At 43.6% G+C, this 115,343-nt stretch carries 95 protein-coding genes and 1 tRNA gene (2 of these 96 cut by a window edge); 44 read left to right on the forward strand and 52 right to left on the reverse strand.

Translation table 11 applies throughout. From position 1 onward, the window contains the following. From ACO6S0_RS19215 to ACO6S0_RS19225, 3 genes are all read left to right on the forward strand, one after another. Window positions 1–67: the 3' end of a hypothetical protein gene (locus ACO6S0_RS19215; RefSeq protein ID WP_422349896.1), read on the forward strand. Its footprint begins 506 nt before the window's first position; the window shows 67 of its 573 coding nt (coding positions 507–573); its start codon lies beyond the left edge, outside the window; it ends in the stop codon at window positions 65–67. Between the two features lie 254 nt (window positions 68–321). Then, complete coding sequence (locus ACO6S0_RS19220) at window positions 322–654, forward strand: single-stranded DNA-binding protein (protein WP_420401772.1); 333 nt, start codon at window positions 322–324, stop codon at window positions 652–654. A 138-nt stretch (window positions 655–792) separates the two neighbouring features. Beyond that, a complete protein-coding gene (locus ACO6S0_RS19225; RefSeq protein ID WP_422349897.1) occupies window positions 793–1,215 on the forward strand; it encodes a hypothetical protein in 423 nt (140 codons plus the stop codon). Window positions 1,216–1,466: 251 nt separating this feature from the next. Here the strand turns inward: ACO6S0_RS19225 and ACO6S0_RS19230 are convergent, their stop codons facing one another. The 7 genes from ACO6S0_RS19230 to ACO6S0_RS19260 form a co-directional block, all read right to left on the reverse strand. Then, on the reverse strand, window positions 1,467–1,988 hold the full coding sequence (locus tag ACO6S0_RS19230) for a ferritin (RefSeq protein ID WP_422349898.1): 522 nt from the start codon (window positions 1,986–1,988) through the stop codon (window positions 1,467–1,469). A gap of 50 nt (window positions 1,989–2,038) precedes the next feature. Then, a complete protein-coding gene (locus tag ACO6S0_RS19235) occupies window positions 2,039–2,878 on the reverse strand; it encodes a phosphatase PAP2 family protein (RefSeq protein ID WP_422349899.1) in 840 nt (279 codons plus the stop codon). 66 nt (window positions 2,879–2,944) lie between these two features. After that, a complete protein-coding gene (locus tag ACO6S0_RS19240; RefSeq protein WP_422349900.1) occupies window positions 2,945–5,074 on the reverse strand; it encodes a Tex family protein in 2,130 nt (709 codons plus the stop codon). 69 nt (window positions 5,075–5,143) lie between these two features. Beyond that, complete coding sequence (locus ACO6S0_RS19245; protein WP_422349901.1) at window positions 5,144–6,046, reverse strand: histone deacetylase; 903 nt, start codon at window positions 6,044–6,046, stop codon at window positions 5,144–5,146. Next, the gene (metG, locus tag ACO6S0_RS19250) at window positions 6,046–8,127 is read right to left on the reverse strand and encodes a methionine--tRNA ligase (protein ID WP_422349902.1); all 2,082 of its coding nucleotides are present in this window, start codon (window positions 8,125–8,127) and stop codon (window positions 6,046–6,048) included. The genes ACO6S0_RS19245 and metG overlap by 1 nt, the downstream gene beginning before the upstream one ends. Before the next feature lie 149 nt (window positions 8,128–8,276). Continuing rightward, the gene (locus ACO6S0_RS19255) at window positions 8,277–9,989 is read right to left on the reverse strand and encodes a DUF1501 domain-containing protein (protein WP_422349903.1); all 1,713 of its coding nucleotides are present in this window, start codon (window positions 9,987–9,989) and stop codon (window positions 8,277–8,279) included. A gap of 10 nt (window positions 9,990–9,999) precedes the next feature. Continuing rightward, a complete protein-coding gene (locus ACO6S0_RS19260) occupies window positions 10,000–11,493 on the reverse strand; it encodes a DUF1800 domain-containing protein (protein WP_422349904.1) in 1,494 nt (497 codons plus the stop codon). A 169-nt stretch (window positions 11,494–11,662) separates the two neighbouring features. Here ACO6S0_RS19260 and ACO6S0_RS19265 point away from each other — a divergent pair, with 169 nt between their 5' ends. After that, a complete protein-coding gene (locus ACO6S0_RS19265) occupies window positions 11,663–12,022 on the forward strand; it encodes a YraN family protein (RefSeq protein WP_422349905.1) in 360 nt (119 codons plus the stop codon). A gap of 51 nt (window positions 12,023–12,073) precedes the next feature. After that, window positions 12,074–12,733: an aspartate kinase gene (locus tag ACO6S0_RS19270; protein WP_422349906.1), complete on the forward strand. Its 660-nt coding sequence runs from the start codon at window positions 12,074–12,076 to the stop codon at window positions 12,731–12,733. Between the two features lie 2 nt (window positions 12,734–12,735). On the opposite strand, the gene ACO6S0_RS19275 is transcribed toward ACO6S0_RS19270, so the two are convergent. Beyond that, window positions 12,736–14,166 (reverse strand): amidohydrolase family protein, encoded by a 1,431-nt coding sequence (locus tag ACO6S0_RS19275; protein ID WP_422349907.1) that lies wholly within the window; start codon window positions 14,164–14,166, stop codon window positions 12,736–12,738. A gap of 117 nt (window positions 14,167–14,283) precedes the next feature. On the opposite strand from ACO6S0_RS19275, the gene ACO6S0_RS19280 reads away from it, so the two are divergent. Together ACO6S0_RS19280 and ACO6S0_RS19285 are read left to right on the forward strand one after the other, a co-directional pair. Further along, a complete protein-coding gene (locus ACO6S0_RS19280; protein WP_422349908.1) occupies window positions 14,284–16,245 on the forward strand; it encodes a DUF3352 domain-containing protein in 1,962 nt (653 codons plus the stop codon). A gap of 68 nt (window positions 16,246–16,313) precedes the next feature. Beyond that, window positions 16,314–17,471, forward strand: a complete 1,158-nt coding sequence (locus ACO6S0_RS19285) for a serine hydrolase domain-containing protein (RefSeq protein ID WP_422349909.1) — start codon at window positions 16,314–16,316, stop codon at window positions 17,469–17,471. On the opposite strand, the gene ACO6S0_RS19290 is transcribed toward ACO6S0_RS19285, so the two are convergent. The 6 genes from ACO6S0_RS19290 to ACO6S0_RS19315 form a co-directional block, all read right to left on the reverse strand. Beyond that, window positions 17,460–18,161, reverse strand: a complete 702-nt coding sequence (locus ACO6S0_RS19290) for an ATP-binding protein (protein ID WP_422349910.1) — start codon at window positions 18,159–18,161, stop codon at window positions 17,460–17,462. The two genes, ACO6S0_RS19285 and ACO6S0_RS19290, sit on opposite strands and share 12 nt — an antisense overlap. Window positions 18,162–18,182: 21 nt before the next feature. Next, window positions 18,183–21,602 carry a transcription-repair coupling factor gene (gene mfd, locus ACO6S0_RS19295; RefSeq protein WP_422351852.1) on the reverse strand — a complete coding sequence of 1,140 codons (3,420 nt, stop codon included), beginning with the start codon at window positions 21,600–21,602 and terminating at the stop codon, window positions 18,183–18,185. 129 nt (window positions 21,603–21,731) lie between these two features. After that, on the reverse strand, window positions 21,732–22,364 hold the full coding sequence (gene pdeM / locus ACO6S0_RS19300; protein WP_422349911.1) for a ligase-associated DNA damage response endonuclease PdeM: 633 nt from the start codon (window positions 22,362–22,364) through the stop codon (window positions 21,732–21,734). A gap of 2 nt (window positions 22,365–22,366) precedes the next feature. Then, complete coding sequence (locus tag ACO6S0_RS19305; RefSeq protein ID WP_422349912.1) at window positions 22,367–22,660, reverse strand: type II toxin-antitoxin system RelE/ParE family toxin; 294 nt, start codon at window positions 22,658–22,660, stop codon at window positions 22,367–22,369. Then, the gene (locus tag ACO6S0_RS19310; protein ID WP_422349913.1) at window positions 22,645–22,878 is read right to left on the reverse strand and encodes a hypothetical protein; all 234 of its coding nucleotides are present in this window, start codon (window positions 22,876–22,878) and stop codon (window positions 22,645–22,647) included. Before ACO6S0_RS19310 ends, ACO6S0_RS19305 begins: the two co-directional genes overlap by 16 nt. 38 nt (window positions 22,879–22,916) lie before the next feature. Next, window positions 22,917–25,379, reverse strand: a complete 2,463-nt coding sequence (locus ACO6S0_RS19315; RefSeq protein ID WP_422351853.1) for a ligase-associated DNA damage response DEXH box helicase — start codon at window positions 25,377–25,379, stop codon at window positions 22,917–22,919. 108 nt (window positions 25,380–25,487) lie between these two features. Here ACO6S0_RS19315 and ACO6S0_RS19320 point away from each other — a divergent pair, with 108 nt between their 5' ends. After that, complete coding sequence (locus ACO6S0_RS19320) at window positions 25,488–25,910, forward strand: TerB family tellurite resistance protein (RefSeq protein ID WP_422349914.1); 423 nt, start codon at window positions 25,488–25,490, stop codon at window positions 25,908–25,910. A 2-nt stretch (window positions 25,911–25,912) separates the two neighbouring features. Here ACO6S0_RS19320 and fbp read toward each other — a convergent pair whose 3' ends face one another. Further along, entirely contained in the window at window positions 25,913–26,914 is a 1,002-nt protein-coding gene (fbp, locus tag ACO6S0_RS19325; RefSeq protein WP_422349915.1) for a class 1 fructose-bisphosphatase, read from the reverse strand. Window positions 26,915–27,027: 113 nt separating this feature from the next. Here fbp and ACO6S0_RS19330 point away from each other — a divergent pair, with 113 nt between their 5' ends. From ACO6S0_RS19330 to ACO6S0_RS19345, 4 genes are all read left to right on the forward strand, one after another. Further along, window positions 27,028–27,522, forward strand: a complete 495-nt coding sequence (locus ACO6S0_RS19330; protein ID WP_422349916.1) for a GNAT family N-acetyltransferase — start codon at window positions 27,028–27,030, stop codon at window positions 27,520–27,522. Between the two features lie 17 nt (window positions 27,523–27,539). After that, window positions 27,540–28,787, forward strand: a complete 1,248-nt coding sequence (locus ACO6S0_RS19335; protein ID WP_422349917.1) for an aspartate kinase — start codon at window positions 27,540–27,542, stop codon at window positions 28,785–28,787. Between the two features lie 76 nt (window positions 28,788–28,863). Then, on the forward strand, window positions 28,864–30,669 hold the full coding sequence (locus ACO6S0_RS19340) for a GNAT family N-acyltransferase (protein WP_422349918.1): 1,806 nt from the start codon (window positions 28,864–28,866) through the stop codon (window positions 30,667–30,669). Beyond that, complete coding sequence (locus ACO6S0_RS19345; RefSeq protein WP_422349919.1) at window positions 30,662–31,681, forward strand: carboxypeptidase-like regulatory domain-containing protein; 1,020 nt, start codon at window positions 30,662–30,664, stop codon at window positions 31,679–31,681. Before ACO6S0_RS19340 ends, ACO6S0_RS19345 begins: the two co-directional genes overlap by 8 nt. Before the next feature lie 63 nt (window positions 31,682–31,744). On the opposite strand, the gene ACO6S0_RS19350 is transcribed toward ACO6S0_RS19345, so the two are convergent. The 19 genes from ACO6S0_RS19350 to ACO6S0_RS19440 form a co-directional block, all read right to left on the reverse strand. Further along, window positions 31,745–32,167 carry an arsenate reductase ArsC gene (locus ACO6S0_RS19350; protein ID WP_422349920.1) on the reverse strand — a complete coding sequence of 141 codons (423 nt, stop codon included), beginning with the start codon at window positions 32,165–32,167 and terminating at the stop codon, window positions 31,745–31,747. 100 nt (window positions 32,168–32,267) lie between these two features. Next, window positions 32,268–32,759 carry a GNAT family N-acetyltransferase gene (locus ACO6S0_RS19355; RefSeq protein ID WP_422349921.1) on the reverse strand — a complete coding sequence of 164 codons (492 nt, stop codon included), beginning with the start codon at window positions 32,757–32,759 and terminating at the stop codon, window positions 32,268–32,270. A 12-nt stretch (window positions 32,760–32,771) separates the two neighbouring features. Beyond that, window positions 32,772–33,269, reverse strand: a complete 498-nt coding sequence (locus ACO6S0_RS19360; RefSeq protein ID WP_422349922.1) for a DUF6428 family protein — start codon at window positions 33,267–33,269, stop codon at window positions 32,772–32,774. Continuing rightward, the gene (locus ACO6S0_RS19365; protein ID WP_422349923.1) at window positions 33,266–33,595 is read right to left on the reverse strand and encodes an ArsR/SmtB family transcription factor; all 330 of its coding nucleotides are present in this window, start codon (window positions 33,593–33,595) and stop codon (window positions 33,266–33,268) included. Before ACO6S0_RS19365 ends, ACO6S0_RS19360 begins: the two co-directional genes overlap by 4 nt. A gap of 102 nt (window positions 33,596–33,697) precedes the next feature. Beyond that, window positions 33,698–34,135, reverse strand: a complete 438-nt coding sequence (locus ACO6S0_RS19370; protein ID WP_422349924.1) for a DUF4870 domain-containing protein — start codon at window positions 34,133–34,135, stop codon at window positions 33,698–33,700. Window positions 34,136–34,187: 52 nt separating this feature from the next. Continuing rightward, window positions 34,188–34,574 (reverse strand): VOC family protein, encoded by a 387-nt coding sequence (locus tag ACO6S0_RS19375; protein ID WP_422349925.1) that lies wholly within the window; start codon window positions 34,572–34,574, stop codon window positions 34,188–34,190. Window position 34,575: 1 nt separating this feature from the next. After that, on the reverse strand, window positions 34,576–35,031 hold the full coding sequence (locus ACO6S0_RS19380) for a DUF1801 domain-containing protein (protein WP_422349926.1): 456 nt from the start codon (window positions 35,029–35,031) through the stop codon (window positions 34,576–34,578). Window positions 35,032–35,139: 108 nt separating this feature from the next. Continuing rightward, a complete protein-coding gene (locus ACO6S0_RS19385; protein ID WP_422349927.1) occupies window positions 35,140–35,646 on the reverse strand; it encodes a DUF4199 domain-containing protein in 507 nt (168 codons plus the stop codon). Window positions 35,647–35,744: 98 nt separating this feature from the next. Then, the gene (locus tag ACO6S0_RS19390; RefSeq protein WP_422349928.1) at window positions 35,745–36,161 is read right to left on the reverse strand and encodes a response regulator transcription factor; all 417 of its coding nucleotides are present in this window, start codon (window positions 36,159–36,161) and stop codon (window positions 35,745–35,747) included. Between the two features lie 9 nt (window positions 36,162–36,170). Further along, the gene (locus tag ACO6S0_RS19395; protein WP_422349929.1) at window positions 36,171–37,103 is read right to left on the reverse strand and encodes a 2-hydroxyacid dehydrogenase; all 933 of its coding nucleotides are present in this window, start codon (window positions 37,101–37,103) and stop codon (window positions 36,171–36,173) included. A gap of 17 nt (window positions 37,104–37,120) precedes the next feature. Then, window positions 37,121–37,486, reverse strand: coding sequence for a cupin domain-containing protein (locus tag ACO6S0_RS19400; protein WP_422349930.1), 366 nt, complete (start codon window positions 37,484–37,486; stop codon window positions 37,121–37,123). A 10-nt stretch (window positions 37,487–37,496) separates the two neighbouring features. Further along, entirely contained in the window at window positions 37,497–38,849 is a 1,353-nt protein-coding gene (gene mgtE / locus ACO6S0_RS19405) for a magnesium transporter (RefSeq protein ID WP_422349931.1), read from the reverse strand. Continuing rightward, a complete protein-coding gene (gene rsmA / locus ACO6S0_RS19410; protein ID WP_422349932.1) occupies window positions 38,836–39,690 on the reverse strand; it encodes a 16S rRNA (adenine(1518)-N(6)/adenine(1519)-N(6))-dimethyltransferase RsmA in 855 nt (284 codons plus the stop codon). The genes mgtE and rsmA overlap by 14 nt, the downstream gene beginning before the upstream one ends. A gap of 36 nt (window positions 39,691–39,726) precedes the next feature. Beyond that, the gene (locus ACO6S0_RS19415; RefSeq protein WP_422349933.1) at window positions 39,727–40,035 is read right to left on the reverse strand and encodes a gamma-glutamylcyclotransferase family protein; all 309 of its coding nucleotides are present in this window, start codon (window positions 40,033–40,035) and stop codon (window positions 39,727–39,729) included. A gap of 3 nt (window positions 40,036–40,038) precedes the next feature. Further along, on the reverse strand, window positions 40,039–40,356 hold the full coding sequence (locus ACO6S0_RS19420; RefSeq protein WP_420401813.1) for a DUF4286 family protein: 318 nt from the start codon (window positions 40,354–40,356) through the stop codon (window positions 40,039–40,041). A gap of 36 nt (window positions 40,357–40,392) precedes the next feature. Beyond that, window positions 40,393–42,180 (reverse strand): tetratricopeptide repeat protein, encoded by a 1,788-nt coding sequence (locus ACO6S0_RS19425; RefSeq protein ID WP_422349934.1) that lies wholly within the window; start codon window positions 42,178–42,180, stop codon window positions 40,393–40,395. A gap of 77 nt (window positions 42,181–42,257) precedes the next feature. Then, complete coding sequence (serS, locus tag ACO6S0_RS19430; RefSeq protein WP_422349935.1) at window positions 42,258–43,529, reverse strand: serine--tRNA ligase; 1,272 nt, start codon at window positions 43,527–43,529, stop codon at window positions 42,258–42,260. Window positions 43,530–43,578: 49 nt separating this feature from the next. Beyond that, entirely contained in the window at window positions 43,579–44,895 is a 1,317-nt protein-coding gene (locus ACO6S0_RS19435; RefSeq protein ID WP_422349936.1) for an HTTM domain-containing protein, read from the reverse strand. Between the two features lies 1 nt (window position 44,896). Further along, complete coding sequence (locus tag ACO6S0_RS19440) at window positions 44,897–45,826, reverse strand: bifunctional riboflavin kinase/FAD synthetase (RefSeq protein WP_422349937.1); 930 nt, start codon at window positions 45,824–45,826, stop codon at window positions 44,897–44,899. A gap of 186 nt (window positions 45,827–46,012) precedes the next feature. Here ACO6S0_RS19440 and ACO6S0_RS19445 point away from each other — a divergent pair, with 186 nt between their 5' ends. Further along, window positions 46,013–49,654, forward strand: coding sequence for a reprolysin-like metallopeptidase (locus tag ACO6S0_RS19445; RefSeq protein ID WP_422349938.1), 3,642 nt, complete (start codon window positions 46,013–46,015; stop codon window positions 49,652–49,654). Then, window positions 49,651–50,337, forward strand: a complete 687-nt coding sequence (locus ACO6S0_RS19450; protein WP_422349939.1) for a hypothetical protein — start codon at window positions 49,651–49,653, stop codon at window positions 50,335–50,337. Before ACO6S0_RS19445 ends, ACO6S0_RS19450 begins: the two co-directional genes overlap by 4 nt. Window positions 50,338–50,343: 6 nt before the next feature. On the opposite strand, the gene pth is transcribed toward ACO6S0_RS19450, so the two are convergent. The 3 genes from pth to ACO6S0_RS19465 form a co-directional block, all read right to left on the reverse strand. Next, window positions 50,344–50,973 carry an aminoacyl-tRNA hydrolase gene (gene pth / locus ACO6S0_RS19455; RefSeq protein WP_422349940.1) on the reverse strand — a complete coding sequence of 210 codons (630 nt, stop codon included), beginning with the start codon at window positions 50,971–50,973 and terminating at the stop codon, window positions 50,344–50,346. 92 nt (window positions 50,974–51,065) lie between these two features. After that, the gene (locus ACO6S0_RS19460; protein WP_422349941.1) at window positions 51,066–51,725 is read right to left on the reverse strand and encodes a 50S ribosomal protein L25/general stress protein Ctc; all 660 of its coding nucleotides are present in this window, start codon (window positions 51,723–51,725) and stop codon (window positions 51,066–51,068) included. Between the two features lie 83 nt (window positions 51,726–51,808). After that, window positions 51,809–52,750 carry a ribose-phosphate pyrophosphokinase gene (locus ACO6S0_RS19465; RefSeq protein ID WP_422349942.1) on the reverse strand — a complete coding sequence of 314 codons (942 nt, stop codon included), beginning with the start codon at window positions 52,748–52,750 and terminating at the stop codon, window positions 51,809–51,811. A gap of 139 nt (window positions 52,751–52,889) precedes the next feature. On the opposite strand from ACO6S0_RS19465, the gene ACO6S0_RS19470 reads away from it, so the two are divergent. The 3 genes from ACO6S0_RS19470 to ACO6S0_RS19480 all read left to right on the forward strand — a co-directional run bounded on the left by ACO6S0_RS19470 (window position 52,890) and on the right by ACO6S0_RS19480 (window position 54,769). Beyond that, window positions 52,890–53,057: a GIY-YIG nuclease family protein gene (locus ACO6S0_RS19470; RefSeq protein WP_422351854.1), complete on the forward strand. Its 168-nt coding sequence runs from the start codon at window positions 52,890–52,892 to the stop codon at window positions 53,055–53,057. A gap of 6 nt (window positions 53,058–53,063) precedes the next feature. Beyond that, window positions 53,064–53,145, forward strand: a tRNA-Leu gene (locus ACO6S0_RS19475). 211 nt (window positions 53,146–53,356) lie between these two features. Then, entirely contained in the window at window positions 53,357–54,769 is a 1,413-nt protein-coding gene (locus ACO6S0_RS19480) for an alkaline phosphatase PhoX (RefSeq protein WP_422349943.1), read from the forward strand. A gap of 9 nt (window positions 54,770–54,778) precedes the next feature. Here ACO6S0_RS19480 and folE read toward each other — a convergent pair whose 3' ends face one another. Further along, complete coding sequence (gene folE / locus ACO6S0_RS19485) at window positions 54,779–55,444, reverse strand: GTP cyclohydrolase I FolE (protein WP_422349944.1); 666 nt, start codon at window positions 55,442–55,444, stop codon at window positions 54,779–54,781. 56 nt (window positions 55,445–55,500) lie between these two features. Then, on the reverse strand, window positions 55,501–55,881 hold the full coding sequence (locus ACO6S0_RS19490) for a MerC domain-containing protein (protein WP_422349945.1): 381 nt from the start codon (window positions 55,879–55,881) through the stop codon (window positions 55,501–55,503). Between the two features lie 121 nt (window positions 55,882–56,002). Here ACO6S0_RS19490 and ACO6S0_RS19495 point away from each other — a divergent pair, with 121 nt between their 5' ends. From ACO6S0_RS19495 to ACO6S0_RS19590, 20 genes are all read left to right on the forward strand, one after another. Continuing rightward, a complete protein-coding gene (locus ACO6S0_RS19495) occupies window positions 56,003–56,629 on the forward strand; it encodes an ABC transporter ATP-binding protein (protein WP_422349946.1) in 627 nt (208 codons plus the stop codon). After that, entirely contained in the window at window positions 56,626–57,921 is a 1,296-nt protein-coding gene (locus tag ACO6S0_RS19500; protein ID WP_422349947.1) for an ABC transporter permease, read from the forward strand. The genes ACO6S0_RS19495 and ACO6S0_RS19500 overlap by 4 nt, the downstream gene beginning before the upstream one ends. Continuing rightward, on the forward strand, window positions 57,914–58,354 hold the full coding sequence (locus ACO6S0_RS19505) for a hypothetical protein (RefSeq protein WP_422349948.1): 441 nt from the start codon (window positions 57,914–57,916) through the stop codon (window positions 58,352–58,354). The genes ACO6S0_RS19500 and ACO6S0_RS19505 overlap by 8 nt, the downstream gene beginning before the upstream one ends. Before the next feature lie 38 nt (window positions 58,355–58,392). Next, window positions 58,393–58,785 (forward strand): hypothetical protein, encoded by a 393-nt coding sequence (locus ACO6S0_RS19510; protein ID WP_422349949.1) that lies wholly within the window; start codon window positions 58,393–58,395, stop codon window positions 58,783–58,785. A 4-nt stretch (window positions 58,786–58,789) separates the two neighbouring features. Next, window positions 58,790–59,215, forward strand: coding sequence for a Fur family transcriptional regulator (locus tag ACO6S0_RS19515; RefSeq protein ID WP_422349950.1), 426 nt, complete (start codon window positions 58,790–58,792; stop codon window positions 59,213–59,215). A 108-nt stretch (window positions 59,216–59,323) separates the two neighbouring features. Then, complete coding sequence (locus ACO6S0_RS19520; RefSeq protein WP_422349951.1) at window positions 59,324–59,791, forward strand: homocysteine S-methyltransferase family protein; 468 nt, start codon at window positions 59,324–59,326, stop codon at window positions 59,789–59,791. A gap of 118 nt (window positions 59,792–59,909) precedes the next feature. Next, on the forward strand, window positions 59,910–60,338 hold the full coding sequence (locus tag ACO6S0_RS19525; RefSeq protein ID WP_422349952.1) for a nucleoside deaminase: 429 nt from the start codon (window positions 59,910–59,912) through the stop codon (window positions 60,336–60,338). Between the two features lies 1 nt (window position 60,339). Next, the gene (locus ACO6S0_RS19530) at window positions 60,340–60,963 is read left to right on the forward strand and encodes a pyridoxamine 5'-phosphate oxidase family protein (protein WP_422349953.1); all 624 of its coding nucleotides are present in this window, start codon (window positions 60,340–60,342) and stop codon (window positions 60,961–60,963) included. Window positions 60,964–61,121: 158 nt separating this feature from the next. Then, window positions 61,122–62,486, forward strand: a complete 1,365-nt coding sequence (locus tag ACO6S0_RS19535) for an aldehyde dehydrogenase (RefSeq protein ID WP_422349954.1) — start codon at window positions 61,122–61,124, stop codon at window positions 62,484–62,486. A 322-nt stretch (window positions 62,487–62,808) separates the two neighbouring features. Continuing rightward, window positions 62,809–71,691, forward strand: a complete 8,883-nt coding sequence (locus ACO6S0_RS19540) for a PKD domain-containing protein (protein ID WP_422349955.1) — start codon at window positions 62,809–62,811, stop codon at window positions 71,689–71,691. Window positions 71,692–71,728: 37 nt separating this feature from the next. Then, the gene (locus ACO6S0_RS19545) at window positions 71,729–72,649 is read left to right on the forward strand and encodes a type IX secretion system membrane protein PorP/SprF (protein ID WP_422349956.1); all 921 of its coding nucleotides are present in this window, start codon (window positions 71,729–71,731) and stop codon (window positions 72,647–72,649) included. Next, window positions 72,650–74,599: an OmpA family protein gene (locus ACO6S0_RS19550; RefSeq protein ID WP_422349957.1), complete on the forward strand. Its 1,950-nt coding sequence runs from the start codon at window positions 72,650–72,652 to the stop codon at window positions 74,597–74,599. 290 nt (window positions 74,600–74,889) lie between these two features. Then, window positions 74,890–75,429, forward strand: coding sequence for an RNA polymerase sigma factor (locus ACO6S0_RS19555; protein WP_422349958.1), 540 nt, complete (start codon window positions 74,890–74,892; stop codon window positions 75,427–75,429). Continuing rightward, window positions 75,429–75,974: a hypothetical protein gene (locus ACO6S0_RS19560; protein WP_422349959.1), complete on the forward strand. Its 546-nt coding sequence runs from the start codon at window positions 75,429–75,431 to the stop codon at window positions 75,972–75,974. The genes ACO6S0_RS19555 and ACO6S0_RS19560 overlap by 1 nt, the downstream gene beginning before the upstream one ends. Beyond that, window positions 75,955–77,043 carry a hypothetical protein gene (locus ACO6S0_RS19565; RefSeq protein ID WP_422349960.1) on the forward strand — a complete coding sequence of 363 codons (1,089 nt, stop codon included), beginning with the start codon at window positions 75,955–75,957 and terminating at the stop codon, window positions 77,041–77,043. Before ACO6S0_RS19560 ends, ACO6S0_RS19565 begins: the two co-directional genes overlap by 20 nt. Before the next feature lie 51 nt (window positions 77,044–77,094). Continuing rightward, complete coding sequence (locus tag ACO6S0_RS19570) at window positions 77,095–77,808, forward strand: hypothetical protein (RefSeq protein ID WP_422349961.1); 714 nt, start codon at window positions 77,095–77,097, stop codon at window positions 77,806–77,808. Continuing rightward, complete coding sequence (locus ACO6S0_RS19575; protein ID WP_420401874.1) at window positions 77,798–77,977, forward strand: hypothetical protein; 180 nt, start codon at window positions 77,798–77,800, stop codon at window positions 77,975–77,977. Before ACO6S0_RS19570 ends, ACO6S0_RS19575 begins: the two co-directional genes overlap by 11 nt. 18 nt (window positions 77,978–77,995) lie before the next feature. Next, on the forward strand, window positions 77,996–80,338 hold the full coding sequence (locus tag ACO6S0_RS19580; protein ID WP_422349962.1) for a TonB-dependent receptor: 2,343 nt from the start codon (window positions 77,996–77,998) through the stop codon (window positions 80,336–80,338). Window positions 80,339–80,353: 15 nt separating this feature from the next. After that, window positions 80,354–81,187 (forward strand): GIN domain-containing protein, encoded by an 834-nt coding sequence (locus tag ACO6S0_RS19585; RefSeq protein ID WP_422349963.1) that lies wholly within the window; start codon window positions 80,354–80,356, stop codon window positions 81,185–81,187. A gap of 80 nt (window positions 81,188–81,267) precedes the next feature. Then, a complete protein-coding gene (locus tag ACO6S0_RS19590) occupies window positions 81,268–81,861 on the forward strand; it encodes a precorrin-2 dehydrogenase/sirohydrochlorin ferrochelatase family protein (RefSeq protein ID WP_422349964.1) in 594 nt (197 codons plus the stop codon). Window positions 81,862–81,872: 11 nt separating this feature from the next. Here ACO6S0_RS19590 and ACO6S0_RS19595 read toward each other — a convergent pair whose 3' ends face one another. The 13 genes from ACO6S0_RS19595 to ACO6S0_RS19655 all read right to left on the reverse strand — a co-directional run bounded on the left by ACO6S0_RS19595 (window position 81,873) and on the right by ACO6S0_RS19655 (window position 106,263). After that, window positions 81,873–82,625, reverse strand: coding sequence for a LytR/AlgR family response regulator transcription factor (locus ACO6S0_RS19595; protein WP_422349965.1), 753 nt, complete (start codon window positions 82,623–82,625; stop codon window positions 81,873–81,875). Continuing rightward, entirely contained in the window at window positions 82,622–83,323 is a 702-nt protein-coding gene (locus ACO6S0_RS19600) for a sensor histidine kinase (RefSeq protein ID WP_422349966.1), read from the reverse strand. The genes ACO6S0_RS19595 and ACO6S0_RS19600 overlap by 4 nt, the downstream gene beginning before the upstream one ends. 195 nt (window positions 83,324–83,518) lie before the next feature. Continuing rightward, entirely contained in the window at window positions 83,519–84,508 is a 990-nt protein-coding gene (locus tag ACO6S0_RS19605; RefSeq protein ID WP_422349967.1) for an ROK family protein, read from the reverse strand. A gap of 91 nt (window positions 84,509–84,599) precedes the next feature. Continuing rightward, window positions 84,600–87,935 carry a VCBS repeat-containing protein gene (locus ACO6S0_RS19610; RefSeq protein ID WP_422349968.1) on the reverse strand — a complete coding sequence of 1,112 codons (3,336 nt, stop codon included), beginning with the start codon at window positions 87,933–87,935 and terminating at the stop codon, window positions 84,600–84,602. Window positions 87,936–88,099: 164 nt separating this feature from the next. Next, a complete protein-coding gene (locus ACO6S0_RS19615) occupies window positions 88,100–89,788 on the reverse strand; it encodes a SusD/RagB family nutrient-binding outer membrane lipoprotein (RefSeq protein WP_422349969.1) in 1,689 nt (562 codons plus the stop codon). Window positions 89,789–89,797: 9 nt separating this feature from the next. Continuing rightward, complete coding sequence (locus ACO6S0_RS19620; RefSeq protein WP_422349970.1) at window positions 89,798–92,932, reverse strand: SusC/RagA family TonB-linked outer membrane protein; 3,135 nt, start codon at window positions 92,930–92,932, stop codon at window positions 89,798–89,800. A gap of 228 nt (window positions 92,933–93,160) precedes the next feature. Then, complete coding sequence (locus ACO6S0_RS19625; protein WP_422349971.1) at window positions 93,161–95,389, reverse strand: GH92 family glycosyl hydrolase; 2,229 nt, start codon at window positions 95,387–95,389, stop codon at window positions 93,161–93,163. Continuing rightward, window positions 95,386–97,731 carry a GH92 family glycosyl hydrolase gene (locus tag ACO6S0_RS19630; protein WP_422351855.1) on the reverse strand — a complete coding sequence of 782 codons (2,346 nt, stop codon included), beginning with the start codon at window positions 97,729–97,731 and terminating at the stop codon, window positions 95,386–95,388. The genes ACO6S0_RS19625 and ACO6S0_RS19630 overlap by 4 nt, the downstream gene beginning before the upstream one ends. A gap of 1 nt (window position 97,732) precedes the next feature. Further along, the gene (locus tag ACO6S0_RS19635; protein WP_422349972.1) at window positions 97,733–99,979 is read right to left on the reverse strand and encodes a GH92 family glycosyl hydrolase; all 2,247 of its coding nucleotides are present in this window, start codon (window positions 99,977–99,979) and stop codon (window positions 97,733–97,735) included. 21 nt (window positions 99,980–100,000) lie between these two features. After that, window positions 100,001–101,089, reverse strand: a complete 1,089-nt coding sequence (locus ACO6S0_RS19640) for a carbohydrate-binding family 9-like protein (RefSeq protein WP_422349973.1) — start codon at window positions 101,087–101,089, stop codon at window positions 100,001–100,003. A gap of 7 nt (window positions 101,090–101,096) precedes the next feature. Next, window positions 101,097–102,086, reverse strand: coding sequence for a glycosidase (locus ACO6S0_RS19645; RefSeq protein ID WP_422349974.1), 990 nt, complete (start codon window positions 102,084–102,086; stop codon window positions 101,097–101,099). Window positions 102,087–102,116: 30 nt separating this feature from the next. Beyond that, complete coding sequence (locus ACO6S0_RS19650) at window positions 102,117–103,994, reverse strand: sodium:solute symporter family protein (protein ID WP_422349975.1); 1,878 nt, start codon at window positions 103,992–103,994, stop codon at window positions 102,117–102,119. A gap of 19 nt (window positions 103,995–104,013) precedes the next feature. Beyond that, on the reverse strand, window positions 104,014–106,263 hold the full coding sequence (locus tag ACO6S0_RS19655; RefSeq protein WP_422349976.1) for a GH92 family glycosyl hydrolase: 2,250 nt from the start codon (window positions 106,261–106,263) through the stop codon (window positions 104,014–104,016). A gap of 226 nt (window positions 106,264–106,489) precedes the next feature. Between ACO6S0_RS19655 and ACO6S0_RS19660 the strand changes: the two genes are divergently transcribed. The 7 genes from ACO6S0_RS19660 to ACO6S0_RS19690 form a co-directional block, all read left to right on the forward strand. Continuing rightward, a complete protein-coding gene (locus tag ACO6S0_RS19660; RefSeq protein WP_422349977.1) occupies window positions 106,490–107,575 on the forward strand; it encodes a sensor histidine kinase in 1,086 nt (361 codons plus the stop codon). Further along, on the forward strand, window positions 107,572–108,288 hold the full coding sequence (locus ACO6S0_RS19665) for a LytR/AlgR family response regulator transcription factor (protein WP_422349978.1): 717 nt from the start codon (window positions 107,572–107,574) through the stop codon (window positions 108,286–108,288). Before ACO6S0_RS19660 ends, ACO6S0_RS19665 begins: the two co-directional genes overlap by 4 nt. Window positions 108,289–108,427: 139 nt before the next feature. Next, window positions 108,428–110,776, forward strand: a complete 2,349-nt coding sequence (locus ACO6S0_RS19670) for a PSD1 and planctomycete cytochrome C domain-containing protein (protein ID WP_422349979.1) — start codon at window positions 108,428–108,430, stop codon at window positions 110,774–110,776. A 2-nt stretch (window positions 110,777–110,778) separates the two neighbouring features. Further along, a complete protein-coding gene (locus ACO6S0_RS19675; RefSeq protein WP_422349980.1) occupies window positions 110,779–112,269 on the forward strand; it encodes a DUF1501 domain-containing protein in 1,491 nt (496 codons plus the stop codon). Then, window positions 112,266–113,303, forward strand: coding sequence for a 6-bladed beta-propeller (locus ACO6S0_RS19680; protein ID WP_422349981.1), 1,038 nt, complete (start codon window positions 112,266–112,268; stop codon window positions 113,301–113,303). The genes ACO6S0_RS19675 and ACO6S0_RS19680 overlap by 4 nt, the downstream gene beginning before the upstream one ends. Then, window positions 113,300–114,151 (forward strand): chitobiase/beta-hexosaminidase C-terminal domain-containing protein, encoded by an 852-nt coding sequence (locus ACO6S0_RS19685; protein ID WP_422349982.1) that lies wholly within the window; start codon window positions 113,300–113,302, stop codon window positions 114,149–114,151. Before ACO6S0_RS19680 ends, ACO6S0_RS19685 begins: the two co-directional genes overlap by 4 nt. Before the next feature lie 9 nt (window positions 114,152–114,160). Next, window positions 114,161–115,343 carry the 5' portion of a DUF2231 domain-containing protein gene (locus ACO6S0_RS19690; RefSeq protein ID WP_422349983.1) on the forward strand. The gene runs 863 nt beyond the window's last position, so the window shows 1,183 of its 2,046 coding nt (coding positions 1–1,183); it begins with the start codon at window positions 114,161–114,163; the stop codon falls past the right edge of the window.

The raw sequence follows: 115,343 nt of genomic DNA on the forward strand, positions 1-115,343 counted from the left end.
CATTGAAGGACTGTCAGGAGAAATCTATATGATAGCACATGCCGTGGTATGCAAAGACGGCAATTAAGACCAATACCATAGAAATTTATTATGGCCCGCAATTAAGCGGGCCATTTCTTTTTAAACCCTCCTGGGCCTGAAAAGGAACCCAAATAGTAGGGTTGCTGTGCCCTTATCCAATCATTTGTAACCGACTACATACGTTTACAAACGAAAACAAACGATTAACGACCGTTTCTTGTTTTTTGGCACCCCTAAGTTTGCCCTGTCGATGCCATACAGCTCGATAGTATTAACTGTTTAACACGTAAAATTTAAATCATGAATTCACTAAAAAACAAAGTACAGTTGATTGGAAACTTAGGAAACGACCCAGAAATCGTATTGATGGAAAGCGGGAGCAAACTGGCCAAATTTTCCTTGGCCACCAATGAGACCTATAAAAATTCGGAGGGCGAAAAAGTCACGGATACGCAATGGCACAATATTGTGGCCTGGGGCAAGACCGCGGAAATCGCCGAGAGCTACTTGGAAAAAGGCAAGGAGGTAATGATTGAGGGCAAGCTGGTACACCGCAGCTATGAGACCAAAGAGGGTGAAAAACGCTATATCACGGAGGTAAAGTGTAATGAGCTGCTAATGCTGGGCAAATAATTGACCAGAATACAGATTATCGAGAAAAGGGGGCGATTGCCCCCTTTCTTTGTTTTTGCCCATTTTTAACTATAACTTAATAATAGACTGCGTAACAATGGGGGTGGTTGTACGTCTAATACAACAGATGAAGGAGCTATGAAAACTGTCAGATTCTTAATGGTGATTTTTGCTTGTGGCTTGGCCTTTCCGGCTTGGGCCCAAGTGGATGCGCGCGTACAAGGACTGCGGTTTTACGAGCAGTTGGCGCAGCGGGATACAAAGTATGAAATTGCACTCTATTCATTGGACAGTCAGGATCAGATGGACTATTGGATAGATCAAGGAAACTTTGAAAGACAATTGGGCAAAGTCGATTTTCCGGCTTACTTGGCCTACATGAAAGGAAAGAAGGAAGCCTATCAAACACATTTGGCCAAATGTGATACGCAATGTGAAAACAGTGAACTGTTCTTCCAAAAAGCCAAGGATTATTTATCGTTATCAGATGATGATTTTTGGAAAGGAATGAAGAGGGAAGAAATGGTTCACAATCAGCCCAATAAAAAGAAATTAAAATAAAAAAACCGCCAACAGGCGGTTTTTTTACGCTACTTTTTTCAGTAGGTCAAAACATGGGCAACGCTTGCAGCGTTTGTTTTCTCCCTTTTTATACTTTTTACAGCACTTGGTCTTGCAATTGGTTACCGGCAATTCCCGTAACCTGGCCTTGTGCTTTTTAGATAATTCCTTCTTCTTTTTTCCCATCATCCGGAATAGATGGGCCAAAAATAACTATTTTAAATTAATCTAAATAAAGAAATTATCAACAATTATTCCCCAGCAGTGTCCGAGGCGGCACTTTCCACTGTGAGCTGCTGTATATCCCTATCAAAAAGATATAGACCGCCCTTGTCGTTTCCAATTAGGTTTATCTTGTCCAAGACGGTCCTTGCCAAAGCTTCTTCCTCCAATTGTTCCGCCACATACCACTGCAAAAAGTTATGGGTGGCATAGTCTTTTTCCTCTAGGGTAACATGTACCAGTTCATTGATACTCTTGGAGACAAAAATTTCGTGATCATATAGTTCTTGGAACATTTCCTGTAGGGTACCAAATTCGGTTTTGGGAGCTTTTAAGGCAGAAACATGGGCATGCCCCCCGCGTTCATTTACATATTTGACCAGTTTGAGCATATGCATTCGCTCTTCATCCGAGTGTCCGTACATGAATCCTGCAACACCCTCCAGGCCTTGTACCTCGGCCCAGCAGGCCATGGATAAATAGACTTGGGAAGATTCAGCTTCTATACGTATTTGCTCATTTAGTGCTTTTTCTAATTTTTTGGATAGCATGTGTCTTAATTTTATCGAACATAAAAGTACAAAACCAAGTGGGTTTTCTGTCAGAAGTGTGCAGATACCCCCATGGTTCCCGGGCCAAAACTTAGGTTCCAGCTTATTTTTTTGGCTTGTGCGTTGTATTTTTCATTGTATTTGGAATCCAAGTAACGATCTATGGATTCCACGATAAAAATACTGAGGACGGTACTAAATGCTACATCGGAAACCCAATGGAAATCATCCATGATACGCACAAATCCCGGAATAAAACCAACAGTATACAACCCAGCCTTGATCCAGGGGCTTTTAAATTGTTTGGCGATGGCATAGGCATTGGAAAAAGCCAGCATGGCATGGCCAGATGGGAAGGAATCGTAATTGAAGACCCGGTCCAGGTGCAAAGGATCATAGGTGCCGGAACTAGCTCCACTTCGGGGTCTGGCCCTACCCACGATACGCTTGCTCACCTGTTGCAAGAACCCACCCGCTGTGGCCGTCGAAATTAGAAGTACCCCGGTACGTCTCAGTTTTTCGTTTTTGGTGAAAAGGCCGGCCAAATAGACTCCTCCAGTGAGCATGTAATTGTTGTTGGGGTTGCCATACTGATGGCCGTAATCCGTAATAAACCCAGGGACATCCTCACTAAAACCATTGGTCCAGTTGTTTAGCTCGTCATCAACCAAAAACAAGGCAGCTGTTCCCGCGGCCAAATAACCAAAGTTGGCCCAGTCATCTCCCTCCCAGTGAAATGGTCGCGAATAGGAATAACCGATTCCGCCGAACACATTGCCCATATCATAAGTGAAGTTTTTCCAAGTATTTTCTTTTTGGGATTGGATCTGCCCCAAGGATTGATAGTGGCTGACAACAAGTAGCAGAAAACAAAAAAAGATGCGTTTCATAGGGATAAGGGTTGAGGTTAGTGACTAAAAGTTAACTATTATTTCTTAAAAGTGATTTTTGGGGATCTATGTGGACTTGTGCAATGCCAGCTGAATGCGCTTACGGACCTCATCAACCTCCAGGACTCTCACCACTACTTGTTGATGGAGACTTACATGTTCATTTACATCCTTGACAAAGGTATCCGCCAAATTGGAAATATGGATAAGCCCACTTTCCTTGATTCCGATGTCTACAAAGCAGCCAAAATTGGTGATGTTATTGACAATGCCCGGAAGCAACTGGTCCCTGCGTAAATCCGTGATTTGCTTAATATTTTGATCAAAAGTGAACACCTTTGCCTTTTCCCGCCGGTCCAATCCAGGTTTTTCCAGTTCCTGAAGAATATCTTTCAAAGTGGGCATTCCTATGGTTTCAGTACAATAGCGTTGAAGGTCTATTTGTTGCAATATGGAAGTATTACTTACAATCTCCCGTAAAGCCATCCCGTGATCTTGTGCCATTTGCTCAACAATAGGATAGCTTTCTGGATGTACCGCAGAGTCGTCTAAAGGATTATTTCCTTCTTTAACACGCAGAAACCCGGCTCCTTGTTCAAAGGCTTTTCCACCAAGACGAGGAACTTTTTTGATCTCTTTTCGGCTTTTGAAACCCCCATGCTCGTTACGGTAGGCCACAATGTTTTCTGCAAGTTTGGGTCCAATCCCCGAAACGTAACCCAGCAGCGAGACACTTGCTGTATTGATGTTCACTCCAACCGCGTTTACACAGCTTTCCACCACTGCGTCCAAGGAGGATTTAAGTTTGGTTTGATCCACATCATGCTGATATTGCCCAACTCCAATGGACTTTGCATCAATTTTTACCAATTCAGCCAAGGGATCGGCCAATCGCCTACCGATGGATACCGCCCCGCGCACCGTCACGTCATAATTGGGAAATTCCTCCCTTGCAATTTTGGAGGCCGAATAGATGGAAGCTCCTGCTTCGCTGACCACAAAGACTTCTATGGGGTTCTTGAAGGAAATCCGTTTTACCAAACGCTCCGTTTCTCTTGAAGCGGTTCCATTACCTATGGCAACGGCCTCAATTTTATAGGCATCTACCAGTGAGCTGATTTTTTTGATAGCTCCCGAACTATCATTTTGCGGGGCATGGGGATAAATGGTCTCGTTGTGTTTCAATGCGCCTTGGGCATCCAAGCAGACCACCTTACAACCTGTTCTGAATCCTGGGTCAATGGCCAATATCCGTTTTTCTCCCAAAGGTGCCCCCAAGAGCAGCTGCTTTAGGTTTTTGGAAAATACTTTGATGGCAGCTGTGTCTGCTTTCTCCTTGGCTTGTTTTAACAATTCATTGGTGAGGGAGGGGAAGAGCAATCGCTTGTAAGCGTCCGCAATGGCTATTTCAATTTGGGCTGAGCAGGCATTTTGGGATTTGATGATCCTACGTTCCATATTTTGAATCGCCCGTTCGTCATCAATTTCAATTTTTATACGAATGAAACCTTCCTTTTCAGCTCTTTGGATGGCCAGAAAACGATGAGAGGGGCAACGGGACAAAGATTCACTCCAATCAAAATAATCCCGGAACTTTTGTGCCTTTTCATCCTCTTTTTTGGTCTTTACCACTTTAGTGGTGATCAAGGCATGGCGTTCCAATTGATTTCGCAATTGGTTCCGGACATCGGTGCGCTCATTGATCCATTCGGCAATGATATGGAGCGCACCCTCCAAAGCCTCATCCTCGTTTTGCACTTGATCGTTTACATATTGGGAGGCAATGTATTCGATTTCATCGGTGCGTTGTGCCATGATGATTTTGGCCAAAGGCTCCAAGCCATTTTTACGGGCGGTCTCTGCCTTGGTCTTTTTGCTCTTTTTGAATGGAAGATATAGATCCTCCAAACTGGTAAGATCAGCGCAACTCTTAAACTTGGACTGGAGTTCCTGGCTAAGTAATCCTTGTTCCTCAACTGCCTTTATAATGGCAGTTTTTCTTTTTTCCAAAGCCTCAAAAGCGGTTTTGTATTGCACTATGGATCCAATCTGGACTTCGTCCAGATTTCCAGTACGCTCTTTGCGATATCTAGTAATAAAGGGAATGGTGCAGTCTTCATTTAAAAGCGTAATGGTATTGGCCACGCTTTTTTCTGAAAGCTGGGTGTATTTGAGGATATAGGGGATGAGTTGCATAGAATTATGGGAGGGTAATATCTTTTTAAATTAGAAACAGCGTTTGTTGGTTAAACGGTCAAGCAAAGATTAAAAATAGATTTCTTGGGCTAAGCGATAGGTGTTGGCATGCGATTCCACTATGGTCTTAATATTTGGCGTATAACCGCCTCCCATGCTACATTGAACGGGGATTTTTGCATCAAAACAGGATTGCAAAACAAAACGATCCCGTTCCCTACAACCTTTCCGGGTCATTCCCAGGGTGCCCAACTTATCCGATTCCAAAATATCTACTCCGCTAAGATAAAAAATGAAATCGGGCTGTACCTGTTGCATCAGCTTGGGCAATGTTCTTTTAAGTATGTCCAAATATTCCCTGTCTTTGATGCCCTTTTCCAAGGGAATATCCAAGTCCGAAACTTCCTTTTTAAAGGGATAGTTACCCTGGCCGTGCATGGAAAAAGTAAAAACTCGATCATCATCCTTAAAAATTTCCGCGGTCCCATTACCTTGATGCACATCCAAATCCACAATCAGGATTTTGGTGGCCAAACCTTTATCCAGAAGATATCTTGCCCCTATGGCTTGGTCATTCAGCATGCAAAAAGCTTCCCCATGGCCAGTGTATGCATGATGCGTGCCCCCAGCAATGTTCATGGCAATTCCATATTTTATCGCAAACCGACAACCTTGGATGGTACCCTGTGCTATGATCTGTTCCCGTTCTACCAATTCCTTACTCAATGGAAACCCAATTTTTCTAATTTCACTGGGTTTTAACCTAAGGTTTACCAAATCATTATAATAGCTGGCATCATGTGTCAATAATAGATCTTCTTCCTTGGGAAAACCCGGTTCAAAGAAATTCTCGGCGGTACAGGTGCCTTCATGTAGTAATTGCTGGGGCAACAACTCATACTTGATCATGGGAAATCGATGCCCCTCTGGTAATGGATGTTTGTAAATGGGATGGTATGCTATTTTAAGCATTAGCTGATGCTTTCCCCATTGCCAACACCATCCTCATCTGGATTAAGAAATACGAGTTTGCCCTCTTGGTTTTCTGTCATCAGAATCATGCCCTCGCTTTCCACACCACGTAATTTTCTGGGTGCCAAGTTGACCAATACGGTCACTTTTTTACCTATGATTTCTTCTGCAGAAAAGCTTTCCGCAATGCCAGAGACAATGGTTCGGGTATCCAGTCCTGTGTCTACTTTTAAAACCAAAAGTTTATTGGCCTTGGGCATTTTTTCGGCTTCAACGATAGTTCCCACCCTCATATCCAATTTGGTAAAGTCGTCAAAAGTGATGGTCTCTTTTTGAGGTGTAAGTTCTTTATCCATTTGTTCATTGGATTTTTTGGTGGCTTCCAGTTTGGCCAATTGTGCATCTATCTCTTGGTCTTCCACTTTGCGAAAGAGCAATTCACTTTTATTGATTTGGTGACCTGATGGGAGTAGAGTGTCCATGGCACTCACAGAATCCCATCCAAGGGATTTCTCACTGTTGTTCGAAATGACATTGAGAATGGCCTTGAGCTTTTGTGAGGTGAAAGGTAAAAAGGGTTCACTAAGAACGGCTAGACCAGTGGCGATTTGAAGGGCCACAAACATAATGGTCTTTACCCTTTCCTCATCTGTTTTGATAAGTTTCCAGGGTTCTTCGTCCGCCAAGTACTTATTTCCCAACCGGGCCAGGTTCATCAATTCTTGACTGGCTTCCCTAAAACGGTATCGGTCTAGGGAATCCGTAATTGTTTTTGGAAAGCTTCTTAAGGATTCCAAGGTCCGTTTGTCAATCTCCAGTAGTGCTGATGGATCAGGAACCACCCCGTTGTAGTATTTATGGGTAAGCACCGTGACGCGGTTGACAAAGTTCCCAAAAATGGCAACCAGTTCGTTGTTATTTCGAGCCTGAAAATCTTTCCAGGTGAAATCGTTGTCCTTGGTTTCCGGAGCATTGGCAGTCAATGCATAGCGAAGCACATCTTGCATGTTCGGGAACTCCTCCAAATATTCATGCAGCCATACGGCCCAATTTTTGGAAGTGGAGAGCTTGTTGCCCTCCAGATTTAGAAACTCATTGGCAGGCACGTTTTCAGGCAACACAAAATCCCCATGGGCCTTGAGCATACTTGGGAAGATGATACAGTGAAAAACAATATTGTCCTTGCCAATAAAATGAAGCAGCTTGGTGTTCTTGTCTTTCCAATAAGGTTCCCAATCTTTACCTTCTCGTTTGGCCCATTCCTTGGTTGAGGAAATATAACCTATGGGAGCATCAAACCAAACATATAGAACTTTGCCTTCCCCACCTTCCACGGGAACGGGAATGCCCCAATCCAAATCTCGGGTTACCGCACGGGGTTTTAAGCCATCATCTATCCAAGATTTGCATTGCCCATAAACGTTGGGTTTCCAGTCACTTTTATGGTCTTCCAAAATCCATTGTTTCAGGAAGTCTTCATATCTGTCCAGGGGCAGAAACCAGTGTTTGGTTTTCTTTAATGTTGGAACCCCACCGGTGATGGTGGATTTTGGATTGATCAAATCCGTGGCGTTCAAGGAAGAGCCACAGTTTTCGCATTGATCACCATAAGCTTCCTCGTATCCGCATCTTGGGCAGGTTCCGGTCACAAATCGGTCTGCCAAAAATTGTTGCGCTTCCTCATCAAACAATTGCTCGGTAACCTCTTCGATGAAGTCCTCTTGATCATACAGTTTTTCAAAAAAATCAGAAGCCGTCCTATGATGAACTTCAGCAGAGGTACGGGAATAATTATCAAAGGAAATCCCAAAATCAGCAAAGGACTTTTTGATGATTCCGTGGTATTTGTCTATAATTTCCTTGGGAGAAACGCCTTCCTTTTTGGCCTTCATGGGAATAGCCACTCCATGTTCATCACTACCACAAATAAAAGCTACGTCATGTCCTTGCAATCTCAGGTAGCGGGAATAAATATCCGCAGGCACATAGACTCCTGCCAAGTGTCCAATATGGATGGGACCATTGGTATAGGGTAAGGCTGCGGTAATGGTGTATCTTGAGGATGTTCCTTCGTTCGGCATTCAAAAATTCAATTAAGCCCCAAAAATACTGATTTAGGAAAAGATGCAATAGGATTGCCGTAAAAAAGGAAACCTCCGAATTGTGCAACCTAATTGGGGTGAGGGTTACACTATCGGAGGATTCTGGAAATTAAATGTTACAACCGGTCTTACATGATCATTACAGACTTACTTAATTTTTCTTCACCTACCCTGATTTGGTAAATGTATTTTCCTGTGGCCAGGCTATCACGCATGCGCTCCCGAATGTTGATTTCGGCTGAGCCTTCCAACATCATTTCATTGAAAACCGTTCCCACGTTTTGACCCAGGATGTTGTACAACTGAATATCCACGTGCGCGGCAACTGGCATTTCCAAATGGATATGTGGTGTGCGGTCTGTTGGATAATACGGTTTGTGTACAATACGGGCCAGTGCATCTGGATCTGGATCCGAACCATCTGGGCTTGGAGGAGTATCCGGAAGCGTTGGCGGGTCATCATTGTATACGATGTCAGGGAAATCAACCCCACTACAATTGAACCCAAGGTTAATGGGATTGTACGGATGATCCAACAAATGTTGTTCCACTAATGGGATAGGGACACAGAGCCATTCTGCCAAAACAGTGGCGTATAAATCCCTGAAATCCATGGTGTATTCCAAATTACCTCGACTATTTGGGCTATCCAGGGCTGGATGGTCACCCACAAAGGCACTCCCATTTAATCCTGAACCAAAGAAAAGGGTTGGAGCGGCCTTACCGTGGTCGGTTCCATTGGAACCATTTTCAAAGATCCTACGACCAAATTCGGAGAAGGTCATACTCAGTACCTTGTCATCCTGTTGGGTAAAAGCCAAATCTTCATAGAAATTGTTGACGGCTATGGAAAGATTCGTCATCAATCGCTCATGGGCCAAAGGCTGGTTACCATGGGTGTCAAAACCTCCCATGGAGATCATATACACCTTGGTTCCCAAATTCCCTTTGATCAATCGGGCCAGTAATGCCAATTGTCTGGCAAAACCGTTGTCCTGATATTCAACCTGATTCTGACCTCTTTCGTAGGCTTCATGGATCTTGCCTGCGTATTCGTAGGTAGTGTTGGCCACACCTCTGAGGAACCTTAACTGATCGCCATACATACAGTCGCCAAAGGGAGCAGTTTCCAAATCGTAGAACAAACCAGTTTCTGCAATTTCCTCCAACTGATCAATGTTGTTGGTCACAAAAGCGTAGTTGGTCTCCTCTCCCTGGAACACCAAATTGGACAAGTTTCCAATTTGAATAGCAGCCGGGGCCGGTGGCGGATCGATCAAATAGTTGGGATAACATTCTTCAAAATGCCTACCCATCCAACCCGTGTTCAATCCGGAGAATCCGGTAGTGGTCAAATCGGTATTGGCATAAATGTCGGAACCTGTGAAATGGGACAGACTTTGGTTTTCGTACCCTACGCCGTGAACGGCCTTGAACTGGCCATCGCCCCACATGGGCTCCAGTGAGCTCATGTAGGTGGGTACGCCAAAGTCATCGGTAAGTTTTAGGACCTTACTTTCTGGGATGTAAATGTTAGGTCTTGCGTTAGCATAAGTATCATATTGTTGGATGGGAATAACCGTACTTAGTCCATCGTTACCTCCAGACAGTCTTATTAAAATTAATATGTTGTCGGTTTCTGCATCGGCAATGGCCGACGTAAATGGAGAAGGTGCTGAAGCGGATACGAGGTTACTTCCCAAAAACATGGATCCTGAACCGGCAATACCCAAAGCTTGGATAAAGGAACGCCTGCTCCATGTTTTGTGTTCTTGATCATGGCCTTCATGTTCTAGGCCTTTATAGGGTGATGTATCGTGATTGTGATGATTATCGCACATGGGGTAGGGGTTATTTTAGTTGAAATTCGGGTTCTCTTGACAAATGTCTTAGCAGGAGGTACACCTGTGATGGAGCAGTAGGCCATACGGCCAAAGTCCATGTTGGAGTAGCTCCGCCCTCGTAATACGTTTCGTCTACATCACTTCTGAAAGCAATGTAGGCTTTCTCGTATTCAGCATCGGTAAGCAACCCTTTGGGAAGCAGTTTATCAATGATTGGCCTGGCAATAACATCTGGGTTATTGCTGGTTAGCCCGTCATTTCCTGTTAGTGCCAAGGCAAAATCCCGGAATTGTTCTGGATTGTCTTGGAAGAATCGCTCCAAGAACACCTCTGTGGTCAACCAACGGCCAATAATAAAGTTGGTGTTGATCCATTGTCTGTCACGCTGCCATCCAGCAACATCAAAGGGATCAAACATGGTTTGACCAATCAAACCAGCTGCATCAACAATATTGATTACCGTACTGTCGTCATAAGCAAAACCGGTTTCCTTGACCAAGTGCATATAAAGATCAAACGGACTTTTAATGATGACCCCTATCGCATCTTCATCAAAAAAGTGCTGACTTTTGAACAATTGCCTGAGCACGGGGGCTATTTCAAAATTATTGGCAGTAAAGGTTGCTGCCATACCATTAATAATGGCTTGGGCATTACCTGCATCGTCATCCGAATCTGGATGGACAAAGAACTCATATAGCTTTTTACAGATAAACCAGGCAATTTCGTTGGATCTTTCGGTAAATAGAATGTTGATGACATCATCATAATTCCAATTACCTGTTTGACCAAAAATGGTTTTATTTTCTGTATTAAAATCCGCGGGGTCAAATGTCACCTGGGTACATCCTTCCTCACCATCATTGGTATATCCGGAAATAGCTTTGGAAGTTTCAATGATATCCTCTTCCGTGTAGTTGTTTCCCTCCCCTAGGGTAAACAACTCGTAGAGTTCCCTGGCGTAATTTTCATTGGGGTTGTTACCTCTGTTACGTACACCGTCCAGGTAGTACAGCATGGCTGAGGTAAGCCCAATTTCGCTAACGAATGTCCTAAAGTTGCCTAAGGCATTTCGCTGTAAATTTTCTATATAATAATATAGGAAGGAATTACAGTTGTAGACGTCTATCTCAGTGACAAAGTGATTATGCCAAAAGAAACTGAGTCTATCCCTGAGATTATTGTCCAACATCGCGTTTCCATATGCGGTGGCAAATTCTTCGCGCTGCGCCCTGCGCATTTGACCAGCAAGATCATCGTCTGCTGGGTAGTCGGCATTGGTCCAGTCAGCCCAAGTGGGCGGAGCTATTGGTGGGGTGGCCAGGGCTTGATCCACTAAGGTGTCTACCAGAGTGTCCGCCGTTTGGCCAACAGCAGCGTTGATCGTTTGCACCGAGGCACTAAAACCCAGTCTTCGGTACAAATGGGCCGCACGCAACTCATCCAATGGAGTAGTGTACAGCGCCAAAGTTGAGGAATTACAATTGATAAAGTACTCCATAGCAATGTTCGGCGTTAAATAGGTCCATAGTTTTGGGGCAACTATATGTTTAGCTAACGTTGGGTGTGGTTCAGTTGAGCCAACAAATTACAATCTAAACGCTGTTTTCACTGTGAACTACCAAATTTTTCGATGAACTGCACATATTTTTTAATATTTTTCAAAATTGATGGCAAAACACAATGAATTTGGGAGACGTGGAGAGCAGTTGGCCGTGGATTATTTGCTTGATCAGGGCTTTGAGATTTGCGAAAAAAACTATCGGTATCTGAAGGCGGAGGTTGATATCATTGCCAGAAAGGATGATTTTCTGGTCATTGTTGAAGTGAAGTCCAGAACGGAAGGTTTTGTCGAAGAAATTTCCCAAACGCTAAGTAAAAAAAAGATTGCCTTGTTGACAATGGCAGCGGATTACTATGTTCAGAAAAATGACATAAAAGAGGAGGTTAGATTCGATTTGATCACCATAATCCAAAAAAAAGGGGATATAAATTTAAAACATGTTAAAAATGCTTTCTATTTTTTCTAACCATTTGTTTTATTTATAACAATATGTTAGTTTTGTCTCAAACCAGGCAAAATGAAAACCATCTCCGCAGTAGTTGAGCACTACATTAAAAAAAAGCCCTTTTTACAAAGTGCCTTGGCACAGGGTATTATCAATCTAACTTCTTTATCACGACAAATTAAACCGGAAATATCTGATGCCCTAGGCAAGGATGTAAAGGATGGAGCCATCGTCATGGCACTAAAACGTCTGTCCGACGATTTGGAGTTTAGGGCCACGCACCGAATTGTAAAGGTGCTAAAAAATATCGGTGAGATTACGGTTAGATCGTCCCTAACGGATTACACTTTTCTGGCGTCTGAAACCATTCTTGGACAACAGGCCAAACTCTTGGAAGAGGTCCATGCAAACCAAGACGTTTTTTATACTTCTTCTAGGGGAGTTAACGAAATCAATATTGTGATCAGTAGCCTCATGGATGGAGTTGTGGAAAAATATTTTAAGCACGAACGCTGTACCCAGAAGGCTGAAAACTTATCCTCTATTACCGTTAAACTTCCGGCTGAGAAAGTATCGGTGCCGGGAATCTACTATTTCATTTTCCAGCGTTTGGCATGGGAGGGGATTGTCCTTTACGAAGTAATTTCCACAACCAACGAGTTCACCATTTTGGTCAATGAGGACCAAGTGGATGTGGCCTTTAAAACCATAAAGGATTTGAAGAGTCTTTAGGGCTATTTTTCCACCATAAGATACTCCACCCAACGAAGCGCGGTGGCCACCAACCCTTTTCGGTTTTTGGCCTTGCTTTTGAACTGTTCCATGAGTTCGGGCTCTAACTTGCGACCGTCCACCATCACCCATTTCGGATTTTTTAGAACTTTCAGATTGTCCAACGGGTTTTGGTCGGTGAGTATGAAGTTGGCCTTTTTGCCTTCTTGAATGGTTCCAATGTTGTACAATTTATCATGTACTTTGGAGGGGTTGATGGTAGCTGTCTTCAAGGCACCATAGTTGGTCATTCCTGCCTCCAAATAAAAAGCCAGTTCCTCATGGATGGAAAACCCTGGCGCTGTTATACCTATCCCAGCGTCCGTACCACTAACAATGTTGACACCTATTCGGTTAAGCTCATTTACAATGTGTAAATGAAAATCATGCTGTTCTTGAATGCGTTCAACAATATTCGGATCGGTCTCTTTTTCTGAAGTCCATCGTTCCAGCTGCGCTTCACTATCCACCTTTTTTACCAAAGGACTGATATAAGCCGCTTGCTCCGAATTCAAGATGTCATCATCTTGCAGCATCTCCAGAATTTTGGAATATCCGGTAAGGGTTGGACTAAGTGTTTGTCGACCTGCCCCATATTGTGCAATCACACTTTTTAGAATGGTAGTGTCCAATTCATAGGACAAAGCTTGTTGAACAATATCCTCGGCATGTTCCACCGTGGCTATTTGCGGTTGGAAATTATTGCCATAGGGTACATCAAAACTGGGATGCACTACAACCTCCATTTGGGAAGCTTCCGCCTGTTCCAAAACCGCATTAAAAATGTTCAAGGGCATACCGGCATACGTCTTAATGCAATCGTATCCCTTGGCTTTGTGTTCCCTTACCAATTCCCTGGCCATTTGCGGATCCTGTACTTGGATTTTTTCATCCCCTGGATCATAAGGGCCTGTTAAAATGGGCCCTGAAGTGAAAAGTTGGGGCGATACAATTTTGCCTTCTGCAATATCCTCCTTTATCCGAAGATGCATGGGAAAGCCCCTTAAGTTTCTAACGGTGGTTACTCCATTGGCCAGATAAACCCCTAAATCATATCGGTCCCAAATATGCACGTGCATGTCCACCAATCCGGGGGATAGAAATCCGTTTGCTGCATCAATTTCTTCCAATCCATTCGATGGGATTTGATCAGCGATCTGCTTAATTCGTCCGTTTTCTACAAGCACACTTTTTCCCTTCAGTACAGTGTCCTTGGTCATTGGAACCACATTGACATTTTTGATCAGATAGCTATTGGTTTCCAAATCTGGATGCGCGCTTATCTCGAGATATGAAGTCCTACGACTATCAACGAATAAGGAAATCAGGATAAACACGAGAAACAAGATCAAAACAATACCTATTCCCTTGAGTAGCTTTTTGAGTAGATTCATTGGATACTGCAATTTGGTCTCAAAAATAAATGATTTAGGAATCAAGAGGCAAATTGAAAGTGTGTTGTAAACTAAATTCTTGGTTCTCCCGTTTTTAGGAAAGACACTTTTGGAAGTATGGCCAAAAAAAGGATTCTTTTCGGTTTGTTGACCCTTCTGGTCATCTATCTGTGTTATCTCGCCTACATTTTTATACTTTCCCCCAAGACCAACCTGCAGTCTATTTATTTGATTCCGAAGGATGCCGTGTTCGTCATTGAATCTGACAAACCGGTTGAGAGTTGGGCCAAGGTTAGTGAAAGTAAAACGTGGAGGCATCTTCAGAAGAACGATTACTTTGCCCAGCTTACTGAGAACATCCAAAAAGTAGATACGGTTTTCAATGACAACCATAGGTTGTTTGAGTTTTTTGATGGGAGATCCCTGTTTATCTCCATTCACATGATCAGCAAAAAGGACTATGGCATTTTTTATGTGCTGGACCTTAAGCGAATTGCCAAACTCAAACTGCTAAAGACCTACCTAAACACCTTGCTCAATGAAAACTACACCATGAGCAAGCGGGTATACCATGATCATGAGATCTTGGAGATATATGATCGCAAGAACAAGGAGACTATGTATCTGGCCTTTATCAAGAACCAGTTGGTGGCGTCGTATACCCATACTTTGGTGGAGGCTTCCATAGATCAGTATCAAGAACCGTTTTTGGGACGCAATCTTGATTTTTTGGAGGTCAATACAAGGGTGGGTTATGAGGACCTTTTTCGCCTGTACCTGCAATATGATTTTTTGGATGACTACTACGGACGGTTCTCGGACCAGGCCAATGATTGGATCGCACGGGCCAGTAAGAACTTGCTGTTTTCCGGCTTTCATTTTGATTTGGACAATGGAGGAACCATAACCGCAAACGGCTTTACCAACATTAGTCCTACCCATTTAAACTATTTGACTGCCCTACAACAATCTGGAACCGCGGAGAGAACGATACCGAGCATCGCACCAAAAAGAACGGCACTTTACATCAGTTATGGCTTTGACAGTTTTGGTGAATTCTATAAAAATTTTGAAGCTGTTCAGCAAGATGATCCCGAACAGTTTGAGTCCTATAAGGAAGGGATTCAAAAAGTGGAAAAGTTCCTTAAAATTGATGTCAAGGAAAATTTTGTAAGCTGGATTGGGGAGGAGATTGCCCTGCTTCAGATCAAATCAAGAATTTCCGAGGTGGAAAATGAAATGGCTTTGGTGCTGAAAACAACGGATGCAGGGATGGCCAAAACCCATTTGGATTTTGTACTCAAACAAATCAAAAAGAAGACCCCCGTAAAATTCAAGACCATTGAATACAAAGGTCTTGAGATAAAGTTCCTGTCCATTAAGGGATTCTTCAAGATTTTACTGGGGAATAGGTTCAAGGAATTTGATAAACCCTATTTTACCCAGGTGGACGACTATGTGGTCTTTAGCAACAATCCCAACACCTTAAAGGCATTGATTGATGATTTTAAGGATGGGAGTACATTGAACAACTCGGAGGAATTCCAACAATTCAACAAAAAGTTTCATAGGACTTCAAGTTTGTTTATCTATAGCGATGTGTCCCTGCTTTATGAGAATATGAAGATCATGGCAGATACCAAGACCAAAAACAGCCTGCACAAAAACAAGAATTTTATCCTGTGTTTTCCCAAGGCCGGATTCCAATTAACGCCCGAGGATGACCTTTTTGAAAGCAGGTTGGTGGTCAATTATCAAGATGTTGAAGTACTTCCAAAAACCGAAAAACCCAAACCCAAGATTCAAATTCCCGTTGATCGGAAAATCACCGAAGCAGTCTTCGATTTAAAACCCATATATCCTTCGGATTTAAATGCAAAGACCTTCTCCAAAAAATACAGCAATGGCCAAATTAGGTTTGAAGTAGACCTTAAGGACGGAATGAAACATGGGCAGTACAAGGCGTTTTATTCCCATGGAACGGAAAAAATCACGGGCAGGTATAGAAAGGACCAGCAGGTGGGCACTTGGAAATATTTTGGAAAGGATGGCGAACTACTGCTAAAAAAGCGTTTTTAATTTCACTGCAGGACTTCTGGATTAGCATTGCAATCACTAACTTGATTTCCCAAAATCGACTAGTGAAAATGAAAAGAACATTTACCCTACTGACCGCCCTTCTTTTAGTTTTATCGTTTACCTCCCATGGACAGGAAATTTATTTTCCCGATCGTAATGCAACTTGGAAGGGAGCAATAGAAAACCAGTTTAAAATTGATCAAGCAAAATTGAAGACCGCGGTTGAATTTGCAGAAAACAATGAATACTCAGGTTCCAGAGATTTAAAACAGGCCATTTTAAAGGGTTTTGAGCGAGAACCTTTCCATGATATTTTGGGTCCGACCAAGGAGCGGGGCGGCCCGGCAGGGATGATCTTAAAAAATGGATATCTTTTGGCCGCTTGGGGAGATACCAAGCGTGTGGACATGACCTTTAGTGTTACCAAAAGTTTTTTGTCTACCATGGCAGGTTTGGCTTTGGACAAGGGATTGATTTCGAACGTCACCGACAAGGTGGGACGCTACGTTTGGGATGGTACTTTTGATGGCGAGCACAACGGCAAGGTCAATTGGGAGCATCTGCTGCAGCAAAATTCAGATTGGTCTGGCGAGCTTTGGGGACTAAAGGACTGGGCAGATAGACCCCCAAGAGAGGGTGGTTTGGACGATTGGAGGTTTAGAAAATTGAATGAGCCCGGAACCGTGATGGAGTATAACGATGTACGGGTAAACGTTCTGGCGTATTCCCTGACCCAGGTTTGGCGCAAACCCCTGCCCATGGTCCTAAAAGAAAATCTGATGGACAAGATTGGTGCAAGCACCACCTGGAGGTGGTATGGCTATGACCATGCTTGGACCACGATAGATGGGATTAAAATGCAATCCGTGACCGGGGGAGGACATTCAGGAGCGGGAATATTCATTAGTGCCGAGGATATGGCTCGATTTGGATTGGTATTCCAGAACCAAGGTAAATGGAAGAATGAACAACTGATCAGCCAGGATTGGATAAAAATGGCAACCCGTCCTTCAGTTCCCAATGTGAACTATGGCTATATGTGGTGGCTGAACCAAAAGGGAGCCAGACATTGGGAGGGTGTGCCGGAACATGTCTTCTACGCCGCTGGATTTGGGGGTAATTTTATCGTTATAGATCAGCAAAACGGGCTTTTAATGGTAACCCGATGGTTGGAGCCTCAAAAAATAGGGGAATTTGTGAAGTTGGTCTACAAATCATTGGAGTAGGATATCACAGAAGCCAAACTGAATAGGATTGGATGTATCGGATGGGTTGTCATAGGTTCGAAACACCTTTTCCCCAATTTCGAATGAGATGGGATGATTAAAGATGGGGCCGTCAAAGCAAAACGTATGGAACTCCCCATTCTCTCCACAGGGATCCACATTTTTGGGGAACTGCTCCAGTAAATCCAAAGACAATTCGGCTCCCAAAAAGGATTCCTCCAGTAGGTCGTTGTTGATGCACACAATCACCGTTCTAAAGCCCTTTTCCAAAAATTCCATGTACAGTTCCCGCGTGTCCCTTTTCCAAATGGGAAACACAGCTTGAATGCCCTGGGTGGCTAGCATTTTTTCCCGGTAGACTTTTAAATCCTCCAGAAAGATGTCTCCAAAAGCCGCGTGTGTATACCCATCAGCAACCATTTGTTGCATTTTTTGGGTCATGAGCTCATTGTAGGTTTCCATGGAGGGCTTTTCTGGAACTTCAACAATATCCAACGGAATATCAATGGCAGCAGTTTGCGCTTCCAGAACGGGGCGGGGCAAACCATGCATGGAAACCCTATCGTAGTGCGAATTGACGGTGGTCAACAACCGATCCACCGTATATTCTTCTTGCTGCTGTAAATGGTATAAGGCTAGGGCCGAATCCTTGCCTGAACTCCAGTTGAAAAATGTCTTTTTTGGTGTCATATTGTACCGAAGCTGATAGATTTATCTTGTAATTGCCTCGAGTTGAAAAGACTCTAGGGCCCCAAGGGCTTTTTCCACAGAATTGATCCCATCAAAAACCAATAACAACCTTAGGCCATTACGGGTTTGTTTTTCCTTGAGTTGGCAACTTCTTGGGTTGGACTGTACGTACTGCAACACTTGGGTAAAAGCGGGACTTTGGTAAAAATCGGATTGTTGGTCGGCAATAAAATACCCTAAGAATTTGCCTTTCTTCAACACCACTTTTTCCAGTCCAATGGTATTGGCGATCCACTTGATTCTAACAGAGTTCAAAAGATCAACGGCTTGAGAGGGCAGTTCCCCAAAACGGTCTACGAGCTCCGCTTCATATTTTTGAAGTCCCTCCTCATCCTGAACTTCGTTCAGCTGGGTGTACAAGTTCAACCGCTCCGTGATGTTATTGATATAATCGTCTGGATAGAGGAGTTCAAAATCGGTGTCCAATTGGGTGTCCTTCACATAAGTCTTGGGCTTTTCACCTTCCACTTCTTCGTACAGTTCCTTGAATTCATTTTCCTTCAACTCCTCAATGGCTTCGGTCAATATTTTTTGATAGGTCTCAAAACCTATCTCGTTGATAAAACCGCTTTGCTCGCCACCCAATAAATCTCCTGCCCCACGAATCTCCAGATCCTTCATGGCAATGTTGAAACCACTGCCCAATTCCGTAAACTGCTCCAAAGCTTCAATTCGTTTTCGGGCATCTGGGGTCATGACCTCGTAAGGCGGGGTGATAAAGAAACAGAAGGCCTTTTTATTGCTTCTTCCCACACGGCCCCTCATTTGGTGAAGGTCGCTCAGACCAAAATTATTGGCGTTATGGATAAAAATGGTGTTGGCATTGGTCACATCCAAGCCGCTCTCCACAATGGTGGTGGACACCAGCACATCAAATTCCCCGTTCATAAAGGCCATCATCAGCTGCTCCAATTTTTTCCCTTCCATTTGCCCATGTCCAATTCCAATTTTGGCATCTGGGACCAAACGCTGGATCATGCCGGCCACCTCCTTAATGTTTTCGATGCGATTATGGATAAAAAACACCTGCCCTCCACGTTGGATTTCATAAGAGACCGCATCCCGAATAATCTCCTCGTTAAACTGGATAACACGACTTTCAATGGGATAACGGTTGGGAGGAGGTGTATTGATTACGGACAAATCCCGAGCCGCCATCAAACTGAATTGCAAGGTTCTAGGAATGGGCGTTGCGGTAAGGGTAAGCACATCCACATTTTCTTTAATGGATTTGAGCTTGTCCTTTACGGCCACCCCAAACTTTTGCTCTTCGTCCACAATGAGCAGTCCCAAATCCTTGAACTGCACATTTTTGTTCACCAACTGATGGGTGCCTATGATGATATCGATTTTACCTTGGGCCAAGCGCTCCAAGATTTCCCGTTTTTCCTTGGCGGTTCTAAAGCGATTCAGGTAGTCGACGGTCAACGGAAGTTCTCCAAATCGCTTTTTAAATGTATTGTTGTGCTGGAAGGCCAAAATGGTGGTGGGAACCAAAACGGCAACCTGCTTTCCATTGTCCACCGCCTTAAAAGCCGCCCGTATGGCCACTTCGGTTTTTCCAAAGCCCACATCACCACAAATCAAGCGATCCATGGGGCGCTCACTTTCCATATCCCTTTTTACATCTTGGGTGGACTTTTCCTGATCAGGAGTGTCCTCATAAATAAATGAGGCTTCCAGTTCATGTTGCAAATAACTGTCAGGGGCATACTGAAACCCTTTTTCCAAACGGCGTTTTGCATAGACCTTGATGAGGTCAAAAGCAATTTTCTTGACCCTGCTTTTGGTCTTTTGCTTTAATTTTTTCCAGGCGGCGGAGCCCAATTTGTAAATTTTGGGCACAGCACCGTCCTTGCCATTAAACTTGGATATTTTGTGCAGGGAGTGAATACTTACATACAATATGTCACGGTCTCCGTAGACCAATTTTATGGCCTCTTGTTTTTTGCCCTCAACATCAATCTTTTGAAGCCCACCAAATTTTCCGATACCATGATCTATATGGGTTACGTAATCCCCAATTTCCAATTTGTTAAGCTCTTTTAGGGTGATGGCCTGTTTTTTTGCGTAGCCATTTTTGAGCTGGAACTTGTGGTATCGTTCAAATATTTGGTGATCCGTATAACATGCCAATTTAAGATCGGAATCCACAAAACCGTGATAAATGGGGAAGACTAAGGTTTTGTAGTGAACCTCTTCCTCTATATCCTGGAAAATATCATGGAATCGCTTGGCTTGCTGCTCCGTGGAACAGAAAATGTAGTTGGTAAAACCTGCCTGATGATTTTCATTAAGGTTTGCAATCAACAGGTCAAACTTTTTATTGAAAGCTGGTTGTGGTTTGGTGTTGAAAGTTATTATGTGTTTGTCCTTTCCAGCGGAGTCGAGAAATTGGACAGAGATAGCCCGATCCATCTCGACTGCACTCGATGAGACACCATCAAGAGATATTAGTTTAAAGTCTTGTAGTTGCGCTCTTAACAAATCCGAAGTCACAAACAGCTCTGCCGGTTGGGCATGTTTGATTGCCTCACTCAATTGCTTGAAGCTGTCCTCTGCTTTTTCAAAAAACGCATCGATTCGGGAGTAGACCAAATCCAGGTTCTTGGAAAAGATGACGGTTTTGGGCGAAATATATTTTAGGAAGCTCTCCCGGGTCTCCTGCAAAAATTTGTTCTCAACATTGGGAATAATGGTAATTCGTTTCACCTTGTCCGTGGACAGCTGTGTCTCCACATCAAAGGTTCGGATACTGTCTACCTCGTCCCCAAAAAACTCAATACGGTAGGGCTCGTCATGTGAAAAGGAAAACACGTCCACAATCCCGCCGCGTACCGAAAACTCCCCAGGCTCCGTGACAAAATCGACCCGTTGAAACTGGTATTCAAATAAAACTTCGTTCAAAAAGTCAAGGGACAGTGTATCCTCCAACTTGATTTTTAAAGTGTTTTTGTCCAGCTCTTTTCGGGTGACCACCTTCTCGAAAAGGGCATCGGGATAGGTAACGATTATTGCTGGTTTTTTGCGCGAGTTGATTCGGTTGAGCACTTCAGCTCGAAGCAACACATTGGCATTGTCCGTTTCCTCAATTTGATAAGGTCTTCGATAACTGCCCGGATAAAATAGGACATTTTTTTCGCCCACCAACTGTTCCAGATCATTTAGGTAATAGGCCGCTTCCTCCTTGTCGTTCAACAAAACCAGAAAAGGAACCTCCGCTTCTTGGAAGGTGGAGGAAATGACAAAGGAAAGTGCGGAACCGGTAAGACCTTTAACAGCTATGGGGTGGGTTGTATCTTGTTTGGAGGCAATAGCATCCCGCAGTTTCCCTAGTTGGGGAGACTGTTCAAAGAGTTGGGAAATGGACGATTTGGTCAATCCAACAAATTTGCTGCAAATATAGCGGGAAGAAGATTTATGGGCAATGCAGGACCTGAGATTTCTCAATGCTTCGCTACCCAAATTGTGTTTTGTAGAAAGTTGTCATTTCGAGCATAAGCGAGAAATCTAAATCTTTACCACTTCATCTTCCACTATGGCATAGACCTTATCCCCTCTTTTGGGTTTCAAGGTATGGGTGCCTGTAAATGCCCCAAAAGCAGGAAAAACAAGTTGGTTTTTAGTTTTGAAATAGCAGGCCAAACGTAGTGTTTGTCTGCCACCCCCTTTAAGTTTGATGGCTGGATGGATGTGCCCACAAAAATTAAAATAACCCTCGCGTTCTTCAGGGTGATGGGTCAACAGAAAATCATCCATAATCAGTTCTTGGAAAATGGGAATGCCCAGATTCTCGAACTTATGGGGTGAGATAATATCGTGGTTCCCTGCAACCAACACAATCTCTGAAGGTGTTTTGGCCACCCAGTTTTCAAAAAGTTCCCATTCCTTGTTCAAGGTGGAGTGAAACAGATCCCCCAAAAAACAGATTTGGAAAGGTTCAAAATCCGATACAATTTGATCTAGAAGCACATAGTTTTTATGAATGGCCTTTCGGGGTATGGCAGCACCGAACTTTCTAAAATGGGCCACCTTGCCCAAATGCACATCGCTGATCAACAACATGGATTTTTCCTTCCAAAAAATCCCGCCCAAGGGGTGGAGGAAGAATTGTTGGTTCCTGATATTAATGTGTAACTGCACCTTTACAATTTTAAACTTTTTGGATTTTGACGCGTATCCCAAACCAGGTGGATGATAATTTCATCAGCAGTAATCGCATAATAGATTTTGTAACGTCCTTTTATGAGCACATGGATTCCCTTGAAGGAGGTTTTCATTCCCATCCAAGGAAATTTGGCTATCAAGTCAATCATTTGCTGAATTTCCAGATGCAGTTTCCTGCTATATACTTTGGATTGGTTCCGTATGGCATAGTATTCTAAGATTTGTGAAAAAATAGCATATGCCCTTGAAGTCCAAACTATTCTTTTAACCATTCCCCAGTCCTTTTAAAAGCGGAATCTGAGGTTAGGACACTTCCTTTTTTATAATCTTCAATACTTTCGGAAATTAAACTTCTTTCCGATTCGGAAACTTGATACAGACTGCCCGAGGTATGGGCATGAACCATTTCCTTAAAAAGTTTTAATGTGGTCTTGTCTTTTATGGTAAGCAACTTTTCTATGATGTCATTTTGAAGTTCTGAAACGGTCATTTTCAAGCTTTTTGTAAATATAACAATTTGGGAAGTGACTACTTCGTAAGCAAACGGGTCATCCGCTTTATACGATCCGCCAATTTTTCGTTGGATAATTTTTCCCTGAGCCTATCGGTAATTATAGGGAAGGAAAACGGGGTTGGGTTTTGGCACTTTTTCCAAACGATTTCCTGTTTGGCAATGCGCTCCAGTGCCAACCGCAGGCGGCCTTCTTCCAATTGGTGTTCAAAAGTTTCAGTAAAGGCTTGTTGGTACAATAGATTATCGTCCTCAAAATCCTTGAACACGTCAAAAAGCAATTGCGAACTGCTTTGCAGGTGCTTCATTTTTACGCCTTTCTCTGGATAACCCGTGAACACCATTCCACTGATGACGGCAATATCCCGGAACTTCCGTCGTGCCATTTCATTGGAGTTTAAACTTTTCTGAAGATCGGAAAGCATGTATTCCGGGGTGAATAAATCATTGTCCAAAACCGCGTGGATGTCTATGGGCTTGTCCGAGAGCAATTCAAAACCGTAATCGTTGAAGGCCAAGGAGCAAGTGATAGGGGAGAGTAGGCTAATCCTATAGGCCAACAAACTGCTCATCCCCTCGTGGATGGCGCGGCCTTCAAAAGGGTAGAAGATGTGATGGTATCCATCATTGGTCTTAAACGTCTCTATTAATAATTGATGGGGTTGCGGCACAATGCTTTCCTCGCGTTGCTTGGCAAACATGGATGCCAGCGATTTGATTTCTATGGCTTGCTCGGCAATCGGAAGTTCTGCGGAATACAATTCTTGCCGCAGCAACTCGGACATTTTAGCTGAGAAACTAAGGCGACCTCCCATCCAGGACGGGATTTTATTGCTCCGCTTGGAAGAATTCCGTACTTGCGCAGTCATGCCTTTGATTCTTATAAACTCCAGATTCCGACCCGCGAACGTAAAGACATCCCCAGGACTCATTTTGGAGATAAAAGATTCCTCGATGGTGCCAATGTAACCCCCTTTTTGGTAGCGAACGGACAAACTTGCATCCCCAACTATGGTGCCTATTTGAAACCTATGCCTTCGGGCTATGGCCAGGCTATTTACCTTAAACCTCCCGTCTGCATCTACCTCTACTTTTTTATATTCGTCATAGCTTTTTAGGCTCTGGCTTCCCATAACTAAAAAGTTCAATAACCATTGCCAAATTTCTTCGGTCAAGGTTTGGTAACAAAAGGTTTGCCTCACCTCCTTGTAAATCTCATCCGGATAAAAACCGTCGGAAACGGCCAAGGTGGTTAGGTATTGTATCAATACATCGTAACTGTTCAAGTAGGGAATCCGGTCTTCCACAGCAGCGTTTAAAACGGCCTTTTGCATAGCTGATGCTTCAATGAGCTCAATGGCATGGGTGGGCAAAAAATAGATAACGCTTTCTTTGCCGGGTTTGTGCCCGCTCCGTCCTGCACGTTGCAAAAATCGGGCCACACCTTTTGGCCCTCCAATTTGGATCACGGTTTCCACGGGAGCAAAGTCCACCCCTAAATCCAAACTGGAAGTGCAGACCACAGCTTTTAAACTTTCATTTCGGATGGCCTGTTCCACCCAAAGCCGGGTGTCCTTGTTTATGCTTCCGTGGTGCATGGCAATCTCCCCGGCATATTCGGGATGTTTTTCCAGGATTTTCTGAAACCAAATTTCGCACTGCCCTCGGGTATTGGTGAACAACAATGTGGTTTTGCTCTTGTTGATGATGGGGACCACCTCTTCCAAAAGATGAAGACCCAAGTGGCCGCGCCACGGGAAAGTTTCCATCTTTTTGGGAATGATACTTTTTACTGTGATTTTTTTGTTAAGGTTGGCCTTGATCAATACCGAATTGGAGAGGGCCTTACTAGTAGGTCCCAGCAAAACTTCCCTAGCCTGTTCCAAGTTACCAATGGTTGCCGAAATACCCCATATGCGTAAATCGTTGCAGATGGTTTTTAAGCGGGAAAGCCCCAATTCCATCTGAACTCCTCTTTTGGAACCTAAAAGCTCATGCCATTCATCCACAACCACAGCAGCGCAATTTTTAAAGACTTTGTCGTAGCCCTTGGCCGAAAGCAAGAGTTGAAGACTTTCAGGGGTAGTGATCAACAGGTCTGGCATGCTTTTTTTCTGTCGGGCTCTTTCCGCAGCGGAGGTGTCTCCAGTTCGGATTCCCACGGTCATCTGGGTACCCAAGTCCTGTGTGATGCGCTCTGCAGATTGTTTTATTTCTTGGGAGAGTGCCCGTAATGGGGTGATCCAGATGGCCTTTAGTCCTTTTTTGTGTTTGGTCCTGTAGTTCGGATTTTTGCGGATATAATCCAAGACAATAGGAAACCAAAGTGCGTAGGTTTTTCCACTGCCTGTGGGGGCGTTCAGCAGTCCGTGCTTCCCATCCAAAAAAGCCTCCCAGGATTGTTTCTGGAACGCAAAAGGTTTCCATCCTTGTTGATGGAACCATTCTTGGGCGATATGAAAAAGCTCGGATTTTTTCAGCGGATTTGGATGTGAAATTGACTAGCGGAAAGAAAATTACAATTTCTTTCGGGGATAATTTTACCGTCCTTGGTTTAAGATTTATATTTGCCGAACAAATTTTAGGATATGCCCATTTTAGACTTATACGAGCACGGAGAACAACGAAGAAATTTGGCCCATTTTGCCACTTTGGCAAGTTTGGCTGCCGTTGATGGGGAAATAAACCCCCATGAGAAGGCATTATTGGATAAGTTTGCCTTTAAATTAGGTATTTCGGATACAGAGTATAAGGAGGTAATGAAAAAGGAGAACAAATATCCTATTGAAACCCCACATAGCGGAGAAAAAAGACTTATGCGTTTGTTCGACTTTTTTCAAATCATTTTTTCCGACCATGAAATTGATGAAGTAGAAAGAAAAATGGTTGAAAAATACGCTGTTGGCCTAGGTTTCCCATCCAAAAAATCGGAAGAGATCATTGAAAAATCCATCGCTATTTTTACTGGAAGAATAGCTTTTGAGGATTATCAGTATCTACTTAACAAGTAGGCTTAGGATTTCATAAACTCCTCGGCCGTTTCCACCATTTTTCTACTGCCGCAGAAAAACGGGACCCTTTCATGTAATTCCGTTGGCTTAATTTCCATAATTCGTTGGAAACCATCACTGGCTTTTCCATTGGCCTGCTCTGCCAAAAATGCCATGGGGTTGCATTCGTACAGCAAACGCAACTTGCCTTTGTGCGCTTTACTACTCTTGGGATACATATAAATGCCGCCTTTGATCATGTTCCGATGAAAATCGGAAACAAGTGAACCAATATATCGACTGGTATAGGGTCTATCGCCCTCCTCTTTTTGGCAATACTTGATATAATCTTTGACACCCTGCGGAAAGTGGATGTAGTTTCCCTCATTTACGGAGTAGATTTTTCCTGTTTCCGGGAACTGCATATTGGGATGCGACAGGTAAAAAGTGCCAATGGCAGGGTTTAGCGTAAAACCATTGACTCCGTGCCCTGTGGTATATACCAACATAGTGGATGTCCCATAGATGATGTATCCTGCAGCCACTTGATTTTTGCCAGGTTGAAGAAAATCCTCTAGGGTAACCGGTGTTCCAACCGGGGTTATCCTTCTATAAATGGAAAATATGGTTCCGACGGAAACATTAACATCAATATTGGAAGACCCGTCCAAGGGATCAATGAGCACCACATATTTGTTCTGATGGTTTTCATCCTGGCTATTGATGCTTATAAAATCATCTTCCTCTTCCGAAGCAATACCGCAAACAATCTCCCTGTTTTTTAAAGTCTGGATAAACTTTTCATTGGCAAGAACGTCTAATTTTTGTTGGTTTTCTCCCTGAATATTGGTATCACCGGCAGTTCCTAGAATGTCTACCAATCCGGCCTTGTTAACTTCGTGATTGACAACTTTTGCAGCTAATCTGATGGCGTTGATCAGTTTGGAAAGTTCCCCAGTGGAATACCTAAACTCTGTCTGGTTTTCGATGATGAATTCACCTAGGGTTTTGTTCTTACTGGACATATTTGCAGCACTGTTTTATTTGAGCGCAAATATCGTGCATTTTGTGAAACTATATCGTTTTCGCTACCACAAAGATTTAGAAATTTATAACTTTGAGTTTTATTTGTAACAATATGGGATTTTCAATTCGAGATGCTCGACAAGAAGATATGGTGCAAGTCTTGGAACTGATCCGAGAGTTGGCATTGTTTGAAAAAGAACCTGAAGCGGTTGAGGTAACCGTAGAGGAATTGGTAAGGGATGGATTTGGAGACAAAAAAATGTTCCATTGCTTTGTGGCGGAGAAAGCGGAAAAGGTTGTGGGTATTGCACTTATATACCCTAGATATTCAACCTGGAAAGGACCCATAGTGCATTTAGAGGATTTAATAGTGTCCAAAGAAATGCGCGGAAGTGGTCTAGGGACAGCCCTTTTGGACGAGGTGGTGAAATACGGACATCGTTTGGGCGTCAAAAGAATATCTTGGGAGGTGCTGGACTGGAACGATCCCGCCATCGCTTTTTATGAGAACAAGGGCGCCGATGTGAAAAGGGACTGGGATGTGGTCCATCTGAATGAAAATGGCATCAAAACATATGTAGAAAAACTGGAAGAATCTTCCATTTAACCATAGCTAAGTAACCAATGAGAGTATTTAAGTTTGGAGGGGCATCGGTCAAAGACGCCGAGGCGGTGAAAAATGTCGTCAAAGTTCTAAAAGAAGTTGGTCATGAAGACACCTTGGTCGTGATTTCTGCCATGGGAAAAACCACCAACGCCATGGAAAAGGTGGTAGCTGCCTATTTTAATAACAAGAGTCAAGTATCTTCCAGTATACAGGAGGTTTGGGAATATCATGAAGCCATCCTTTCAGAGCTGTTCGAAAATAAAAATCATCCAGTTTATGGGAAGGTAAAAACACTTTTTGAAGAGGTGAAAGGCTTTCTTGCCTGGAACAAGTCCCCTAAAAATGCCTTTGTTTACGATCAGGTGGTCGGTTATGGCGAATTGGTCTCTACCACAATCATTAGTGAGTACCTAAATGAAGTTGGACTGCCCAATATTTGGCAAGATGTACGCAACTTGATTAAGACGGATAATAGCTATAGGGATGCCAAGGTAAATTGGGAACGGACCCAAGAGCAGGTATCCAAACTGGACACTTCCAAGCTCTATATTACCCAAGGTTTTTTAGGTAGCGATGATAATAATTTCACTACTACCCTTGGAAGGGAAGGATCGGATTATACAGGAGCTATATTGGCCTACTGCCTCAATGCAGATTCCGTGACCATTTGGAAGGACGTGCCCGGAGTGCTGAATGCCGACCCCCGGAATTTTGATGAGACCCAACTGTTGAACGAAATCTCGTACCGAGAAGCTATAGAACTGGCATTTTATGGAGCTTCAGTAATACACCCCAAAACGCTTCAGCCGTTACAACGCAAAGAGATCCCTTTACATGTTAAATCCTTTGTCAACCCAACAAACGATGGTACCACTGTGGGCAAAGGGGTAGGGATATCTCCAAAGGTACCCTGTTTTATTGTGAAGAAGAACCAGGTACTGATCAAACTTTCCTCACTGGATTTCTCTTTCATTGTGGAGAACAATATCAGCGAAATATTCAAATTGCTCCACGACCATCGGATGAAAGTGGATTTGATCCAAAATTCAGCGATTAGTTTTTCGGTTTGTTTGGACAATAAGTTCAATGGGCTTCAACCCATGTTGGACGAGTTGAAAAGAAAGTTTAAAGTGGTTTGTCATGAAGATGTTTCCCTTTATACCATCAGACATTTTGATGATAACGCGGTGAAATCCTTGGAAAATGGACGGTCAGTTTTGGTGGAACAGCGTGGAAAAGAGACAGTTCAGCTCGTTGTAAAATAATGTTTCCCAAATGATCAGGTAAGGCCGTGCCAATATTGGTATTTTTCTATCTTTATGCTTACCTAATATTTAACTTATGGGGCTGGTTTCTGCGAAAGAGGTTGCAAAGGTCATCAATCTGGACAAATATGGCTTTTTAGGGACCTTTGTAGGATGGTTGCTGATGGTGGCCACCAAGATTACCAGCATAAATAGATTTTACAACAAGAACAAATCGTTGCAGGGAACGGAGTTTTTGGATGCTATTTTAGAGCATTACGAAATTGACTTTGAGATTCCTGAAGAAGACCTAAAGCGACTACCCAAAACTGGGCCTTATATTACCATAAGCAATCACCCACTGGGTGGAATTGATGGTGTATTGCTGTTAAAGCTAATGTTGCAACAGCGGGCAGATTTCCGCATCATTGCCAACTTTCTTTTGCACCGCATAGAGCCTTTAAAACCCTTCATCATGCCGGTGAATCCTTTTGAGAACCACAAAGATGCCAAAAGCAGCATTATGGGGTTCAAAAACGCACTTTTGCATTTGCAGGCAGGTCATCCATTGGGGATTTTTCCCGCTGGAGAAGTGTCCACTTATAAGGATGGAAAATTGGTTGTGGACAAACCCTGGGAAGAGGCGGCACTCAAATTGATTCGCAAGGCCGAGGTGCCCGTGGTTCCCATTTATTTCCATGCGCGGAACAGCCGGCTTTTTTACAAGCTGTCCAAAATAAACGACGTATTCCGTACGGCTAAATTGCCTTCGGAATTGACCTCGCAAAGCCGGCGTCCCATTAAGGTTCGGATTGGTCAGCCCATCTCTGTAAAAACACAGAACGAAGAACCCACTTTGGAATCTTTTACGGAACTGCTTAGGAAAAAGACCTATTTGTTGGCCAATGTTTTTGAGAAGGAACGACTCATAGACAAGGTGCCCACGACATTGAAGATTCCCAAACCTCCCAAGAAAATTGCAACCCAGGTTGGCGCGGAAGTACTACAGGGAGAGATAGAAAAATTACGGGAGAAGGATTGCCGTTTATTGCAAAGCAAAAACTACGAGGTGTATTTGGCCCAAGAGAAGGACATGCCATTTATTCTGAATGAAATAGGAAGACAACGGGAAATTACATTTCGGGAAGTAGGAGAGGGAACCAATAATGCCATAGATCTGGACGGCTTTGATTCGTACTATCATCATTTGTTTCTTTGGGACGATGAGGAGAAGTGTATCGTTGGGGCCTACCGAATGGGATTGGGTAAGGAAATCTTCAAAAAGTATGGGATCGATGGATTTTACCTTCAGGATTTATTCCGATTTGAGCCAGAGCTTTACGGCATGATGGAGCAATCCATCGAAATGGGAAGAGCATATATTGTAAAGGAGTATCAGCAAAAACCCATGCCCTTGTTCTTGCTATGGAAGGGAATTGTGCATACCACCTTGAGACATCCGGAACACAAATATTTGATTGGCGGAGTCAGTATTAGCAATCAATTCTCCAATTTTTCCAAATCCCTGATGATAGAATTTATGAAGTCTAACTACTGGGATCCCTATGTGGCCCAATATGTTAGACCCAAAAAGGAGTTTAAGGTTCAGTTGAAGGATGCGGACAAGGAGTTTGTGTTTGATGAAACCCAAGCGGACCTCAATAAGTTTGACAAATTGATCAGTGAGGTGGAACCGGGAAGTCTTAGGTTACCTGTATTGATCAAGAAGTACATCAAACAAAATGCAAAGGTGGTGGCCTTTAATGTGGACCCCTTATTCAACAACTCAGTGGACGGACTCATGTATATTCGAATTGCGGATTTGCCGGAAAGCACCGTGAAACCGGTAATGGAAGAGTTCCAGGCCGAATTGGAAAGGAAACTGGGCAATGGTAATGGTTAAGATAAAATTTCTACTGCCCATCCTATTTGTATTATGTTCTCTATATGGCGCAGCACAAGAAATTTCAGGAGTGGTATTGGATTCCAAGACCAAAGAACCCATCACCGGAGCTTCCGTGTATTATGATGGCAGTGCTGTTGGCACCATTACCAACTTAGAGGGCAACTTTCAGATTCCTGCCCTTTCCGGTAGCAATGCGGTCCTGGTGATCAGACATCTGGGCTATAAAACCGAAAAGTTGGTGCGGCCGCAGGGTACAGTACATCTACGTATCATTTTGACAGAAGAGGCTGAAAGCCTGGATGAAATTATTGTGACCGCTGACCCTTTTTCCCGAAAGCAGAAATTGAATGTTTTTCGGCTTGAATTTTTAGGCGATACCAAGGGAGGTAAGAATAGCAACATTGTCAATGAAGAGGATATCCGATTATTTTTTAATACCTACAACAACACCTTAACAGCCCACAGTGATCGGCCATTAATTGTTCAGAATGACTATTTGGGCTATCGGATATCCTTTGAAATTGAACAGTTCAAAATTTATTTTAAGAGCACCAGTCTTAAGCGCATTGATAACATCTTCCATACGATCTATGAGGGGTCTGCACAATTTTTTGATGTGGCCTCCAAAAACTACAGGGTGCTAAAACGGAGGAAAAATGCCTATGAGGGCTCCAGAATGCACTTTATGCGTTCCTGTTGGAAAGGGAATCTTCTTCATCAGAATTTTGAGCTACGGAAAAAGTTCAAGAACATTCCAACAACTGAAATGTTTGTGGTCAAAAACGATTCCCTGGAAGATTTTAGGAACATCCAATTTTTGGGGGAGCAGTTTGTGATTTATCACAAGAAAAAAGGATACTATCGCTCTACCTTAAATATCCAGAAACCGGAAACTGTGTTTTCCTTGGATAGATATGGAAGTTGTACCCCCTTTAAGGAATTGGTTTTTGGAGGATATATGGCAGATTCCAGAATTGGGGATATGCTACCCATTGACTACGGCCTTTAAAAACAGAAAATGGCAGAAGGGCATAACCCAACCGCCATTTAATTAAACTATTCGTATCTGAGTCTAGTTTAGTAATTCTTCCTTCACAAAATTGCTGCAGAACTCCTTTATTTCGTTCCTGGCTTTGAGGAAGGCTGCATGTTTATCCTCTGGGGTACCCTCTACCTTGGAGGGGTCAAAAAAGTTGTGGTGGATACGCTCTGCATTCGGGGCAGGGATAAAGGGGCAATTTTCCTTTGCGTGATCGCACACGGTAATGATATAGTCCCATTCGATTCCCTCATATTCGTCCACATGATTGGAAGTATGATGGGTAATATCAATGTCATCTTCCTTCATAATGGACACAGCTCCGGGATTAAGTCCATGGGTTTCGATTCCTGCACTGTATACATTTGCCAGGGAATCTTGAAAATAGTTTAGGTAACCATGTGCCATTTGACTTCGGCACGAATTTCCGGTACAAAGGACCAATACGTTTTTCATTTTCTTTGATTTGTCCCCTCGAGCGCAGTCGAGAGGCGGACAGTTTACGTTTGTTCTACCAATGCCATTTCAACTGCGCTCAATGTGACATTGGCATTAATTAATCTATTCCTATGGTTTTACTTCTTTTCTCGAATAAGAGGTTGTCTTTCCAGACACCATCTATTTTGCCTACGCGTTCCCTTTTCCCAATATATCGAAACCCCACCTTTTTATGCAAGTTGATACTCGCTTCGTTTTCTGGGAAAATTCCGGATTGGATGGTCCAATAACCCGCTGCTTCGCTAGCCGTTATGAGACTTTCCATCAATAATTGGCCCACGCCTGTTCCCCTGCTTTTTGTACTTACATACACGCTGACTTCTCCAACCCCACCATAAACACATCTACTGGATACAGGGGACAGTGCTGCCCAGCCCTGGATATTACCATCGACCTCCGCAACCAATCGGCAGTGTTCCACATGAGCATTGTCCCAAGCCTCATAGCTTGGGATTTGTTGCTCAAATGTGGCGAAACCAGTAGCTATGCCCTCCCAATAAATTTGGGAAACTTGCTCCCAGTCCGATGGTTTCATTTCGCGTATGTGCATGGGATAGGTTCTTTAACAGCAACCACTTTCAGGAGCACACCCGGCAGAGGCCTCTAGCATACCATTTTCTCCTTTTACCTCAACCCCACAGGTTTCTTTGGCCTTGCAATCTGTTTTTTCAACAGAGAGTTTCAAAGTCAATGTTTTTTGGTCCAGCGCATAATCCTCCACAAAAAGTTGGGCGGTGTGAAATGTTTCATTGCTGTATTCAATTTTGACTTCGGCATCTTTAACCATAGGTTTGATTCGGTCTACCTTGTTAAGAATGGACAAGGCTTTGTACACGGACATGTATTCCCTTTTGTCTTTTTCCTTTGGGCTTTCCCATAATTGTACAATGGTCTCCTTCCAAAAATCAGTACCTGCTCCGCAATCCACGGCATCTATGGTAATGTTTTTTACCTCGGTAATATGGTAATTGGCCCCAACCAATTTTCCTGGGGTATACTCGAACAACAAGCTTTTGTCTTGATGTTGTTTTAATAATGAAATAAATTCTGATGTATTCATATTTGACAACAGTTTTGGTTAATATTTGAAAAGAACACATTGAAGGATTGTTGCAGTTCCTCCCAGCGTTCCTGATTAATGCAATAGCAAAGGTTTTTTCCCTCAAAAGTTCCTTTGAGGAGTCCAATTTTCTTGATTTCGTTGAGGTGTTGTGAGATAGTGGGTTGGGCAAGCCCAATCACATCCACTAAATCGTTGCAGATGCAATTTTCTTGTCGGCTGACGTATTCCAAAATGGCAATTCGGGCTGGATGCGCCAACACTTTGGCGGCCTGGGCCAGTTCATTTTGCGAAACTGAAAATATGTGTGTTTTGGAAACTCCCATATGTTTTACTGAACGGCAATTATACTTTTATATTGCAATATTACGATAAAACCTTTAAACAAAAAAGCTAAGAAACTTTTTCCTAGCTTTTTGATAACCTTTTTATAATCCTTTGAACCAGTTCTGGAACAAATCTCCAACCAAAAATATGGGCTTTTGAGATCCATTTATGGCATTTATCAAACTAACAATCCAAAGCACAAAGCAAAAAAGTCCGACCAAAATACCGAGGAGGGGAATGACGGATAAAATCCCAATTAAGAAAATTCCCAAGGTCTGTCTAATATAGAATGAACCAAGTTCCGTTTTATTGCTGCTATTCATGATAATGGCAATAATCCATCCCAAGAAGGTAATGTGGGCAAGAATGGCTACGGTCTTTCCGCTTTCCGGATTGTTCGCATCAAAGGCCTCTTTGACATCTTCCTTGAATTCTTGAGCGGCTTCCTTTACATCCTCTGCAGCTTCTTTTGCTGCTTCCTTTGCGTTGTCAAAAGCTTCTTCAGCTTTATCTCCCAAATCTTTGTTTTCTTCAGACATTGTTTTAATGTGTTGGTTAATTGTGTTTTAAATGTAACAAATAAATCAATATCTATAGAAAAGCTTTATCAACAGGCTCCCAGAGTTCCAGTTTGTTGCCTTCGGGATCCATGATCCATCCAAATTTACCATAGTCGTACTCTTCTACCTCACCTACAATGGTTACCCCTTCTTCTTTTAAAACCGCTAACAACTCAACTAGATTTTCCACTCTAAAATTCATCATAAACTGCTTAGCACTAGGTTGAAAATAGGTAGTATCATCTTTAAAGGGCCCCCATTGCGTTGAGCAATCATTGCCCTCTTTGTCCCTCCACCAAAAGGTGCATCCATATTGATCTGTATTTAATCCCAAATGGGTTTTGTACCATTCCTTTATTTGATTGGGATCCTTGGTCTTAAAGAAAAAGCCCCCAATTCCTGTTACTCTGTTTTTCATATTACCTTTTTACGTTTTTTTCATACAATTGAATCCACGCTTCGGGACTCATTTTTTGACACAATTCCTTAATCAGGTCATAGGGAATGGCATCCATTTTTTTGAACCGGATACAGCTCTTTCCCATGTCCAATTTGGTCTTCACATATTTTGGATATTCCCCCACAAACCAATCCAGCAATGCTTTATCGACATAAATCCCGGAATGATAGAGCGCAACAAAGTGTTTTTGGGATGCAATATTGATAAAGGGCAATGGCAATTTTGGGTCGCAATGGTATCCACCAGGATATAGCGAATGCGGAACCACATAGCCAATCATTTTATAGCTTATACACTCCTCAAATCCCTTGGGGAGGTTGTCTCTTACAGTTTCCCTCAATTTGGATACTGCCGCTTTTCTTTCTTCGGGGAGTTTACTGATGTATTCATCCGGGGTTTTGGCATCTATGGTCATATTTTTTCAATTTAACAGTTAACAAGTATCAATCCGCTGGATTCGGTAAATTTTAGGCACCAAGCACCAAGCACCAAGCACCAAGCACCAAGCACCTCCTCTCTCATCTTATTTTTGTTGTAAGATCAGGGCGGAGATCAGCGAAATGATAAACCCTATTACAAAAACGGTCATGGCCATGAGTCCAAAAGAAAATATGGGATTTGAAAACATTTCCTTTTGCGATTCGATTGTTGCAAGTTGTACTTCAAATTCATCAGGTGGTAGTGAATCCCTCATACTTTTGACCGTGGCTTCGTAGTATTCTTCCATAAATTCAGGTTCCAACACCTCGGTGAACAAAACGTCCAATAACCCAAAGGCTAAGGCCGTGATCAAACTGATCAGCACGCCAACGGTCAAGGCTTTTTTAAAATTCACTTTTCCATGGTTCTCCTTATCCCTAAAATGCTTGATCCCAAAATAGACAAAGCCCAAGGAAATGACCATGGAAGCATATCCAATTAGTTCCTGTGCGGAAAAGGACAAATCACGCAATCCGTACCAACTGATCAAGAAGAGCAAACAAATGGTTAGTGCTCCATAAAATCCATAACGGAATACTGTTTTTTTCATAGACGTTGTTTTAATTGGTTGAGCTAAAAGTAGGTAAGGCGGCCAATAAGGTGCTCATACTAAAGTACCAAAAAGCTGATAATTGGGTAAAAATTCAACTAGGCGGCCAAAATCTTTAGATTCTTGGCATTTTGAATAGCCTGTGTTCTCCGTTTGGCATCGAGTTTTACCAAGAGGTTGGAGACATGCGTTTTGATGGTACTTTCGGAAACAAAAAGCTGGTCGGCAATTTCCTTGTTGGACAACCCTTTGGAAATACAAACCAACACTTGGTACTCCCTTTTACTTATCCCCAACTTTTCTATCTTCTCGGAATCAATTGGGTTGGAGGTCTTCCTTTCATGGTTCAAGGTCCTTTTGTTAATGTAAATTCCGATAATGAAAAAAACAACGGCCACAACGGCGATTCCAATTTCTATGGAGAGGTTTCCAGAGACGTAAGAGTACTTGCCCAACTGAAAAAGGATAAGTAAGGCAAGGATTAAGGCGGAAAAAACAAATACGGTCTTCTTCACCTATTAAATTTAGCAAAATCTCTCTTGGATTTTGTCTACAATGGTCTGTGCTAATTTTATTTTACTTTCCACGGTCCAACCGGCTACATGCGGAGTCAAGAGTACATTTTTGGCTTTACGGAGATATTTGAGGGCCTTGGGCTTTTGCGCAAACATATTCTCGAAGGATTTTTTTTCGTACTCCAAAACGTCCAATCCGGCACCCAACACTTTTCCAGATTTCAGGCCTTCCACCAAATCCTTCGTCACCACGCATTTCCCCCGGGCCGTATTGATCAGCCAAAAGGGATTGTGAAAACCTTTAATAAATTCGGAATTGACCATGCCCATGGTAAGTTCGGTCTGGGGAACATGCAGGCTTACCACATCTGATTTTTGTTGAAACTCCATGATGCCCACTTGTCTCGCATTTTCATCACCAACACCCCCAACAATGTCGTAACACATAACTTCCACATCAAAACCCTTGAGCTTTTTGGCAAAGGCCTTCCCCATATTTCCGTATCCTATGATCCCTACTGTCTTGCCTTCCAACTCCACACCACGGTTGCCTTCGCGGTCCCATTTGCCTTTCTTCACCTGCCTATTGGCCTTGTTCATCTTGTTCATCAGGGATAAGAGCATTCCAAGAGCGTGCTCGCCAACAGCATTGCGGTTACCCTCTGGGGCAGAGGCTAAAAAAACACCCTTTTGTATGGCATAAGCGGTATCAATATTTTCCAGTCCCGCCCCAACACGACCAATGAACTTTAGGTTGGTGGCCTTGTCCAAAAATTGTTGGTCTATGGTGAATCTGCTGCGGATAACAATACCATCATATAAATGGATTTTCTTTTCAACTTGTTCCTTGGTGGATTGGTAATCCTCGTCATTTTCAAAACCCAATTCGGAAAATTGCTCTAACAACAAGGGATGGTTGGTATCAAGGTGAAGAACTTTCATCAGTAGATTTTGGTTTCCTAAATTTTTGGATAAACAGTTTGGGTTTTTTCGTGTTGCACACTGCCCGTATGTGCAGTACTCAATTTTTCAAAAAGGAGTACTTGGACTTCTTCACCGTCCTTGGTTTTGGGATTGTGTTCCACTCCTTTGGGGACCACAATGATCTCCCCTTCTTTCACAATCTCGGTTCGATCCCTAAACTGCATGTACAAAGTGCCCTTTATCACTTGAAACAGTTCATCTTCATGTTCATGGGCATGCCAAACAAACTCGCCCTGCAATTTGGCCAGGAGTACCTGCATGTCGTCCACCACCGCAATTTGATGGGGGTGCCATTGCTTGGCAAACGCTGCATGTTTTTCTCTAAGATTAATGGGTTTCATAGTTTTTGACTTAGATTCCAAGAATTAGTTTGGCGATCCAAAAATAGATCAGGATGCCAAAGATATCATTGCTTGTGGTTATAAAAGGACCAGTGGCAATTGCGGGATCAATTCCGCGCTGATCCAAAAATAAGGGCGTAAAAGTTCCAATAAATCCAGCAACCATGATGACCGCTATCAATGATACAGAGATGGCCAAGGCTGTTGTGAAATCACCCTGCCAAATCCACGTAAAGATCAAAAGCAATGCAGCTAGAATAAGTCCATTCAAAAGGGCCAAGAGCATTTCTTTGACCAGTCTGTTGCTGATACTCCCTTTAAGGTCGTTGTTTGCAAGACCTTGAACGATAATGGCACTGGACTGCACCCCAACGTTTCCGGCCATGGCCGCAATGAGTGGGGTAAAAAAGAAGAGAATGGCATGTTTGGCCAGCATTTCCTCAAAACCACCCATGATTCCTGCAGCTCCCAATCCCCCAAACAATCCAAGAATCAGCCAAGGTAGACGAGCACGGGTAAGTTCCCAAATACTATCATCTGCCTCCACATCCTGCGATATACCTGCCGCCAACTGATAATCTTTGTCCGCTTCTTCCTTGATTACATCCACAATATCGTCTATGGTAATTCTACCAGCCAATCTCCCAATCTCATCCACCACGGGAATGGCCTCCAAATCGTATTTGGACATGATCTTGGCCACTTCCTCTGACTTTTCATTTACAGTAACATAATCTACTTTGGGGATATACACATCTTTGATGTGGGTTTTGGTAGAGGTGGTCAAAAGATCTTTTAGGGACAACCTGCCCTTTAGTTTTCCATCATCATCCACTACGTAAATGGAATGTACCCGGGTTACGTTTTCAGCTTGTGCCCTCATCTCCTTTACACAGGTAAGGACGTTCCAGTTTTCATTGACCTTTACCAGTTCTTTGGCCATAAGGCCGCCTGCAGAATCCTCATCATAGCGGAGTAGATCAACAATGTCCGCAGCATGCTCTTTGTCTTCAATTTCCGAGATCACATCTTGAATGATCTCCCTTGGAAGTTCCCCTACAATATCGGCGGCATCGTCCGTATCCAGTTCTTCCAGTTCCTCTGCAATTTCTTTGGCAGATAGGTTGTTCAATACCGATTCCCGGATGTCCTCGGCCATTTCGGCTAGAATGTCCGAGGTTTTTTCGCTGTCCAGTAGTTTAATCAAGTAAGTGGCCTCATCTACCTTGAGTTCCTCTGCGATCTCTGCAATATCCGCATAGTGGAACTCCTTCATCATTAACCTGAGTTCGGCATTTTTCCTGTCCGCAATCAGTTGTTTGATTTCGACAATTAGCTCGTCTGTGAGTTTAAATGGGGTCATTGGATATCTTCTGGGTTAACCCAATAAAATCAGCTACGCTAAGCTGTTCCGGGCGCTGGTCAAATATAGTGTCTTCTTTTAGATTATCAGAAAGGGCAAAGGATTTAAGACTGTTGCGAATGGTCTTTCGCCGTTGGTTGAATGCGGTCTTGACCACTTTAAAAAATAGATGTTCGTCACAGGGGAGATTTAGATTTTCCCTGCGGGTCAATCGCAGTACTCCCGAATGTACCTTGGGAGGGGGGTCAAAAACTTGAGGAGGGACACTAAACAGATATTCCGCCTTGTAAAAAGCCTGCACCAAAACAGAAAGGATACCGTAGGTTTTACTACCAGGTTTTTCGCATATGCGTTGGGCAACCTCTTTTTGGAACATTCCTGAAAACTCTGGTATTTGTTGGCGCATTTCCAACATTTTAAAAATGATCTGGCTGGAAATATTGTAAGGGAAATTGCCTGTAATGGCAAATTGCTCGTTCCCATACAATTGTTTTAGGTCGAATTTGAGGAAGTCGGCCTCCAAGATATTAAGCCGATTATTTTTCTGAAACACTTCCGGGTGCTCCAGCCGAAAGCTGTGGTTTAGATAAACAATGGATTCCTCGTCCAGGTCCATGGCCACCAATTCCAAATCGCGTTGCAACAAATACTTGGTAAGCACGCCCATTCCAGGACCTATTTCCAGGACATTGGAGTACGAACTAAGGGAGAGGGTTTGGGCAATTTTTTCTGCTATACTTTCATCTCTTAAAAAGTGCTGCCCTAAGTATTTCTTGGCCTTTACCGCACTTTCATTGTGTCCGTTCCTACGCTGCTTTGGCTTGCCATTGCCAAGTTTCATTTTATTTTTTTTGGACACGGGACGTTTTTTTGCAAGTTAGTTTGAATTTTTGACATAGAGCCAGGCTTCAATGCCCGATTCCAATACCACTTTTTCTCGTATGTATGCGCTGGTTTCATAGATATCCGACTTGGTCAAATCCAATGGGGTTACCTCATATACCATGCCTTGAACGGTGTCTTTGGGATTCCCACTTTGTATTACTAGGGGATAGCGATCATAAACCGCATTTTCCATTTTTTTAAAACCCGGTAAAAAATCGGACTTACCAGTTAGGGTGCGTCCAAAAATATATTGCTGAACCTGCAAGTCTTGTAGCGTTCCATAAGTGAAAAGGTATTCCAAGGGTTACGGAATTTGTTGACTGATGATTTCCAACTCCGTCCTAAAGGCAACAAACTTGTTCGGAAATAGTTTTTGCCCATCGGATCTAAGGCGTTCTGCATCTTCCTTATAATAAGCTTCCAGTGTTTTTCGATCCTTTGTGGTGTATTGAACGGAATATGTGACACCGCCCATTTCTTCTTCCACCAAGACTTTGGCCATCTTGGCATGGGAAAACTTTCCTGTTGCCAACATGTCCGGAACGTGTTTGTCCCGCATCCAGGTCAGCCATTCATCATGTACGGTTTCATCTATATTGATGGTTACGTTGTAAATCAGCATAATCCAACTTTTGATTGGCCCAAAAGTAGGGAAGAATCAATTAATGGCATCGCCCCGCAAACGCCTAAATTGCTTTCTGGCCTTGGGAAAGTAATAACTGTCCTGATGGTTGTAAATAATTTTCTCGTACTGAGCCATGGCTTTCTCAGGTTCGTCCAATACAGTTCTATAGAGCTCCCCAAGGGCGAAAAGGGCATCGTCTGCCAAAATATCGTGGGCGTAGAATTCTGCTATTTTCTGGTAATTGAACTCGGCATCCTTATATCTTTTTTGACCCTCCAAAAGCTGTCCCTGCTTTAGCAGTGCCTCATCCTCGATTTTTTCACCTTTGTGGTTCTGTAAAATATCTTCCAAGGCTTCAATGGCCTGGATATTCTTATTTTGATAAGCCAGCAGATCGGCCCTGGCAAACTTTTTAAGCGCTGTTTGGGTGGAATCTTCCAAGGAATTATCGGAAATCAACAAGCTCAATTGCATGGCGTCATTGGCAATGAGCTGAGAGGTGGAACCCCTTAGCACCTTAAGTTGGGTAAGTGCCCAATCAAAGTCTCCTTTATAAAAACTGGTCTGTGCTACCTTAAAGCGTGCATCTTGACCCAGCACATCATTTTTTAATCGCTTTTGTACTTGGGTAAAGTAAATCAAGGCCTGGTTAAATTGTTGATTATACACCAAAATATCCCCTAGGGCCATTTTTACGTAGGCCGTACCCCTGTTGCTCAAAGGAAGCTCCAAGCTCTCTTTTAGCATGCCAATGGCTGGGGCTGGCTGTTCCCTTTTGAAGGTCAGGAAATTGGCATAAGCAATTTGAAGCTGCAAGGTTTGGCTTTGGTTTCCATACTCGAGCACCAAGGCTTCAAACTTTTTTTCCACCACATTCAAGGTGTTTTTGTCAGGCGTTTCCAAATCAATATCGATTAGGTGCAATTGCGCATTGAGCTTGGAAACAGGATTGCCACTATGGTCCACGATGTATTCAAAAATCTTGCTGGCATTGGAAAAATCCTTGTCTTCCAGAGCAATCTGACCTAGATTTTCCAACCGATCCAAGGAAACTTCGTCCGTCCGCTTGTAAATCGCCTTCTCCTGACTGAATGCACTACTGTACTGTTTTTGTTGGATGAAAAGCCAGCTGAGCAACTCGTTCCATAAGATATCAGGATTCTTCTGGGCGTTTTTTAAGAGTACCTTTCTAAGGAGTACATTGTTCTCGTTGGAAGGGTCTTCCGAAATAAAATCGTCTATGTTACGCAAAATATTGGAGCGGGAAGTACGGCCTTCCTTGATGAGATTCAGGTAGCTCTGGTACATTTTTTCCACCTGTCCCTGTTCCCCATAAATCCGGGCCAATTGAAAATCATAGTTCAATTCGGGTTTAAGTACCATGGCCTTTTGATACGCTTGGATGGCTTCGTCCAACAAGGCATACTTTTGAAAACGGTACCCCACACTATACCCAAAATTGGGATTTTCCTCTATTTTCTGGATGGCCCTTTGATAATACTCAGTAGCCTTATCAGCTTGGTTTTGCAGGGTGTAGTTATATCCCAATTCTATAAAGAAAGTGGGAAAGGCATAGGCATCCTCAACTTTTTTCAGTAAAAACTGCTCTGCGTCAGCATAGCGTTCCAATTGTTGGTAACAGGCCACCAAACCTTCGGAATAGTCCGTGCGCCTAGGATTTTTTTTCACCAATTTTTCATAAAACACCAAGGCTTTGTCGTAATCCCCATCATTGAAATATTGCTTGGCCAAAAAGTCCTCTTGGCCATAGGAGGAAATACTAATGGTAAGACACGCTATAAGAAATAAAAAGTATCGCAATAGCTCGTTTTATTTCAAATATAACGTAGAAAAACCCCAATTCCTGTTAAGTGAATCTAAATTAGGGACAACAAATCTTAATTGATCATATCAAATCCGCAGTAGGGAACCAATACTTCCGGGATTTTAATACCGTCCTTGGTTTGGTAATTTTCCAAGATGCCTGCCAGAACCCTAGGCAAGGCCAGGGAGCTTCCATTTAGGGTGTGCGCCAATTGCTTTTTCCCATTTTCATCCTTAAAACGAAGTTTTAATCGATTGGCCTGGAAGGTCTCAAAATTTGACACGGAGCTTATCTCCAACCAGCGATCCTGCGCGGTGGAGAACACTTCAAAATCAAATGTGAGGGCAGAGGTAAAGCCCAAATCTCCACCGCAAAGACGAAGAATTCTATAAGGAAGTTTTAACTCAACAAGAATCCCTTTAACATGTTCCACCATTTCATCCAGTGCTTTGTAAGAGGCATCTGGACGTTCAATACGAACCACTTCTACCTTGTCAAATTGATGCAATCGGTTAAGCCCCCTAACGTGGGCGCCATAGCTTCCGGCCTCCCTTCTAAAACAGGGAGTGTAGCCCGTGTACTTGATGGGTAAATCCGAAGCGGTAAGCATGTCGTCCCTATGTAGGTTGGTTATTGGAACTTCCGCTGTTGGAATCAGATATAGATCATCCGCTTGAACATGGTACATCTGGCCCTCTTTATCTGGTAATTGACCTGTGCCGTAGCCAGAGGCCTCATTGATCATGTGTGGAACCTGCAACTCGGTATAACCCGCTGCTGTATTCTTATCCAAAAAATAGGAAATCAGTGCCCGTTGAAGTCGTGCTCCTTTGCCCTTGTATACTGGAAACCCAGCTCCTGTAATCTTGACACCCGACTCAAAATCGATGATGTCATACTTTTTCGCCAACTCCCAATGCGGTAATGCACCTTCCGCCAACTCTGGGATATCTCCTTGGCGAAAAACTTCCTCGTTGTCCTCGTCTGTGTTGCCCGCGGGAACAGATTCGTGAGGGACGTTGGGAATCAGATATAACTGTTCCTGTAGCGCTTCCGCAGTGGCATTGAGTTCTTCACCCAGTTGCTTTGATGCCTCTTTTAAGCCTGCAGTCTGCTCTTTTAAGGTGTTCGCCTCCTCTGCTTTTCCTGATTTAAAAAGTATGCCAATTTCTTTGGAAAGTTTGTTTGACTCGGCCAAAGTTGCGTCCAATTCGGTCTGAATGGAACGTCGTTTTTCATCTAAATCAAGCACAGCGGAAAGGATAGGCTCAATATCCAAGTTCCTCTTTTTTAGTGCGGTGATAATCCCTTCCTTATTCTCCCTAATAGTCTGTAATTGAAGCATGGCCTTGTTTTGAGCCGCAAATTTAATTCAATCTAGGCAAGATGCACAACTATTCTTCAGCTTGTGAAGGCAAAATCCATTCATTATGGCCAAAATGTTTCCACGGCACGCTGGCCAGGTCCACTTCGGGATCAATAAATTCATGAAATTTCCCCTGATTGACTTTCACTTTATTTTCCACAAAAACTTGAATGTCCTCTCCCTTTTTGGCATATTCCTTTTTAAGGTATTGGGCAAACTGCCAGGTAAAATCAGGATAGCAAGATACTTTTCTGCGCTGCTTTTTGGTAAGATGGTCGCCCAATTTTATGACCTCGATTTTGCCGGTTTCCTTGTTCACTGCTTTGACCCGAATAGATCCAGCACGGCTGCGCAACATCATCCGCCAACTCAAGCGATGTCCTTCCTCTGTCCAAAGCACATCATCCTGAAACGTATAGTGGCGTAAAGGAAGCAATAATTGTACGATAAAATAGATGCTTAATACGGATACAATCAAATTCCTGTTTTTGGGAATGGCCGGGGTATTATTGGTTTCCACACTTTTTCGTTTTAGGAAAATATTCCTAATGGTTTCCGGAGGGAAAAAGAACACGATAAATGCCAAGGAGAGGTATGGAAAAATCCCAATTTGGAATACAATACTGTTGAACAGATGGAAGAAGATGGAAAACGCGAAGGCCGCCTTACGGGTGGGTTTCCAAAGCAAGGCAGGAACCACCAGTAAATCATAAAAAATCCCGAAAAACGCTACAATTTTGTGCACCCATTTTTGCTGAAGTAAATCACCAATAAGGTAATAATCCGCTTTGGACTTCATTAGAATCTCAATAATGCTGAAATCCAACCAATCCCCATAAAGTTTGGCCACCGAGGCGTATGTGTATACAATAAAAAGCTGCAAAATTATGGCCCAGCGTATCCAGTTGTGCATGGTAGTGGAACGGATACTGGGATTTTGTTTGGCGTCCAGGGAAAAATCACGGTTTGCCGGAAAAAATGCCATGATATAGGACAACAACATCAATAAATAATAGTGGTTGTTGTAAGATGTTTTTTGCATGAGGTAGACCCCGGTCCATAGGATGGCAAAGGCAAAGGCACTGAATCTATATCGATAGCCCAAAGTAATCAATACCCCAAGGGTGCCCATGATGGCAAAGTAGATATACATTCCACTGCCGGGAAGGGGTTGCAACCATTCAAACCCAATGAAACTGAACGTAAATTTGGGTTCCACCAAGGTGCGGCGCACCCAACCGGTTGCAATGGCGCCATAACATTCCGCGCTGACCAACAAGCCATAGAATACCCTAAAAACTATAAGTTGGGCATTATCTATTTTTTTAAAAAGAAACTGGTTCACTTTAGCTCGAAATTAAGTCCAACGAGGTTTTTCTGTCCTTTTTGAGCTGCTCTTGAAGCTCCTGTACGGAATCAAATTTGTGTTCATCCCGGATACGATGGAGTAGGTCCACTTGGATTTTTTTGTCGTAGAGATTCCCATCAAATTCAAAGAAGTTGATTTCGATACTCTTTTTTTTGCCTGAAACGGTGGGATTGTAGCCAATGTTCATCATTCCAAAATAATCATTGTCGTCCCAGCGACTCTTTACCACGTATACCCCATTTTTGGGAATCAGTTTGTATTTCTCAGCAATGTCCAAATTGGCCGTAGGAAAGCCAAATTGTTTACCAAGACCCTTGCCTTTTTTTACAGTGCCCGTAAGCATGTACGGATAGCTAAGGTACTTGTTGGCCGTAATAATATCGCCCTCCTGAAGCGCATTCCTAATTTTGGTGGAACTCACGGAGACATCATTGATCTCTTGGGCTGGAATTTCTTCCACCTCAAAATCCAGCGCATTTCCAAAGGAAATAAGATCCTGGATGTTGGCATTTCTGTTGCGTCCAAATCGATGGTCGTATCCAATGATGATCTTTTTGGTTTTGATACTGTTCACCAAGATGTCCCGAACAAACTCGGTAGCCGAAAGTCTGGAAAACTCTTTGGTAAAGGGATGGACAATCAGGTAATCCAGCCCCATGGCCTCCAAAATCTTGGTTTTCTCCTCCAAGGTATTCAACAATTTAATGTCCGTGTCCTTTTGAAGAACCATCCTGGGATGTGGGAAAAAAGTAAGTACTACGGATTTTAATCCTGCATTTTTGGCATTATTTATGAGGCGTTCCAGTATCTTGCCGTGTCCAATGTGGACCCCATCAAAGGTTCCAATGGTCACCGCGGTATTGAATGATGTATCTGTAAACTGAGAAATGCCTTGGATTGTTTCCACCTAAACAAGAAATAAAAAAGGCTTATTTTTGAAATTGACCGACGCCCCTTTAGTATGAAAGCTAAATTACATCTTGTTTTATCAATTACCATATTTTTTATCTCATTTTCGATCTACGGTCAACGTTCTTATTGGAAATCGATACCGATAAAGAGCTCTTTCAAAAGTGCCTCCCTGAAAAACAATATGGACAAGGCCAATGCAGTCTATACCTTGGACAAGGGGCAAATATTGGATGATTTGCTTCCTGCGTCCAAAACCAGTGGGGACAAGCGCACGGTATATCTTCCAGACGGTCATGGGGAAATCATCGGATTTGACTTGAAGGAGACCTCGGTACTTCATCCAGACTTGGCCAAGAAATATCCAGGGATAAAATCATTTACTGGGGTTAGTCAAAATGGGCAATACAAGGTGAAGTTGAGCAATTCCCATAAAGGGATGGATGGGATGCTGGTAAACCTGAAGAACCAGCAAACAACCTTCATAGAACAACTGTCCAATAAAGCGGATACCTACGTAGTATATGAAAAGGGTGCAGAATCTTCCGGAAAAGGAAGCTTTGTTTGTAAAACAGGAGACATTCAAAAATTAGTGGCCAAAACTATCACACCTTTGGTGGATGATCAATTATTGCGCAAATATCGGATTGCGGTTTCCGCCTCCGGGGAATATACCCAACACCACGGCGGCACGGTTGCCGATGCCCTTGCGGCCATAAATACAACTTTGACCAGGGTCAATGAAGTTTTTGAAACCGATTTGGGGGTCACCCTGGAATTGATTCCCAATAATGACCTGATAATTTTTACGAATTCCGGTACGGATCCCTACAATGGGAACCTTAATTCTGAGGTACAGAATACTTTGACATCAACCATAGGAGAGGAAAATTATGATGTTGGGCATTTGTTTCACAAGGTAGATCAAGGGCAGGACAATGGTAATGCAGGTTTTATTGGGGCCGTATGTTCAGATAATCGAAAGGGAAGTGCATTTTCTGCAGCGTTTAACCCCCAGGGAGATGTTTTTGATTTGGATTTTGTGTCCCATGAACTTGGACATCAATTTGGAGCCAACCATACCTGGTCTTTTGAGAGCGAAGGAACAGGAGTGCAAGCCGAACCTGCCAGTGGAACAACCATCATGGGGTATGCGGGAATAGTTCCTGGGAATAATGTAACTCCGAACGGCAGCGATTACTTTCACTTTTATAGCATTCAGCAGAGATCCACATATTTGCAGTCCGTTTCCTGTGCAGAGGAAACAGGGCTTACCAATAATCCACCAGTGCTAACCCCGGTAGGGGATTATGTTATTCCCAAAGGAACCGCGTTTGTGTTGGAGGGAATCGCAACGGATAGTGACGTAGGAGACATACTTACCTATACTTGGGAACAGATAGATAATGGGGTGGTGACCACGGCGACTTTTGGTCCTGATAACCCTAGTGGTGCCAACTTTAGGTCTTTGCCACCGACCACGGATCCCGCCAGATATTTTCCAAAATTATCCAGTGTAATTCAAGGTGAGCTTACCCAAACCGAACCCGGGATCAACGATGCTTGGGAAACCGTTTCCAACGTAGCCAGAAATTTTGAATTTGCATTTACGGTTCGCGATAATGCTGCCGGAGGAGGTCAAGTTGTTTCAGATGTGTTAAATGTGGAAGTGGTAAGTTCTGCCGGACCTTTTACGGTCACTTCGCAAGGCACCAATGAGGTTTACGAAGGGGGTTCTACCCAACAAGTGACTTGGGATGTATCCAATACCAACATTCTACCTGTCAATGCCCAAACCGTTGACATTATGCTTTCTTTGGATGGGGGTGTCACGTTTCCCATAACCTTGGCGGATGATACCTTAAATGATGGTGAGGAGGAAATTTTGATTCCAGGAGATGCCACCACAACGGCAAGAATCATGATCAAAGCAAGTGATAATGTGTTCTTTGCGGTAAATGCTTCGGATTTTACGATACAAGAGTCCCAGGTGGTATTGAGCTTTCAGGATTTGGTTTATGAGGTTTGCCAACCCGATGATTTGATCATCCCGTTCACCTACCAAACCTTTGGTGGTTTTGGTGAAACATCTACCTTTTCTGCCAATCTACCAATAGGTCTTACGGGGGTTTTTGCCCCAACCCAGGCAAGCGCAGATGATACTTCCGTACAACTGACTATTTCCAATACAAATGGGGTGGCTGCTGGGGAATACAACATTACAGTCACCTCTACTGCGGCTTCAGTAACCAAAAATGTACCCTTGACCCTTATCGTGAAGGATAATGGCTTTTCAGAGGTTGTCCTTCAATCCCCTTCGGACTCAGAGGGCAATGTTTCCATTCGCACCCAATTGAACTGGGAAGACAACGTGCTCTATTCCAGCTACGATGTGGAGGTGGCTACGGATGTAGCATTTACCAATATTGTGGAATCAGCTACAGTACCTTTTAATTTCTATCAAACCACAAGCTTGGCCGCCCAAACGGAATATTTTTGGCGTGTAAGACCCAACAATGCGTGTGGAGCAGGAACTTTTGGAACACCTTTTAGTTTTACCACCATCCAGGTGGATTGCAAAACTTTGGAACCTGCTGGGTTGCCATTGGAGATTTCATCTGTGGGAACATCGGCTGTGAGTAGTACTGTTAGCATATTTGAAGATCTTTCTGTTTCAGATGTCAATGTAAGCCTGGAATTGAACCACACCTACCTCGAGGATTTGATCATTAATTTGACTTCTCCCTCGGGGACAAAGGTTACCTTGATTTCCAATACCTGTGGGGATGCCAATAATATCAATGCCACTTTTGATGATGACGGGGCATCTATAGTTTGTGCAATCAATCCCGCCATATCGGGAACCGTAAAACCTCTAGGGGCGTTAAGTTCATTTATTGGTGAATCTGCACTTGGGGAATGGACCTTGGAAATTTTGGATACGGCAACAGGTGATGGAGGTTCCCTGATTGGCTTTACGCTGGAGGTTTGTGCCGAAGGAGCATTTAGACCTGATGAGGACGAGGATGGGGTGTTTGATGACGGTGATGACCTCTGCTTAGGGACACCAAAAGGAACCGAAGTGGATACAAACGGTTGCCCGATCAACCGCTTCCCTACAGATAATTTTACGGTGGAAGTTCAGAGTGAGAGTTGCAGAAACAACAACGATGGAACGATCAGCATAACTGCGGTTGACAATTCCATAACCTATACAGCCGTTTTGGATGGAGGCGGAACAACCTCCAATATGGACTTTACCAATTCCCATTCCTTTGGGAACCTGGAAGCTGGAACGTATTCGTTATGCATTACAGGAACCAATGGTACGGTGACGTTTAGAGAGATTTGTTTCAATCTGGAACTGACCCAACCGGAGCTGCTTTCGGTTTTTGCAGAAGTGGAAGGTCAAGCCTTGACACTTTCTATGTCTGGGGGCAGTTTATATACTATCGAACTCAATGGTTTGGCCACCCAGACATTGGATAATGAAATTCAACTGGAACTGAAGGAAGGAAGGAACACCCTAAAGGTTTCGACAGGGTTGGATTGCCAAGGAATTTATGAGGAGTCCTTTTTTGTATCTTCCAAACCCATATTGTACCCCAATGCGGTGAACCATACGGCCAAAGTATTTTTAAGTGGATATAACGGCTTGGTCAAGGTTCAGGTGTTTGCTTCCAATGGTCAATTGGTGCTTACCAAGGATGAAACCTTGAACGGAAACGATTTGGAGCTTGGAGTTTCCCTGTTGGCCAAGGGAACATATTACATGAGGATTGAAACCTTGGATACCAAGCAAGTATTTAAAATGATTAAGGAATGAAGCGGTTTTTAGCAATTTTAAGCATTTTGGTTTTGTTGTATTCCTGCAGCAAAGGTGATGATACACCCCCTGCACCCGAAGGAGCCAATTTGGTTTTTCCCAATGAAAATTCGGAATGCACCACTGGGGTAAGCATAAACAATGCACTGAGTCAGGTTACTTTTGAGTGGAGCGCTTCTGCCAATACCGATACGTATACCTTAAGTGTGGTTAACCTGGATACCAATATTCCACAGACCATTTCCACCGCTGCAACTTCGGCCAGTTTATCCATAGAAAAGGGAACCCCTTTTTCCTGGACGGTGACTTCAAGAAATTCCAATACGGATCAAACAGCAACCAGTGATACTTGGTTGTTTTACAATGCTGGTTCCCAAACCAACTATGCTCCATTTCCGGCTCAAGTGGTGAGCCCCGTTTCGGGATCTACGGTACAGAAAAGTTTGTCCAATGAGGTTACCTTGGAGTGGTCCGGTTCTGATGTGGAAGATGATATTGAGTCGTTTGAAGTCTTTTTCTCCGATCAAAACCCTCCAACTACTTCCTTGGGAACCTTGGATGCTACAACCAGCACTATTGACGTGGGAGTTTTGTCAGATACTGTTTATTATTGGAGAATTACCACAACGGATGCGCAGGGCAATACTTCAGACTCTGGGATTTTCGATTTTAGGGTATTCTAAGAAGTACTAGGTCCCGTTAAATTGGTTCATGGTGTTTTTGGTGCCGGCAAAAACATAGGAACGCACAAGGTCTGCAGATTTTTTGAGTCGCTCTGGCAAAGCCGCCCGTTCGTCCTCATTCCATTTTCCCAAAACATATTCCACCTGCCTGCCTTTGCTAAATTCAGCTCCAACCCCAAATCTAAATCGGGGATATTGCGAGGTCTGCAAGGTGTTTTGGATGTGTTTTAGTCCATTGTGCCCGCCATCGCTTCCCTTGGTTTTAAGGCGTAGTGTCCCAAAAGTGAGATTGATGTCATCCGTGATGATAAGGACATTTTCCAATGGAATTTTCTCCTTCTCCATCCAGTATTTCACAGCTTTACCGCTGAGATTCATATAGGTTGAAGGTTTTATACATAAGACGCTTCTTCCCTTATGTTTGAAGGTGCCCACTGCGCCCAATTTGCCGTTTTCAAATGCAAAACTTTCTTGTTCGGCCAAAAAATCCAAGATTTGGAAACCAATGTTGTGTCGGGTTTCCTCATATTCCGATCCTATGTTACCAAGGCCAACAATCAGAAATTTTTTCATGGGATCAAGTTCTTCAATCAAGGGTTTTGTAATGCCGAAAAGGGACTTTAGCAACTGCAGCATCAATTAATTGGGTTTTGCCCAAAAATAAGAAAGCATCCCCAAACTTTACTTTAGTGTAAAACGGGGATGCTATTATTTTGGTGAGATGAAACCTACTCGGTAGCTTCTGCAGCTGGGGCTTCAGCACCTTCTGCTGCTCCTTCGGCACCTTCTGCACCTTCTGCTCCTTCAGTTTCTTCCTCTTCCTCTTCAGAATCATCCACAGATGTTCTAGAGGCTTTTACCTGAACAACCGCGGTACTATCCGGGTGTAGAATGGTGAAATCATCGCTCAACAAGGTTTCCACGGCAATGGTTCCCCCAATTCTCAATTTGGAGATATCCACGGTAATAAAATCTGGAAGTAGATTTGGCAATGCCTTAATGGAAAGCTTTCTTTTCCTGAACAACAAACGTCCACCGTTTCGTACACCGGGAGAGTTCCCTTCCAAACGAACGGGGATGTTCATGGTCACGGGCTTGTCCTCGAACAACTGATAAAAATCGATGTGCAAGATTTTGTCGGTTACAGGATGAAATTGGATATCCTGTAATACAGCATCAAACTTTTGTCCGTCTTCCAACTCAATCACAGCCGTGTGCGCGTTGGGGGTGTACACTAAATGTCTGAACGCTAGCTCATCTGCTGAAAAGTGCAATGGCTTATCCCCTCCGTACAGCACGCAAGGGACCTTTCCAGCATTACGTAAGGCCTTGGTAGATACCTTGCCCACGCTTTCTCTTTGGGATCCTTTGATAGTAATTGACTTCATAACTTTTGTTATCTATAAAATATTTAATTTATTCTTATTCATTTTCGAATTGTCAGACATATCGGCCTGAGCGTAGTCGAAGGCTACATTAAGAATTTTGAGGAAATTGAGGTGTTGTGGTGAACCCGGTGCATAACATCTGCAAAGAGGTCCGCACAGCTCAATACCTTTATTTTATCCTTGTCCTCTTTTACGGGAATCGAATCGGTTACGATCAATTCCGTCAATGTGGACTTTTCTATTTTTTCATAAGCATTACCGGACAACAGACCATGTGTGGTAATGGCGCGCACGCTCAAGGCCCCTCTTTCCATCATAAGGTCAGCAGCCTTTGTAAGGGTTCCGGCAGTGTCAACCATATCATCCACCAAAACAACATTCTTCCCTTTCACCTCGCCAATAAGCTCCATATGGGAAATTACATTGGCTTTAGCACGTTGCTTGTAGCAGATCACAACATCGCTTTCAAGGGCTTTGGAGTATGCATAGGCACGTTTGGAACCTCCCATGTCAGGAGAAGCGATGCACAAGTTGTCCAATTTCAACCCTTTTAGATAGGGTAAGAACAGGGTAGAGGCAAACAGATGGTCCACTGGTTTTTCAAAGAACCCCTGAATCTGATCGGCATGTAGATCCATGGTGATGATTCTGGTGGCCCCCGCAGTTTCCAACATTTTGGCAATCAATTTTGCGGCAATGGGTACCCTGGGCTTGTCCTTTCTGTCCTGTCTGGCCCAACCAAAGTAGGGCATTACAGCGGTTATATGTCTTGCCGAAGCTCTTTTGGCCGCATCAAGCATAAGCAACATCTCCATCAGATTTTCCGAACTGGGATTGGTAGATCCAATGATAAAAATCCTTGCTCCACGGATAGATTCTTCAAACGATGGCTGAAATTCCCCGTCGCTATATCTTGAAAAAAGTACATTTCCAAGGTTTGCCCCATAGGATGCAGCAATTTTCTCGCCAAGTGCTGTACTTTGGGTACAAGCAAAAATTTTGGGTTCTGGAACTTGGTACGGCATTGTAATCTGTTGTCGACTAGATTATTAAATCTTCTTTTTTTCAAAAGAGGTGCAAATTTATAAATTAATTCGGGTTGCTAAAGGATATTTCGAGGTATTTTTGGTTGTAAATGAAATTATTTTTTAGCTTTGCAGTCCCATTTCAAAAAGGCACAATAGAGGTTGGGAAAAGACAACCAGACCTTATGCTCCTTTCAGGTTGATTTATCAAGAATCATGCAAGGATAGGTGCGAAGCAAGGAAAAGGGAAAAATATTGGAAGTCGGGAGTTGGTAAAGAAAAACTCCGCAACTTAGAGATAAGTTGACCTAATGCCTTGGTGGCGGAATTGGTAGACGCGCTGGATTCAAAATCCAGTTCTTTCGGGAGTGTGGGTTCGATTCCCACCCAAGGTACTTTAAAAGCCGAGATCTTGATCTCGGCTTTTTTATTTGGGTAAGCCGCTGAATCTTGCTTCTTCGCCCATTAGCCAATCCCCATTCCTGGGTCAGTGTTTAGAATAGGTTAGCAAATTGTTTTGAAATTCAAAATAGACTACTTTTTCTATTCCAATGAATAACTTTGTTTAAAGGAGGCACTGCCTAGCCAATAAAACAATCACATAGGATGAGCGATAACCAGAAAGACTATACCCGAAGACATTTTATTAAACAATCAACCCTTACTTCCATAGCACTGATTTCATTGGTCAATTGCACCAATAAGAAAAAGAAAGGCGAAAACTCGGTAAACAGGGAAGCGGTCAGTTTGGATCTAAAACCAGATGCCAACGGTTATCTAGATCTTCCCGAAGGGTTTTCGTATAAAGTGATTTCAAAATCTGGCCAAAAAATGTCTGATGGGCTGTTGGTGCCCGGTAGACCTGATGGAATGGGGGCCTTTCTGGATGGCGCAGGGCGAACGGTCATTATTTGTAACCATGAGAATAGCCCTACAACATTGGAACATAGTCCTTTTGGACCGGCCAACGAACTATTGTCAGGTGTGGATTTGGACAAGCTCTTCGATTCAGGAAATGGAATTAATCCGGGATTGGGGGGAACCACTACCTTGATATATGATGAAGAAAAGGGAACAGTCGTAGATCAATATCTGAGTTTGGCGGGGACCTATAGGAACTGTGCAGGTGGGGTTTCACCTTGGAGGAGTTGGATTACCTGCGAGGAAGATGTTACCAAAGCAGATGGGAAGCAAACCCTAGAAGACCATGGTTATGTGTTTGAGGTGCCCATGGATGCCAAAGAAATGGTTCCGCCTATACCCATAAAGGCCATGGGGCGATTTAACCATGAGGCCGTAGCAGTAGACCCTAAATCGGGTTGTATTTATTTAACCGAAGACAGGCATGATGGACTTATCTACAGGTTTATTCCGAACGAGAAGGAAAACCTTTTGGCCGGAGGATTGTTGCAGGCTTTGGCCATACGAGATAAAAAAAGTCTGGATACAAGAAACTGGGAAGCGCAAGAGGTACCAAGGAATACCCCCATGGAGGTGTTTTGGATAGATTTGAACGATGTGGAAGCTCCCGAGGACGACCTAAGATTTAGGGGATTTGATGCTGGGGCGGCCCGGTTTGCCCGAGGCGAAGGCATTTGGATGGGTGAAGGAGAGCTGTTTTTCGCCTGTACCAATGGAGGATCGGAGAATTTTGGACAGGTTTTTAAATACAGCCTGTCCCCAAAAGAAGGTATGGAAGGGGAGAATGAACAACCGGCGATGCTGGAACTTTATGCAGAATCCAACGACAAAACCGTTTTGCATATGTGTGACAACCTTACCATTGCACCATGGGGAGATGTATTGCTCTGTGAGGACAATGGGGAGTTGAACCATATTCGGGGGATAGATAAAGATGGAAACATTTATACCATGGCTTGCAATCGTAGTTCCAAATCGGAACTTACGGGCTTGGTGTTTTCTCCGTCTGGAAAAACCCTCTTCGTAAATGTTCAGGAGAATGGTGACACGGTGGCCATTACAGGGCCATGGGAAAGATTCGGTAAGGAGGCAGTGTAGCGTGGGCGATTACCGCTTCACATCATCCGCAACCAGGGCTAGAAATTCATTCCGATAGATTGAATCCTCAAAAACACCTCCGTATTCCATGGTAGTGGTGGTGCTGTTTTTGTCCTTGATGCCACGGGAGGAAACGCAAAGATGTTCCGCGTTCACCACCACGATGACATCTTCGGTGCCCAAGGTCTGCTGTAAATCCTTCATGATCTGCAAGCAAAGGCGTTCCTGGACTTGGGGGCGGTGGGAGTAGTAATCCACCAGTCTGTTTATTTTGGAAAGTCCAATCACCTTTCCCTTTGGGATATAACCGATGTGGGCCTTCCCAATTATAGGAAGAAAATGGTGCTCACAGGAAGAGTCAATATTTATATCCTTTTCAACCAACATTTTTTTATACCCATATTTATTGCTGAAGGTGGATATTTTGGGTCGATTCTTGGGATTAAGCCCATAGAATAACTCCTTTACATACATCTTGGCGAATCGGTATGGGGTGCCCGAGAGACTATCGTCGGATAAATCCAAACCAAGGGCTTCCATGATTTTTTGAAAATGATATTGAATGGTTTCAATCTTTTCATCATCGGAAGGATCAAAAGCGTTGGGATGTAAAGGCGTCTCCAAGGAAGTAGGAAGATGTTGGTCTCCTATGATTTCAATTTTTTCGATATCCATTTTTAGTAGTTGGGAGATTAAAATGGGAATTAGTTTTCTGCGTAACAGCTTAGCGGTCAGCATTTACAATATCTGCGGTTGTATAGGTGGAAAAATATGAGGCCCAATGCCGGTATATATACTGCTTCCTCCGCAAGGGGAATCAAGGAAAGTTTTTCATTAAGAAGTACAAAAGCCAAAAGTAACCAGCAGGCCCATAATGCAAGACCTACCCACCGCCTTGTAGTGACTTTGTTGGTCCAGACAATGGCGAAAAAGGAAATTACAAGAAAAACCAGGTCAAGGATTCCCCACCATCCCGGACGCCCCTCACCTGCGGACACGACCCCAGCCTGAACTACAAAAAGAAACGGGGTTGCCACGCAATGTACAAGGCAAAGTGCACTGGCAGCTGCGCCAATAACATCGGATTTTGATGTAAGATTAACAGTTTTCATATTTAAGTAGTTTTGGAACCAATCTTCAAATTTTGAATTTTGAGGAACAAAAATAGTGTAAAAATGTAAACGCAACTTAGTTGCATTTACAATTATTTTTATTTTTGCTAAAAGCATTCACTTGATAAAAACAGATGCACTTCAATTTACCTATGAAAATGGATCGGAATTTTCCTTTCCGGACGTCCATTTAAAATCTGGCGAACACCTTTTAATACTTGGTCCATCCGGGATTGGTAAAACCACTTTGCTTCATTTATTGGCGGGGATATTACCGGCTGCCAGTGGCAAAATTACCGTGGCTGGAACCGAGTTTCAATCCTTAAACCGCAAGGAGATGGACCGTTTCAGGGGAAGCCATATTGGATTGATATTTCAGCAATATCACTTCATTGGGTCCCTTAGTGTTTACGAAAACTTGGTACTAAGACAAAGTTTTCCCAAAAAAGCTGTAGACAAGACTCGGATAAAGGAGCTTGCTTCTCGATTGGGATTATCTGAAGTGCTACACAAAAAGGTGACACAGCTTAGTCAGGGGCAACAACAACGACTTTCCATTGCCTTGGGCCTCATCAATAAACCGGATGTAATCTTTGCCGATGAGCCCACATCCAATCTGGATGACGCAAACTGTAAAGCGGTTATTGAACTGTTGAAGGAGGAAGCCAAAATATGCCAAAGTAGTTTGGTGATCATCACCCATGACCACAGAATAAAGTCCCATTTTAGAAATCAATTGACCCTATGAGACTTGGATTTTTGGCATTTCGGAACATGGTGTCCAAACCGCTCAATTTACTTTTAAGCCTGTTACTACTGGTGCTGAGTGTGTTCTTGGTAACATTTGTACTGCAACTTAGCAAACAATTGAGTGGTCAATTGGATAAGAACATAGCTCCTTTTGATATGGTGGTGGGCGCAAAAGGAAGCCCGCTACAACTGGTGTTGTCCTCGGTCTTGCATGTTGATGTTCCTACGGGCAACATTAAGTTGGAAGAAGCAGAATTTTTAACCAAAAACCCCATGGTTGGATCGGCGATTCCAGTTTCCTACGGGGATAACTATAAAGGATATCGTATCTTGGGAACCACCCATGAGTATCTGGATAAGTATGGAGCGACCCTGCTGGAAGGAGAAATGTATTCCAAATCCTTTGAGGTGGTGGTAGGTAGTATTGCTGCTCAAAAATTGGGATTAAAGTTGGGAGATAGTTTTACGAGTTCCCATGGACTGGCTGCAAGCGGTGTCGAGTCCCATGAAGACCATCCTTATGTGGTCAAAGGGTTGTTAAAACCTACAGGAACTGTTGTGGACAGGCTACTGATTTCCAATTTGGAAAGTGTTTGGGAAGCCCATGAACATGTAGAGGAGCATGGCGAAGAGCACGAGGAGGAACATGACGATGGACATTCGGAAGAACACGAGCATGACCATGATGAAGCTCATGAGCATAACTTTGAAGACGAGCGAGCAGGAGAAGAACACCACCACGAAGATCGGGAGGTCACTTCCTTTTTGGTGAAATTCAAGAATCCAATGGCCATGGTACAATTGCCTAGGTTTATCAATGAAAATACCAACATGCAGGCGGCCTTACCGGGCTTTGAAGTTCAACGTCTCTTGGGGCTGCTTGGCTCAGGGATTAAAACAATCAATGGAATTGCCTTGGCCATCTTGTTGGTGTCCGGGCTTAGTATTTTTATCAGCCTTTTAAAGACCATCAGGGAGCGCAGGCGGGAATTGGCCTTGTTGCGTATCTACGGTCTTGGGACAGCCCAATTGTTGTGGGTGGTTTTTATGGAAGGTCTTTTTTTAACACTTTCAGGATTTTTCCTTGGGTGGTTGTTGGGAAGGATAGGCATTTGGATAACTTCCATGGTTACAGAAGCTTCCTATGGATATAACTTGCAAATAACCGGATTTGATGCCGCTGAATTGGGTTTTCTTGGCATGGCCTTGCTCATTACTTTAGTGGCCACTTTGCTTGCTTCAATATCTATTTTTAAATTGAATATTTCAAAAACATTATCGGATGCGTAATCCATTGCTTCTTTCATTCGTGCTAATCCTTGCAATCCAAGGATTATCGGCGCAGATACAGCTAACCTGGCAGGACTTTGCCGATGTTGATTTTGAACCTAAGTACAATGCTACATATGATGTTAATTTTTTGATGCCTACTTTTGGATCAAGAATTAAATCGTTCCAAGGACAGGAAGTGAAGATTAAGGGTTTCTTCCTGGACATTTCCGGGAATGGAGACATTTTTTTGGTGTCTGCAAATCCTATGGCTTCCTGCTTTTTTTGTGGGGCAGCCGGACCAGAGACCATTATAGAGGTGGATTTCAAGGAAAAACCACCTTTTAAAACGGATCAGATCGTTGAGGTTACGGGTATACTTGAGCTCAATCCTGATAATGTGGATCGTTGCAATTATATTTTAAATGGGGCCACGGGCCAATTGTTAAATTGAAAACCTGGAGTTTGTTTTGCTGTTTCATGTTGTGCTGGTTGGGAACAACGATTCAGGCACAAACGGTCTTGGAATGGGCCGACCTCCAAGCAGGCATTTCATGGGAATCCAATGCGGACATACCAATGTTCAGGCAGGCGGTTTTTGCACCGGAACTTCTGGCTTTGGACGGAAAAGAAGTCATAGTAACAGGTTATTTTTTGGTTTTGGATGGAACCCAATCCGTTTACCTACTTTCCAAAAACCCCATGGCTTCCTGTTTTTTTTGTGGAAATGGCGGCCCGGAAACCATAATGGAACTTGAATTTAGCGAAAAGCCCTCATTTGTAATGGATGATCTACTTTCCGTAAGTGGCCTACTGCGACTCAATGCGGACAATCCCAATCATTGCTATTATCGAATTGAAAAAGCGATAGCCTTAAGTCTATAAAATCTTGGAGCAACGAAAAGTAAATACTGTCGATCAAAGCAATGAGGCACTTCTGGATCAGAAGGGGCTAAAGAAAACCAAATTGCGGTTGGAGCTGGTAAAGCACTTCAAGGATGCCAAGCACGCCCAGTCTTATAGTGATTTGAAAGAGATAATGGGGGAAGGTGTGGATAAATCCACCCTATATCGGAATTTATCAGCGTTTGAGGAGGTGGGACTGATTCATGGTATTAATGACCATTCAGGAATCACCAAATATGCCTTGGGAGCATCACCTTCGGCGGGTCAGGAACATGCCCATTTTGTTTGCGAATCTTGTGAAACCGTTTATTGCGTAAAAGGAATGACGGAAATTCAAATGAAGGTCCCCAGTGGGTTTAAGGCCAAAAATATACAGACCATTATTAGGGGAACCTGTGCCAATTGTTAAATGGTTCTTTATTCTTCAAAATTAATCCACTAATTCACTAACAAACAGAATCTAAGCACTAATCCATGCCTATTAGGCAAGGGTAATTTTACTATCTTGTTCTTGACTATGGGAAGTGTTTTTACCAAAAATAGACTGTTTAGGCTGCTGCCATGTTTTGTACTTTTTTGGAGTTCCACGATGGGTTTTGCCCAACTGGAAAGAAGTGCGGAATTGGACGGCAGTTTACCCAGTGGGGAAACTTTGGAGCAAGCTATTACAACTATTGACGAGGCCACAGGCCGTTATCCAAAATATTATATGATCAACTGTGCACATCCTACGCATTTTATGCCGGTACTTGAAGGAGCAAAAAGCTGGAAAGCTCGAATTCAAGGATTAAGGGCCAATGCTTCATGTAAAAGTCATGCGGAATTGGATGAGTCAACAGAGTTGGATGTCGGTAATAAAATGGAATTTGGTCAGCTGCATAGGGAACTGCAGCAGTTGTTGCCCAACTTGGAAGTGTTTGGCGGTTGCTGCGGAACGGATGCCTCACATATCAAGGCTATTTGCGATCACATTTCCATGGCATAACTGTTTTTGAACTACCAATTTTTTGGTTGAATTTTGAGAGCCGGGATTTTTGTCTCGGCTTTTTTTGTTAACAAAGGATCCACTACTGTCAGAATGCTGTAAGGTTTTGACCATTTTTATGGCTAAGGGGGTGATGAAGAACGCTGCCTATTTTATGGAACGCTGTGAAGTATTGGCTGGCCAAGCTGTATCCAAGGGTAACAGTGCCGTTGGAAGTTTGATCGTTGTGGATGATACAATTGTTGCAGAGGCCGAGGAAGCCGCCACCTCCAAACAAGATGTGAGCCGTCATGCAGAGATGGAGGTACTAAGAAAGGCCAGGGCCATTCTTGGTAAGGATATGTCCAGAGCTACTCTGTACTCCAACAAGGAGCCTTGCGTAATGTGCAGTTATGCCATACGGGTACATCGTATTGGAACAGTAATATATAAAGAGAAATCGGGGGAGATGGGCGGAGCCAACGGGACGTTTGATGTGCTTACCACAGAAAAGGTGCCGGAAGGATGGGGACCTCCTGTCCATTGTATTCAATTGGAACAAAATTAAGATGAACTATTCAAGATTAGCATTTACGGACACGATTAAGGAAATTCAGAAGGAACAGGGAAGTAGGCATGCGTATGAGCGCATGGAACGTATGGAATTACCGGATGGCCTCTCTTTTAGAGAGATGAGTTTTATCAAGGAACGCGATAGTTTTTATGTGGCTTCTTTTGGAGAAAATGGTTTCCCGTACATACAGCATAGGGGAGGCCCAAAAGGCTTTTTAAAGATGATAGATGTGAAAACCTTGGCCTTTCTGGATTTTACCGGGAACAAGCAATACATCTCAACTGGGAATGTCAAAACACATAAAAAAGTTTCCCTTATCCTTATGGATTATGTCAATCGCGCTCGTTTAAAAATTTATGCGGAAGCTGAAATTGTGTCTTTGGAAGAAAACCCAGAGCTCGTTGAAAAGTTGGAATTGGATTACGATTACAAGGCAGAGCGCATTTTTCTTTTTCATATCAAGGCTTTTGATTGGAACTGCCCACAGCATATTACCCAACGATATACGTTTGAGGAAATCGCAAAACTAAATAAGCAACGGGAGGATTATATTCAAGACTTGGAGCAGCAAATAGAAGGGCTCAAAAAGCAGATAAAAGAAGATTCTGCAGGACATTAGGGTAAGTCACTTCCAAATGTCTATCCAGGCCTAAGCTTGCTTCTATATCATAACCTGAGTGGTTTCTTCAAGTTTGTTCTATATTTAGGGTGGGGTATTTGAACGAAGTCAATTCCCTTTGATTTTCCCAAATATGGGTCACCTCTGTTTGTGAATCTATGGACATATTAAACCTACACCGCGAATTCTTTTCAACCCAAAAAAGTAAAGATGTCTCTTTTAGAAAGAAGGCCTTGAAACGCTTGCAAAAGGAGATCGTTAAGCGGGAAGATGCAATTTGCGAAGCCCTTTACACGGATTTCAAAAAGCCCAGGTTTGAAACTTTGGTTGCGGAGACCCAGTTTGTGTTGGCTGAAATAAAAACAGCGTTAAACAACTTGGAACTGTGGGCACGCCCTGAACGGGTTTCCTCCATTCTGGCCAATTGGCCTTCGGCCGATTATCTATATCGGGAACCCTATGGTACCGTATTGCTTATAGCTCCTTGGAATTACCCATTCCAGCTGGTTTTTGCCCCCTTGGTCGGTGCAGTGGCAGCTGGCAATACGGTTGTAATAAAACCTTCCGAATTAACGCCCAATACATCCAAAATTTGTGCGGAAATTGTTGCTGCGGTGTTTGAACCTGGCCACGTTTCCGTGGTAGAAGGTGGGGTGGAAACCTCACAGAAATTGCTGGCTCAAAAATGGGATTACATTTTTTTCACCGGAAGCACCAAGGTTGGACGAATTGTATATGAAAGTGCGGCCAAACATTTAACACCTGTAACTTTGGAGCTGGGTGGCAAAAATCCCTGTATTGTGGATAGTTCGGCTTCCATTAAACTGGCAGCTAAACGCATTGCTTGGGGCAAATTCCTGAATGCAGGACAGACCTGCATTGCACCGGATTATGTGTTGGTGCACAAAAGCGTAAAGACCAAACTTGCAACAGCTTTGCAAAAAAGCATTGAGCAAGGGTTTGGAAATCTTGAACATCCTTCGGATGATTTAGCCAGAATAGTCAACGAAAAAAATTACACCAGATTAAAAAACTTGTTACATGACCAAGAAGTAAGTTTTGGCGGGTTTTTTAAAGATGATGATAAGTATCTGTCTCCAACTTTGGTAAATGAACCCGCTCTGGATAGCCCCATCATGCAGGACGAAATTTTTGGACCTATTTTACCTATCATTGGTTATGAAACGGATGATGATTTAGCTGAGGTTTTGGAACGCTACGAAAAACCCTTGGCTACCTATGTGTTTTCCAATAAAAAAACTTTTCAGAAGAAGATATTGAAGAAATATAGCTTTGGAGGTGGTGCCATCAATGATACCGTTATCCAAATTACCAATAAAAAACTTCCTTTCGGGGGTGTTGGGGCTAGTGGACTTGGAGGTTATCATGGGAAGACCTCATTCGAGATTTTTTCCAATGCAAAAGGAATCATCAAAAAGGCCAATTGGTTGGATATCCCCTTGCGTTATCCACCGTATAAACTCCCCAAGGGAATTGTGAAAAAAATAAAGCACTTGTTTTAAAACTCCCACCTTTAGGAATTGAAGGTTTTGATACTACAATTTCTTTGCAATTTCATAATTCCAAACCCTTGTTTCGATTACCCTTCAAACTGGTGCTAAAACACTAGTATTCAGTAGCTATTAGAGCATTTTCTATTCTTCAAAAATGTAATTAGTACGTATAATCCTACAGAACACTTTAGAGTTCAGCCAAAACACCCATCGATTATCCGATGTTTCACAACAAATGATCGATGAAATACAACATATATTCTGTTTAACCGATGCTAGTAGATATGTTTGAATATTCTTACATGCTAAGAAAAACCTCATTTTTTTGATTATGAAAAGACCGCTAACCCCCCAAAAAAAAGGAGCTTTGTATTTCTTTTTTTTGTTTTTGCTCGCTTCATTGCAGTGGAGTTATGCACAAAATTGTTCAGTAAATGCGGGGATTCCTGAAACTATATGTGAGAATATAGGAACCTACAATCTTGCAGGTTCGTCTTCAGGGTTAGTGCAAAGTGGTCCAACATGGTCGCAAGTGGGTGGCCCATCCGTCATCATCAATGATCCTTCCAACCCAACTACTTCCATTTCAGGTCTTGTTGGTGGAAACACCTATACTTTTAGATTGAGTGCGGTTTGCACCGATGGAACACCACAATTTCAAGATGTAGATATAACGGTACAACCCATTACGGTTTCAAATGCGGGAAGCGATATCGCCTCTTGTCCAGATAATACCGGGAGTGTAAGTACAAACGCAAACACCCCATTGAATGCCGGTGAAACTGGACTTTGGAGTATTGTTGGGGCCAACAATGCAGGGGTAACCATTAATGCTCCCAGCTCTCCCACAACAACCTTGACCTTGGCAGAAACCAGTGCCGGAACCACAACTTTACAATGGACTATAACAGGTCCTGATTTTGCTCCAGGACAAGCTTGCGAATCCAGTTCTACGATTACCGTAACCAATTACGGTGGTGAAAGTGTTGTGGACGCAGGACCCGATCAAAATTTGGACAACTGCTATTCATTGACACAGTCTACTAACCTTGCAGGTAGTTTTGGCGGAAACAATATAAATGGTCAGGTAGGTACCTGGAGTTTTGTAAGCGGACCTAATACGCCCGTGATTGCAAGCCCAAACAGTAATAATTCCAACGTATCCAACCTTATTGAAGGAGTCTATACCTTTCGTTGGTCTTTAAATGGGCCATGTGCCAGTGGTCAGGACACCATGACCATAACGGTAGCTGAAGCAACACAGGATATATCCACGGCGACCATTCAAAATAATGATATTCGCTTTTGTGATGCCAGTATTACAACGGTGACCCTTGTGGGCTCACTTCCCTTATTTACAAATGAAACTGCAACTTGGACCCAGACCGGCGGGCCCGTGGCAGGGGTTAATATCATCAGCCCAAATTCCAGCACCACACAGATTACGGGATTGGATGGGAGCAGTACTTATCAGTTTACTTACACCATTGAAAATGGCACAACCCTTTGTAGTGATTCGGATACCGCTACCATTAATTATTCCACCACCCCAGTCACTATTTTGGCCAATGGGGGAAGTGACCTTACGGCCGTTTGTGGCGTAACCAGCGTTGACATTCCATTTACCACCACGGGAAATGGGACCAATACCTATAGTATTATAAGCGGGCCAAGCAGTTCTACTTTGGTGGATCCTTCCACTTTTTCCAATGCGGGAGGTACACCTTTAACGATAAACTTTGATGCGGAAGGAACATATACCGTCCTTTTTAGAAGAGCACTTAGTGGATCCATCCAAACCGGATGTGATGTAGGTACTAGTGCCATAAATGTCAATGTAGCTTTAACGCCAACAGCTGCCAACGCGGGAACCGACCAGACCTTGGCCTGTAACGTCACCGATACGGATATAACCGGAAATGCAGCTACCGTTGGAAATTCCCTTTGGTCGCAAATCAGTGGGCCCAATACAGCTACTATTGCATCTCCCTATGCCCAAACAACAAACGTCTCCAATTTGGTGTCTGGAACCTATGTGTTCCAATATGCCATATCCGGAGGAAATGCCTGTGCACCCTCTGAGGAAAATACAGTCCAAATAGTTGTGTCCTCGGATACAGCAGTGCCGACAGATGCTGGATTGGACCAATCCATCTGCTTTGGGGCACCTACGCAATTGGCGGGCAATACCCCTCCAACCACCAACTTGGTTGGAACATGGACTGTTGATTCCGCTCCAGTTGGAGCCACCATTGTTTTTGCTGACGAAAATGACCCGAACACCTTGGTGTCCGGTTTGGATGATGCAAATGAAACCTATATTTTCCGATGGACGATAGCCAATCCCAATGATGCTACCTGTCCAACCCCTGGTACGGATACAGTTACCATAACAACAGGCGCAACCCAAGGCCCTACTTTGGCCGATGCAGGTACTGACCAATGTTTGGGAACTGGTGTGACCACCACAACTTTGGCGGGGAATCAGCCTGCCGTTGATGAGATAGGAACCTGGACAGCTTCTCCTGCTATTGGCATTGCTTTTGATGATGCCAATCAATTTGATACGGATGTGACTATTTCCGTAGAACAAAGCTACATTTTGACTTGGACCATTTCGAAAATTGCTCCAGGTTGTCAAGATACTTCGGATGAAATGGAACTTACGGTTGGACCGGATGCTGTTGCTGATGCCGGACCCGATCAAACCGAATGCCAGTCCGTGTTTACCATGGATGCTACTGGTTCTGTGGGAAGTGGTGGGTTTTGGACCCAGATTTCAGGGCCAGGAGGCTACGTCATTGATGATTCCACTAATCCAACAGCACAGCTTACATTTTCATTTTCAGGACAATATGTTTTTGAATGGACGGCAACCAATGGGTCTTGTTCTTCAGATACAGATCAAGTTACCCTCAATGTAGGAATCCCTCCGACCACGGCGGTAGTGACCACTCCTTCCGAAACCATTTGTTCATCCACAACAGTAATCCTGGATGGCAACGCATTTGATCCCAACATTGAGAACGGTTACTGGACCTTGCTTTCAGGAGCTCCCAATACACCCACTTTTTCTGATGTAAATGACCCAAATGCAACCGTTACCGGAATGGTATCCGGCTCTTATACCTTTAGATGGACCATTGCTGGAGATAGTAACTGTCCCAGCAGTTTTGCAGATAAGACCGTGGATGTTTATGTCCCTGCCAATGCTGGTCCGGATATGGAACTCTGTAACGTACAAAACTTTTTGTTGGAAGCTACTTTTGGTTCTACAGGAACCTGGACCCAGACCTTTGGCCCGGGCGTAGGAGGTGCACCTGGAACTCCCGCGACCATTACCCAAAATCCTGCAGGCAGTAATGTTGCTGAAGTAAGTGATATTATCCTTGGGAGCTTTTACATCTTTGAATTTACCACGAATTATCCTGGTGCAACAGGATGTGGAAATACTTCCGATCAAGTTCAGGTGGAATCCAGTGGCTTGCCATCGGTTTTACCGGACGCTGGCCCTGACCAACTACTGTGTTTGGGCGATTTGGTTGTGCCTAATCAGACTACCTTGGCTGGGAACATGCCCCCTGACGATGTAGACGAGGCTACATGGAGCTTTACAGAACAGCCTGCTGGAAGCACAGCAGTGATTACAAACCCCAATGACCCAACATCCACGCTTACAGGATTGACTGTTCCCGGTATTTATATTTTGGAATGGAATTTTGAGGCTGGATTTTGTTTTAATACCTCGGATGTGGTTCGGATTGAAGTATATGAAACTCCGTCCACTGCGGATGCAGGGCCCGATCAAGTCAATGCCTGTCAGTTAAGCGCACAATTGAATGCGGTTCCGCCAACAGTGGGCACGGGAACATGGACCTTTACCGCTGATCCATCTGGGGGAGCGGCCGTTATCGATAATCCCAATTCACCCACTTCCACCATTTCAAATATTACGACTACAGGTACTTATACATTGACCTGGACCGTGGCCCATAATGGGGTAACTTTTGTGGACAGCCCTTCGGCTTGTGACCCATCTTCCGATACCGTGGACATCACCTTCCCAGATGATGCTCCATCAACAGCAGAGGCGGGGCCAGATCAAGAACTTTGTGCGGCTACCCAAACCAATATGGCCGCCACTGCTCTAGTTATTGGAACAGGAACTTGGACCCAAACCGCGGGACCAGGTGTGGGAGGTACCCCTGGAACACCTGCAAATATTGTTGCTCCAAACAGCGAAACAACATTAATCGACACTTTGGAACCGGGTACTTACGAATTTACCTGGACGGTAGTCAATGGAGGATGTACTTTTGATGACGCCGTTGAAGTGGTTATTTATGCCGACCCCGTAAGTGCCAATGCAGGTCCGGACCAATCATTGGATCAATTTTCTTCAATTGTTTTGGCTGCTGATGCACCCACCGTTGGGACAGGTATTTGGACGCAGGTTTCTGGGCCTACTACAGTTGGCTTTGTCAACGAAAATGACCCAACTACGGAAGTTTTTGGAGCCACATCGGGTACTTATGTATTTGAATGGACTATTAGCAATGGCAGCTGTACTCCAGTATCCGATACCGTTGAAGTGTCTCTATTGGGAGTGGACTTGGAATTGACCAAATCGGTATCTCCAACTACGGCCAATCCAGGAGATACGGTAACTTTTACCTTGGACGTCTTTAATGATGATGCTTCCAGTGCTTCGGATGCCACCGGGGTTTCTGTGCGTGATGTAATTCCGTCGGGATATACTTTGGTACCTGGAACAGTAAGCAATGGAGGGGTCTATAACATTGGTGATCTTTCCATCACTTGGTCTAATTTATCCATAAGCAACGGAGCCACATTAAGTTTGACATTTGATGCTACCGTAAATGTTTCTGGTTCTTATCAGAACACCGCCGAAATTACAGCCAACGACCTTTTTGATATCGATTCCACGGAAGGCAATGGTATAGCAGGGGAAGATGATCAAGATTCAGCCCAAGTTACTATCCTTGCATCTGATTTAAGCCTGACAAAGGATGTTAGTGCTGCTTCCAGTGCTACACCCAATGTTGGAGATACTGTTGTTTTTGAACTCACGGTGACCAACGCTGGACCTGATGCGGCCACTAATGTGAGTGTAGAGGATGTTGTTCCATCCGGATTGACCATTGGAACCATAAACAATGGAGGCATAAATACTTCAGGTACCATTGCGTGGACCATTGCGAACCTAGCTGTTGGCTCGACTACCCTAAGCTATGAGACTACTGTTAATGCTCCTACAGGAGCTTCAGATGAATACCGAAATACAGCGGAGATAACCGCATCCGATCAATATGATTCAGATAGTGATCCAGGGAATGATGATGGAGATCAAAGTGAGGATGACGAAGCCTTTTATGTCATTACACCTCAAGTCGCGGATTTGGAAATATCGATGCAGGCGAGCAATCCAATTCCTGATGTTGGGGAAGTTGTGACTTTTACCATTAATGTCAGCAACCAAGGAACATCGGCAGCGACGGGAGTATCCCTGGAAAATTTGGTGCCAGCTGGATATGCAACTATCACAGGAATCAGCAACGGTGGCACATTTAGTTTTATAACAGATGTTATTACCTGGACGGGACTGAATGTTCCCATTGGAACCAATACCTTGTCCTTGACATTTAATGCAACTGTCCAAAATCCTACTGGAGCTGTTGGGGAATTCACCCATATAGCAGAAGTGACTTTCGCCGACCAATATGATTCCGATAGTACCCCTAACAATGATGACGGGGATCAAAGTGAAGATGATGAAACTGCAATAACTGCGGCTCCAATACAAGCTGATCTTTCGTTAACCAAAATTGTGGTGGACAATGACATAAACCCCAACGTAGGTGAGGAGATTAGTTTTGAGATAACCGTTTCCAATAGCGGTCCCAATGATGCCACAAATGTGGTGGTACAGGACCTGTTGCCTACGGGCTTCAACTATGTGCTTTACAGTGCTACCGCTGGAGCCTATGATGATGCGACAGGACTTTGGCAAGTGGGCACGTTGGCCAATGGAACCAATGAGACCTTGATTATAGATGTGTTGGTAAATACTACTGGCGATTATACCAATGTGGCTCAAATTACTGCTTCTGATGGTTTTGATATTGATTCTAACCCTAGCAATGGAGTGGGAGCGGAGGATGATCAGGATGAGGTGACCATAGCTCCTGTCGCCGTAGCAGATTTATCCTTGACCAAGGATGTGGATAACGCCAACCCGGATGTAAATACCAATGTCGTATTTACCATAACCGTTTCCAATTCAGGACCGAGTGATGCTACCAATATTGTCGTAACGGATCTATTGCCTTCGGGTTATACCTATGTTTCGGATGATGCGGCTGGGGCATATACCAGCGGAACAGGAGTCTGGAATGTGGGACCCATTGCCAACGGAGGAACAGCTACCTTGAACATTACAGCAACGGTTAACCCAACAGGAACTTATACCAATATTGCTGAGATTACGGCAACAGACCAACCCGATAACGACTCAACACCGAACAACGGTATTGCCGCAGAAGATGATCAGGATGACGCTGGGATAAACCCAAACCCACTCGTGGATATTTCCGTGACCAAAACCGCGGATGACCTTACACCCAACGTGGGCGATCAGATTGTTTTCACGGTATCAGTTTTCAATGACGGCCCCAATGATGCAACCAATGTAGTGGTAACCGATTTCTTGGCGTCGGGATATGAATTTGTCAGTGCTGTTCCTTCAACAGGAGTTTATGAACCTTTGAATGGTTCATGGACCATTGGAAATTTGGCCAATGCTACAACAGAAACTTTGGTGATCACGGCCAACGTTTTGGCCAATGGCGATTACACCAATATTGCAGAACTTACAGACTTGGCAGAGACCGATGTGGATTCAGTTCCGGCCAATAACGATGATACGGAAGATGATCAGCAGACCGTGGAGCCTGTTCCGGTATTGGTTTCCGATTTGATTCTTCGTAAATCCGTTGATATTCTAAGTCCGTTGGTGGGTGAGGAAGTGATATTCAATATCAGTATTTCCAATCTTGGACCAAGTGATGTGACCGGAGTTCAAGTACTTGATCTTTTACCTACTGGGTATACCTATATTTCCAATAATAGGACGGCGGGAGTGTATACGCCAGCAACCGGAATTTGGGACTTGAACGGTGTCATTCCAAATGGGACCACGGAAACTTTGAACATTGTTGCCACAGTAAATGCCTCTGGGGATTACTTTAATGTCACGGAGGTGATAGCTTCCGATAATTTGGACCCCAATTCCACCCCAAATAACAGCAACGTTTTTGAAAACGATCAAGACAGTGCCGGGACTACACCTATACCAAGCTCGGATTTGAGTCTGACCAAAATAATAGATAATCCAAGTCCTGATGTGGGATCAAATGTTATATTCACGCTTACTTTGACCAACGATGGACCAAGCGATGCCACAGGAGTAGTGGTGTCGGATGCTTTGCCCTCTGGATATTCCTATGTTTCAGATGATTCTGGTGGGACATACAGCAATGCCAGTGGATTATGGAGTGTTGGTACGCTTGTATCCGGTTCCAGTATCAATTTAAATATTACGGCCCAAGTGAACGCCACTGGGGATTATAACAATGTGGCAGAAGTGGTCGCGGTAATTCAATTGGATCCCGATTCAACTCCAGGGAATAATGACCCTAATGAGGATGATCAAGCGGAACAATCCATTGCTCCAAGAACGGTAACGGATATTTCCGTCACCAAAACGGCCGATACCCTTAGCCCATCCGTGGGAGAGGAAATTGTATTTACCATTATCGTAAATAATGCTGGACCCAATGATGCCACAGGGATTGTGGTAGAGGACTTGTTGGCCTCAGGCTATAGTCTGGTTTCCGTGTTGCCGTCCACAGGAGTTTACTATGGACTTACCGGTTCTTGGGATATTGGAGATCTTGCCAATGGTGCTACAGCTACCTTGCAGATTACCGCTCAAGTTCAGGCTAGCGGGGATTATAGAAACACCGCAGAACTGATTGCTCTAGATACTTTCGACCCAGATTCGACACCAAACAACAATCTGGCTACTGAAGATGATCAGGATACCATAGAGGCAATACCTAATGGGCAAGCGGATTTGGAACTGACCAAAACAGTGGATAATGCTACGCCCAATGTGGGAGATGTAGTGGAGTTTACCTTGAATTTGACCAACAATGGATTTAGTGACGCCACCGGGGTAGTGGTGACCGATCTACTTCCATCCGGATATACCTATCAATCCCATATTACAACGGCAGGTATTTATGATGAATCAAGTGGACTATGGACCCTGAATGGACCAGTTTTCAACCAAAGCACGGAAACCTTGGTGATTCTGGCCACGGTGAATACTCCCACCGGAACGATGGACGAATATTTGAATGTTGCCGAAATTACCGCCAGTGATTTTAATGATCCGGATAGCAACCCCAATCAAGGAATTTCCGAAGATGATCTTTCAGATGGTAATGTGGACGATGACGAGGCCATTGCATCGGTTACCCCACAGACTACCGATATAAGTATAAGCAAGACTGTGGACAATACCACTCCCAACATTGGTGATCAGGTGGTCTTTACCATTACGGTTTCCAATCAAGGAAGTGTGGAGGCGACCAACATAGGCATTGAAGAAATACTGCCTTCTGGATATCGTTTGATCACGGCCCAAGCATCAGAAGGAACCTATGATGAGGTTTCAGGATTCTGGGAATTGGATCAATTGACGGCACTTGGAACGGCCAACCTACAACTTACTGTAGAGATACTGGACGTAAATGATTATTTGAATACCGCAAGTTTGGCGTATGTGGATCAGTTGGATACCGATAGTTCCAACGATTCGGATCAGGCAGAAGTAACCCCATCTTGCTTAACGGTGTACAACGAGTTTTCGCCCAATGGTGACGGCGTAAACGAATTCTTCAAAATCGATTGTATTTCCAGATATCCTAACAATGTGCTTCAGGTGTATAACCGATGGGGCAATATTGTGTATGAACAACGCTCCTATAACAATGACTGGGATGGTACTTCCAATGGAAGGGCCACAGTACAAAAAGGAGATCAATTGCCAGTGGGCACGTATTATTATGTCTTAGATCTGGGCGATGGCTCGGAACCTCGAACAGATTGGCTATACATAAACAGATAGGAAGATGGGTATCAGAACAAATAGAAAAGCGCAACGAATGAAAAGGCAAGTCCGAATCAGCTGTTTTGTAGCCCTGTTGACGGGTATCCTATCCATATCCGCACAGCAAGACCCGCAGTTCACCCAATATATGTACAACACGCTTAACGTGAATCCGGCCTATGCAGGCTCCAAGGGACATTTGACAGCCTTGTTGCTCCATCGTTCGCAATGGGTAGGGGTAAACGGTGCCCCAACAACCCAGGTTTTGGCCGTAGATGGGCCCATGGGGAACAATGTGGGACTTGGATTGGTGCTTTCGCATGATGCATTGGGACCCGCTTCGGAGGTTTTTATGGATGCCAATTTTTCCTATACCGTTAAACTTGATGATAAAGATAAACTGCTTTCTTTTGGATTAAAGGGAGGAGGAAGGATGTTCAATGTGGATTTTTCCAAAGGATTGGTTGAAAATCCCGATGTGGCATTTCAGAATAACATTAAAAACAAGTTTTTCCCAACCGTAGGTGCTGGGATTTACTATCACAATAAAAAGAGTTATTTAGGTTTGGCCGTACCCAATTTCTTTGCCCAAGATCACTATGATGGTGAAGAACAGGAAATAGCGGCCGAACGCTTACATTATTATCTGATAGGAGGTAAGATTATGGATCTTACTCCTGATATCAAGTTTAAACCGGCCTTCTTTGTAAAGTGGGTTCCAGGAGCGCCCGTCATAGCGGATATTTCTGCCAATGCCATGCTTATGGAAACCTTCACGGCAGGTTTGGCATACCGTTGGGACGATTCCTTTTCAGCTTTATTGGGATTGCAAATTTCCCCCGACCTAAGCATGGGTTATTCCTATGATCTAACCACTTCTGATTTGAGAAGTTACACGAGTGGAACACACGAAGTCTTTCTTCGGTATGAGTTCAAGACCGTGGAAAAACGCCTAAAATCCCCTAGATTTTATTAGATGATGAGTATTAAAACCAACATATCCGTTCTTTTTTTATTGGTGGGCGGTTGCTTGCACGCTCAACTAAAGTATAACGACGCCGACATCAATTTTGATAATTTGCTGTATGTAAAAGCAGCCAAGCAATACGAAACCTTGGTCCGGAAAGGAGAGGACTCCCAACGGGTATTACAACGTTTGGGAGATGCCTATTTCTACAATACCGATATGGAAAATGCCGTAAAGTGGTACGGGGTGTTATTTTCCAAATACGAAAAGGTACTCGAGCCAGAATACGCCTTTAAGTACGTACATGCCCTCAAAGGGGTTGGAAACTATAAAATGGCCAAGGGCATCATGAAAATTTATACCGAAAAATTGGATGTATCCGAATTTCAGGTGGCACAAATGCAAAATAATGATGAGGCCTTGGATGAATTGTTGAACAGGCAGCCACAATATTATGTTAGTAACTTGGGAATCAATACGCCCGTAGCCGATTTTGGTCCTATGTATTACAAGGACAAAATTGTGTTTTCTTCCAGCCGCGATTCCTTACGGTTTGAGACTCGGGTCTATGAATGGAACCGACAGCCGTATCTGGACTTTTTTATGGCGGATACCACTGGGTCAGGTTCAGATTTGGTCAATGTGAGGTCCTTCTCTTCCATTTTGAATACCCGTTACCATGAAGCGGCAGCTACCTTTATTCCCGAAGGGAACGTGATTTATTTCACCCGAAACAACTACACCCATCAAACTTTGGGAAGGGATGGCGAAGGTACCAATCACCTAAAAATATATACCTCCGAATTACGGGGAGGGGAATGGACGGAAGCCGAGGAAGTACCCTTCAACAGTGAGGATTATTCGGTTGGGCAACCCGCCCTAAGCCCGGACGGCCGTAAGCTATATTTTGTTTCCGATATGCCGGGAAGCATTGGGGAAACAGACATATTTGTGGTCGATGTTTTGCAGAATGGCGGATTTTCCGAACCTAGAAACTTGGGCCCAACGATCAATACAAGCGGGAGGGAAATGTTCCCTTTTGTAACCGAAGAAAAGCTCTACTTTGCCTCGGATGGCCATTTGGGCCTTGGTGGCCTGGATGTGTTCGAAAGCGAATGGGGCAATGCTGGATTCGAAACACCGAATAATCTTGGGAGGCCGTTGAACAGCAATCGCGACGACTTTGGATATATTGTGAAGGAAACGACCCAACGCGGTTACTTTTCTTCCAATAGAGAAGGGGGTAAGGGAGATGATGATATCTATTCCTTCCAACGTATGGAAGAAACCTGCGAGCAGACCGTAAAAGGTAGTGTCATCCGAAAATCCAATTCCCTGCCCATAGTGAATGTAGTTGTGGAATTGCTGGATGCCGAAGGAAACTCCTTGGGGAGAACCGCCACAGACCCTTATGGGGCATTTGAGTTTGAGAATGTACTGGAGTGCGAGGCAGGGTATGAAATCAAAATCAGCAAGCAGGGCTTTTTACCTAATGATGCCGCCTTTAGTACCACCAAACAAAAGGACTTTGTAAACGATGTACCCTTGGAAATTACCAAAGAACTCAACAAGTTGATTGTTAGGGAGAACGGGGTGCTCAAGATCAAGATTGACAATATTTATTTCGATTTGAACAAAGCAGAAATCCGAGAGGACGCCGCCCAGGAGTTGAACAAGATTGTGGAAGTGATGAAGGAATACCCTAAAATGGTCATTAAAATTGAGGCGCACACGGATTCCAGGGGAAGCGACCGCTATAACGAACAGCTTTCCGATAAACGGGCCAAGTCAACTGGAAACTATATAGTTTCACAGGGCATTGAGGCCAACCGAATTGAAAGTGCCATTGGATATGGAGAAAAACAGCTGCTCAATCAATGTAGCAATGGCGTAAGATGCAGCAATGAGGAACATGATGTAAACCGTAGATCGGAATTTATTATTGTAAACCTAAATTAACCCAACCATCAATAAACACTACCCTCAAACCTTCAACTTAAGTTGAAGGTTTTTTTGTTCCCCAACTTCCTTAACTGTCAGGTCGAGCCTTTCGACTGCGCTCAAGACAGACCAAGGGCGAGACCTAGAAATCCAAAAAACAAAGACCTCTCGACTGAGCTCGAGGTGACTTAATTCTACTTTTTTGACTTTAAATAGTCCCAACATGCAACCCTTGGAGTTTTGTTTTGTCTTTGGGTTAGATGAATAAGGATTATTTTTAGCCGTCATTGAATAATCGTCCAGGATTTTTGGAAGCAAACGTACGTTTTACGCACCAGGCATTGGTGGAACAGAGCAAGGCAGGAGATCGGAATGCCCAATATCAGTTGTATGGGCTGTACGTTGATGCCATGTTCAATGTAGCCATGCGCTTGTTGACCATCAGGGAAGATGCCGAGGACGTATTGCAGGAAAGCTTTGTGGAAGCTTTCAGAAAAATGGACACGTTTAGGTTTGAAAGCACTTTTGGTGCCTGGTTGAAACGCATTGTAATCAATAGGAGTATCAACCATCTTAAATCGAAACGCCTGTTGTTGTCTTCCTTGGAAAATGAAGGGGAACCGCTCGAAGAGGATGAATTCCAAGAGGTAGATCAACTGGAGATTAGTAAGGTGAAAACAGGACTAAGTCAGTTGCCAGAAGGTTACCGGCAAATAATAACCCTTTATCTCATTGAAGGATATGATCATGTGGAAATTGGAGAAATCTTAGAGATATCCACCTCAACCTCCAAATCGCAATATCATAGGGCAAAAAAGAAATTGATTCAAATTGTAAATGAACTGTGATGGACAATTTTGAAAAGTATATCAAGGAAAACAAAGAGGCGTTCAATGTCCATAAAGTGGACAAGGACAAATTGTGGCAAGGTATTGCCGGCGCCTTGGAAGAAAAAGAAACCCCAAAAGTCATTCCGCTGTGGAAATCCGGCAAATTTAGGATAGCGGCATCCGTTGTCTTTTTGGTTGGCCTGTCCTTAGTGGCCTTCCTTATGCTGGGCAATCCCAATGTACAGGAAATGGATGGCTATGCCAGCGAGGAGCTTTTTGAAATAGACCTGCACTATAAAAATCTGGTGTATCAGCAAGTGCAATTGGTCAAAAACCATCCAAAACTTTCAGCTGCGGACAAAGATGAGTTTCTATCCTTTATGGATGAACTGGACGAGGAATACGAACAACTGAAACTGGAAATGAAGAACAACCTGGACAATGAGCGGGTTTTGGAAGCCATTGTCAACAACTATAAAAAGCGCATTGAACTGATTGAGAATTTGCTGAAGCAAATCAATGCATCTAAAAATGAAATGGATTATGAAGGGTATATTTTATAAAAAAATTGTGTTTGCGGTATTTTGCTGTCTTATGGGCACTGTGGCCTTGGCGCAAAGCGAGCGTACCAAATCATGGTCAAAGAGTTATGGCCTTCCAGCTACGGGATCGGTTCAGATTGAGAACAAATATGGCAATGTGGTGGTCAATGGCTGGAATCAAAACAAGTTAAAAGTGTCTATAGACATCAAGGTGGTACACCGAAAGGACGAGAATGCCAAGAAATTGATAGACCGGATCCAACCCAAGGTGACCCAGGCCGGGGATTTTATTCGTATTACCTCGGAAATTGTGGACAGGAGCTCCAGTCTGTTCAGTAGGTATTTCAACAAAGCCAATCCCTTCGACTTTGATAAATCCAATATTCAAATTGATTTTGAGATATACATGCCCCAGAATGCAGAACTGAATGTGATCAACAAGTTTGGGGATTTGGTGATCGGAGCTTGGCATGGCGATTTGGATGCCAACGTGCAACATGGGGATATCTGGGTAAACGATGGGATATCCACGGCTAAAATTGACATGAAATTTGGCAAGCTCAATTTAGGGGAGATAGATTATGGAAACATTAAAATGAGCAATGGGGCCATAGATGTTGAAAATGGCCAAAAACTGAAAATAATAAGTAGTGGGAGCGATCTCAATTTGGACAAAGTCTCAAATCTCGAGCTGTATTCCAGCAAGGATGAGGTGATGCTTGAAGCTATTGGGGCCCTCCGAGGTGATTTCAAATTCTCGAATGTGGACATTGCCAGCGTGGATTCAGAAATGTTCTTGACCCTTAGAATAGCGGAGGTGGAAGTTCGCAAGATTCTTTCCCCAAATCCGGAAATTGACATTGTACAGGAATCCTCTGAGATAAAACTGGACGTTTCAGGACTTTCCTTTGATTTTAGGGCCACTTTGGAACAAGGTTTGTTGCGTGTTCCCAAGACATTCACCAACATAAAGACCAATGTGACCAATGCCGGGAAAAAAACCAGGGAGATTACGGCCAAATATGGCAAGGGCGCAAAAGGAGACTTTACCATTAATGGAATCAAAGGTGCCATTGTGATTACCGATTAACACTATCAAATTCAACAATCAAAAAATAATTCAAAAAAAAAATCAAAAAACATGCAACCTTCCAAAAAAAGCATTGTCCTTAGAGAGACAACCATTACCAAAACCATGATTCAGCGGACATTACTACTCGCATTCTTATTGGTAAGTTCTATTTCTTGGGCGCAAGATCAGGATGATGCCGATTACATTGAATTCAATGATCGAAAAAACGTGGTACACGGGGTCTACCTTGGTCTTACTACCTATTTTGGGGAAATAGATGGCAAGGATACTTATATAGGAGGAATTAAAGTGGCCTATGTGGCCAACAGGAAGTTTGAAGTAGGCTTTGTGGGCAACTTTTTGTATTCCGAACAAGATAATCCCAGAACGATCAACGAAGATTTGATTGCTGCTTATGCAGGCCTGCATATAGAGCCTATTCTATTTAGTCAATCTATGGTTAACCTTTCGTTTCCGGTACTCATTGGTGCAGGTGGGGTGGGTTATTTTGGCAACAATTTTGATGACCCCATTGACGACCACATAGACGAGGATGAAATCGATGCAATTTTTGTCCTGGAACCAGGAATGAGCGTTTTGTTCAATGTGTCCAGATATGTGCAGTTGGAGGCGGGAATCAAATATCGCTTTTCCAACAAACTGGATTTGGATTTGAACCCCTTGGACAGAATCAACGGTTTTTCTGGAGGTGTTGGGGTCAAAATTGGGGTTTTTAACATGGGTAGAAATCGATACAAAAAACATTTGGACGATGAACAATAACAAATCAAAAAACGAACAGTCAATCAATCAAGGCTTGGTGGCCAAACACGTATTTTCTGAAAACGGATCGGTCTTTGTAAGAAGTTCCCAAAATCTGGAAAAGGATGAATGGTCCGTCATCAACTTCTTCTGGATGCCAGTTCTAAATCTGGAAAAGGAATTGCGCTAGAATCAACCAATTAAAATCATGAAAGTATTAAAATCTCGTTTCTCCATTACCCTGGGGCTGGTCTTTGCATCCATATTTTTAGGCTTCGGGCAAGATTTAAAACAAACTGTAAAAGGAAGGGTAACGGACATTGTTACCGGAAGCCCCCTAATGGGGGCCACCATTGTACTTCTCAATGTGGAACCGCAACTAGGAGTGGTGACTGATATGCAAGGTTTCTTTTCCATGGAGAATGTTCCCGTGGGGAGACAGTCCTTTAGTTGTAGTTATTTGGGTTATGAGGACGCATTGATTTCCGAAGTTTTAGTGGGATCCGCCAAGGAAATCAATCTCACCATTAGGCTCACGGAATCGTTGAACCAATTGGACGAGGTAGTGATATCTGCACGGAAAGATCAGATAAAACCCAACAATAAACTGGCCACGGTTAGTGCCCGTTCGTTTGGGGTGGAGGAGACCAAACGCTTTCCGGCGAGTATCAGTGACCCAGGACGGATGGCCTTGTCCTTTGCCGGTGTTACAAACACAGATGACACTACCAATGAAATTGTAATCCGAGGGAATGCCCCCAACCAGTTGTTATGGAAGATTGAAGGGGTGGAAGTGCCAGAACCCAATCACTTTTCGGAAGAGGGGTATTCCCCGGGAGCTGTCAGCTTGTTGAGCACTAATATGTTGGGCAACTCCGATTTTTTCACCGGGGCATTTCCAGCGGAATATGGCAATGCCACTTCGGGCGTTTTTGATATCCGATTGCGCAACGGGAATGCCGAGAACACCGAATATGCTTTTCAATTTGGAGTGTTGGGAACCGACTTGGCCATTGAGGGACCATTCTCCAAAAACTACAAAGGCTCTTACCTTGTCAATTATAGGTATTCAACCCTTACTATCCTGAACAATATCATCGAAGTATCCGAAGGATCGGTGCCCACCTTTCAGGATCTTTCTTTTAAGGTGAATTTGCCATTGGGCGATAAAACCAATTTGTCCGCATGGGGCATAGGTGGGGTAAGCGAGGACAATCAGGATAATGTGGAACAGGTAGTGCCGGATGTTTTTGAAGACGAACAGTTCGATTCCAAAACCTATATGGGGGGAATCAACATCAAACATTTTTTTAGCCCCAACACCTCCTTGGATGGGGTGCTTTCCTATTCGGGCAATCGAAGTGATTACGATTTTTCTGTGGACAACAGAAACACCGATCGATTTTTCAGGGAAAGGGATATTCTTAGGAACAGTGCCTTCAGACTGAGTGCCAACCTCAATCAAAAGTTTAACGCCAAGACCACCTTAAAAACGGGAATTGTCTATAGCCGCTTGGATTATGATGTGCTTTCGGACGAAACACGCGATACAGCAACCGAAACTTTGGTAAATGCAGATGGCAATGGCACCTTTTTGCAATTTTTCTCCCAGGCCAAATACCGATTTACCGAGAAATTCTCAACAACCTTTGGTCTGCATGCCTCAACATTTTCCGTAAATGACGATTTTGTATTGGAACCAAGGGGCGGCTTTGAGTACCGTATTGCTCCCAAGCATACGCTTAGTGCCGGGATTGGATTGCACTCCAGACGAATGCCGTTGAACCAGTATTTTATCGAAGTGGAGGATACACAGGGGAATGTTACCACCCCCAATAAAGAATTGGATTTGATGCGGGCCACCCATTATGTGTTGGGCTATGACTGGAGAGTCATTAAAAATGGGCATTTAAAAGTGGAGGTGTACTATCAGGATATAAATAAAGTGGCGGTTTCGGCCGATCCAAACAACACGGACTCTTTTTTAAACGGACAATTTATAAGTGCGGGATTGGTAGATTCTGGGAAGGCCAGAAACTATGGTTTGGAACTCACTTTGGAAAAATTCTTTTCCAATCAGTATTATTTCTTGGTGACCAGTTCCCTTTTCGATTCCCAGTATCGAGCGGCGGATGGCAATTGGTATGACAGTCGGTATAACGCGCAATACACTTTTAATGTGGTTGGGGGCAAGGAATTTAAGGTTGGAAGAAACAGCAATAACATCTTTGGGGTAAATGCCAAATTACTATGGAACGGGGGCAAAAGGGGAACTCCGGTGGACTTGGATTATTTTGACCAAACAGGTAACGTACGAATCCTTCAAGATCAAAGGAACACTTTGGAATTTGACGACTACTGGCGACTGGATACCAGCTTCTCCTATCGGATAAACAGACCCAAGGTGGCGCATATCATTTCTTTGGACATTCAAAATCTGACCAACCGGCAGAATATTGACGAAATGTTTTTCAGCACACGTACCCGGACCATGGTTCCGGAGTATCAATTGGAGCTATTGCCCTTGCTGAATTATCGTATAGAATTTTAATCAAAAACGAACATCATGAGAACAATCAAAACAACTTTGCTAGCCATAGGTATGGCCAGTTTTATGAGCTCTTGTAGCTATGAAACCATTCGGGTTTCGGATGAAGTATCCACCCGGACATACGATTTTGACAACATTACTGCACTCACCGTAGCAACCGATTTTAAGGCTTACGTGAATTTTTCGGAAACCGAGGAAGAGGTTCGGATAAAGGCCAATGACAATTTGTTCGGAAAAATAGATATCTACCAAGATGGTGGAAGGCTTACGGTAAAACTCAAGAACAACATTAACATCAAGGGAAAGGAAACCCTACAACTTTTTATAACCACAGCCCAGATCAGGGATTTTAGGGCATCTTCAGATGCAGCTATTTATTTGGACAGTCCACTGGATGCGCCCAATGTCTCTGTTGATTTAAGTTCTGATGCTTATTTTGAAGGGGATATTACCACGGAAAGGTTTGATTTTGATGCCTCCTCGGATGCCAATGCAGATGTGTTTGTGGATGCCAATAGAGCCCATTTGAATCTTTCGTCCAGCGCAAAAATGGTTGGGGAGTTTCAGGTTAACCAAGTAAATGCCAGACTTTCTTCGGACAGTCAGGTGGATTTGTTTGGAAATGTCGGGGATTTGGAGGCTACACTCAATTCCGATAGTAGATTTGAAGATTACGGTCTTGTGGTAGATGATCTAGAGATTTCCCTCTCTTCTGATAGTGATGCCTATCTTACCGTAAACAACACGATAGATGTGGAGGCCAATACAGATAGTCGCTTATTCTATAAAGGAGATGCCGAAATTGTCCGGCAAGTGCTTTCCAGTGATGGAAGGGTGATAAAAAAGTAAGGTATTGATAAAGGGGGGATTTGGTTTAGGCATACCTTTGTAAGATAAAGTATAACAAACTGTCAACAAAGACTTGAACCATGGAGCGGAATGAACTCTATCCCATTTTTTTAAAGGTAAACAACCTTAAAGTGCTCATTGTTGGTGGTGGTAATGTGGGTTTGGAAAAGCTTACATTTCTGCTAAAGTCGAGCCCTAATGCCCAAGTGCAAATGGTGGCACCGGAATTCTTGGATGCCACCCTACAGTTGGCAGAAAAACACCAAGTGGAACTGACCCAGGAAGCTTATGATGCAAAGTTCTTGGACGGTAAACATATAGTTGTGGCTTGCACGGACAAGCCTGAGGTAAATGAGCAAGTATACCATGATTGCCGTGAACGAAGCATTTTGGTAAACGTGGCCGATAATCCACCTTTCTGTGATTTTTATATGGGCGGAATTGTGACCAAGGGCAATGTAAAAGTGGCCATTTCCACCAATGGGAAATCCCCGACTACCGCTAAAAGACTCCGACAATTTTTTGAGGATGTGATTCCCGATAATATCGATGATTTGGTCAAAAATCTGAATGCCTATAGGGACACATTAAAAGGGGATTTTGAACAAAAAGTGAAAGCTCTGAACGAATTCACCAAAGGTTTGGTAAATAAATCTGGAGATGATCCTGATTAAGTGAAAGCGGTTTAGAGCCTTTTCAAGGCTTCGATCAGCTCGTCTTTTTTTCTAGGGGACAAACTCACATGCATATCATTGCTCATAATGATATAGCCCCCATCTGCTTTGATGTACTTTTTTACTTCCCTAAGGTTGATCACAAAACTGTTGTGTACCCGCATAAACTGATGTTCGGCCAAAAGATGTTCATACTCCTTTAAGTGCTTGCTTACCATGAGCTTGCTCTTGTTTCTCAAGACAAAGGAGGTATACGATCCATCGGCTTTACAGAGCACAATGTCCTCTATCTTTATAAATTCCATGCCAATGGTAGTGGCCAAACAGATCTTTTCCTGCCGGTAGGTTTCTTTGGACAGGTTTTGCATCAAGGTGTCTATCTGTTCTCGATACACATTGGTATCCATGCGGTTTCTGGCTTTTTCAACAGCTTGTTTCAGCTCGTCCAGGTCAATGGGTTTGAGCAAATAGTCCAAAGAGCTGAACTTTATGGCCTTAATGGCATATTTTTCAAAAGCGGTGGTAAATATCACCTCAAAGTTGGGGTCTTCGATTTGGTTGAGTACATCAAAACCCTGCCCGGTCTGCAGTTCAATATCCAAAAACACCACATCTGGACTTACCACCGACAAAACTTTGACTGCTTCGGAAACGTTGCTGGCGGTGGCAATGACCTTTACATCCTTGCAAAACTCCTCCAGCATGGCCTTGAGGGTTTCTCTACTTTTCTTCTCGTCTTCTACAATTACAACTTTTAGGATCATACTGCTGTTTTTAATGCGTCAAAAATTCGTATTACCACCTTGGTCCCTGCGGGATGGCCTTTGGAGTCAAATTTGTCTGTGATTTCTACGGAGTTCCTGCCCAGTTCTGACTGGCCCAATAACTCCAACCTTTTACCGGTAATTTCCATGCCCCTGGATTTCTTTTCCCTCTTGGAGTAGGTACTTGTCCGCTGGGCAGCTGCTCTTCCAACCCCATTATCTTCGATGCTACAAATTATGTTGTTTTTTTCTCTTTCAAAACTAATTGTGAGTAACTTTTCATCCTTTTTCTTGGGTAAAAGACCATGTAAAATGGCGTTTTCCACATAGGGTTGAACCAAGAGTAGGGGAATTTCCACATTGTTGGTGTCCAAATCTTCGTCCACATGTATTTCGTACTTAAAAACCCCTTCAAACCGCAAGGATTCCAATTCCAGATAGGATTTGAGCAATTCAATTTCCTTCCGCAAAACCGATTGTGTTTCTATGGAACTTTCAAGCACATTTCGGGTAAGCTTTCCAAATTTGGAGAGATACTTTAAGGCCATAACCCGATCGTTGTTCAGAATAAGATGCTGTATGGAATTGAGGGAATTAAAAATAAAATGAGGATTCATTTGCGCACGTAAAGCACTTACCTCTTTGATGGAAACCTCAACTAAACTAAACACTTTGTGACCATCAGCCGAAAAGTGCATTGCTATGTACTGTAGTCAAAAAACAACTGAACTGTAATGTCAAACTTAAAATTTAACTACTTACTACATGTCAAACTTATGATAAGGCTTTGGTTTAACCCACTCCCAATTAACGGATGGGGCATTTGAGTTCACGAATGGCCGTTTTCAATTAACGGTTGAAGTTTTGAGCTTTTGAAAATTGGAATTAAGGGCTTATAGTTCGGGTAAGTTGTTTTTGACATTTTTCCAAAAATGGCTGTCGAACACCCGAGTACATCCTATAATGGCCCCTTTTTCCATATGATCGGATATTCGGATGGGAATGGGAATCCCATTTTCATTGAGACTTGCCTGCAAGGATTGTCCAAAACAAGCATACGATTTGGAAATGTTGCCACCCATTACCAAGGCATCCGCATTGAATTTTTTCAGCCATGGGGCGAGAAAGTCCCCTAAGTCCTTTCCAAAATCCTCAAACACTTTCTGGGCAAGGGGATCAAACGTAAAGCGCTTTGCAAGCTCCCAAACTCCAGATACTTCTATTCCGCTGAGTACAGCATAGGCATTTATGCAGCCCCTTGTTGAGAAATAGTCATCGGCCATGCCGTCTTTGTAGGGAAGATTCCAAAGACAACCATTGGGTGGTACGTTGCCACCGTTTACCACAGGAATTCCATTTTCAACGAATCCAGCGCCAAACCCAGTTCCCAATGTAATGCACACTTGCCTCTTGAATCCTTCGTTTTCAGCTAGCCAAGCCTCTCCAACGGCGAAAGAGGTAGCATCGTTCAAAAAACGTATGGGTAGTGACTTGGGCGTAATCAGTAAGGGTTTTAGGTCATGGTCTATTCTGATCTCGTTTAAGGCTCCATACTTAAACCCTTCGGGATACAAGGCAATGCCCTTCTTATAGTTAAAAGGGCCTGGAATGGCAAAGCCAATACCCAGCAAAGCTAAATTACGGGAGGCATTTATGGTCTTGTTCAGCGTACTGGCCCAGATTTCCATTATCACTTCATAGGGCTCTAGATTAGCAACATGGCTGGTGGCGTAGGTTTCCTCCAGAATTTTTTTCTGTTCTACATCAACCACTGCAGAAGAGATGTGGGTGCCCCCAATATCCACTCCTACCACGTATGCCCCATTCTTGGTAGCAACGCTGGTATTGGAGGTATTTGAATCAGTTCTGGGAAAAAAAGACATGGGTTAGCAGGAATTTAAAGATTCATATTATGAAGGTTTGGGCCATTGAATAGGGTTGGACTTAATTGAGAGATTGCAGTTGATCTATACATTAGAGGGTCGGTTTTGTGGGTACGGAGATCAATTCCAAATTTTTGTTGTTCTGCCCGGCAAGGATGTGCTTTTGTCCCAAAATGTCAATGAAACTTAGGTTTTTGACATCTTCTGAAAGAAACAAGCCCGTTTTATCCGCATTGAAGGCCTCAAACTGCCCCTGCCCCATATTTTTAAGAACCATTCCGTAACCTGCATCGTTTCTAGGGGTTTCAATTTCTGATGCAAATAAATTTCCGGCCAAGATCAAATCTTGAATGCCATCATTGTCCAAATCGTGGTCCAAAATGGCATTTATGGAGGATATTTGGGCCAATTCGGGGAAGGCGACAAAATCAAAATTCCCGTTGCCGTTGTTCATCAAAACCCCACTTTTAAAGTTGTACGAAAGCAGATGCAGCGCTTCCGAAAGTTTTTCACTTCCGTAGATATCCGCAATGGTTGATTTTCCAAACAGGTCATACGATGGAGCAATCTTTTTGATGGAGGGCATTTGTTGTGAAGAGCATTCACGACCTCTTACCGGATAGAGTTCCCCAAAATTGTAATACCCCAATACCAGGTCCTTTTTCCCATTATCGTCAAAATCATGGTAATAGACTTCAAAGGGGTTTTCCTTATCGGCCTTGTATTTGTAATTCTGTCCAAGATTGCCCAATACATAATCCTCATCACCGTCGTTGTCCAGATCAAGGGCCTTTATGGAAAAATACCAGCCGGAAAGTCCGTTTAGGGAGCTTAAATCCGCTTTGGAGAAAGTCCCATTGTCATTGACCATAAAAGTGGGTTCCATCCATTCACCAACGATACTTAGGTCCAAATCCCCATCTTGATCATAATCGGTCCAGGTGGCATCAGTAACCAGTCCTAGGGTGATGAGCTCTGGGGCTGTGCTTTCCGTAACATCGATAAATTTGCCACCTGTATTTTTAAAGAGATAGCTACTGGCAGGGGCAGGATAGTCATGGGGAATAAATCTACCTCCGATAAATACATCCTTGTAGCCATCATTGTTATAATCCGCTATGCGAATTTTAGAACTGCTGACAGAAATTTGAGGGAATAAATCCGTCCGAAGCTCAAATCTGCCGTTTCTGTTTTCGTACAACCTATCTACATAGCTTGGTGCGTTTGCTTCAAACTCGTTGCCTCCTGATGCTACAATTAGATCGTTGTCGCCATCATTGTCGTAATCAAAGAACTGTGCATCCACATCCTCATACCCAGCATCTTTTTCAAAGGTTTGTGCCAGTTTAAATGTCCCATTGGATTGTTGGGTGTATAAAACTGAGGCGTTTCCTGCGCTTTGCCCTAAGTAAATATCATCCTTTTTGTCTCCGTTAACATCGGCCACAGCCACGGCAGGGCCAAAAGTCGACATCTTATGCGGCAATAGCACTTGGATGAGATAATCATCAAATTCATTTTCGGTATGGGCAAGTTCTGGAATGAGGGCTACGGATTTAAACATTTTATCCTCTAAATCTAGATTTTTCCGAGTTTGATTACCGTCGGGTTGATAGGTAATGGTTACCGTTGTATTGACATCGGGATTCAAAACTCTTTGTACTTTTTCACCGGGCCAAAGAATAAGCAATGAATCTACCGAGTTCTCCGCGCCAAGACCTGCCACAATTTTTGGAGGAACGGAGGACTGATACCCCCTTACACTATAGTTCTCGTAAACCTGTTCCTTGCCTTGGGCGTAGATTTTTACCCTGGCACCGATTCCCATGGAATTTTGTGCTGGACCTTTGAAAGTCAGTTTTAAATAATTTTTGTCTTGAAGGTCGGCGTTGTTTCTCAATAGGGTTGCTTTGGTATCAACATTGTTGATTACTATGTCCAAATCCCCATCGTTGTCCAAATCTGCATAGGCTGCCCCATTGGAGTAGGTACTCTCTGGGCTTTCAATCCATTCTTTGGAAGTGTTTTGGAAAGTAAGCCCCCCTGTATTTTTATAAAAATAATTGATGTGGGGACGATTTGGGGTTGTTTCTATCAGGTGGTTTATTTTTTCGGGATTGCTAAGGGCGTCAGGATTTTCACTAAGGTATTTTTGAAGATTGTTGTAGTAATCCTTATTTCTAAAATCCCTTTTGATACCATTAGTAATGAAAATGTCCTTTAGGCCATCGTTGTCAAAATCCACCATCAAGGGTGCCCAACTCCAATCGGTGTTGGAAATTCCGGCCATTTGACCAATGTCTGAGAAGAACGGCGTGCCTGATGAGTCAATATGGCCACTGTTTTTTTGGAGGGTGTTGTACATGTATTGGTAATGCTTTCCAGCGGCAACATTGGTATTGAATTTTTGGGGATTCATGCTGGCCATGCTGGTTTTCATCCCATAATTGTCCTCGGAAACCATATCCAAGGTGATAATATCCACCAAACCATCATTGTCAAAGTCGGCAATATCGTTACCCATGGAAAAGTTGGAAATATGGTTGGTTGCCTGCTTTACCACTTCTTTGAACGTTCCATTTTGTTGGTTGATATAGAAATAGTCCGGTTCATCGTAGTCGTTGGAAATGTAAAGGTCCGGCCAGCCATCGTTGTTTAGATCGCTTACGCCCACTCCAAGACCATAGGAAACCCCATTGGAATAGATGCCCACTTGTTTGGTCACATTGACAAACTTCCCATTTTGGTTCTCATAAAAACGGTCACCCAATGGGGAAAAGGTTTCGGTATTCCCCAATGAAAAGGTTTGGGGGTTGTGGTTCATGAGGTACATGTCCAGATCACCATCCAGGTCATAGTCAATAAATGCAGATTGTATGGAGTGGCCTGTATCTGCCAAGCCAAATCGCTCTGCTGATTCCTCAAAAACAGGAATCCCTTTTTTATTGGGGCCTTTATTTATTAATAGCTCATTTTGGAGCAATGATTTTTTCTCATAGGGTCCTGATTTGCATACATAGATGTCCAGCAACCCGTCATTGTTGATGTCCACCATATTGGTCCCAGTGGTCCATCCTTTTTTGCCAGCGGTATTGGATACGGCTGTGATATCCTCGAACTCCAAGTCGCCTTCGTTCAGGTAAAGCCTATTGTTTTCCAAATTGGAAGTAAAATAGATGTCTTCCAACCCATCATTGTTGATGTCGCCAACGGCTACACCGGCACCGTTATATACATACTCGTATAGAAAGGAATTGGTTAGCTCGTTTTCCACATTGACATTCACAAAGTGAATATTGGTGTGACCGCTATCCATGGCTTGAAATAGGAATGTAGGGTCCCCATTGTCCACCTTGCATGAATTGATCAAAGCGGGTACTGCAATGAGCATAAGGCCCATGATTCCCAAAGTTGTTTTCTTTTTCATTAGTTGAGTTTAAAAAACCATCTGCGGATGATTGTGGCTAACTTAAAAGAAGTTGTAAAAAAGTAAAGGAAGATTGCTCTTCCTTTACTTAAAATTAATTATGAATCAAACTAACTCAAACTATAAAATTAATCTACTTAATGGATCACTTTACAGTAAGTTTATTATTGCGCAAACCATAAGGTGGTGGCTTGCTCGTCAGCTCCTTGTGCAGAGACTGCTGCTCCGTAATTTGGATTTTCCTGGGCACCCGAGCCATATCTCATTCGTTGTGGGTAGGCTCCGTTAAGTTCTCCCAGGGCAAAAATGATGGGATCGGAGACACCGGCAGCCAATTCGGCAGGGTATCCGGTTTTACGTACAACGGCCCAAGCTTCAAAACCATCGGTATAGCTGGCCAACCAACGTTGCAGTGCAATTTTTTCCAATCTTTCATCTTCTGTTCCTCCGGTAATATCGGCAATGGGCTGAGCAGCATATGCAGCAGCCTCACCGGCTCCAATGCCCCACAACTTCATGGCTTCTTCAATACCAGAATTCATAAGCGCTTGTGCATCACCAGCGGCAAGACCTCTTACCACTGCCTCGGCCTGAAGGAAATAAGCTTCTGCGCTGGAAAGGATAATTTCTGGATAACCATCTACTTGCTTTCCTCTAGGTGTGATAACATCTTCAGAAGGCGTTGAGAACATATCGTATCTCATGAAGGAGTAAGTGTCACCATTTACCCGTACAGGTTGGCCAATGAACTGTCCAGATCCTACTTCGATCGTAGTGACCGTTCCGGAAGTTGACATGTTGTAGTTGGCTCCTGCGGCATCCAAGTTGGCCACTATAAAGTCCAAACGATCTTGGAAATTGGGATCTGGTGGATCGGAAGCGGCAGAGTCAAATTCAAAGCTCCCTCCTTTGGCAGGCTGTACGTATGCCGTAAGGCGTGGATCGTTGTTGTCTTTCAACAAGTTGACAAGCGTGCTTGAAACAGTCCAATCGGATCCTCCTCCAAAATCGTTCCAAACATCGCCATAAGCAGCTGATGCCCACTTACTGATCTCGAAATCTTTGATCATGGTAACGCTTCCGGAAGCAGCATCCAACAGAGGAGCACCCATTGCGGAAGTAATGGTCGCTGCTGCGAAATCATCTCCTGGAGCTCCCAATGCACGCATTCCAATTCTAAGCTTAAGCGTGTTGGCCAATCGCTTCCACTGCTGTAGGTCTCCCCCACAGTAGATGTCGTTGGAGCCTGCATCATTCACCCCAAGACCTGTTCTCTCGGTATCACCAATAATGGACATTGCTTGGTCCAAATCGGCAATAATGCCCTTATAAATGGTTGCTTGGGTGTCATAGGCCGGGGTTAAAATACCATCTACCCCTGCTTCTGTGTACGGAACCATACCAAAAGTGTCTGTGTACATTTGATAATACAACCCTTTCATGATTAGTGACATGGCATACATGTACTGGTTTTCGAACTCTCCGCCTTCCGTTGTTAGGTCAGCAAAGGATTTGATGTTTCCAAAATAACCTGCCAACCAACCATAGGTTGCATCGGTATAACTTGCATTGAAGTTATAACATAGTCCATCACTCCACCAAGAAGAATTATGTCCGAAGGTAAAGTGACCGGCAAACCTATCCGAATGGATCAGATGGGCCCTCCAATAAACAAACCGATCTGGGGCATAAAGACCCACTTGGGAACTTGTCAAAAAGAACTTGGCACTTACCTCATCGGTAAGGAAACCTTGTGTGTTTGTGTTAATGTCATCAAAGTCCTTGGTACAGCTGTTCAGGACAAACAGTGCTGTAACAAGACCGAATAACCATAATTTGTTTTTTCTCATCATTGCAATTTTTTAGAAGTTAACATTTAAACTTAAGCCTAGACTCCTTGAAGTAGGTAGGGCATAGAATAAAACACCTTGACCAAAGTTGGATGTAGAGTAGCTAGACTCAGGGTCAAAATTATCGGCCTTTTTATAGATAAAGAACAGATTCCTTCCAATAAAGCTAAGAGATGCATTTTGGATAAAAGTGTCTTTTAACAATTTATTAGGAAATTGGTAGCTTAGGCTTAACTCCCTGAGTCTGAAGTTGGTTTGGTCAAAAACATACTCAGAACCAATGCTGCTCACAGCGCCCCAGTAATCTTGTGCACTGATTGTGGTATTGTTTGGTGAAAAAGTACCGTCACCATTGTCCACTACACCTTCAACCAACACCCCGCCATCACGGAACTCCAAAGATCTTTCGGAAACCCCAGTGGCATCCATGGCAGAATCGGTGAAGGAGAATACCTCACCACCAACTCTAAAGTCAACCAATGTGTTCAAAGTAAAGTTCTTGTACCTGAAGGTATTGGTAATACCCCCAGAGTAATCTGGTTGGTAGTTACCAAACTTTTCGCGCTCAGCGGTAGCTCTTGGTCGTCCTTCCGCGGTTACAATAAGTTGTCCTTGGTCATTTCTCAACCACGTGGTGGTGTAAATATCACCAAACCCTTCGCCAACTTGTGCACGTACATCCACAACGCCGCCATTACTGCTACTGAACTGGAAGTTCTCCTGACCTTCGATCAAGCTAACCAACTTGTTCTTGTTTCTAGAGATGTTAGCAGAAATGTCCCATGAGAAATTATCGGTTTGGATCGGAGTACCCCCAATCAAGAGCTCCACACCCTTATTGGAAATTTCACCAATGTTCTCTCTGAATGAGCTAAAACCAGTACCTGGGTCTACGGGTACATCAAAAATCAAATCTTTGGTTGAAATGTCGTAGTAAGATACGTCACCGTACAATCGGTTTCCGAACAATCTAAATTCAGCACCGATCGTGGTAGTTGTAATATCTTCCGGACGAAGGCTTTCGCTGAATTTAATGTTTGGCCTGTTGATCTGTACATTGCCAAGGTACCCATCACCGGCAACGCTAAACACGTTCACAATTTGTCTGGCACCGGTATCGTTACCAACACTGGCAATACTACCTCTTAATTTCAACATGTCTATGGCCCCTCCTTGCAAGTTAAACACTTGATCAAGCAAAATACTTATGTTGGCAGAGCTGTAGAAGTACGATCTGTTTTCAGGAGCCAAAGCGGAAGACCAATCGTTTCTGGCAGTAAGGTCCAGATAAACGGCATCATCATAACCGAAAGATGCGGATCCATAAAGAGAGTTCACCCTTTTTTCAACAAGATCACTTTGACTTGCAGTCAATAGATCGGCGTCGGTATTGCTCAAGAAGTAACGCCCTGGAATCTTAAATTCAGCCCCGTTGATTCTAGCATCAATTTCGGTGGAATGTCTCAAGTTACCACCCGCATTGGCTGTCAAGTTCAACTTTTCTGTAAGATCCTTGTTGAACATGATCAAGAAATCGTAGTTGGTCTCGGTTTTGTCATTTTTGCGGAATCCGATTCGTCCACGTGGGAAGAAGTGATGGCCCACAGCCGTATATCCTTCAACATCTTGGGTTATTTGGTCTGTACCAACCCTTGCAAATGCAGATAACCAATCTGTAAATTGATAATCCAATTTAACCAATCCGGTGAACCTCTTTCTTTTGTCCCCGTTAAAGTCGTTTTGTAAAATCCAGTATGGATTTCCCCCTGAAGAAGTAGGGGCAATTACCTTAAAGGGATCTTCAGGGTTAATAGGATTTTCAGTGTCCTGGAAAACCTGAAGGTCAGCATTTCTTACGTTTCGTGCTACGGTCCACAAGTAGGCCATTACACCTTCCGTACCTTGACTAGGTCTGTTTTTGGCATCTTGTAAGAAATAGGTGGCCTTGGCGTCTATGGTCAAACGGTCACCTAGTTTTGTAAACCCTCTAATGTTAAAGTTGTTACGTTTTACATTGGAGTTGGGCAGCATGGATTCCAAATCCGAATTGGTATATGAAAATCTTACGGAAGCGTTTTCAGTTCCTCCGGAAAGTGCCACGGTATTGATCAAGCTTGTCCCTGTTCTAAAAAAGTCCTTTACATTGTTGGGTTGAGCGGAATAAGCTCTCATCTGGCCATTGTAGGCCAATTGTTGCGAACCGTCAAATCTTGGCCCCCATGAGCTGGTTGATGCAACAGCGTTTACTTGGGTTGCAAGGGGGTCACCTGGGTTAATTTGCGGGAAGTTCCCGTCAGTACCCCTACCATACTCATTTTGATATTTGGGAAGTACCAGTGGGTCTTCAAAGGTGACACTTGCGGTATAGTTGATGCCCAAACCTCTGTTCAAGGTTCCCTTTTTTGTGGTAATGATGATGGCACCATTGGCCGCCCTGGATCCATAAAGTGCCGCAGCGTTTGGTCCTTTCAGTACCGAGATAGATTCAATATCGTCCGGGTTGATATCGGAAATACCGTTACCTAAATCCGGGACACTGAATTCACCGGCACCCGCTGTGCCCAAGGTAGAGTTGTCAATTGGGATACCATCCACAACGTACAAAGGCTGGTTGTTACCGTTAAGCGAGTTGTTACCACGTATAACTACCCTAGTACCCCCACCAACACCAGAGGTTGATTTGGATACCACCACACCGGCAACCTTACCTGCCAAGGAACTGGCAACGTTGGATTCCTTTACCGTTGAAACGGCGTCTCCGGAGAGTTCGGTAACTGAGTATCCCAGGGATTTCTTTTCCCTGCTCAGACCCAAAGCGGTTACAACAACCTCGTCCAAGGATTCAACATCTTCCCCAAGGGCAACATTAATGGTTGTTTGTTGACCAACGGCTATTTCCTGCTCGGTATAACCGATGGCGGAAAACACCAAAATGGCAGCGTCATTTGAAACCGTGATGGTGTAATTACCATCAAAGTCCGTGGAAGTACCATTTCTGGTGCCTTTTTCCACAACGTTAATCCCTGGAACAGGTTCGCCTGTACCCGAGTCCGTAACGTTTCCTGAAATTCTTTTTTCCTGCGCCATTGTTGCCTGGAGGCATAAAAATGACACAAGTAGTAGAAAGTAATGAATTTTTCTGTTCATACTAAATGAGTTAGGTTATTAGTTTCTAAAGCTTAAATCAAGCTCTAAGTTCGCAATGATAAAAATTCGAATTCCTTATATATATAGGAAAAAATTTCGACTAATAACGACGCTCGCAGGCTAAAGAACATCATAGCGAAAACGTTTGAAATAAGGTTTTCCCCAAAGATTCGTGAAATTTAAGGCATAATTTGACCCAGAGTTCCCTTGAATTTCAAAGGATTAGCTTTATCGGAATTCTATGGATTTGGAATGTGTAAGTTTTTGATGGGACAGAAAATAGCTGTTGTGCTTTTTACCATCAATAACAATAGTACCCATACTCTTTTTGGCAGCTCTGGACTTAGTGCTGATAATCACCTTTTGATTGGGATAATACTTAGCATCTAAATGAATGGTGATTTTATCAAATTTGGGTCGGGTCAAGGCATAAATAGGTTGGGCTGGATTTACAGGATAAATCCCCATCATGGAAAACACGGCCCATGCACTCATAGTTCCGGTATCGTCGTTTCCTGGGAGCCCGTCGGAGCTGTTCTTAAAATGCTTTTGAAGCAAATCCGATACCGTTTGTTGTGTTCGCCATTCTTCCCCTTTTACATAATTGAAGAGATAGGGATAGGCAATATCCGGTTCGTTGGCCATATCAAATTGGTTCTTGTCAAAAACGTTTTGCAATTGTTTGGAATAGGCTTTGCCACCACCCATAAGTTTCATTAAACCCTTGGCGTCATGGGAGACCATGAAGGTGTATTGCCATGCATTGCCTTCAATAAAGCCTAGGTTCTTCACAAAATTGGCACCAGTTTCCGGATTGTAGGGAGTCAACCAACTGCCATCATCATTTTTGGGCCTCAGCAAATTAAATTCGGTGTCAAACAGTTTTCTATAGGACAGACTGCGCTTGGAAAAGCGCTTATAATCTTCTTTTTTGCCCAAAGCCTTTGCCAATTGCGCAATGGCAAAATCACTGATGTTATATTCCTGGGTGGTGGATACGGAACCACTATTGGTTGTTTTTGTGGTCAAGTAGCCTTTTTCAATATAATCCTTGATACCTGGCCGCAAGGGATTGTCTTCCAACTGATCCGCACTTTTGACCATAGCCTCATAGGCCTTCTCCACATCAAAATCCTGGATTCCTTTAAGATAGGTGTCGGCAAGGACAATACCAGCAGGGTCGCCAACCATGGTGGTTGTCTCAGTGGCATTCAGTTCCCATTTGGGCAACCAACCTGACTCGTCATAAATTTGCAGGATGCTCTTCACCATGTTGGATTGCTGCTTGGGATACACCAAACTCATGAGTTGGTGCAAATTGCGGTATGTATCCCAAAAGGAGAATACGGTATATCTGGTACCGTCCGTTTTCAAGGTTTCCCGGGTGCGCATTTTTGGGTATTCCCCATTAATGTCGTTCAAGGTGCTTGGGTGGATCAAGGTGTGGTAAAGCCCGGTGTAAAAAATCGTTTTATCATCCTGACTTCCGCCTTCAACTTCAATTCTGGAAAGATATTGGTTCCATTCTTGTTGGGTAGCTGTCTTTATATCATCAAAGGATTTACCTGCAGTTTCCTTTTCAAGATTTTCGCGAGCATTTTCAATGCTAACGTAAGACACCCCAATCTTCATTTCCACCTGGGTAGGGATTTTAAAGTCATATTGCATATAGGCGCCAATGCTATCACCCACAACCGTTTTGGTAAAACCTTCCATGAGTCGGGTTTTTCCGTTGTAACCCATCCATTGTGCTTCTACGCCTTTGTACGTAGTAGGCTTTTTCCAGGTTCCAAAGGAGGAGGCTGGTTCGGAAAATTTGGCAACGAAATATACCGGATAGGCCTCTTCGGGTTTGTAATAGCAAAAGGATCCAACACTCCTGATCCCTTCAATTTCTGTAGAGGAAACAATCTTTACCTGGGCTCCTTGTTCATTGGTAAGGCCCAAACCAAGATTTAAAAGAATGTTGGCCTGGCCAGCAGGGAAGGAATATTTACTGACCCCAGTTCGTGTTGTTGCCGTGGCCTCTACCTTGATGTTGTACGTGTCCAACTTGGAAGTATAGTATCCTACTTTGGCAATTTCATTGGAATAGGTGGAGCCGTATTTCTCATGATCGGTTTCTACCTCTCCGGTGGTTGGCATGGCAAGAATCACACCGAGCTCTGGGCAGCCCACCCCGCTCAAGTTTACATGACTGAAGCCCGTTAGGAATTTATTTTCATGAACGTAGGGCGTAGAGAACCAACGACTGTCCTTTTCCAACGGAAGGTTTTGAGACCCTGCCACATTGAAGGGAGAGACATTGGCCATTCCCCTTACAGCGATTGGGCCTGGATTGGTTGTGCCAAAATTGGAGGTGCCAATGAAGGGGTTCACATAATCAATGGCTTGGTTTTGTGCTATGGTTGCACAGCTAAAAAAAATAAGGAAATACCTTAGGAATTTTTTTTTCATCTTTCTTTGGAATTGGATAGGGAATATGGTCTGGAATCCTCAGCTATTGCCCAAGATTCGTTGGGCTCACTTCCCATGCTAAATTGTAACGTACCGCCGTTTTGTACCGTGTCTGTGGAAAGCCAAGTTTGATTAAAGCTTTTTCCGTTCAATCTGGCATTCTGAACAAAATGTTGCCCCTCGCCATTATGGGCCGCAACTACCTTAAAGGTATTGCCATTCTGCAGGTGGAGCGTAGCTTCATCAAACAGGGGTGATCCAATTACATACTGGTTGGTGGCCGGTGCTACTGGATAGAAACCCAATGCGCTAAAGACATACCAGGCGGACGTCTGACCATTATCTTCATCCCCACAATACCCATCTGGGGCTGGCGTGTACAATTTGGTCAATACTTCCCGTACCTTTTGTTGTGATTTCCATGGCTGTCCTGCGTAATTGTACAGATAGATCATGTGTTGTATGGGTTGGTTGCCATGGGCGTAGTTGCCCATATTCATGATCTGCATTTCCCGGATTTCATGAATGGTAAATCCGTAGTAAGAATCGTCATATTCCGGGGGCATGTTAAAAACTCCATCCAGCATACCGGTAAACTCTTGATCTCCTCCCATAAGGTCAATGAGCCCTTGCACATCATGGAAAACGCTCCAAGTATAATGAAGACTGTTTCCCTCCGTAAATGCATCTCCCCACTTTAGAGGGTTAAAGGGTGACTGGAAGGAACCATCCTTGTTTTTGCCGCGCATCAATTTGGTGGATGGGTCGAACAGTTTTTTGTAGTTCAGGGATTTTTGGTAATAGGTTTCTGCCAAATCATCTTGTCCCAAAGATTTTGCCATCTGGGCAATGGTGAAATCGGCATAGGCATATTCCAGTGTTCTAGCCGCATTTTCATGAATGTCCACATCATAAGGAACATATCCCAATTCATTGTAGTAATCCAAGCCTGCTCGCCCAACGCTGTTAACAGGCCTTCCATCCGGTACCGTGGCATTTTTGATGATGGCATCCAGCAAAACCTCTTTATCAAAACCTTCAATACCACTTAAGTGGGCATCAGCAATGATGGGTGCCGAGTTGGAACCGATCATACAATCCCGATGTCCGGGACTGGCCCATTCCGGTAGCCAACCTGATTCTTTGTAGGTATTGACCAATCCTTCCATGATGTTACTGTTCAGCTCGGGGTACATCATGTTGAAAAAAGGAAACACTGCCCTGAAAGTATCCCAAAAGCCATTGTCCGTGAACATATAGCCAGGTAGAACTTGGCCGTTATATGGGCTGTAATGCACAATTTGATTATTGCTATCGAACTCATAGAATTTTCTGGGGAACAACAACACACGATACAGGCAGGAATAAAAGGTGCGCAGATGGTCAATATTGTCGGTGCTCACCTCAATGCGGCTTAATTCTTTCTCCCATGCCTTGGTTGCTGCATCCCTGGTTTCCTTAAAAGTTTTGGAACCAATTTCCCTGTCCAGATTGAGTTGGGCCTGCTCCGGACCAATAAACGAGGAAGCCACCTTTACATGGACGGCTTCACCTCTTTTGGTCTTGAAACCAATTATGGCCCCAACATGTTCTCCATGGCTTTCTGTAGTGTTTTCTTGTAACGACCAGTCATCTCCCCAAGTATGGGTAATTTCAAAATCCTTATCAAATTCAGCTACAAAGTAGTTGTGGAAATTTTCCGGTACCCCACCACTGTTGTTACGGCAGAAGCCTATAATTTTTCGTTCTTCCGGCAACACCTTGACCATGGACCCTTTGAAAAATCCATCCAAGAGAATAAAAGCTTGATCGGTTTCCGGAAAGGTGAAACGAAAATGGGCAGCTCTTTCTGTGGGGGTTACCTCGGCCACCACATCATAATCGGCCAAATAAACACTGTAATAATCTGGACGAACCGTTTCGGCCTTGTGCGAAAAATGAGAAGCGCGTTCCTCCTCTTTGTATTTCAATTCACCAGTAACTGCCATTAATGAAAAGGCGGCATAATCATTGATCCAAGGACTGGGTTGGTGCGTTTGTTTGATGCCGCGAATTGTCTTTTCATCGTATTTGTACGTCCAACCATCTCCCATTTTGGAGGTCATTGGGGTCCAAAAGTTCATGCCCCAGGGCGTAGCGATGGCCGGATAGGTATTCCCATTGGACAAGCTAAAATCCGAATCGGTACCCATCAATGGGTTCACATAAGAAAGGAGTTCTTTTTTCGTCTTTGGTGTATCATTGGAATCTGTGGTTGTTTGATTTCCGCAGGAAACGAACAGCAGGACCATCCAAGCCATTGCAATTCCTTTTGCCAAGTAGTTTGTCATTATCAGCTTCATGTCATCTATAAATTTTATTGGTTTCTGGGGAGGTTCTGTTTTTTTCATTGGCCAACTTTGGGTCGTTGGTCAATTTGAATTCCAAAGTACCTCCAGAAGTAATTTCTTTATGGGTAATGTAATTTCTATCCAAGACTGCCCCGTTCAGGGAAACGTGCTCCACATATTTCAGCTCTGGCGCACCTAGAGCTTTTATGGTAAAAGACTTGTTATCTTGAAGGATAAGTGTTGCCTCTTCAAACAACGGGATCCCGAGGTCATAAGCTCCTTGGGCCGGGTTAACGGGATAAAATCCTAAGGCGCTGAATATATACCAGGAGGACATTTGCCCACAGTCTTCATTTCCACAATGTCCGTTGGGTTCGTTTTTGTATTGATTTGCCAATATTTCCCGAACTAATTTTTGGGCCTTGGCAGGTTGGTCAATATAATTATAAAGATACGAAACATGGTGACTGGGTTCGTTCCCGTGCGCATACTGGCCAATCATTCCCGTGCTGAACAAGGGGAGCTTGTCATCAGGTTCGGGGGCGTAGCTGAACATGGAATCCAATTTTTGGGTAAAGCGCCCACTTCCGCCAGTTTTGGAAATGAGACCATCTATGTCTTGGGGCACAAACCAATAGTAATGCCACGCATTGCTTTCACAGAAATAGGGGGTGTACTCTTTGGGAACAAAAGGTTCTATAAATTTCCCATTCGTGTCCTTGGGTTGCAGCCATGACCTTTTTTCGTTGTAAAGGTTCTTCCAATTTTGGGAACGTATCAGAAAACGTCGGTAATCTTCCATTTTTCCCAAATCTTTGGCAAACATGGCAATGCACCAATCATCAAAAGCATATTCCATAGTTTTGGAAACCGACCAATTTTCATGCTGGTCATCCACGGGGATATAGCCCAAATCCTTGTAGATGTCGATTTGCCTGTCGTTGACCATGGCACTTTCGCGGCAAGCTTGGTAAGCCAGTTCCGAATCAAACTCGAACCCTTTAAAATAGGCGTCTACGATTACTGGAACTGCATGATAACCTATCATCATATGGGTCTCACTTCCCTGCATGGACCAAACTGGTAACACTCCCGTTTCTTGGTAATGGGCCAGAAGGGATTTGACCATATCCGGAACCCGTTCCTGTTGCACAAGAGTGTACAAGGGATGTGCTGCCCTAAAGGTGTCCCAGAGCGAGAACGTATCATATCTGTTGAATCCGGCAGCTTTGGCCACGGTATCTGTTTGAGGAAGATGCTTCCCTTGGGTGTCATTGGCTGCCTTGTATTCCCCGTTGATATCACTATATAGGGTAGGGGCTAGCATGGACTGGTACATCATGGTATAAAAAATGGCCTTTTGGTCTTTGCTGGCGGTGCCGATTTGTATCTTCTGAAGTTCCTTTTCCCAGCTTACTTCTGCTTGGGAACGAATGGCGTCAAAATCCTTATTCGCCTCAATTTGAATGGCCTTTCCGGCCGCGTCACTGCTCACTGAGGATAAACCGGTTTTAACAACGATTTGCTCCCCATCTTCAAGGGCATAGTCCAAGCTTATTTTGGATGACGTCTGATCTCCGCTGATTTCGTAAGATGCAAACGGTTTGGAAAATTGCATTTCAAAATACAGTTTTTGATTACGGGCCCAGCCATTGGACATGCGATGCCCTTGTAAGGTCGAGTCATTGGCAACCTCGATGAAAGTGTCCGTGGGGCTGTCCCAATTTAGACTGTACCCCAGGTCCACATGGATTTGGGTTTGCTCATCCTTGGGAAATGTATAGCGATGAACGCCCACTCTGGCGGTTGCCGTCATTTCGGCTTTTATGCCATAGTCCAACAGGTCCACCCAATAATAGCCTGGAGATGCGCCTTCCCTGGCGTGGTCAAAGCTGGAGTAGGGTTTGAAATTGTTTTCTGGGATACGACCCGAAAACCTGCTGTTGGTGGGCATCACCAAAATATCATACAGATCTCCGGCCCCTGTTCCGGTTAAATGGGTATGTGAAAAACCGGTGATGATGGAATCCTGATAATAATAACCTGCTATCCGGTCCCATCCTGGAATGCCAATGTCGGGGCTCAGTTGTACCATACCGAATGGGGTGGTGGCACCAGGATAGGTATTTCCAGGACCATCCGTTCCGATAAAGGGATTGACATAGCCAATCAGCTGTTCGGTGGACTTGTCTTTTTCGGGTTGGGGGTTGCAAGCGAACACTAAAAACAACAACCCTATGTGCAAGTGACCGAACTTCATGGTCTTATTTTTTGAACTGTATTATTTACTGAGGACCCTGAACTTACCGTTTGAATCTACAGCCAAGGTATTTTTGGAAAAAGGGCTTTTGGTCCAAATGGTAAATCCTGTTTTATGCTTTTCCAGCACAACCCTTACCTTTTTCCCGAAAATTTCCTTGGAATCCGTGAAAAGTTCACCATCTGCCGACTTCCATTGCACTTTGTCTTTTTGTTGTATCAAATCGCGATATAACTCATACAGGTACCATTTAACATGATCATCCTTGGGGATTTCAAATTTTTCTGGGGTACTGCCCACTTCGTTTTCGGAAAAATATACGTAGCCCCATCTTTCCGGTTCATGCATATTGATAACATACTGTGGAGACCATACCCAATTGTATTCTGGGAAATGTTTGCCGGTTTTTGGATCTTTCTTTCTGGAATATTTCCCATCCGTGATATTATGATCCCAATTCACCCTTGAAAATCCGACCCTCCAAAATTTTCCTTTTGGAACATTGTCTTGGTAATAACCGGTGCGCAGGTCCTTAAAGGGAATGGCTATTTCCAAGGTCCATCCTTGGTCAATGTCAGAAGGATCATTCAGTGTTCCCTGTACGGCAACGGCAGATTGCATTCCCAGAGCTTCCCATCCATTGATGGTTTCGTTACCTGCTCTGTAGGGAGCGGTGATGTATTGGTCCCAAACCGTATTCAGTACATTCCACTCCAGTTCATAATACCCATGCACGTCTCCTTCAGGATCTATAAACACCTCAAAATCATTGTTGTGGAAAATCACCGCATCATGTTCGGTAATGTCCCCCCAAACATGTGGTTCCTTCATTTGGGCAAAGAAGTAGATATTGGTCTCATCCCAAAGCATCTTGACTTGGGTGTCGTAGGTAGGTTTCTTAACACCTTCAATGTCGATAAACAAATCGGACCAAGGTGCATTTTTCCATGAAACTTCGTCAGCCTGCCCATCAATTTTTATGGTTTCTGCTGCCTTATAGGCAACATATTTCCTAGGGGTTTCTTGTGCAGATAGCAGTGTGCATCCTATATACGGGAAGAATAGAATGAAACTGATCAGCTTTTTGTATTGTCCTGAAAAATCTTTCATGGCGTTTTTACAAACTATTTTCTTTGGTGAATTTTATTATCTCGGATATCCGCCCAAAAGCTAAGGCGGTAACGGTGTCGGCAGCGCCATAATAGATGGCTACCTTGTCTTCTTCAATACTGTGCAAGCTAGCGCATGGGAACACCACATTGGGGACGTCTCCAACACATTCGTATGAAGTTTGGGGCGAAATAAGATAAGGTTGGGTCCTATACTTTACTTGATCGGGTTGGTCCTTGTCCAGAATGGCCGCACCCATGGAATATCGGAAACCATTACAGGTGTTGATAACGCCGTGATAGAACATGAGCCATCCTTCATCCACTAAAATGGGAACCGAACCAGCTCCAATTTTGGTGCACTGCCAGGCACTGTCCCCAAATGGTGAGGCCTTCATGACGCAACGGTGCTCGCCCCAGTACTTCATATCAGGGCTATAACTGATGTAAATATCCCCAAAGGGTGTATGGCCATTATCGCTGGGTCTGCTGAGCATGGCATATTTACCATCTATTTTTTCTGGGAACAGTACGCCGTTTCGGTTGAAGGGCAAAAACGCGTTTTCACATTGGAAAAACTCCTTAAAATCAAACGTGTATCCAATCCCAATGGTTGGACCATGGTAGCCATTGCACCAAGTGATCCAGTACCGATCCTCGATAAAGGTAACCCTAGGGTCGTATTTGTAATCGGAATCTATCATGGAAGTGTTGCCCGCTTGAAATGAAACAGGACTGTGATTGATGTCCCAGTTTAGTCCATCCTTGCTAAAACCGGCAAAGATGTTCATTTGTACGGCTTTATTGTCACATCTAAAAACCCCGGCATAGCCCCCTTCAAATGGAACCACTGCACTGTTGAAGATGCTGTTTGAGGAAGGAATTGCATTCCGTTCAATAATAGGGTTATCGCTGTATCGCCAAATTACATCTGTATTGCCTTCCGGTCTTTCTTGCCAAGGAATTGTATTCACTTTTTCCAATGTTTGATATGCCATAAATTGTTTAACCAAGTGGTTGTTGGGGCTTTAATTCGGAATTTTTTGGACCCTGTTCAACCAAGTAAATTTTAGAATTATTGAAGTTATTAAAAATACCACGAGTGCCAGCAGCATTTTGGGGTAGTCTCGAATCAGCAAATAAATAGGAAGGAGGATCATACTGGATTGCCAAATGATTCCAATGGCACAATTGAACATGTCCATCCAGAAATCGTTGTTCTTTTCAAAGGAGCTATCCTCATTCTTCAGCTGGGTATAAATGGGTTTCCACCAACCCCAAGGTTTTACATTCTTGTAAAAGGACTTCAAGATTTCGGTATCTGTGGGTTTTGAGAGATAAGTGCCCAAATATGAGCCCAGCAATGAAACCCCAAAAATAATCGGGAACAGATAAATGGCATGCACATGGGACACTTCATACAAGAAGGTGTCCTCGGCAAAATTGCCTTTGTTCTGATCTAGGAAATACTGCAGGGTAGCCACCACAAGGCCGGCAACCATGCCCCAAAAATACCCCCAACCATTAAAGCGCCACCAAATCCATTTGAGGAAATTGGCAGCAACATAGCCGCCATATAAGGCACTGGTAATCCAAAGGGTCAAGGAGTTGATTGAATCTGCAAAGAAGCCCATGCATACCCCAAGTCCCACAACAGCAAAGGAAGCAATATGACTGGCTTTGATATAGTGTTTGTTGGAAGCTTCGGGCTTAAAGTATTTTTTATAAATATCGTTTACGATATAGGCGGGCCCGGAGTTGACAAAAGCTGAAAAAGTGGACATAAAGGCCGCGAGAAGCCCCGCTAACAGTAGTCCCTTAACCCCAACAGGGATGTGATTGTTGATGACTTTGGGAAGGATGACTTCCAAATCCCCGCCATTTAAACCAGGATTTGAGCTCATTTCGGGAACAAGGGTTACCAAAGCAATTACGACGATGCCTGCAATCAAGAGATAGCGTGGAATATACAGCACCAACCCAGTGAATCCACTCATGTAGGCTGATTCCTTTACGGTGCGTGTCGAAAGAATGCGTTGGAAATCAAACCCGGGCACTGGTCCCGCCACACTGGCAAAGAAGCCCTTGAACAAGGTCATTCCAATAAACGCACCAAACATTTTATAACCCTCGCTATCTATCAGGTCGTTGAAAGCCTGGAATTTATCACTCCAATGCGGTCCTAATTCGTTATTGAAAAAGATACTGCGCCATTCTGGGGACAATACGGCATTGATGTCAACATCCGCAACAGTGACAAAGGTGTAGCCCGCTACCAGTAGTCCGGCTATGACCATGATTAAATATTGTAACACTTCCGTGGCCACCACGGAAAACATTCCCCCTTTTATGGTATAGATGGTGGTTAGCACAATAATGATGAGGGCATAGGACTGTTCTGAACTCAGCAGAAGCGTTTCGCCTATGAACCAACTAAGGTCCCAGGGCAGTATGATGGTCATGAACTTACCGGCACCCTCAAAGAAATAGGCAATGAAACCCACTGTGGAAATAATGGCAAAGACAGCAATGATAAAATGCGAAGCCCTACCTGCCCTTCCATCCCCAAAACGGGTCAAGATCCATTCAGAGCCGGTCATAATATTTGACCGACGAATCCAGACGGCCAAAAACATCATGACAAAAATCTGGTTCCAAACGGGCCAAAGCCACATGAACATAAAGCTTTTGGCTCCATAGAGGAACAAAATTCCAACCATCCAAGCTGTTCCGGACACGTCAAACATACCGGAACCATTACTAAGTCCCAGATAATACCATTTGATGTTGTTTCCTCCTAAAAAATAGGAGTCAAGCCCTTGGGAAGCTTTTTTGGAGACCCAAATTCCAATGAACAGGGTCAACACCACGTAGATGATTATTATTGATAGGTCGATTAATTCCATATAGTTTTCTGGTCCTTGGTTATACTCCCCAACTTTTGTTGGGTTCGGATCCCATTTCAATTTCCAGGGTTCCTCCCGCTATAAGTTCTTCATGGGTGATGTAGCTTCGCTGGAGCAATTCTCCGTTAAGCGTTGCTGTTTGGATATACTTATTGGTGGGGGAGGTATGCTTGGCTGTTATGATAAATTCTTTGTCTTGCGCTACAGAAAGGGTCACTTTTTCAAAAAAGGGACTACCCAATTCATACTGTCCAGAAGAAGGGTTCATGGGATAAAATCCCATAGCACTGAAAACATACCATGCAGACATTTGCCCACAATCCTCATTTCCGCTGAGGCCATCAGGTTGTGTGCTGTACTGGGTATCTAAAATTTCCCTAACCCATTCTTGGGTTTTCCATGGCTTTTTGGCCTTATTGAACAGGTAGGCAATATGATGACTGGGTTCATTTCCATGGGCATATTGTCCGATCAAACCGGAGATGTCTACAGAAACATTGTCACCGGAAATTTCGGAGCTTTCCGTAAAAAGTTGTTCCAACTTGGTGGTAAAGGGCTCTGGCCCGCCATGAAGTTCAATAAAACCAGGGATATCATGTAATACAAACCAGCTGTGCTGCCAGGCATTACCTTCGGTATAGTCCGTGTGCTCCCTATGGTTGGAGTGCTTGGGGTCAAAAGGTTCGTTCCAACTTTTCCCATCCTCAGATTTCCCGCGCATGAACCCTGTATTGGTATCAAAAAGATGCTTATAGGCCTTGGAGCGATTTATGAAATAGGTGTAATCTTCATCCTTACCCAATGCCTTGGCCATTTGGGCCACACACCAATCGTTATAGGCAAATTCCAAGCTAATGGTAACCGATTCATCCAAAGACGTATAAGGGATGTAGCCAAATTCCTTATAAGGAGTAAGCCCCCTGATATCTCCCATCATGGTATTTTTTACTGCCAGATAAGCTTTTTCAGGATCATACCCGCGAACACCTTTTAGAAAAGCTTCGGCTATCATGGAAACCCCATGGTTCCCTGTCATGGTGTTGGTTTCGTTACCGTAAAGAGTCCATACCGGAAGTCTTCCCTGTTCATCATAATACGCCAACATGGACTGAACTATATCGCTGACACGTTCGGGTTGCAGGATGTTCAACAAGGGGTTTTCCGCCCTAAAAGTGTCCCAGAGCGATAGGGTAGAGTAGGCGTCCCATCCAGCTGCTTTGGCAATACTATCGTTTTGTAACCTAAATTCCCCATTGGTATCGCTGAAGCGTACAGGGGCAATTTGCGTATGGTACAAGGCGGAGTAGAAAATGGTCTTTAGCGAGTCTTGCGGGGTTTCTACTTTGATTTTGGAAAGCAATCCCTCCCATTCGCCATGGGTATTGTTCTTTACCTCATCAAATGTGCGGTTGGTGCCATGGGTCTCTAAATTGGCCTTGGCATTGTCTATGCTCACCGAAGAAACCGCTATCTGCAGCTCAACCACATTTCCAGTATCAGGGCTGATGAAAAACTGTCCACCTACTTTTTTTCCTTGGGCTTCTGCTATGCCGGCGGAAATGGAGCCGTCAGCAACAAGTTCGGAGGAGGTGATGGGCAATGAGGATTTAACCACAAAAAATAGTTTTTGGTTTTTTGCCCAGCCTGTGCTATGTCTATATCCAACCAAGGTCTTTTCATCTTCTTGCCGAAGGGAACAATTTACTGGGGCATCCCAGTTGACAGCATAACCCAAATCCAAAATGAAGGAGGGTTCATCTCCTTCCATATACGTGTATTTATGAAATGCGACATATTCATTGGCGGTAAGTTCAACCTGAATTCCAGGATCATCCAGTTTCACTTTGTAGTAACCGGGTTTGGCCACTTCATTTTGGTGCGAAAATGTTGAGGTATAAGGTAGGCTATCCCTTGGTTTGCCAAAAAGGGCCAAGTCCACTTTTTTATGGGTGGGCATCAGGAGCAAATCGGCCAAATCTCCAATACCGGTGCCACTCAAGTGCAATTGTCCAAATCCGGATATTATGGAATCGGAAATATGGTAACCTGAGCACCAGTCCCATCCTGCAGTTCCATTATCTGGACTGGGTTGAACCATCCCAAAGGGAGCCGTGGCACCCGGAAATGTATGTCCATGTCCACCTGTGCCAATAAAGGGGTCTACAAAATCGGTAAGTGTTTCTGCGGATTCCGAAGACTTATTGGTATCCGCACAGGACAGGCTTAAAACAAGCACAGCTACAACCGGAAATATTGCGCCCTTGCTCATTGGTCATTTGGATTAATATTGAGTTTTTTTATACTTTTCCCCAAAATATATTTGATTTTCTTATAGTGTTTGGTTGGATTAGCTGAATCCGTTGGTCGTGTTAGGTTAGAAAAATGTAATTCTAAATATTTATAATTTTATTCGCTGGTAGAATAAAATTAGACCAACAACAAGCCCCAAAAGCTAAACAACAGAAAAACCGACAATCAAAAAAACGCTGAGATTCATGTATATAAATGACAAGTTGGAGGAGCTGTTGAAGGTTGAATCCCCCCAGCAGTACAAAATCACCTATAAGCACCATATCATTTTTTGGGGCATCTATTTTTTGCTCAATACCTTACGATGGGGAAGTATCCACAATGACTTTGCTTTATCCTTAAAAACCAACTTAATAGGTTTTCCCATTCACATTGCGCTTTCCTATTTCAACATCTACTTTTTGATGCCGAAATTTGTGTACACCAGAAAGTACTTCACCTATGCTTTATTGGTTGTGACCTGCTTGTTCATCATGCTTTTGGTAAAGTTCAATCTTACCTACTATTTGGTAAGTACCAATGTAATGCCGGAAGGGCCGGAATATGTGGACAGCCTTACTCTGAATTATGCCATTATTACCATGTTTGGGGAATTGTATGTGGTTGCATTTGCCACTGCCATAAAGGTGACTGTGGATTGGCTCCGGGAGCATAGCAAACTGCATGATTTGGAAAAAAGGCAGTTGACGACCGAGTTGAAGTTTTTACGCTCTCAGGTTTCTCCTCATTTTTTCTTCAATACCTTAAATAATATTTATTCCCTCACCTTGGAGAAATCGGATAAGGCACCCGAGGTTATTCTCAAACTTTCCGGTTTAATGAGGTATTTGCTCTATGCTACCAGAAAACGCAAACAGGATTTAAAAAGTGAGATTGACTGTATTCAAAATTATATTGATCTGGAGCGGATACGATTCAATGATACCCTGGAAATAGATATAGGAATCTCAGGGGATTTGGAAAACAAGGAAATTGCTCCAATGTTACTCGTTCCCTTGATTGAAAATTGCTTTAAGCACGGGGCAAGCAAAAATATTGGAGACATGAATATCACCATTGATGTCAAGGTCGATGATGATTTTTTGTATTTTAAAGTATCCAATACCATCCCAAAAAGTGATACCAACAGCAAAGTGGCCACTAGAGGTGGGGGGATAGGGCTTTCCAATGTAAAGAAAAGGTTGGAATTGGGTTATGATCAAAATGATTATGAGCTTTCTATCTTTGAGAAGGAAAAAATGTTTCATGTGGATTTAAAACTAAAAGTATGACGGCTTTGAGAGTGATAATTATTGATGATGAACCGTTGGCTATCAATGTGCTGAAAAATTATGTTGAGCAGGTGAGTCAATTGGAATTGGTGCAGACCTTTTCAAATGCCATCGACGCCAACTTGTTCTTGCAGGAAAATGAAGTGGACATCATATTTTTGGATATCAATATGCCCATTCTGGACGGACTCAATTTTCTGCAGTCCTTGCATGCGGCACCTATGATCGTGATCACTACTGCCCATGAGGAATATGCCTTAAAAAGTTTTGAATTGGAGGTTATAGATTATTTGGTTAAACCCATTCCGTTTCCAAGATTTCTAAAAGCGGTCAACCGTATCATTAGCTTAAAACAGGGAGCTGCAAATTCCGGCTATTCCACCAATGAAAAACCAAGCATTTTTGTAAAGGTGGATAAGAAGAAACTTCAAAAGATCTTCATTGATGAGATTGTTGTTGTGGAAAGCTTGAAGGACTACATTCGAATTAAGACCACTTCCGCCAAATATATTATACACAAGACACTAGGGAGTTTTACGGATGAACTGCCTTCAGACAAGTTTCTTAGAATACATAGATCCTATACCATAGCTATTGACAAAGTGGAATCCATTGAAGGAAATAGCTTGGAGGTAGATGGTATCAGATACACCATTGGGCGAAGCTATTTGAACGAGGCCAAAAGCCGAATCCTCAACGACTCCATAACCTAGGGCTATACCAAGCTGGTTAACAGTTGCTTCTGAAGATTTACTTCATTGATCTTTTCGCTTCTGTTATTGGTCGAAATTTTTTAGGGAAGTCGGGTTATCTGGGTAGTTTCAGGACAAACGGAATTAAAATCAGTAGGACATGTCCGACGCTTCAAAGACGAAAAGAAGAATTTTGTGGGTTGCCGCAGTATGGGCTGGAACCATATTTCTAATTGGTTGTCAATCCAAAAAAGGGGAATATGCATCTGTAACTATTGGAGATTCCAACAAGCAGATTCCAGACTCAATAGATTTTTCATTCCACATCAAGCCCATTTTGTCCGATCGCTGTTTTGCGTGCCATGGGCCTGATAAAAATGCCATTGAAGGGGGACTTTCCCTAAACAAAGCGGAAGACGCCTTTGCTCCCATTGGAGAAAACAAGGATCGCTATGCCATTGTGCCGGGCGATTTGGAAAAGAGTGAACTGGTCCACAGAATTTTCAGTGAGGATCCCAATTTGATGATGCCTCCGCCAGAATCCAACCTTACGCTGTCCAATTATGAAAAGGAATTGCTCAAGAAGTGGATAGCCCAAGGTGCAGAATTTAAAAAACATTGGGCTTTCGTAGCACCGAAAAATCAGCAGGTACCCAAAGTGGAAAATGATGAGTGGAGCCAAAATGAAATTGACCAATTTGTGTTGAAAAAAATGGAGGAACAAGGCTTTCAGCCCTCCAAAAAAGCCGCCAAGGAGCAATTGATCAGAAGAACCTTTTTTAGCATAACAGGATTACCCCCCAATGCAGAACAAGTAAATGCTTTCCTGAAAGACAACACGGCCGATGCTTTCGAGAAAATTGTGGATTCTTTACTTGAGACCAAGGATTATGCAGAAAACATGGCAGCCGACTGGATGGATGTGGCCCGCTATGCGGACACCCATGGCTACCAAGACGATTTTGAACGAATCATGTGGCCCTGGAGGGATTGGGTCATTCATGCATTTGGTAAGAATATGCCCTATGATGAATTTGTTACCTATCAATTGGCAGGTGACATGCTTCCCAATGCTACCAAGGAATCCATATTGGCAACCGGTTTCAATAGGAATCATAAGATTACCGCTGAAGGGGGTGTCATTCCAGAGGAGTATCGGGTAGAATATGTAGAGGATCGCACCAACACCTTCGGGACTGCATTTTTGGGACTCACCCTTGAGTGTTCCCGTTGCCATGATCACAAATATGATCCAGTAAGTCAGGAAGAACATTTCCAGCTCTTCAGTTTCTTTAACAATGTGGATGAGGACGGACTTATGGCAAACGCCCAAGTAATTCCAAAACCCTATATTTCCATAAGCCCTGACGAGGCCAATGGCGTCTTGGATTTCGTGAACATGACCAGCTCCAATGCCGAAGTCAAGGTTATGGTTATGGAAGATATGCCGGAACCAAGGGATGCCTTTGTGTTGAATAGGGGGGCATATGACCAGCCCACGGATCAGGTTTTTCCTGCTACCCCCGAAGCTATTTTTCCTTTTCCGGAGGAATTGCCCAAAAACAGATTGGGATTGGCCCAATGGCTGTTCCATGAGGATAATCCCTTGACCGCCCGTGTGGCCGTCAACCGTATCTGGCAACGGATGTTTGGGAAAGGCTTGGTGGAAAGTTCCTATGATTTTGGGAATCAGGGTGCTTTACCCTCACATCCGGAATTGTTGGACTATTTGGCAATCAAATTCAGAACGGAGGGTTGGGACATCAAACAAATGATAAAATACATGGCCATGTCGGCCACCTTTCAGCAAAGCAGTGAGATTTCCCCTGAAATGCAAGAAAGAGATCCGGAGAATACCTATTTGGCAAGGGCAACTCGACTTAGATTGGGTGCAGAAATGATTCGAGACCAGGCATTGAAAATAAGCGGATTACTGAGCGCAGAAGTGGGAGGCCCCAGTGTTAAACCCTATCAGCCAGAAGGAATTTGGGAAGAAACCACCGGAGGTGGTGGGGGAAGTACAGCGAGGTATGTACAGAGTGAAGGCAAAGATCTTTATCGAAAAAGCCTCTATACTTTTTGGAAGCGCACCGTGCCACCACCCAGTATGATGACCTTTGATGCAGCATCTAGGGATTTGTGCAGCGTAAAAAGACAGGAAACCAACACCCCTTTGCAGGCATTGGTTTTGTTGAACGATCCCCAGTTGATAGAAGCCGCCAGGGCCATGGCATCCAAGGCCATGCATGTTGGCGAGCTTGAAGATCAAATCAACTATATTTTCCAAAACGCCACATCAAGGACTCCTGCGCAAGAGGAAATGGAAGTGCTTCAAAAGTTCTATTCCAATACCTTGGAAAAAATCAATTCGGGAGAAATTATACCAGAGGAATATCTGTCCATTGGAGAATTCAAACCTAGCGATGATATTTCCCCAGAGACCCTTACAGCCTTGGCGCTGACCACCCAGACCATATTGAATTTGGATGAAACGATAACAAGAGGCTAATTATGAGCGAAAAGAAAATATTGGCGGATAGTGCTCTAAACCTTAATAGAAGGGCATTTCTAGGGAAATCGGCCCTAGGTATTGGAGGTGTGGCGCTAGGTTCGCTTTTGGGTTGTAATTTTTACAGAAAAGATGGCGAATTGCTGGCCAAAGCGGATAACCCAATGGGCATAAAGGGAATTCTCCATTCCCCACATCATTCCGCAAAAATTAAACGGGTTATCTATTTGTTCCAAAGTGGAGGGCCATCGCAGTTGGAGCTTTTTGATTACAAACCTGTACTTAATCAGCGTAGGGGAGAAGATTTACCGGAATCCATTCGCAACGGGCAACGCCTGACAGGAATGACTTCTGGGCAGGACAGTTTTCCCTTGGTAGGTTCCCAGTTTGGATTTCAACAGCATGGGAAAAATGGAATCTGGATAAGTGATCTGTTGCCCTATACCGCCAAGATGGTGGATGACATATGCATTGTAAAATCCATGTACACGGAAGCCATCAACCATGATCCTGCGGTGACATTTTTCCAAACGGGGTCCCAACAGCCTGGAAGACCCAGTATAGGTTCATGGTTAAGCTACGGTTTGGGAAGTGAAAACAAAAATTTACCGGCCTTTACCGTGCTGCTTTCAAGAGGAAGCGGCAGGCCCAATGGTCAGCCGTTGTACACCCGCTTATGGGGCAATGGCTTTTTGCACTCCTTGCACCAGGGAGTTCAATTTAGAGCCGCCAAAGATCCCGTGCTCTACCTAAACGATCCCAAAGGGATTTCCAAAGAGACCAAACGGGCCATATTGGATAATTTGGCCGAATTGAACGAAAAGCAATATCAGGAATTTGGCGATAATGAGATCCAAAGTAGGATTGCTCAATACGAAATGGCTTATCGCATGCAGACCTCTGTACCTGAGGTGATGAATACGGAAAAAGAACCGGATTACATCTACAAAATGTACGGTGCGGATGCCAAAATACCGGGTACCTACGCAGCCAATTGTTTACTGGCACGAAGGTTGGCTGAGCAGGATGTGCGCTTCATCCAATTGTACCACATGGGTTGGGATCAGCATGAGAATTTGCCAGATGCCATAGCCAAACAGGCTAAAGATGTGGACCAAGCCTCGGCAGCTCTTGTGGCAGACCTTAAACAACGCGGAATGTTGGAGGATACCTTGGTGATTTGGGGTGGGGAATTTGGAAGAACCAACTATTCGCAAGGTTTGTTGACGGATACCAATTACGGCCGGGACCATCACCCAAGATGTTTTTCCATGTGGATGGCCGGAGGCGGCATTAAACCGGGGATTGTCTACGGGGAAACAGATGACTTTGGATATAACATCACCGAAAACCCGGTACACGTCCATGATTTCCAGGCAACACTGCTGCATCTTTTGGGAATAGATCACGAACGGTTGACGTATAAGTACCAAGGAAGAAGATTTAGGTTAACCGATGTTGAAGGGCATGTGGTCAAAGATATTTTGGCATGATGAAACGAAGACAGTTTATAGGCAAGAGCGGCTTGGCCGGATTGGGATTGGCTTCCATGGGTTCCCTTTCCTTCACGGATGACTTTTGGAAGGATGCCGTTATTGGTCATGGCTCTCATCAATATAAAGTGGACCTTAATTGGGGGAAGCTCAATAGCGATAAGTTCCCGGTTAAGGATTGCCATGAAATGGTCCAGGATGCCAAAGGCCGCATTATTTTATTGACCAACCATACCAAGAACAATATTCTCATCTATGATCGGTCAGGAAAGCTTTTGGATTCCTGGGGAACTGAATATCCAGGGGGCCACGGACTTACCTTACACGATGAAAATGGCACGGAATTTTTGTATATCTGCGACAACAACAGGCATGAAGTAATCAAAACAAGCTTGGATGGAAAGGTGATCCAGGTATTCCCATTTCCTAAAGAAAGTGGGAAGTATCAGAAAAAGGAAGAATATATCCCCACAGAAACGGCTATAGCAGGCAATGGTGATATTTATGTAGCTGATGGCTATGGATCTCAGTACATTACCCATTACGATGCCAAAGGCAATATCAAAAACATATTTGGGGGAAGGGGAGATGAGCCACAGCTGTTTAACAATGCCCATGGTATTTGTATAGATGATAGGGACTCCGATAACCCTACTTTATTGATTACCGCCCGACATCAAAACAAACTGAAGCGGTTCTCCATGGATGGGGAACACTTGGATACCATTGACCTCCCAGGAGCCTACATTTGCAGACCGGTCATTCACAATAAACATGTGTATTTGGCCACCATTTGGTCGGGAGACGGGTCCGAGGGCACTGGCTTTATTTCTATTTTGGATAAAGACAACCAATTAATTTCTGCCCCTGGTGGAAGTACCCCCACCTACGAAAATGGAACTTTGAACCACATGCATCAAACCCTAAAAATCTTTAGACATCCCCATGATGTGTGCATTGACGCTGATGAAAATATATATGTGGCCCAATGGAATTCTTGGGGAACCTATCCCATTAAATTGTTCCGCGTATGACAAAGCAAATATGGGTTGCGTTAAAGCAGTCTCTGACCAAATCAAATAGCCTTAATTTACTTTTATTGGCTTTGCTGTATACGGGGATTGCTTCCTGTCAATCGGAAAAAACTACTTTTTTGAGTACAGATGAGGTTCAATTGGCTCCTCCCAGTATCCAAGTGGATTCCACGCTCTTTACACATTCAGCTTTGGTACAAGTGAAACTGGCAGAAAATGGTTCGGTATTACGATATAGCCTAGATGGCAGTCCTGTAAATGAAAGCGCATCCGTGTATGCACAACCCATTGAGCTGCTAAATTCTGCTGAGGTGAGGGTAAGGGCCTACCATCCCCAATTTACTGCAAGTGAGGAACGAACCATACGGGTTAGAAAGCTAAAGCATGATATTTCTCAAGCATCAGTTGAACTGGAAACACAACCCAATGCTTCATACCTAGGCAATGGAGCATCATCATTGACAGATGGACAAAAGGGAAGTGTGAACTTTAGGCAAGGGGGATATTGGTTGGGCTTTCAGGAAAATGAAATTGGGGTGAAAATGAAATTGGATGCCAATTTTAGCCCAGGCAAGATCATATTGAGCATGCTTCAGGATCAAGGGTCATGGATTTTTTTACCTCGGGCTGTCCAAGTATATTCCAACGGAAAGATGGTGGGGTCCAAGGAATTGACAAACAGCACGATTTCAGGGGAAAAACAACTTCAATACATAGAAATACCCGTTTCACTGGATAACAATCAAGAATTCACAATACGTATACATCCATTGCAAAAAATCCCGGATTGGCACCCTGGCAAAGGCACCCTTCCCTGGACTTTTATCGATGAGATTATAATAGAATAACCTCACGAAATGCCACTAGGAAATTTACACCCTTTATTTGTTCATTTACCCATAGGAATATTGCTGTTGGCTTTTCTTATGGAGTTGTATTATCGCAAAAAACCTCAACCAAAGGACAACGGAACTATTTTATTTGCCTTGGCAATTGGCGCCATCAGCGCTTTAATATCGGTGGTCACAGGATGGTTTTTAGGCGGGAATGGAGGTTATGATGAGCAATTATTGGATTTGCATAGATGGATAGCCATAGCATTTTCCGTGGGAGCAGCAGTCCTGTTCTTTCTGAAGAAATCCAGCAATAAACAAGCTCAAAAGTCCTATATGCCCGTATTTGTGGTGGTGTTGATTTTGCTTACGGCAACAGGCCATTATGGGGGAAGCCTTACCCATGGCGAGGATTTTTTGTTTGCAGAAAAGTACGAAGACCCAGTCATTGAAAATGTGGAAAAGGCTGCTGTATATGCTGATATCGTTCAACCCATATTGCACCGAAAATGTGTGAGTTGCCATAACAGTGGCAAAACCAAGGGAGGGTTGTTACTGACTTCGGAAAGCAGCTTAATTGCTGGTGGAGATTCTGGTGCCTTGTTGGATTCCTTGGAACAAGAGGGAATGAGCCTGCTGATGCATCGCCTTCATTTACCTATGGAAGATGAAGAGCATATGCCGCCCAAAGGGAAAGTGCAACTTACAACAGAGGAGGTTATGCTTATGGAATGGTGGATGGAAAACAAGCACTGCTTTGATTGTTTGGTGGAGGATTTGCATCATGAAGGAAAGCTGACAACTGCCTTGGAGGCCTTGGAAAAGGACACTTCTGCCGAGGCGTTATTGGCAGAAAAAGTGGATGAAGTCCCCCAAGATTTTATGGACCTTTTGGCGCAGAACAATATTTCTGCCCAATTGATTTCAGAGGAAAAGCCCTTGCTTTTGGTTAACTTTTTACAGCGTAAAAATCTATCTGAAGCCGATTTTGAGTTGTTGGAGCGTTACAAGGAAAACGTGGTGCAGTTAAATTTGGGATATACCAACATGGATAATGAAATGATCAAGCTGTTGAAGCCCTTTAAAAACTTGATCAAGTTGCAACTGCAGAACACACAGATAACCAACGAAGGCCTCAAGGAAATTAAACGGTTTAAACTGTTGGAATCCCTGAATCTTTTTGGAACTGTTGTGGATGATACAGGAC

The sequence above is a fragment of the Flagellimonas sp. genome, assembly GCF_965233845.1.
Taxonomy (GTDB): Bacteria; Bacteroidota; Bacteroidia; order Flavobacteriales; family Flavobacteriaceae; genus Flagellimonas.

What these genes read in the sequence shown, in the direction of transcription:
- ACO6S0_RS19220 (WP_420401772.1), top strand. Translation starts at nt 322, where the DNA reads ATGAATTCACTAAAAAACAAAGTACAGTTGATTGGAAACTTAGGAAAC.
- ACO6S0_RS19225 (WP_422349897.1), top strand. Translation starts at nt 793, where the DNA reads ATGAAAACTGTCAGATTCTTAATGGTGATTTTTGCTTGTGGCTTGGCC.
- ACO6S0_RS19230 (WP_422349898.1), bottom strand. Translation starts at nt 1,988, where the DNA reads ATGCTATCCAAAAAATTAGAAAAAGCACTAAATGAGCAAATACGTATA.
- ACO6S0_RS19235 (WP_422349899.1), bottom strand. Translation starts at nt 2,878, where the DNA reads ATGAAACGCATCTTTTTTTGTTTTCTGCTACTTGTTGTCAGCCACTAT.
- ACO6S0_RS19240 (WP_422349900.1), bottom strand. Translation starts at nt 5,074, where the DNA reads ATGCAACTCATCCCCTATATCCTCAAATACACCCAGCTTTCAGAAAAA.
- ACO6S0_RS19245 (WP_422349901.1), bottom strand. Translation starts at nt 6,046, where the DNA reads ATGCTTAAAATAGCATACCATCCCATTTACAAACATCCATTACCAGAG.
- metG (WP_422349902.1), bottom strand. Translation starts at nt 8,127, where the DNA reads ATGCCGAACGAAGGAACATCCTCAAGATACACCATTACCGCAGCCTTA.
- ACO6S0_RS19255 (WP_422349903.1), bottom strand. Translation starts at nt 9,989, where the DNA reads ATGTGCGATAATCATCACAATCACGATACATCACCCTATAAAGGCCTA.
- ACO6S0_RS19260 (WP_422349904.1), bottom strand. Translation starts at nt 11,493, where the DNA reads ATGGAGTACTTTATCAATTGTAATTCCTCAACTTTGGCGCTGTACACT.
- ACO6S0_RS19265 (WP_422349905.1), top strand. Translation starts at nt 11,663, where the DNA reads ATGGCAAAACACAATGAATTTGGGAGACGTGGAGAGCAGTTGGCCGTG.
- ACO6S0_RS19270 (WP_422349906.1), top strand. Translation starts at nt 12,074, where the DNA reads ATGAAAACCATCTCCGCAGTAGTTGAGCACTACATTAAAAAAAAGCCC.
- ACO6S0_RS19275 (WP_422349907.1), bottom strand. Translation starts at nt 14,166, where the DNA reads ATGAATCTACTCAAAAAGCTACTCAAGGGAATAGGTATTGTTTTGATC.
- ACO6S0_RS19280 (WP_422349908.1), top strand. Translation starts at nt 14,284, where the DNA reads ATGGCCAAAAAAAGGATTCTTTTCGGTTTGTTGACCCTTCTGGTCATC.
- ACO6S0_RS19285 (WP_422349909.1), top strand. Translation starts at nt 16,314, where the DNA reads ATGAAAAGAACATTTACCCTACTGACCGCCCTTCTTTTAGTTTTATCG.
- ACO6S0_RS19290 (WP_422349910.1), bottom strand. Translation starts at nt 18,161, where the DNA reads ATGACACCAAAAAAGACATTTTTCAACTGGAGTTCAGGCAAGGATTCG.
- ACO6S0_RS19305 (WP_422349912.1), bottom strand. Translation starts at nt 22,660, where the DNA reads ATGGTTAAAAGAATAGTTTGGACTTCAAGGGCATATGCTATTTTTTCA.
- ACO6S0_RS19310 (WP_422349913.1), bottom strand. Translation starts at nt 22,878, where the DNA reads ATGACCGTTTCAGAACTTCAAAATGACATCATAGAAAAGTTGCTTACC.
- ACO6S0_RS19320 (WP_422349914.1), top strand. Translation starts at nt 25,488, where the DNA reads ATGCCCATTTTAGACTTATACGAGCACGGAGAACAACGAAGAAATTTG.
- fbp (WP_422349915.1), bottom strand. Translation starts at nt 26,914, where the DNA reads ATGTCCAGTAAGAACAAAACCCTAGGTGAATTCATCATCGAAAACCAG.
- ACO6S0_RS19330 (WP_422349916.1), top strand. Translation starts at nt 27,028, where the DNA reads ATGGGATTTTCAATTCGAGATGCTCGACAAGAAGATATGGTGCAAGTC.
- ACO6S0_RS19335 (WP_422349917.1), top strand. Translation starts at nt 27,540, where the DNA reads ATGAGAGTATTTAAGTTTGGAGGGGCATCGGTCAAAGACGCCGAGGCG.
- ACO6S0_RS19340 (WP_422349918.1), top strand. Translation starts at nt 28,864, where the DNA reads ATGGGGCTGGTTTCTGCGAAAGAGGTTGCAAAGGTCATCAATCTGGAC.
- ACO6S0_RS19345 (WP_422349919.1), top strand. Translation starts at nt 30,662, where the DNA reads ATGGTTAAGATAAAATTTCTACTGCCCATCCTATTTGTATTATGTTCT.
- ACO6S0_RS19350 (WP_422349920.1), bottom strand. Translation starts at nt 32,167, where the DNA reads ATGAAAAACGTATTGGTCCTTTGTACCGGAAATTCGTGCCGAAGTCAA.
- ACO6S0_RS19355 (WP_422349921.1), bottom strand. Translation starts at nt 32,759, where the DNA reads ATGCACATACGCGAAATGAAACCATCGGACTGGGAGCAAGTTTCCCAA.
- ACO6S0_RS19360 (WP_422349922.1), bottom strand. Translation starts at nt 33,269, where the DNA reads ATGAATACATCAGAATTTATTTCATTATTAAAACAACATCAAGACAAA.
- ACO6S0_RS19365 (WP_422349923.1), bottom strand. Translation starts at nt 33,595, where the DNA reads ATGGGAGTTTCCAAAACACACATATTTTCAGTTTCGCAAAATGAACTG.
- ACO6S0_RS19370 (WP_422349924.1), bottom strand. Translation starts at nt 34,135, where the DNA reads ATGTCTGAAGAAAACAAAGATTTGGGAGATAAAGCTGAAGAAGCTTTT.
- ACO6S0_RS19375 (WP_422349925.1), bottom strand. Translation starts at nt 34,574, where the DNA reads ATGAAAAACAGAGTAACAGGAATTGGGGGCTTTTTCTTTAAGACCAAG.
- ACO6S0_RS19380 (WP_422349926.1), bottom strand. Translation starts at nt 35,031, where the DNA reads ATGACCATAGATGCCAAAACCCCGGATGAATACATCAGTAAACTCCCC.
- ACO6S0_RS19385 (WP_422349927.1), bottom strand. Translation starts at nt 35,646, where the DNA reads ATGAAAAAAACAGTATTCCGTTATGGATTTTATGGAGCACTAACCATT.
- ACO6S0_RS19395 (WP_422349929.1), bottom strand. Translation starts at nt 37,103, where the DNA reads ATGAAAGTTCTTCACCTTGATACCAACCATCCCTTGTTGTTAGAGCAA.
- ACO6S0_RS19400 (WP_422349930.1), bottom strand. Translation starts at nt 37,486, where the DNA reads ATGAAACCCATTAATCTTAGAGAAAAACATGCAGCGTTTGCCAAGCAA.
- mgtE (WP_422349931.1), bottom strand. Translation starts at nt 38,849, where the DNA reads ATGACCCCATTTAAACTCACAGACGAGCTAATTGTCGAAATCAAACAA.
- rsmA (WP_422349932.1), bottom strand. Translation starts at nt 39,690, where the DNA reads ATGAAACTTGGCAATGGCAAGCCAAAGCAGCGTAGGAACGGACACAAT.
- ACO6S0_RS19420 (WP_420401813.1), bottom strand. Translation starts at nt 40,356, where the DNA reads ATGCTGATTTACAACGTAACCATCAATATAGATGAAACCGTACATGAT.
- serS (WP_422349935.1), bottom strand. Translation starts at nt 43,529, where the DNA reads ATGCTTCAATTACAGACTATTAGGGAGAATAAGGAAGGGATTATCACC.
- ACO6S0_RS19445 (WP_422349938.1), top strand. Translation starts at nt 46,013, where the DNA reads ATGGACAAGGCCAATGCAGTCTATACCTTGGACAAGGGGCAAATATTG.
- ACO6S0_RS19450 (WP_422349939.1), top strand. Translation starts at nt 49,651, where the DNA reads ATGAAGCGGTTTTTAGCAATTTTAAGCATTTTGGTTTTGTTGTATTCC.
- pth (WP_422349940.1), bottom strand. Translation starts at nt 50,973, where the DNA reads ATGCTGCAGTTGCTAAAGTCCCTTTTCGGCATTACAAAACCCTTGATT.
- ACO6S0_RS19460 (WP_422349941.1), bottom strand. Translation starts at nt 51,725, where the DNA reads ATGAAGTCAATTACTATCAAAGGATCCCAAAGAGAAAGCGTGGGCAAG.
- ACO6S0_RS19465 (WP_422349942.1), bottom strand. Translation starts at nt 52,750, where the DNA reads ATGCCGTACCAAGTTCCAGAACCCAAAATTTTTGCTTGTACCCAAAGT.
- ACO6S0_RS19480 (WP_422349943.1), top strand. Translation starts at nt 53,357, where the DNA reads ATGAGCGATAACCAGAAAGACTATACCCGAAGACATTTTATTAAACAA.
- folE (WP_422349944.1), bottom strand. Translation starts at nt 55,444, where the DNA reads ATGGATATCGAAAAAATTGAAATCATAGGAGACCAACATCTTCCTACT.
- ACO6S0_RS19490 (WP_422349945.1), bottom strand. Translation starts at nt 55,881, where the DNA reads ATGAAAACTGTTAATCTTACATCAAAATCCGATGTTATTGGCGCAGCT.
- ACO6S0_RS19500 (WP_422349947.1), top strand. Translation starts at nt 56,626, where the DNA reads ATGAGACTTGGATTTTTGGCATTTCGGAACATGGTGTCCAAACCGCTC.
- ACO6S0_RS19505 (WP_422349948.1), top strand. Translation starts at nt 57,914, where the DNA reads ATGCGTAATCCATTGCTTCTTTCATTCGTGCTAATCCTTGCAATCCAA.
- ACO6S0_RS19520 (WP_422349951.1), top strand. Translation starts at nt 59,324, where the DNA reads ATGGGAAGTGTTTTTACCAAAAATAGACTGTTTAGGCTGCTGCCATGT.
- ACO6S0_RS19525 (WP_422349952.1), top strand. Translation starts at nt 59,910, where the DNA reads ATGGCTAAGGGGGTGATGAAGAACGCTGCCTATTTTATGGAACGCTGT.
- ACO6S0_RS19530 (WP_422349953.1), top strand. Translation starts at nt 60,340, where the DNA reads ATGAACTATTCAAGATTAGCATTTACGGACACGATTAAGGAAATTCAG.
- ACO6S0_RS19535 (WP_422349954.1), top strand. Translation starts at nt 61,122, where the DNA reads ATGGACATATTAAACCTACACCGCGAATTCTTTTCAACCCAAAAAAGT.
- ACO6S0_RS19540 (WP_422349955.1), top strand. Translation starts at nt 62,809, where the DNA reads ATGAAAAGACCGCTAACCCCCCAAAAAAAAGGAGCTTTGTATTTCTTT.
- ACO6S0_RS19545 (WP_422349956.1), top strand. Translation starts at nt 71,729, where the DNA reads ATGAAAAGGCAAGTCCGAATCAGCTGTTTTGTAGCCCTGTTGACGGGT.
- ACO6S0_RS19550 (WP_422349957.1), top strand. Translation starts at nt 72,650, where the DNA reads ATGATGAGTATTAAAACCAACATATCCGTTCTTTTTTTATTGGTGGGC.
- ACO6S0_RS19560 (WP_422349959.1), top strand. Translation starts at nt 75,429, where the DNA reads ATGGACAATTTTGAAAAGTATATCAAGGAAAACAAAGAGGCGTTCAAT.
- ACO6S0_RS19565 (WP_422349960.1), top strand. Translation starts at nt 75,955, where the DNA reads ATGAAGGGTATATTTTATAAAAAAATTGTGTTTGCGGTATTTTGCTGT.
- ACO6S0_RS19570 (WP_422349961.1), top strand. Translation starts at nt 77,095, where the DNA reads ATGCAACCTTCCAAAAAAAGCATTGTCCTTAGAGAGACAACCATTACC.
- ACO6S0_RS19575 (WP_420401874.1), top strand. Translation starts at nt 77,798, where the DNA reads ATGAACAATAACAAATCAAAAAACGAACAGTCAATCAATCAAGGCTTG.
- ACO6S0_RS19580 (WP_422349962.1), top strand. Translation starts at nt 77,996, where the DNA reads ATGAAAGTATTAAAATCTCGTTTCTCCATTACCCTGGGGCTGGTCTTT.
- ACO6S0_RS19585 (WP_422349963.1), top strand. Translation starts at nt 80,354, where the DNA reads ATGAGAACAATCAAAACAACTTTGCTAGCCATAGGTATGGCCAGTTTT.
- ACO6S0_RS19590 (WP_422349964.1), top strand. Translation starts at nt 81,268, where the DNA reads ATGGAGCGGAATGAACTCTATCCCATTTTTTTAAAGGTAAACAACCTT.
- ACO6S0_RS19595 (WP_422349965.1), bottom strand. Translation starts at nt 82,625, where the DNA reads ATGATCCTAAAAGTTGTAATTGTAGAAGACGAGAAGAAAAGTAGAGAA.
- ACO6S0_RS19600 (WP_422349966.1), bottom strand. Translation starts at nt 83,323, where the DNA reads ATGCACTTTTCGGCTGATGGTCACAAAGTGTTTAGTTTAGTTGAGGTT.
- ACO6S0_RS19605 (WP_422349967.1), bottom strand. Translation starts at nt 84,508, where the DNA reads ATGTCTTTTTTTCCCAGAACTGATTCAAATACCTCCAATACCAGCGTT.
- ACO6S0_RS19610 (WP_422349968.1), bottom strand. Translation starts at nt 87,935, where the DNA reads ATGAAAAAGAAAACAACTTTGGGAATCATGGGCCTTATGCTCATTGCA.
- ACO6S0_RS19615 (WP_422349969.1), bottom strand. Translation starts at nt 89,788, where the DNA reads ATGATGAGAAAAAACAAATTATGGTTATTCGGTCTTGTTACAGCACTG.
- ACO6S0_RS19620 (WP_422349970.1), bottom strand. Translation starts at nt 92,932, where the DNA reads ATGAACAGAAAAATTCATTACTTTCTACTACTTGTGTCATTTTTATGC.
- ACO6S0_RS19625 (WP_422349971.1), bottom strand. Translation starts at nt 95,389, where the DNA reads ATGAAAAAAAAATTCCTAAGGTATTTCCTTATTTTTTTTAGCTGTGCA.
- ACO6S0_RS19630 (WP_422351855.1), bottom strand. Translation starts at nt 97,731, where the DNA reads ATGAAGCTGATAATGACAAACTACTTGGCAAAAGGAATTGCAATGGCT.
- ACO6S0_RS19635 (WP_422349972.1), bottom strand. Translation starts at nt 99,979, where the DNA reads ATGAAGTTCGGTCACTTGCACATAGGGTTGTTGTTTTTAGTGTTCGCT.
- ACO6S0_RS19640 (WP_422349973.1), bottom strand. Translation starts at nt 101,089, where the DNA reads ATGAAAGATTTTTCAGGACAATACAAAAAGCTGATCAGTTTCATTCTA.
- ACO6S0_RS19645 (WP_422349974.1), bottom strand. Translation starts at nt 102,086, where the DNA reads ATGGCATATCAAACATTGGAAAAAGTGAATACAATTCCTTGGCAAGAA.
- ACO6S0_RS19650 (WP_422349975.1), bottom strand. Translation starts at nt 103,994, where the DNA reads ATGGAATTAATCGACCTATCAATAATAATCATCTACGTGGTGTTGACC.
- ACO6S0_RS19655 (WP_422349976.1), bottom strand. Translation starts at nt 106,263, where the DNA reads ATGAGCAAGGGCGCAATATTTCCGGTTGTAGCTGTGCTTGTTTTAAGC.
- ACO6S0_RS19660 (WP_422349977.1), top strand. Translation starts at nt 106,490, where the DNA reads ATGTATATAAATGACAAGTTGGAGGAGCTGTTGAAGGTTGAATCCCCC.
- ACO6S0_RS19665 (WP_422349978.1), top strand. Translation starts at nt 107,572, where the DNA reads ATGACGGCTTTGAGAGTGATAATTATTGATGATGAACCGTTGGCTATC.
- ACO6S0_RS19670 (WP_422349979.1), top strand. Translation starts at nt 108,428, where the DNA reads ATGTCCGACGCTTCAAAGACGAAAAGAAGAATTTTGTGGGTTGCCGCA.
- ACO6S0_RS19675 (WP_422349980.1), top strand. Translation starts at nt 110,779, where the DNA reads ATGAGCGAAAAGAAAATATTGGCGGATAGTGCTCTAAACCTTAATAGA.
- ACO6S0_RS19680 (WP_422349981.1), top strand. Translation starts at nt 112,266, where the DNA reads ATGATGAAACGAAGACAGTTTATAGGCAAGAGCGGCTTGGCCGGATTG.
- ACO6S0_RS19685 (WP_422349982.1), top strand. Translation starts at nt 113,300, where the DNA reads ATGACAAAGCAAATATGGGTTGCGTTAAAGCAGTCTCTGACCAAATCA.